This is a genomic window from Streptomyces sp. A5-4 (assembly GCF_051131715.1).
GTDB lineage: Bacteria > Actinomycetota > Actinomycetes > Streptomycetales > Streptomycetaceae > Streptomyces.
This window is the reverse complement of sequence record NZ_CP178591.1, coordinates 2,937,501-3,051,432: the sequence shown is the minus strand read 5'-3', so window position 1 is coordinate 3,051,432 and position 113,932 is coordinate 2,937,501. Positions and strand designations below refer to the sequence as shown.

At 70.6% G+C, this 113,932-nt stretch carries 98 protein-coding genes, 1 tRNA gene and 1 riboswitch (1 of these 100 running past the window's edge); of the genes, 60 read left to right on the top strand and 39 right to left on the bottom strand.

What is annotated here, in order from left to right; genetic code table 11:
* Positions 1-85: 85 nt before the first annotated feature.
* From ACLLJJ_RS14020 to ACLLJJ_RS13955, 14 genes are all read left to right on the top strand, one after another.
* Positions 86-1,054: a glycosyltransferase family 2 protein gene (locus ACLLJJ_RS14020; protein ID WP_434590621.1), complete on the top strand. Its 969-nt coding sequence runs from the start codon at positions 86-88 to the stop codon at positions 1,052-1,054.
* Between the two features lie 77 nt (positions 1,055-1,131).
* Complete coding sequence (locus ACLLJJ_RS14015; protein ID WP_434600410.1) at positions 1,132-1,557, top strand: GtrA family protein; 426 nt, start codon at positions 1,132-1,134, stop codon at positions 1,555-1,557.
* Between the two features lie 60 nt (positions 1,558-1,617).
* Positions 1,618-2,274, top strand: coding sequence for a SurA N-terminal domain-containing protein (locus ACLLJJ_RS14010; protein WP_434590619.1), 657 nt, complete (start codon positions 1,618-1,620; stop codon positions 2,272-2,274).
* A 61-nt stretch (positions 2,275-2,335) separates the two neighbouring features.
* Positions 2,336-3,310 (top strand): nucleoside triphosphate pyrophosphohydrolase, encoded by a 975-nt coding sequence (locus ACLLJJ_RS14005; protein ID WP_434590617.1) that lies wholly within the window; start codon positions 2,336-2,338, stop codon positions 3,308-3,310.
* Positions 3,311-3,431: 121 nt separating this feature from the next.
* Positions 3,432-4,703 carry a cytochrome P450 family protein gene (locus ACLLJJ_RS14000; RefSeq protein ID WP_434590615.1) on the top strand — a complete coding sequence of 424 codons (1,272 nt, stop codon included), beginning with the start codon at positions 3,432-3,434 and terminating at the stop codon, positions 4,701-4,703.
* Between the two features lie 112 nt (positions 4,704-4,815).
* Entirely contained in the window at positions 4,816-5,757 is a 942-nt protein-coding gene (locus ACLLJJ_RS13995) for a transglycosylase family protein (RefSeq protein ID WP_434590613.1), read from the top strand.
* Positions 5,758-6,012: 255 nt separating this feature from the next.
* A riboswitch (cyclic di-AMP (ydaO/yuaA leader) is annotated at positions 6,013-6,184 on the top strand.
* A gap of 3 nt (positions 6,185-6,187) precedes the next feature.
* Positions 6,188-6,889 (top strand): transglycosylase family protein, encoded by a 702-nt coding sequence (locus ACLLJJ_RS13990; RefSeq protein ID WP_434590611.1) that lies wholly within the window; start codon positions 6,188-6,190, stop codon positions 6,887-6,889.
* A gap of 240 nt (positions 6,890-7,129) precedes the next feature.
* Positions 7,130-8,416, top strand: a complete 1,287-nt coding sequence (gene eno / locus ACLLJJ_RS13985; RefSeq protein ID WP_434590610.1) for a phosphopyruvate hydratase — start codon at positions 7,130-7,132, stop codon at positions 8,414-8,416.
* A gap of 129 nt (positions 8,417-8,545) precedes the next feature.
* On the top strand, positions 8,546-9,028 hold the full coding sequence (locus ACLLJJ_RS13980) for an FtsB family cell division protein (RefSeq protein ID WP_434590609.1): 483 nt from the start codon (positions 8,546-8,548) through the stop codon (positions 9,026-9,028).
* A 53-nt stretch (positions 9,029-9,081) separates the two neighbouring features.
* The gene (locus ACLLJJ_RS13975) at positions 9,082-9,660 is read left to right on the top strand and encodes a DUF501 domain-containing protein (protein ID WP_434590606.1); all 579 of its coding nucleotides are present in this window, start codon (positions 9,082-9,084) and stop codon (positions 9,658-9,660) included.
* Entirely contained in the window at positions 9,657-10,613 is a 957-nt protein-coding gene (locus ACLLJJ_RS13970; protein ID WP_434590603.1) for a Ppx/GppA phosphatase family protein, read from the top strand. The genes ACLLJJ_RS13975 and ACLLJJ_RS13970 overlap by 4 nt, the downstream gene beginning before the upstream one ends.
* Positions 10,614-10,643: 30 nt before the next feature.
* Complete coding sequence (locus ACLLJJ_RS13965) at positions 10,644-10,877, top strand: hypothetical protein (RefSeq protein WP_434590601.1); 234 nt, start codon at positions 10,644-10,646, stop codon at positions 10,875-10,877.
* Positions 10,878-11,262: 385 nt separating this feature from the next.
* Positions 11,263-12,663, top strand: coding sequence for an NAD(P)/FAD-dependent oxidoreductase (locus ACLLJJ_RS13960; RefSeq protein ID WP_434590599.1), 1,401 nt, complete (start codon positions 11,263-11,265; stop codon positions 12,661-12,663).
* A gap of 221 nt (positions 12,664-12,884) precedes the next feature.
* The gene (locus ACLLJJ_RS13955; protein ID WP_434590596.1) at positions 12,885-14,186 is read left to right on the top strand and encodes a class I SAM-dependent methyltransferase; all 1,302 of its coding nucleotides are present in this window, start codon (positions 12,885-12,887) and stop codon (positions 14,184-14,186) included.
* Between the two features lie 83 nt (positions 14,187-14,269).
* On the opposite strand, the gene ACLLJJ_RS13950 is transcribed toward ACLLJJ_RS13955, so the two are convergent.
* Entirely contained in the window at positions 14,270-16,813 is a 2,544-nt protein-coding gene (locus ACLLJJ_RS13950; protein ID WP_434590594.1) for an ABC transporter permease, read from the bottom strand.
* 65 nt (positions 16,814-16,878) lie between these two features.
* Positions 16,879-17,646 (bottom strand): ABC transporter ATP-binding protein, encoded by a 768-nt coding sequence (locus ACLLJJ_RS13945; RefSeq protein WP_434590591.1) that lies wholly within the window; start codon positions 17,644-17,646, stop codon positions 16,879-16,881.
* 377 nt (positions 17,647-18,023) lie between these two features.
* On the opposite strand from ACLLJJ_RS13945, the gene ACLLJJ_RS13940 reads away from it, so the two are divergent.
* Positions 18,024-18,105, top strand: a tRNA-Leu gene (locus ACLLJJ_RS13940).
* 186 nt (positions 18,106-18,291) lie between these two features.
* Positions 18,292-19,161, top strand: a complete 870-nt coding sequence (locus tag ACLLJJ_RS13935) for a Bax inhibitor-1/YccA family protein (protein WP_434590588.1) — start codon at positions 18,292-18,294, stop codon at positions 19,159-19,161.
* A 114-nt stretch (positions 19,162-19,275) separates the two neighbouring features.
* Here the strand turns inward: ACLLJJ_RS13935 and ACLLJJ_RS13930 are convergent, their stop codons facing one another.
* Positions 19,276-19,506, bottom strand: a complete 231-nt coding sequence (locus ACLLJJ_RS13930) for a DUF4287 domain-containing protein (protein ID WP_283515299.1) — start codon at positions 19,504-19,506, stop codon at positions 19,276-19,278.
* A 99-nt stretch (positions 19,507-19,605) separates the two neighbouring features.
* Here ACLLJJ_RS13930 and ACLLJJ_RS13925 point away from each other — a divergent pair, with 99 nt between their 5' ends.
* Positions 19,606-19,923, top strand: coding sequence for a hypothetical protein (locus ACLLJJ_RS13925; protein ID WP_434590585.1), 318 nt, complete (start codon positions 19,606-19,608; stop codon positions 19,921-19,923).
* Between the two features lie 21 nt (positions 19,924-19,944).
* Here the strand turns inward: ACLLJJ_RS13925 and ACLLJJ_RS13920 are convergent, their stop codons facing one another.
* The 3 genes from ACLLJJ_RS13920 to ACLLJJ_RS13910 form a co-directional block, all read right to left on the bottom strand.
* Positions 19,945-20,808, bottom strand: a complete 864-nt coding sequence (locus tag ACLLJJ_RS13920; protein ID WP_434590583.1) for a hypothetical protein — start codon at positions 20,806-20,808, stop codon at positions 19,945-19,947.
* Positions 20,809-21,105: 297 nt separating this feature from the next.
* A complete protein-coding gene (locus ACLLJJ_RS13915; protein ID WP_434590580.1) occupies positions 21,106-22,326 on the bottom strand; it encodes an acetyl-CoA C-acetyltransferase in 1,221 nt (406 codons plus the stop codon).
* A gap of 457 nt (positions 22,327-22,783) precedes the next feature.
* Positions 22,784-23,782: an SGNH/GDSL hydrolase family protein gene (locus tag ACLLJJ_RS13910; RefSeq protein ID WP_434590579.1), complete on the bottom strand. Its 999-nt coding sequence runs from the start codon at positions 23,780-23,782 to the stop codon at positions 22,784-22,786.
* Positions 23,783-23,940: 158 nt separating this feature from the next.
* Between ACLLJJ_RS13910 and ACLLJJ_RS13905 the strand changes: the two genes are divergently transcribed.
* Positions 23,941-25,335, top strand: a complete 1,395-nt coding sequence (locus ACLLJJ_RS13905; RefSeq protein ID WP_434590576.1) for a cystathionine beta-synthase — start codon at positions 23,941-23,943, stop codon at positions 25,333-25,335.
* A gap of 326 nt (positions 25,336-25,661) precedes the next feature.
* Here the strand turns inward: ACLLJJ_RS13905 and ACLLJJ_RS13900 are convergent, their stop codons facing one another.
* From ACLLJJ_RS13900 to ACLLJJ_RS13875, 6 genes are all read right to left on the bottom strand, one after another.
* Complete coding sequence (locus tag ACLLJJ_RS13900; protein WP_434600409.1) at positions 25,662-26,081, bottom strand: hypothetical protein; 420 nt, start codon at positions 26,079-26,081, stop codon at positions 25,662-25,664.
* Positions 26,082-26,189: 108 nt separating this feature from the next.
* Positions 26,190-27,644: a purine-cytosine permease family protein gene (locus ACLLJJ_RS13895; RefSeq protein ID WP_434590575.1), complete on the bottom strand. Its 1,455-nt coding sequence runs from the start codon at positions 27,642-27,644 to the stop codon at positions 26,190-26,192.
* Positions 27,645-27,697: 53 nt separating this feature from the next.
* Positions 27,698-28,636, bottom strand: a complete 939-nt coding sequence (locus ACLLJJ_RS13890; protein WP_434590574.1) for an ABC transporter substrate-binding protein — start codon at positions 28,634-28,636, stop codon at positions 27,698-27,700.
* Between the two features lie 25 nt (positions 28,637-28,661).
* The gene (locus ACLLJJ_RS13885; protein WP_434590572.1) at positions 28,662-29,336 is read right to left on the bottom strand and encodes an ABC transporter permease; all 675 of its coding nucleotides are present in this window, start codon (positions 29,334-29,336) and stop codon (positions 28,662-28,664) included.
* 1 nt (position 29,337) lies between these two features.
* Positions 29,338-29,985, bottom strand: a complete 648-nt coding sequence (locus tag ACLLJJ_RS13880; protein WP_434590570.1) for an ABC transporter permease — start codon at positions 29,983-29,985, stop codon at positions 29,338-29,340.
* The gene (locus ACLLJJ_RS13875; protein ID WP_434590567.1) at positions 29,982-31,154 is read right to left on the bottom strand and encodes an ABC transporter ATP-binding protein; all 1,173 of its coding nucleotides are present in this window, start codon (positions 31,152-31,154) and stop codon (positions 29,982-29,984) included. The genes ACLLJJ_RS13880 and ACLLJJ_RS13875 overlap by 4 nt, the downstream gene beginning before the upstream one ends.
* Positions 31,155-31,290: 136 nt before the next feature.
* Between ACLLJJ_RS13875 and ACLLJJ_RS13870 the strand changes: the two genes are divergently transcribed.
* Genes ACLLJJ_RS13870 through ACLLJJ_RS13860 form a run of 3 tightly spaced genes read left to right on the top strand, consistent with a single transcriptional unit; the run spans position 31,291 to position 34,912 of the window.
* Entirely contained in the window at positions 31,291-32,790 is a 1,500-nt protein-coding gene (locus ACLLJJ_RS13870) for an aromatic amino acid ammonia-lyase (protein ID WP_434590564.1), read from the top strand.
* 56 nt (positions 32,791-32,846) lie between these two features.
* On the top strand, positions 32,847-33,683 hold the full coding sequence (locus tag ACLLJJ_RS13865) for a MurR/RpiR family transcriptional regulator (protein WP_434590561.1): 837 nt from the start codon (positions 32,847-32,849) through the stop codon (positions 33,681-33,683).
* A gap of 53 nt (positions 33,684-33,736) precedes the next feature.
* On the top strand, positions 33,737-34,912 hold the full coding sequence (locus ACLLJJ_RS13860) for a UDP-N-acetylglucosamine--N-acetylmuramyl-(pentapeptide) pyrophosphoryl-undecaprenol N-acetylglucosamine transferase (protein WP_434590558.1): 1,176 nt from the start codon (positions 33,737-33,739) through the stop codon (positions 34,910-34,912).
* Positions 34,913-34,923: 11 nt separating this feature from the next.
* On the opposite strand, the gene ACLLJJ_RS13855 is transcribed toward ACLLJJ_RS13860, so the two are convergent.
* The 4 genes from ACLLJJ_RS13855 to rfbB are packed head-to-tail and all read right to left on the bottom strand — an operon-like array spanning position 34,924 to position 38,489.
* On the bottom strand, positions 34,924-35,355 hold the full coding sequence (locus tag ACLLJJ_RS13855; protein ID WP_434590556.1) for a low molecular weight protein-tyrosine-phosphatase: 432 nt from the start codon (positions 35,353-35,355) through the stop codon (positions 34,924-34,926).
* Positions 35,352-36,491: a DegT/DnrJ/EryC1/StrS family aminotransferase gene (locus tag ACLLJJ_RS13850; RefSeq protein ID WP_434590554.1), complete on the bottom strand. Its 1,140-nt coding sequence runs from the start codon at positions 36,489-36,491 to the stop codon at positions 35,352-35,354. The genes ACLLJJ_RS13855 and ACLLJJ_RS13850 overlap by 4 nt, the downstream gene beginning before the upstream one ends.
* Complete coding sequence (locus tag ACLLJJ_RS13845; protein WP_434590551.1) at positions 36,488-37,474, bottom strand: ATP-grasp domain-containing protein; 987 nt, start codon at positions 37,472-37,474, stop codon at positions 36,488-36,490. Before ACLLJJ_RS13845 ends, ACLLJJ_RS13850 begins: the two co-directional genes overlap by 4 nt.
* Entirely contained in the window at positions 37,464-38,489 is a 1,026-nt protein-coding gene (rfbB, locus tag ACLLJJ_RS13840) for a dTDP-glucose 4,6-dehydratase (RefSeq protein WP_434590548.1), read from the bottom strand. The genes ACLLJJ_RS13845 and rfbB overlap by 11 nt, the downstream gene beginning before the upstream one ends.
* Before the next feature lie 216 nt (positions 38,490-38,705).
* On the opposite strand from rfbB, the gene ACLLJJ_RS13835 reads away from it, so the two are divergent.
* The gene (locus tag ACLLJJ_RS13835; RefSeq protein ID WP_434590546.1) at positions 38,706-40,001 is read left to right on the top strand and encodes a helix-turn-helix domain-containing protein; all 1,296 of its coding nucleotides are present in this window, start codon (positions 38,706-38,708) and stop codon (positions 39,999-40,001) included.
* 20 nt (positions 40,002-40,021) lie between these two features.
* Here the strand turns inward: ACLLJJ_RS13835 and ACLLJJ_RS13830 are convergent, their stop codons facing one another.
* From ACLLJJ_RS13830 to ACLLJJ_RS13815, 4 genes are all read right to left on the bottom strand, one after another.
* On the bottom strand, positions 40,022-40,441 hold the full coding sequence (locus ACLLJJ_RS13830; RefSeq protein WP_434590543.1) for a hypothetical protein: 420 nt from the start codon (positions 40,439-40,441) through the stop codon (positions 40,022-40,024).
* Positions 40,395-40,889 (bottom strand): hypothetical protein, encoded by a 495-nt coding sequence (locus ACLLJJ_RS13825; protein ID WP_434590541.1) that lies wholly within the window; start codon positions 40,887-40,889, stop codon positions 40,395-40,397. Before ACLLJJ_RS13825 ends, ACLLJJ_RS13830 begins: the two co-directional genes overlap by 47 nt.
* Before the next feature lie 255 nt (positions 40,890-41,144).
* The gene (locus ACLLJJ_RS13820) at positions 41,145-41,387 is read right to left on the bottom strand and encodes a DUF397 domain-containing protein (RefSeq protein WP_434590539.1); all 243 of its coding nucleotides are present in this window, start codon (positions 41,385-41,387) and stop codon (positions 41,145-41,147) included.
* Positions 41,384-42,253, bottom strand: a complete 870-nt coding sequence (locus ACLLJJ_RS13815) for a helix-turn-helix domain-containing protein (RefSeq protein WP_434600408.1) — start codon at positions 42,251-42,253, stop codon at positions 41,384-41,386. The genes ACLLJJ_RS13820 and ACLLJJ_RS13815 overlap by 4 nt, the downstream gene beginning before the upstream one ends.
* Positions 42,254-42,375: 122 nt before the next feature.
* On the opposite strand from ACLLJJ_RS13815, the gene ACLLJJ_RS13810 reads away from it, so the two are divergent.
* Positions 42,376-42,798: an ATP-binding protein gene (locus tag ACLLJJ_RS13810; protein ID WP_434590537.1), complete on the top strand. Its 423-nt coding sequence runs from the start codon at positions 42,376-42,378 to the stop codon at positions 42,796-42,798.
* A 72-nt stretch (positions 42,799-42,870) separates the two neighbouring features.
* Here ACLLJJ_RS13810 and ACLLJJ_RS13805 read toward each other — a convergent pair whose 3' ends face one another.
* Both ACLLJJ_RS13805 and ACLLJJ_RS13800 read right to left on the bottom strand, forming a co-directional pair.
* Positions 42,871-44,232 carry an APC family permease gene (locus tag ACLLJJ_RS13805; protein ID WP_434590535.1) on the bottom strand — a complete coding sequence of 454 codons (1,362 nt, stop codon included), beginning with the start codon at positions 44,230-44,232 and terminating at the stop codon, positions 42,871-42,873.
* Positions 44,233-44,306: 74 nt separating this feature from the next.
* Positions 44,307-45,719 (bottom strand): diaminopimelate decarboxylase, encoded by a 1,413-nt coding sequence (locus ACLLJJ_RS13800; RefSeq protein WP_434590533.1) that lies wholly within the window; start codon positions 45,717-45,719, stop codon positions 44,307-44,309.
* Between the two features lie 122 nt (positions 45,720-45,841).
* On the opposite strand from ACLLJJ_RS13800, the gene hutU reads away from it, so the two are divergent.
* From hutU to hutI, 4 genes are read left to right on the top strand one after another with little or no spacing between them, the layout of a single operon-like run.
* Positions 45,842-47,521, top strand: a complete 1,680-nt coding sequence (gene hutU / locus ACLLJJ_RS13795) for a urocanate hydratase (RefSeq protein WP_434590530.1) — start codon at positions 45,842-45,844, stop codon at positions 47,519-47,521.
* A 59-nt stretch (positions 47,522-47,580) separates the two neighbouring features.
* Positions 47,581-48,771 carry an allantoate amidohydrolase gene (locus tag ACLLJJ_RS13790; protein WP_434600407.1) on the top strand — a complete coding sequence of 397 codons (1,191 nt, stop codon included), beginning with the start codon at positions 47,581-47,583 and terminating at the stop codon, positions 48,769-48,771.
* The gene (locus ACLLJJ_RS13785; RefSeq protein ID WP_434590528.1) at positions 48,762-50,105 is read left to right on the top strand and encodes a formimidoylglutamate deiminase; all 1,344 of its coding nucleotides are present in this window, start codon (positions 48,762-48,764) and stop codon (positions 50,103-50,105) included. The genes ACLLJJ_RS13790 and ACLLJJ_RS13785 overlap by 10 nt, the downstream gene beginning before the upstream one ends.
* A 35-nt stretch (positions 50,106-50,140) precedes the next feature.
* Entirely contained in the window at positions 50,141-51,316 is a 1,176-nt protein-coding gene (gene hutI / locus ACLLJJ_RS13780) for an imidazolonepropionase (RefSeq protein WP_434590525.1), read from the top strand.
* 249 nt (positions 51,317-51,565) lie between these two features.
* Here hutI and ACLLJJ_RS13775 read toward each other — a convergent pair whose 3' ends face one another.
* Positions 51,566-52,462: an RNA polymerase sigma factor SigF gene (locus tag ACLLJJ_RS13775; protein WP_434590522.1), complete on the bottom strand. Its 897-nt coding sequence runs from the start codon at positions 52,460-52,462 to the stop codon at positions 51,566-51,568.
* Positions 52,463-52,714: 252 nt separating this feature from the next.
* Between ACLLJJ_RS13775 and ACLLJJ_RS13770 the strand changes: the two genes are divergently transcribed.
* The 6 genes from ACLLJJ_RS13770 (at position 52,715) to ACLLJJ_RS13745 (ending at position 58,720) form a co-directional block, all read left to right on the top strand.
* Positions 52,715-53,083, top strand: coding sequence for an STAS domain-containing protein (locus ACLLJJ_RS13770; RefSeq protein WP_434590519.1), 369 nt, complete (start codon positions 52,715-52,717; stop codon positions 53,081-53,083).
* Between the two features lie 204 nt (positions 53,084-53,287).
* Positions 53,288-53,779: an ATP-binding protein gene (locus ACLLJJ_RS13765; protein WP_434590517.1), complete on the top strand. Its 492-nt coding sequence runs from the start codon at positions 53,288-53,290 to the stop codon at positions 53,777-53,779.
* Between the two features lie 243 nt (positions 53,780-54,022).
* Positions 54,023-54,715: a peptidase gene (locus ACLLJJ_RS13760; RefSeq protein WP_434590514.1), complete on the top strand. Its 693-nt coding sequence runs from the start codon at positions 54,023-54,025 to the stop codon at positions 54,713-54,715.
* A gap of 101 nt (positions 54,716-54,816) precedes the next feature.
* Positions 54,817-55,866 carry a COG1470 family protein gene (locus ACLLJJ_RS13755; protein ID WP_434590512.1) on the top strand — a complete coding sequence of 350 codons (1,050 nt, stop codon included), beginning with the start codon at positions 54,817-54,819 and terminating at the stop codon, positions 55,864-55,866.
* Positions 55,867-56,228: 362 nt separating this feature from the next.
* Positions 56,229-57,290, top strand: a complete 1,062-nt coding sequence (locus ACLLJJ_RS13750; RefSeq protein WP_434600406.1) for a hypothetical protein — start codon at positions 56,229-56,231, stop codon at positions 57,288-57,290.
* 14 nt (positions 57,291-57,304) lie between these two features.
* Positions 57,305-58,720, top strand: a complete 1,416-nt coding sequence (locus tag ACLLJJ_RS13745) for a hypothetical protein (RefSeq protein WP_434590509.1) — start codon at positions 57,305-57,307, stop codon at positions 58,718-58,720.
* A gap of 90 nt (positions 58,721-58,810) precedes the next feature.
* Here ACLLJJ_RS13745 and ACLLJJ_RS13740 read toward each other — a convergent pair whose 3' ends face one another.
* Positions 58,811-60,301, bottom strand: coding sequence for an oligopeptide:H+ symporter (locus ACLLJJ_RS13740; RefSeq protein ID WP_434590506.1), 1,491 nt, complete (start codon positions 60,299-60,301; stop codon positions 58,811-58,813).
* A 437-nt stretch (positions 60,302-60,738) separates the two neighbouring features.
* Here ACLLJJ_RS13740 and ACLLJJ_RS13735 point away from each other — a divergent pair, with 437 nt between their 5' ends.
* On the top strand, positions 60,739-61,416 hold the full coding sequence (locus ACLLJJ_RS13735; RefSeq protein ID WP_434590503.1) for a response regulator transcription factor: 678 nt from the start codon (positions 60,739-60,741) through the stop codon (positions 61,414-61,416).
* 15 nt (positions 61,417-61,431) lie between these two features.
* Positions 61,432-62,721, top strand: coding sequence for an ATP-binding protein (locus ACLLJJ_RS13730; protein ID WP_434590502.1), 1,290 nt, complete (start codon positions 61,432-61,434; stop codon positions 62,719-62,721).
* Here ACLLJJ_RS13730 and ACLLJJ_RS13725 read toward each other — a convergent pair.
* Positions 62,714-63,223 carry a GtrA family protein gene (locus tag ACLLJJ_RS13725; protein ID WP_434590500.1) on the bottom strand — a complete coding sequence of 170 codons (510 nt, stop codon included), beginning with the start codon at positions 63,221-63,223 and terminating at the stop codon, positions 62,714-62,716. The two genes, ACLLJJ_RS13730 and ACLLJJ_RS13725, sit on opposite strands and share 8 nt — an antisense overlap.
* A 217-nt stretch (positions 63,224-63,440) precedes the next feature.
* Here ACLLJJ_RS13725 and ACLLJJ_RS13720 point away from each other — a divergent pair, with 217 nt between their 5' ends.
* The 4 genes from ACLLJJ_RS13720 to ACLLJJ_RS13705 all read left to right on the top strand — a co-directional run bounded on the left by ACLLJJ_RS13720 (position 63,441) and on the right by ACLLJJ_RS13705 (position 67,697).
* On the top strand, positions 63,441-64,559 hold the full coding sequence (locus tag ACLLJJ_RS13720) for a 5-(carboxyamino)imidazole ribonucleotide synthase (RefSeq protein WP_434600405.1): 1,119 nt from the start codon (positions 63,441-63,443) through the stop codon (positions 64,557-64,559).
* Positions 64,556-65,077 carry a 5-(carboxyamino)imidazole ribonucleotide mutase gene (gene purE, locus ACLLJJ_RS13715; protein WP_434590497.1) on the top strand — a complete coding sequence of 174 codons (522 nt, stop codon included), beginning with the start codon at positions 64,556-64,558 and terminating at the stop codon, positions 65,075-65,077. The genes ACLLJJ_RS13720 and purE overlap by 4 nt, the downstream gene beginning before the upstream one ends.
* Positions 65,074-66,291 (top strand): dipeptidase, encoded by a 1,218-nt coding sequence (locus ACLLJJ_RS13710; protein ID WP_434590494.1) that lies wholly within the window; start codon positions 65,074-65,076, stop codon positions 66,289-66,291. Before purE ends, ACLLJJ_RS13710 begins: the two co-directional genes overlap by 4 nt.
* 161 nt (positions 66,292-66,452) lie before the next feature.
* A complete protein-coding gene (locus tag ACLLJJ_RS13705; protein ID WP_434590491.1) occupies positions 66,453-67,697 on the top strand; it encodes a dipeptidase in 1,245 nt (414 codons plus the stop codon).
* 42 nt (positions 67,698-67,739) lie between these two features.
* Here ACLLJJ_RS13705 and ACLLJJ_RS13700 read toward each other — a convergent pair whose 3' ends face one another.
* The gene (locus ACLLJJ_RS13700) at positions 67,740-68,099 is read right to left on the bottom strand and encodes a VOC family protein (RefSeq protein WP_434590488.1); all 360 of its coding nucleotides are present in this window, start codon (positions 68,097-68,099) and stop codon (positions 67,740-67,742) included.
* 85 nt (positions 68,100-68,184) lie between these two features.
* Here ACLLJJ_RS13700 and ACLLJJ_RS13695 point away from each other — a divergent pair, with 85 nt between their 5' ends.
* Complete coding sequence (locus ACLLJJ_RS13695; protein ID WP_434590486.1) at positions 68,185-68,691, top strand: CGNR zinc finger domain-containing protein; 507 nt, start codon at positions 68,185-68,187, stop codon at positions 68,689-68,691.
* Positions 68,692-68,743: 52 nt separating this feature from the next.
* Here the strand turns inward: ACLLJJ_RS13695 and ACLLJJ_RS13690 are convergent, their stop codons facing one another.
* On the bottom strand, positions 68,744-70,087 hold the full coding sequence (locus ACLLJJ_RS13690) for a UDP-glucose dehydrogenase family protein (RefSeq protein WP_434590484.1): 1,344 nt from the start codon (positions 70,085-70,087) through the stop codon (positions 68,744-68,746).
* Between the two features lie 190 nt (positions 70,088-70,277).
* Between ACLLJJ_RS13690 and ACLLJJ_RS13685 the strand changes: the two genes are divergently transcribed.
* Together ACLLJJ_RS13685 and ACLLJJ_RS13680 are read left to right on the top strand one after the other, a co-directional pair.
* Entirely contained in the window at positions 70,278-71,450 is a 1,173-nt protein-coding gene (locus ACLLJJ_RS13685) for an acyl-CoA dehydrogenase (RefSeq protein ID WP_434590482.1), read from the top strand.
* Between the two features lie 176 nt (positions 71,451-71,626).
* Complete coding sequence (locus tag ACLLJJ_RS13680) at positions 71,627-73,183, top strand: MFS transporter (RefSeq protein ID WP_434590479.1); 1,557 nt, start codon at positions 71,627-71,629, stop codon at positions 73,181-73,183.
* Positions 73,184-73,273: 90 nt separating this feature from the next.
* Here ACLLJJ_RS13680 and ACLLJJ_RS13675 read toward each other — a convergent pair whose 3' ends face one another.
* Positions 73,274-74,545, bottom strand: coding sequence for an LCP family protein (locus ACLLJJ_RS13675; protein ID WP_434590476.1), 1,272 nt, complete (start codon positions 74,543-74,545; stop codon positions 73,274-73,276).
* Between the two features lie 108 nt (positions 74,546-74,653).
* On the opposite strand from ACLLJJ_RS13675, the gene ACLLJJ_RS13670 reads away from it, so the two are divergent.
* Positions 74,654-75,202, top strand: a complete 549-nt coding sequence (locus ACLLJJ_RS13670) for an acyl-CoA thioesterase (RefSeq protein ID WP_434590473.1) — start codon at positions 74,654-74,656, stop codon at positions 75,200-75,202.
* An 83-nt stretch (positions 75,203-75,285) separates the two neighbouring features.
* On the opposite strand, the gene ACLLJJ_RS13665 is transcribed toward ACLLJJ_RS13670, so the two are convergent.
* Positions 75,286-76,662 carry an LCP family protein gene (locus tag ACLLJJ_RS13665; protein ID WP_434590472.1) on the bottom strand — a complete coding sequence of 459 codons (1,377 nt, stop codon included), beginning with the start codon at positions 76,660-76,662 and terminating at the stop codon, positions 75,286-75,288.
* A gap of 200 nt (positions 76,663-76,862) precedes the next feature.
* Here ACLLJJ_RS13665 and ACLLJJ_RS13660 point away from each other — a divergent pair, with 200 nt between their 5' ends.
* Positions 76,863-77,885, top strand: a complete 1,023-nt coding sequence (locus ACLLJJ_RS13660) for a glycosyltransferase family 2 protein (protein ID WP_434590470.1) — start codon at positions 76,863-76,865, stop codon at positions 77,883-77,885.
* Positions 77,886-77,972: 87 nt separating this feature from the next.
* On the opposite strand, the gene ACLLJJ_RS13655 is transcribed toward ACLLJJ_RS13660, so the two are convergent.
* The 4 genes from ACLLJJ_RS13655 to ACLLJJ_RS13640 form a co-directional block, all read right to left on the bottom strand.
* Entirely contained in the window at positions 77,973-79,694 is a 1,722-nt protein-coding gene (locus ACLLJJ_RS13655; RefSeq protein WP_434590468.1) for an LCP family protein, read from the bottom strand.
* 48 nt (positions 79,695-79,742) lie between these two features.
* Entirely contained in the window at positions 79,743-81,509 is a 1,767-nt protein-coding gene (locus ACLLJJ_RS13650; RefSeq protein ID WP_434590465.1) for an LCP family protein, read from the bottom strand.
* Positions 81,510-81,733: 224 nt separating this feature from the next.
* Positions 81,734-83,188, bottom strand: a complete 1,455-nt coding sequence (locus ACLLJJ_RS13645) for an LCP family protein (RefSeq protein WP_434590463.1) — start codon at positions 83,186-83,188, stop codon at positions 81,734-81,736.
* A 152-nt stretch (positions 83,189-83,340) separates the two neighbouring features.
* Positions 83,341-84,123: a TIGR03089 family protein gene (locus ACLLJJ_RS13640; RefSeq protein WP_434590460.1), complete on the bottom strand. Its 783-nt coding sequence runs from the start codon at positions 84,121-84,123 to the stop codon at positions 83,341-83,343.
* 137 nt (positions 84,124-84,260) lie between these two features.
* On the opposite strand from ACLLJJ_RS13640, the gene ACLLJJ_RS13635 reads away from it, so the two are divergent.
* The 3 genes from ACLLJJ_RS13635 to ACLLJJ_RS13625 all read left to right on the top strand — a co-directional run bounded on the left by ACLLJJ_RS13635 (position 84,261) and on the right by ACLLJJ_RS13625 (position 87,768).
* Positions 84,261-85,574 (top strand): N-acetylmuramoyl-L-alanine amidase, encoded by a 1,314-nt coding sequence (locus ACLLJJ_RS13635; RefSeq protein WP_434590458.1) that lies wholly within the window; start codon positions 84,261-84,263, stop codon positions 85,572-85,574.
* 77 nt (positions 85,575-85,651) lie between these two features.
* Positions 85,652-86,734: a sugar phosphate nucleotidyltransferase gene (locus ACLLJJ_RS13630; protein WP_434590455.1), complete on the top strand. Its 1,083-nt coding sequence runs from the start codon at positions 85,652-85,654 to the stop codon at positions 86,732-86,734.
* Between the two features lie 65 nt (positions 86,735-86,799).
* Positions 86,800-87,768, top strand: a complete 969-nt coding sequence (locus ACLLJJ_RS13625; RefSeq protein WP_434590452.1) for a DNA-3-methyladenine glycosylase family protein — start codon at positions 86,800-86,802, stop codon at positions 87,766-87,768.
* Between the two features lie 104 nt (positions 87,769-87,872).
* On the opposite strand, the gene ACLLJJ_RS13620 is transcribed toward ACLLJJ_RS13625, so the two are convergent.
* From ACLLJJ_RS13620 to ACLLJJ_RS13610, 3 genes are all read right to left on the bottom strand, one after another.
* A complete protein-coding gene (locus ACLLJJ_RS13620) occupies positions 87,873-89,243 on the bottom strand; it encodes a coenzyme F420-0:L-glutamate ligase (RefSeq protein ID WP_434590449.1) in 1,371 nt (456 codons plus the stop codon).
* On the bottom strand, positions 89,240-90,196 hold the full coding sequence (cofD, locus tag ACLLJJ_RS13615) for a 2-phospho-L-lactate transferase (RefSeq protein WP_434590447.1): 957 nt from the start codon (positions 90,194-90,196) through the stop codon (positions 89,240-89,242). The genes ACLLJJ_RS13620 and cofD overlap by 4 nt, the downstream gene beginning before the upstream one ends.
* A 65-nt stretch (positions 90,197-90,261) precedes the next feature.
* Positions 90,262-90,789: a cysteine dioxygenase gene (locus ACLLJJ_RS13610; RefSeq protein WP_434590444.1), complete on the bottom strand. Its 528-nt coding sequence runs from the start codon at positions 90,787-90,789 to the stop codon at positions 90,262-90,264.
* A gap of 655 nt (positions 90,790-91,444) precedes the next feature.
* Between ACLLJJ_RS13610 and ACLLJJ_RS13605 the strand changes: the two genes are divergently transcribed.
* The 3 genes from ACLLJJ_RS13605 to ACLLJJ_RS13595 all read left to right on the top strand — a co-directional run bounded on the left by ACLLJJ_RS13605 (position 91,445) and on the right by ACLLJJ_RS13595 (position 97,265).
* Positions 91,445-91,708, top strand: coding sequence for a WhiB family transcriptional regulator (locus tag ACLLJJ_RS13605; RefSeq protein WP_030927001.1), 264 nt, complete (start codon positions 91,445-91,447; stop codon positions 91,706-91,708).
* 248 nt (positions 91,709-91,956) lie between these two features.
* Complete coding sequence (locus ACLLJJ_RS13600; protein WP_434590440.1) at positions 91,957-95,727, top strand: glycosyltransferase; 3,771 nt, start codon at positions 91,957-91,959, stop codon at positions 95,725-95,727.
* A complete protein-coding gene (locus ACLLJJ_RS13595) occupies positions 95,724-97,265 on the top strand; it encodes a DUF5719 family protein (RefSeq protein WP_434590437.1) in 1,542 nt (513 codons plus the stop codon). Before ACLLJJ_RS13600 ends, ACLLJJ_RS13595 begins: the two co-directional genes overlap by 4 nt.
* Positions 97,266-97,415: 150 nt before the next feature.
* Here ACLLJJ_RS13595 and ACLLJJ_RS13590 read toward each other — a convergent pair whose 3' ends face one another.
* Entirely contained in the window at positions 97,416-97,874 is a 459-nt protein-coding gene (locus ACLLJJ_RS13590) for a metallopeptidase family protein (protein WP_434590435.1), read from the bottom strand.
* A 221-nt stretch (positions 97,875-98,095) separates the two neighbouring features.
* Between ACLLJJ_RS13590 and ACLLJJ_RS13585 the strand changes: the two genes are divergently transcribed.
* From ACLLJJ_RS13585 to ACLLJJ_RS13550, 8 genes are all read left to right on the top strand, one after another.
* Entirely contained in the window at positions 98,096-98,569 is a 474-nt protein-coding gene (locus ACLLJJ_RS13585) for a DUF3499 domain-containing protein (RefSeq protein ID WP_434590432.1), read from the top strand.
* A gap of 457 nt (positions 98,570-99,026) precedes the next feature.
* Positions 99,027-100,643 carry an L-lactate permease gene (locus ACLLJJ_RS13580; RefSeq protein WP_434590430.1) on the top strand — a complete coding sequence of 539 codons (1,617 nt, stop codon included), beginning with the start codon at positions 99,027-99,029 and terminating at the stop codon, positions 100,641-100,643.
* Positions 100,644-100,722: 79 nt separating this feature from the next.
* Entirely contained in the window at positions 100,723-102,087 is a 1,365-nt protein-coding gene (locus ACLLJJ_RS13575; protein ID WP_434590427.1) for a phosphomannomutase/phosphoglucomutase, read from the top strand.
* Positions 102,088-102,561: 474 nt separating this feature from the next.
* Positions 102,562-102,744 carry a Trm112 family protein gene (locus tag ACLLJJ_RS13570; RefSeq protein WP_283515244.1) on the top strand — a complete coding sequence of 61 codons (183 nt, stop codon included), beginning with the start codon at positions 102,562-102,564 and terminating at the stop codon, positions 102,742-102,744.
* A 206-nt stretch (positions 102,745-102,950) separates the two neighbouring features.
* The gene (locus tag ACLLJJ_RS13565) at positions 102,951-104,084 is read left to right on the top strand and encodes an SIS domain-containing protein (protein WP_434590424.1); all 1,134 of its coding nucleotides are present in this window, start codon (positions 102,951-102,953) and stop codon (positions 104,082-104,084) included.
* A 196-nt stretch (positions 104,085-104,280) separates the two neighbouring features.
* A complete protein-coding gene (gene manA / locus ACLLJJ_RS13560) occupies positions 104,281-105,447 on the top strand; it encodes a mannose-6-phosphate isomerase, class I (protein ID WP_434590421.1) in 1,167 nt (388 codons plus the stop codon).
* A gap of 103 nt (positions 105,448-105,550) precedes the next feature.
* Positions 105,551-106,531 (top strand): cation diffusion facilitator family transporter, encoded by a 981-nt coding sequence (locus tag ACLLJJ_RS13555; RefSeq protein ID WP_434590419.1) that lies wholly within the window; start codon positions 105,551-105,553, stop codon positions 106,529-106,531.
* A gap of 259 nt (positions 106,532-106,790) precedes the next feature.
* Entirely contained in the window at positions 106,791-108,026 is a 1,236-nt protein-coding gene (locus tag ACLLJJ_RS13550) for an IS30 family transposase (protein WP_434600404.1), read from the top strand.
* A 96-nt stretch (positions 108,027-108,122) separates the two neighbouring features.
* Here the strand turns inward: ACLLJJ_RS13550 and ACLLJJ_RS13545 are convergent, their stop codons facing one another.
* On the bottom strand, positions 108,123-110,360 hold the full coding sequence (locus ACLLJJ_RS13545) for a fructose-specific PTS transporter subunit EIIC (protein ID WP_434590416.1): 2,238 nt from the start codon (positions 110,358-110,360) through the stop codon (positions 108,123-108,125).
* Positions 110,361-110,722: 362 nt separating this feature from the next.
* On the opposite strand from ACLLJJ_RS13545, the gene ahcY reads away from it, so the two are divergent.
* Together ahcY and ACLLJJ_RS13535 are read left to right on the top strand one after the other, a co-directional pair.
* Positions 110,723-112,180: an adenosylhomocysteinase gene (gene ahcY / locus ACLLJJ_RS13540; protein WP_434590413.1), complete on the top strand. Its 1,458-nt coding sequence runs from the start codon at positions 110,723-110,725 to the stop codon at positions 112,178-112,180.
* A 109-nt stretch (positions 112,181-112,289) separates the two neighbouring features.
* Entirely contained in the window at positions 112,290-112,916 is a 627-nt protein-coding gene (locus ACLLJJ_RS13535) for a hypothetical protein (protein WP_434590410.1), read from the top strand.
* Between the two features lie 294 nt (positions 112,917-113,210).
* On the opposite strand, the gene ACLLJJ_RS13530 is transcribed toward ACLLJJ_RS13535, so the two are convergent.
* Positions 113,211-113,932, bottom strand: partial view of an RDD family protein gene (locus tag ACLLJJ_RS13530; protein ID WP_434590408.1) — the 3' portion only. Its footprint extends 427 nt past the window's final position; only the last 722 of its 1,149 coding nucleotides appear in the window; the start codon falls outside the window, past its right edge — the gene reads right to left on this strand; it ends in the stop codon at positions 113,211-113,213.

Below are 113,932 nucleotides of genomic sequence, written 5' to 3'. Positions count from 1 at the left end.
GGTCGCCTGCATTTCATTCGAATACGTGAAACCCGCCACATGCGGGAGCTGTTCTTCCCTGACTGCTTCGATCCGGGGGAGAGCCGTGCTCATCTCAATTGTCGTGCCGTGTTTCAACGAAGAGGAGATCATCGGCCGCTTCCACGAGCATGTGACCAAGGAACTCGGCGATCTCGGCCACCCCGTCGAGCTGGTGTATGTGGACGACGGGAGCAAGGACCGTACGCTCGCGATCCTCCAGGAGATCGCCCGGTCCGACCCGAGCACCCGCTATGTCTCCTTCAGCCGCAACTTCGGCAAGGAGGCGGCCATGCTGGCCGGCCTGCGCAGCGCGACGGGCGACGTGGTCGTCATCATGGACGCCGATCTCCAGCACCCTCCCGAACTGGTCCGCCGCATGGTGGCACTGCATGAGCAGGGCTTCGACCAGGTGATAGCCCGCCGGACCAGAAGGGGCGACCGGGTCACGCGTACGCTGACCGCTCGTGCGTACTACCGGCTCATCAACCGCATGGTCGACGTCGAGCTGGTCGACGGCGTCGGGGACTTCCGCATGCTCTCGCGCCGCAGTGTCGACGCCGTGCTCGAACTCACCGAGTACAACCGTTTCTCCAAGGGCCTGTTCGCCTGGGTCGGATTCACCACCGTCACCTTCGAGTACGAGAATGCCGTGCGCGAGGAGGGCCGCTCCAAATGGACCTTCTCGAAATTGCTCAACTACGGACTCGACGGCCTGCTCTCCTTCAATGACAAGCCGCTGCGCGCCGCGCTCTATCTCGGCATCGTGCTCCTCGCCATCGCCATGGCGTACTCGACGTGGATTGTCGGTGTCACCCTCGTGAACGGCGTGGAAACCCCCGGCTATGTGACGCTCCTGGTCGCCCTCACCGCGCTCGCCGGAGTGCAGATGATGATGATCGGGGTCGTCGGCGAATATGTCGGGCGGATCTATTACGAGGTGAAACGCCGCCCGCACTTTCTCGTGCAGGAAACCAATGTCGACGCCGCCCCCGGCGCTTCGCTGCCGCAGAACCGGGAGCTCGTCCACCGATGACCCGCCCGCCGACCACTCCGCCGCAGGCGCCCCGTGACGCGAGCCGTACGTCGGCCCGCGCGACGACGCTTCGCCAGCTGATCAGGTTCGCACTGGTCGGGGTGGTCAACACCGGTACGTACTACGGCTGCTACCTGCTGCTCCTGCCGTGGCTGCCGTACGTCGTCGCGCACGTCCTCGCCTTCGGGATCAGCATGACCGGCTCGTTCTTCCTGAACTGCCGCTTCACCTACAACACCCGCCCCACCTGGCGGAAGTTCCTGCTGTTCCCGCTCACCAACGCGGCCAATTTCGTGATCACCACCGGCGGCGTCTACCTGCTGGTGGACGTTCTGCACCACGGCAGTACGTACGCCCCGCTGATCGCCGCGTCCGCCGCGATCCCGATCACCTTCGTTCTCTCCCGGACGATCATGCTCAGCGGCACATCCCGGAACCGCGCATCCACGAACACGAGCGAATCGTTGGGCGAATCGGTGGCCCGGACCACTCCGACTGCCTAACATCGATCATCGCAAGGTCGTTCGTTGCACTGCCGCACGATCACCGCCGGGAGGCCCCCTTTGCACCGCCGCCGTCGCACCGCGCTCTCCGTCTCCACCGCACTGCTGGTCGCGGCGCCGTTCCTCGCCGCCTGCGGCAATGCGGCGCACCCAGGAGCGGCAGCCGTCGTCGGCGGTGACCGCATCGAAGTCTCCGCGCTCCAGTCGCAGGTCAAGGACGTACGCAAGGCCCAGCAGACATCCCCGCAGTCCGCCCAGCTCATCGGCGCCACCGGCCAGCTCGGCCGCGCCAAGCTCTACGACCTGATCGTCGACCGGGTCGTGGAGCGCGCCGCGGACGACGCGGGCGCGGGCGCGACCCGCAAGGAGATCCAGGCCGCCCGCGCGAGCGCGGCGCAGCAGTCGGGCGGCGCGGAGCAGCTCGCCGCGACGTACCTCCAGCAGCGCGGCATCGCCCCGGACCAGATCGACGACGCGATCCGCAGGGACGTCCTGGTGGGCAAGCTCGCCGCGGCGATCGGCGCGGGCAACAACCCCGAGGGCCAGCAGAAGGTGAACGCCGCCTTCGTCTCCGCGTCCAAGGCGCTGCACATCGACGTCAACCCGCGCTACGGCGCCTGGGACGACAAGAAGATGCAGCTCGGCGACTACAAGGCCCCATGGATCACCCAGGTCACCAAGGAAGAGGCCGCGCCGCCCCCGCAGCCGGCCGCGTAGCCGCGACCGGGTGCGGAGGGCGCCCGGCAGGACTGTCGTACGCCCGGGGTAGTTTCGACGGGTGACCACCGAGACACCCGCCGCCCCGGGCCGCATCGTCCTTCTCACCGCCAGCCACCGCGTCGCGCCCGGCCTGCTGTCCTGGCCCGCCTGGCAGACGCTGCACGCCGCGGACCGGGTGCTGTGTGCCGACGCGGGCCACCCGCAGCTGCCGTATCTGCGCGAGGCGGGAGTCACCGTCGAGCACGTGGCGCCGACTGCGCAGGAGCTCGTCGACGCGTGCGCGGGCGGCCGGACCGTCGTGGTGCTGCCCTCCGGCGAGGGCGACCAGGCCCTGACCGACGGGATCTCCCGGCTGGCCGGGTCGGGTCGCGTCCAGATGCCCGACCTGGAGCTGCTCCCCGGCTCCTACGACCTCCCCGGCGCCCGCCTCCTCGACCTGGTCCAGGTCATGGACCGGATCCGCCTCGCCTGCCCGTGGTCCTCGCAGCAGACCCACAAGGGCCTCGCGAAGTACGGCATCGAGGAGGCGTACGAGCTGGTCGAGGCGATCGAGGACGGCGACCGCGAGGAGCTGCGCGAGGAACTCGGCGACGTACTGCTCCAGGTCGTCTTCCACGCCCGCATCGCGCAGGAGGGCGGCCCGGAGGAAGGGGACGAGCCCTTCTCGATCGACGACGTCGCGGCGACCATCATCGACAAGCTGATCCACCGCCACCCGCACGTCTTCGGCGACGAGACCGCCGAGACCCCGGAGGACGTGAAGGAGCACTGGCTGCGCACCAAGGCGCAGGAGAAGCAGCGCGACTCGATCACCGACGGTGTCCCCCTCGGCCAGCCGGGCCTGGCACTCGCCGCGAAGCTGTCCTCGCGGGTCCGCCAGGCGGGCCTGGGCGTCACGCTCCCGACGGGTGAGGACATCGGGTACGAGCTGCTGGCCCTGGCCGTACGGGCGGAGGCGGCCGGCACCGACCCGGAGGCCGCCCTGCGCGCGGCGGCCCGCACGTACTGGGACGCGATCCGCGCGGCGGAGTAGGGACCCGACCGGCCCCCGGCGCGACCCGACCGGCCCCCGTCGCGACGCGGGGCCGGGGCCGCACGGGCCCCGGACGGCGCCCGGGTCGGTCCGGCGCCGCGCGCCGGATACGGTCGACGGCGTGCCGCACCAGCAGAACCTCCCCGCGTCCGCGCCCGAACTCTTCACCTGGGAGTTCGCCACTGACCCGTACCCCGCCTACGCCTGGCTGCGCGAGAACGCCCCCGTGCACCGGACGACGCTGCCCAGCGGGGTCGAGGCCTGGCTGGTGACCCGGTACGCCGACGCGCGCCAGGCGCTCGCCGACTCGCGGCTCTCCAAGAACCCGGCCCACCACACCGGGTCCGCGCACTCGAAGAAGAAGACCGGCATCCCCGGTGAGCGCAAGGCCGACCTGATGACGCATCTGCTGAACATCGACCCGCCGGACCACACCCGGCTGCGGCGGCTGGTGGCGAAGGCGTTCACGCCGCGCACGGTGGCCGCGTTCGCGCCGCGCGTGCAGGAGCTCACGGACCAGCTGATCGACGCCTTCGTGGAGAAGGGGGAGGCCGACCTCATCCACGACTTCGCCTTCCCGCTCCCCATCTACGCGATCTGCGACCTGCTCGGTGTGCCGCGCGAGGACCAGGACGACTTCCGCGACTGGGCCGGGATGATGCTGCGACATGTGAAGCCGGGGCACGGCGGCGGACCGCGCGGCGGCGTCGCACGGTCGGTGAAGAAGATGCGCAACTACCTGGCCGAACTGATCCACCGTAAAAGGGAGGAACCGGGCGACGACCTGATCTCCGGCCTGATCCAGGCCAGCGACCACGGTGAGCATCTGACGGAGAACGAGGCCGCGGCGATGGCGTTCATCCTCCTCTTCGCGGGCTTCGAGACGACGGTCAACCTCATCGGCAACGGTATGTACGCACTGCTGCGCAATCCGGTTCAACGCGAGCGGCTCCAGCAGGCCTTGGCCGAGGGCGACACGGAGCTGCTCGCCACCGGCGTCGAGGAACTCCTGCGCTACGACGGCCCGGTGGAGCTGGCGACCTGGCGGTACGCCACCGAGGCGCTGACGCTGGGCGGCGAGGACATCGCGGCGGGCGACCCCGTTCTGGTGGTGCTCGCCGCCGCCGACCGGGACCCCGAAAGGTTCAACGACCCGGACACGCTGGACCTCTCACGGACCGACAATCAGCACCTCGGCTACGGGCACGGCATCCACTACTGCCTCGGCGCACCGCTCGCGCGGCTGGAGGGACAGACGGCGCTCGCGACGCTGCTCCGGCGCCTTCCGGACTTGCGGCTTGCGGTGGAGCATGACGATTTGCGCTGGCGCGGGGGACTCATCATGCGCGGACTGCGCACGCTTCCGGTCGAGTTCGGGATGAAACAGGAGTGACGGGACGTCAATGTTGAGACCTTCACGTGATCTCTGCTGCATCGACTTGTAACAAACGTTCGAGTACGGCTACCTTCACCGTCATCTCAGCCGTCACTCGAAAGGCAACCGCATGCTCTCCGCGAACGGCCGGCATCGCCGCCCGCGTCAGGCTCCGGCCCTCGTCGTAGCGGCGGGAGTCGCCGGCTCGGCCATCGCCATCCCACTGCTCGGTGCCACCAGCGCGGGCGCGGCCGAAGCAGCGACCTGGGACCGGGTCGCCGAATGCGAGAGCGGCGGCATGTGGAGCGCCGACCTCGGTAACGGGTACTACGGCGGGCTCCAGTTCTCGCAGGACACCTGGAAGAGCTTCGGCGGTACGGCGTACGCGCCGCGCGCCGACCTCGCCAGCCGCTCGCAGCAGATCCAGATCGCGGACAAGGTGCTCGCCGACCAGGGCCCGCAGGCCTGGCCGAGCTGCTCGGTGATCTCGGGCCTGGCGGCGGGCGACAACGCCGAGCCGGCCGACGGCGCCACCGCGCCGAAGCCGTCGGACACCCCGGACCCGGCCGAGGCCGACGGGGCCGAGGACGTGAAGGGAACGACGGGGGACCCGGCGAAGCCGAAGACGGGCGACTCCGCGAAGTCGACCGACTCCGCCGACCCGACCGCGCCCCCCGCGTCCGCGACGCCCTCCCAGGCCCCCCGGAAGCCCGCGGAGAAGTCCGCGGCGCCCACCACCGAAGAGGGCACGCCGCAGGGCAAGCACCGCGGCGGGAAGGCCGAGGAGCCCGGCGAGAGCGCCGAAGCCGCCACCGGACATGCGGATGAGTCGCGTGAATCGGGGCGTCATGCCTCACGAGGTGACGGATCGGCACGTGACGCGGACGACGCCGTCGCCACGGACGGCGAGTACGTCGTCGTCGCCGGTGACAGCCTCTGGACCATCGCCGACACGCACGACGTCTCGGGCGGCTGGTCGGCGATCTACGAGGCGAACGAGGGTGTCGTCGGCTCCGACGCGGACCTCATCCGCCCCGGCCAGAGCCTTGATCTGACCGCGAAGCAGGGGTAGTTCGCGGTCGAATGTCCGGTTTGGCGCCAGTGAGACAAGGGTCTCTTTGTCTCAACTGGCGTGTCCCGCCGACAAGCCCTCCTCGTGTCGCCTCTGACCTGCACGGATGCCCTCGCCGCGGAAGCAAGTAAGGGGGATATCTCCCTGATGTTCGCCTTTGGACATCAGGGAGTCGTGTGTTTACGGTCGGACCGCTCGCCACCGCGGGCCCCGTCGACCGTCACGCCGAATCCTGCCGTCGGTCGGGGGGAACCGACGCGTAAAGCGCCGTAGGCAGGAGCGGGGGACCCAGGTAAGCGCCGGGCCCGGCCGTCGAGAGACGAACCGGAACCGGCTAGGGGTAAAGCTGCGCATCCGTACGTGCAGCCGGGCAACTCACTTGGCCCGAACCCGACAGCTCACCTCGTAGGCGTCGGTGAGGAGATGTCACATGCTGTTTTCCAGCAAGGCCAAGCACCGTCGCCCGTCCAAGGCCACCCGTGTCGCCGCGCTCGCCGGCATCAGCGGCGCTGTCATCGCCGCCCCGCTGATGGGCGCGTCCTCCGCCTCGGCGGCCTCCGTCGAGACGTGGGACGCCGTCGCCCAGTGCGAGTCCGGCGGCAACTGGTCCATCGACACCGGCAACGGCTACTCGGGCGGCCTGCAGTTCTCGCCGTCCAGCTGGGCCGCAGCGGGCGGTACGCAGTACGCCCCGAGCGCCGCCCAGGCCTCCAAGAGCCAGCAGATCGCTGCTGCCGAGCGTCTCCTCGACCTCCAGGGCCCGGGTGCCTGGGCATGCGCCGGCGCCGGTGGCCTCACCAACGACGGTGTGGACCCGGGTGTCGACGCCTCGGGCTCCGACACGCAGAAGCAGGCCGAGCCGCAGCAGGAGCAGAAGCAGGCCGAGCCGCGCGCCGCCGAGCAGCCCGCCTCGCGCAGCGAGGTCCGCTCCGCCCCGCAGGCCGAGGCCAAGGCCGCCGCCCCCATCAAGAAGGGCGACGGCGAGTACAAGGTCAAGGCCGGCGACACCCTCGGCAAGATCGCCAAGGCCGAGAAGGTCAAGGGCGGCTGGGACAAGGTCTTCGAGCTGAACAAGGACATCGTCACCGACGCCGATGTCATCTACCCGGGCCAGCAGCTGCACCTCAAGTGAGCTCGAATCTGAGCAGCTGAGCGGCTGAGGGGCTCGCCCCACAGAACCACCCCGGCCCGGCGCGTTCTCCCCCGTACGCGCCGGGCCGGGGTTTCGTCATTATTTGCCCCGGCAAGTGCGTGTTCTTGTCCCAGGGAACGGGCGATCGGCCGGTTGATGCCCCCGAGCCGGTTAGGCTCTTGGCGCAAGGCCAAAGTGACCCTGCACCCCTAGCGTCACACCCCATAAGGAGATGCTCTCGTGCCGTCCATCGACGTCGTCGTAGCCCGGGAAATCCTGGACTCCCGAGGCAACCCCACGGTCGAGGTCGAGGTCGGCCTCGACGACGGCAGCACCGGTCGTGCTGCCGTTCCCTCCGGTGCTTCCACCGGCGCGTTCGAGGCCGTCGAACTTCGCGACGGTGACCCGAACCGCTACCTCGGCAAGGGCGTCGAGAAGGCAGTCCTCGCCGTCATCGAGCAGATCGGCCCGGAGCTCGTCGGCTACGACGCCACCGAGCAGCGCCTGATCGACCAGGCCATGTGCGACCTGGATGCCACTGAGAACAAGGGCTCGCTCGGCGCGAACGCCATCCTCGGCGTCTCGCTCGCCGTCGCGCACGCCGCTTCCGAGGCGTCCGACCTGCCGCTCTTCCGCTACCTCGGCGGACCCAACGCGCACCTGCTGCCCGTCCCGATGATGAACATCCTCAACGGTGGGTCGCACGCCGACTCCAACGTGGACATTCAGGAATTCATGATCGCGCCGATCGGCGCGGAGTCCTTCTCCGAGGCGCTGCGCTGGGGCACGGAGGTCTACCACACCCTCAAGTCCGTCCTGAAGACCAAGGGCCTGTCCACCGGCCTCGGCGACGAGGGCGGCTTCGCCCCGAACCTGGACTCCAACCGCGCCGCGCTCGACCTCATCCTTGAGGCCATCGCGCAGGCCGGTTACATCCCGGGCGAGCAGATCGCGCTCGCGCTCGACGTCGCCGCGTCCGAGTTCTACAAGGACGGCGCGTACGAGTTCGAGGGCAAGTCCCGCTCGGCCGCCGAGATGACCGAGTACTACGAGGAGCTCGTCGCCTCGTACCCGCTCGTCTCCATCGAGGACCCGCTGTACGAGGACGACTGGGCGGGCTGGAAGGTCCTCACCGACAAGCTGGGCAGCAAGGTCCAGATCGTCGGCGACGACCTCTTCGTCACCAACCCGGAGCGGCTGGCCCGCGGCATCGAGGAAGGCGCCGCCAACTCGCTGCTCGTCAAGGTCAACCAGATCGGTTCGCTGACCGAGACCCTGGACGCCGTCGAGCTCGCGCAGCGCAGCGGCTTCAAGTGCATGATGTCGCACCGCTCCGGCGAGACCGAGGACGTCACCATCGCCGACCTGGCCGTCGCCACCAACTGCGGCCAGATCAAGACCGGCGCCCCGGCCCGCTCCGAGCGCGTCGCCAAGTACAACCAGCTGCTGCGCATCGAGGAGATCCTCGACGACGCCGCGGTGTACGCCGGCCGCAGCGCGTTCCCGCGCTTCCGCACCGGTCAGTAGGAACACCAGCAGGTAGTAACCGGGGCCGACCGCCCTGTCGTACGTACGTCCCCGCACTCGGTCCCGTACCGTGTCCGGGGACGTCCGTGCGTGGGCGTGCGTACGCCTGCGTAAAGGGGAGACGAGGCCATGGCTGGGAAGAACCGGGACCGGTTCTCCACCGCGACCAGGCTCAAGCTGCTCGGTGAGCAGACCGCCGCCCGCGTCTACCGCTCGCAGAACCGCCGCCAGGCCCGCCGCTCCCGGCTCACCGGCCGGGCCGCGCTGCTGGTGCTTGTGCTCTGTTCGCTGATCGTGGCCCTCGCCTACCCGATGCGGCAGTACGTGTCGCAGCGCGGCGAGATCACCCAGGAGCAGCAGCGGATGCGTGAGGCCGGCGGCCGGGTCGAGGAGCTGCGGGACGAGAAGGCCCGCCTCCAGGACGACGTGTACGTCGAGCGTCTCGCCCGGGAGCACCTGCATCTGGTGAAGCCGGGGGAGACGGGCTACACCGTCTTCGACCCCGACGCGCGCGACAAGCGCCGCACCGACGACGGCGCGGCCGACCGCCCCTGGTACGACAACTTCTGGGACGGCGTGGACGAAGCCGACCGCCCGGACCAGCAGCCGTAGCCGGTAGCACCTCCGCCACCACGAACCACGAACACGAAGGCACGAAAGCTCGCATGGAAGCCGCACCCCCGACCACTCCGCGCACCGAGCCCACCGACGCGGACATCGCCGCGTTCAAGCTCCAGCTCGGCCGCCCGCCGCGCGGCCTGCGTGCCATCGCGCACCGCTGCCCGTGCGGCCTGCCCGACGTGGTCGAGACGGCCCCGCGGCTGGAGGACGGCACGCCGTTCCCGACGCTGTACTACCTGACCTGCCCGCGCGCCGCGTCCGCGATCGGCACGCTGGAGGCCGACGGCCTGATGAAGGAGATGACGGCCAGGCTCGCCGAGGACCCCGAGCTGGCCGCCGCCTACCGCGCGGCCCACGAGGACTACATCCGGCGCCGTGACCTCATCGAGGTCCTGGAGGGCTTCCCGAGCGCGGGCGGCATGCCGGACCGGGTGAAGTGCCTGCACGTCCTGGTCGGCCACTCGCTGGCCGCGGGACCCGGCGTGAACCCGCTCGGCGACGAGGCCATCGCGAAGCTGCCCGCCGACTGGTGGGCCAAGGGCCCGTGCGTGACGCCCTGCACCGACAAGTCGCGGGCGCCGGCCACCGACATTGCACAGGTCACCGACAGGGCCCAGGCATGACCCGCGTCGCCGCGATCGACTGCGGTACGAACTCCATCCGGCTGCTCGTCGCGGACGCCGATCCGGCCACCGGCGAGCTCGTCGACATCGACCGCCGGATGCGGATCGTGCGCCTGGGCCAGGACGTCGACCGCACCGGTCGCCTCGCCCCCGAGGCGCTGGAGCGCACCTTCGCCGCCTGCCGGGAGTACGCGCAGGTCATCAAGGCGCACGGCGCCGAGAAGGTCCGCTTCGTGGCGACCTCCGCCTCGCGCGACGCGGAGAACCGCGACGACTTCGTGCGCGGCGTCCTCGACATCCTGGGCGTCGAGCCCGAGGTGGTCACCGGCGACCAGGAGGCCGAGCTCTCCTTCACCGGGGCGACCAGGGAGCTCACGGGCCGCGCCGACCTGCCCAGGCCGTACCTCGTGGTGGACATCGGCGGTGGCTCGACGGAGTTCGTCGTCGGCGACGACCGGGTGCGGGCCGCCCACTCGGTCGACATCGGTTGCGTGCGGATGACCGAGCGCCACCTCGTCCACGACGGGGTCACCTCCGACCCGCCCACCCTCGGCGGGATCACCGCGATCCGCGCCGACATCCGGGCCGCCCTGGACCGCGCCGAGGAACGGGTGCCGCTCGGTGAGGCCCGCACCCTGGTCGGGCTCGCGGGGTCGGTGACGACGGTCGCGGCCGTCGCACTGGGCCTCGACACCTACGACCCGTCGGTGATCCACCACGCCCGGATCTCCTACGAGCGGGTCAAGGAGGTCACCGGGATGCTGCTCACCTCGACCCACGAGGAGCGGGCCGCGATCCCCGTCATGCATCCGGGGCGGGTGGACGTCATCGTGGCGGGCGCGCTCGTACTGCTCGCGATCATGGAGCGGGTGGGGGCTGCGGAAGTGGTCGTCAGCGAGCACGACATCCTCGACGGCATCGCTTTCAAGATGGCGGAACAGCCGAGGAAGTGACCAAGATCGACTCTGATCGTTGAGTCGGTCATGAACAACACGAAGCGCGTACTTGCCGGCCTGGCTCTCGCGGGTGCCCTGGTCGGCGCCGCAGCGCCGGCCCACGCCGACACCACTCCTGCCGGACCGGGCCGTTCCGGTGGCGCGGCCCCGCTGAACCTCAAGGACGGCGCGGCCGGTGGGCTGGTCGGGAAGGTCTGGAGGGCCGTCGTCCCCAAGCCCGGCGCCGAGGCGGGCGTTCACGGCGAAGGGGGCGTCCTGTAGGCGTATCGAGCGACGCACGTCCGGCCGTTGAGGCAGCTGCCTCACACCCCCCGACGAACTTCGTGAAGTTCTTCACAAGGAATGGAGGCCTCCCGGCCTCCATTTGGGCGAGTGGGGGTCGACGGGGCCGCTCGTGGGTGTCCACCGCCCATCCGCCGGACGCCCGGGGCGTGTGACGTCCACCTGAACCGGGCCGGTGGTACACCGCGAGAAATCCGCCGAGCTGCCAGCTCACAGGGGGTTTCCAACGTCCCGCCCGGCGCAGTGGTTCCCCTGCCGCACCATGACCTGCGTCACGCGAGCGGCGCAGTGTAGCAGAAGCGGTCGGAGTGCTTGTGAAGGGGCTCACGAGCCACCCCCCGGTAAGGGGTGGATACTCGATGGCATGAGCACCACGGAGCGTCCCAGGATCCTCGTAGTAGGCGGTGGGTACGTAGGCCTGTACGCAGCTCGACGCATTCTCAAGAAGATGCGTTACGCGGAAGCGACCGTCACGGTCGTCGACCCGCGCTCGTACATGACGTACCAGCCCTTCCTCCCCGAAGCCGCCGCCGGCAGCATCTCGCCGAGGCACGTCGTCGTACCGCTGCGACGCGTCCTGCCCAAGGCCGAGGTGCTCACCGGTCGGGTCACCACCATCGATCAGGACCGCAAGGTCGCCACGGTCGCGCCGCTCGTCGGCGAGGCCTACGAGCTGCCCTTCGACTACCTGGTCATCGCCCTCGGCGCGGTCTCGCGCACCTTCCCGATCCCCGGCCTCGCCGAGCAGGGCATCGGCATGAAGGGTGTGGAAGAGGCCATCGGCCTGCGCAACCACGTCCTTGAGCAGCTCGACAAGGCCGACTCGACCACCGATGAGGACGTCCGCCGCAAGGCGCTCACCTTCGTCTTCGTGGGCGGCGGCTTCGCGGGCGCCGAGACCATCGGCGAGGTGGAGGACATGGCCCGCGACGCGGCCAAGTACTACACCAACGTCAAGCGCGAGGACATGCGCTTCGTCCTCGTCGACGTGGCCGACAAGATCCTTCCCGAGGTCGGGCCCAAGCTCGGCGCGTACGGCAAGGAGCACCTGGAGTCCCGCGGCATCGAGGTCTACCTCAAGACCGGCATGGACTCCTGCGTCGACGGTCACGTGATGCTCAACAACGGCCTCGAAGTCGACTCCAACACCCTCGTGTGGACCGCCGGCGTGAAGCCCAACCCGGCGCTGGCCCGCTACGGCCTGCCGCTCGGCCCGCGCGGTCACGTGGACACGCAGACGACGCTCCAGGTGCAGGGCACGGACTACATCTGGGCCGCGGGCGATAACGCCCAGGTGCCCGACATGGCCGCCCGCAAGGCCGGCGCCGAGAACGCCTGGTGCCCGCCGAACGCCCAGCACGCGCTGCGCCAGGCCAAGGTCCTCGGCGACAACGTCATCTCCGGGATGCGCGGCTTCCCGCAGAAGGACTACAGCCACGCCAACAAGGGTGCCGTCGCCGGTCTCGGCCTGCACAAGGGCGTCGCGATGATCGTCATGGGCAAGGTGAAGATCAAGCTCAAGGGCCGTCTCGCCTGGTACATGCACCGCGGCTACCACGGCATGGCCGTGCCGACCTGGAACCGCAAGATCCGCGTCCTCGCGGACTGGACCCTCGCGATGTTCCTCAAGCGCGAGGTCGTCTCGCTCGGCGCCATGGAGACTCCCCGCGAGGAGTTCTACGAGGCCGCCAAGCCCGCCCCGGCCCCCGCCGCCAGGGCCAAGGCCACGGTGCCCGCCGAGGGTGAGAAGGCCAAGGCGTCCTGACGCCGGGCCAGTAGTACCCGTACGAACTCCAGGCCTCAGGGGCCGCCCGCCATCCGTGGTGCGGGCGGCCCCTGAGGCTTTTTCCGGCCACGGTAGTTGTCACTACCACTCACTTTGCCCACCCCTTACCCGGTACCGGGATGCTGTGGGGTACCCCGCGGTGTTATCTGGGATGTATCTCGCCGGCATTCCCTGGCTCCACCGTCACGGAGGTGTGCACCATGGCCGACGCCGCCCTGCGGCTGACCGCGCTTGCCGAGGAACTCCTCGGGTCACCACTACCCGTCCGCATCAAGGCCTGGGACGGCTCCGAAGCCGGACCGCCCGACGCCCCCACTCTCGTCATCCACAGCCGTCGCGCCCTGCGCAGGCTGCTCTGGAAACCGGGCGAACTGGGCCTCGCCCGCGCCTGGGTGGCCGGCGAGATCGAGATCAGGGGCGATCTGTACGAGGGCCTGGACCGCCTCTCCCATCTGCTGTGGGAGCGCGGCCAGGACGCCAAGTCCACCGTCCACCCGATCCGCGACCCCAAGCTGCGCGCCGCCGCCCGCGGCCTGGTCGGGCTGGTGGGCCTGCTGCCGCCGCCCGCCCCGCCCCGCGAGGAGGTGCGCCGCCGCAGCGGCCCGCTGCACACCAGGCGCCGCGACAAGGAGGCGATCAGCCACCACTACGACGTGGGCAACGATTTCTACGCACTGGTGCTCGGCCCCTCGATGGTCTACTCCTGCGCCTATTTCGACGAGGGGCTCACCCTCGAAGAGGCCCAGCGCGACAAGCTCGACCTGATCAGCCGCAAGCTGGCACTCAAGGAGGGCGACCGGCTGCTCGACGTGGGCTGCGGCTGGGGCTCGATGGCGATCCACGCGGCGCGCGAGTACGGCGCGCGGGTCACCGGCATCACCCTCTCCACCGAGCAGGCCGCGTACGCCCGCAAGCGCATCGCCGAGGAGGGCCTGACCGACCGCATCGAGATCCGGGTGCAGGACTACCGGGACGTCAGGGACGGCCCGTACGACGCGATCTCGTCGGTCGGGATGGCCGAGCACGTCGGCTCGGTCCAGTACCGGGAGTACGCGGACGACCTCTTCGCCCTGCTGAAGCCGGGCGGACGGCTGCTCAACCACCAGATCGCGCGCCGCCCCGAGCCGGACGAATCGGCGTACCACGTGGACGAGTTCATCGACGCGTACGTCTTCCCCGACGGGGAGCTGGCGCCGGTGGGACGGACCGCGGGGACGCTGGAGGAGGCGGGCTTCGAGGTCCGGGACGTCGAGTCCATCCGTGAGCACTACGCCCTGACGCTGCGCCACTGGGTGGCCAACCTGGAGGCGAACTGGGCCCAGGCGGTCCGGGCCACTTCGGTGGGCCGGGCCCGCGTCTGGAAGCTGTACATGGTGGCGTCCGCCCTGTCCTTCGAGCACAACAAGATCGGGGTCAATCAGGTCCTCGCGGTACGGCCGGTGGCGGGGGGAACCTCCGGAATGCCGCTGCGCGCCCGGGTCTGGGGCGCGGGCCCGAGCTGAGCCCGCACAGCCGAGCCCGCACAGCCGAGTGGGCCGGCCCCCGTCACGGGAGTCGGCCCACTTCTCTGCGTACCGCCCGCGGACTACTCGGCCTTGATCGCCGCCAGCGGGTTCAGCCTGGCCGCGCTGCGCGCCGGCCACATCGCGGCCAGCACGCCCACCAGCGCGGCGGTCACCAGGAAGATCGCGATCCGGCCGACCGGGATCTGCATGGTGTACGTCTTCATCGAGTCACTGATGCCGCTGCCCGCGGCCCAGCCCAGGAAGATCCCGAGGCCGACACCGAGCACCGCGCCGAACAGGGAGATGACGACCGACTCCAGCCGCACCATCTGCTTGACCTTCGAACGGTCCAGGCCGATGGCCCGGAGCATCCCGATCTCGTGCTTGCGCTCGAAGACCGACATCGCGAGGGTGTTGACGACACCGAGCACCGCGATCAGGACGGCCATGCCCAGCAGCCCGTACAGCATGTAGAGCATCAGGTTGATGGTGCCGCTGATCTCGTCGCTGATCGCCTGCTTGTCCTGGATCTTGATGGCGGGATTCTCGCCGAGGGCCTTGACGATGGTGTCCTCCGCCTTGGCGGAGGTGCCGTCCTTCATCTTCACCAGCACCTGCTGGTCGGCGACCTTCTCCAGATGCGGGTCGACCACCGCGGTCGGCGTGAACAGACCGTTGATCATTTCGTTCGGCTGGTAGACGCCGATGACCTTCAGCTTCACCGTCTTGCCGTCGTCGAACTTCACCGACGTGGTGTCGCCCGGATGCAGGCCCTTGTCCTCGGCGGTCTCCTTGTCCACGACCGTGGTGTCGCCGGTCAGACCGTCCAGCGAGCCGCTGACGAAGTCGAGACTGAGCAATTGGCCGATGCGCTTCTCGTCGACACCGTTGATGTTGGTGAAGCCGCCGTCGATCTCGCCGTACGCGGAGCGCATCGGGCTGCTCGCGGCCACCTCGGGGAGCGCGGCCAGCTTCTTCTCCACGGTGGGGGAGAGCGGCTGGTAGTTCGCCATGGAGATCGTGTAGTCGGACTTCAGGGAGTCCGTCGCCATCTTGTTGATGGCGCTCTGCATGGAGATCGCGATCACCGTCATGCCGGTGATGAGGGTGAGGCCGATCATCAGCGCGGCGGCGGTGGACGCGGTACGACGCGGGTTGCGCAGCGAGTTCTGCCTGGCCAGGTTGCCCGTGACGCCGAACGGCTTCAGGAGGGGCGTCATGGCGGCGATGAAGGGCCGCGACAGCAGCGGGGTGAGCACGATGGTGCCGATGAGCATCAGACCCGCGCCCAGGGCCATGTACGGCATGCCGTCCTGGCCGCCCACGGACACGCCCATGAAGAGGGCGCCGGCGCCGAGTGCGGCGATGACCGAGCCGATGGTGTTGCGTACGACCAGACCGCGCACGGTCGGCGACGCATGCACGCTGTTCATCGCGGCGACCGGCGGAATCCTCGCGGCCCGGCGGCCGGGCAGCCACGCGGCGAGCATGGTCACCACCACACCGATGATCAGGGCGACGACGGCCGTCATCGGGGCGACGACCAGCGGGCCGTCGGGCAGCGTGCCGCCGAGGCCGTTGACCACCGAGCGCAGGCCGAGCGCGATACCGATGCCCACGGCGAAGCCCGTGGCCGCGGCGATCAGACCGACGATGAACGCCTCGATCAGTACGGAACGGGTCACCTGGCGGCGTGAGGCGCCGATGGCGCGCATCAGCGCCAGTTCCTTGGTGCGCTGGGCCACCAGCATGGTGAAGGTGTTGGCGATGATGAAGATGCCGACGAAGAGCGAGATGCCGGCGAAGTACAGCATGGCCTGGCTCAGCGAGTTGGTCTGCTCGTTGATCAGCGCTTCCTGGTCGGCGGCCAGCGTGGCGCCGGTGACCGCTTCGGTGTCCTTCGGTAGGATCTTCTCGGCCGCGCTCTTCAGCGTCGCCTGGGAGGTGCCGGCGGCGGCCTTGATGTCGATCTCGTCGTACTCGGTCTTGCCGAGCACCTTGGGCGCGGTCGCGTTGTCGAACAGCACCAGGCTGCCGCCGGCCACCACATTGCCGTTGGAGGTGTCGAAGATGCCGCTGATCGTCTGCTTGGTCACCGGGCCGTCGGTGGACAGCCGGGCGGTGTCGCCGACCTTGTAGCCGGTGCGCTCGGCGGTGCGGCTGTCCACCGCGATCTCGCCGGCCCGCTTCGGTGCCTGCCCGGCGGTGAAGGCGTAGCGGGCGTCCTTGCCGTCCGCGCCGGGGTAGAAGTTGGCGCCGGTGGTGCCCCAGTCCTGGCCGACGAGCTTGCCGTTCTTGTCGGCGAGCGCGGTGAAGCCGGACATGTCACCGATCACGGACGCGGCGCCGGGAAGGCCTTGCGCCTTCTTCAGCAGGGCGTCGGTCAGCACCGGCTGCCTCTTGGCCTCCTGGGCCTCGTCGGAGGGGCCGGAGGAGACGCCGGGGCGGATGGCGACCGACACATGGTCGAAGCTCTTCGCCGATTTGTTCTTGAAGGCGTTGCCGATGGTGTCGGAGAAGATCAGGGTGCCGGAGACGAAGGACACGCCGAGCATTACGGCGAGCACGGTCATCAGCAGCCTGGCCTTGTGCGCGAGCACATTGCGCAGGGCGGTTCGGAACATGTGTCAGTCAGTCCTGGGGTGGGAGCGGCCGGAGGGAGGGGGCGTACGCGCTACGAGCCGTGGGATCAGCTGGTGCGGCCCTTGCTGTCGAACTCCTTCATCCGGTCGAGGACGCCGTCCGCGCTCGGGTGCAGCATCTCGTCGACGATCCGGCCGTCGGCGAGGAAGATCACGCGGTCCGCGTAGGCGGCGGCCACCGGGTCGTGGGTGACCATGACGACGGTCTGGCCCAGCTCGCGCACGGAGTTGCGCAGGAAACCCAGGACCTCGGCGCCGGAGCGCGAGTCCAGGTTTCCGGTCGGCTCGTCGCCGAACATGATCTCGGGGCGGCTGGCCAGGGCGCGGGCCACGGCGACGCGCTGCTGCTGGCCGCCGGAGAGCTCCGTGGGGCGGTGCTTGAGACGCCCGGACAGGCCGACCATCTCGATGACCGTGTTCAGCCACTCCTGGTCGGGCTTGCGGCCCGCGATGTCCATCGGCAGCGTGATGTTCTCCAGCGCGTTCAGCGTCGGCAGCAGGTTGAACGCCTGGAAGATGAAGCCGATCTTGTCCCGGCGCAACTGCGTGAGCTGCTTGTCCTTCAGGGTGCCCAGCTCGGTGTCGCCGATCCGGACGGAGCCGGCGGAGAAGCTGTCGAGGCCCGCGACGCAGTGCATCAGCGTGGACTTGCCGGAGCCGGACGGGCCCATGATCGCGGTGAACTCGCCCTGCCGGAAGTCGACGGTGACCTGATCCAGCGCGACCACCTGGGTCTCGCCCTGTCCGTAGACCTTGGACAGCTCGGTGGCGCGTGCGGCGACCGCGGTGGCGCGGTGAGCAGTGGTGGTGGTCACGAGGGGGCTCCTGTCGGGGACGCTTGGGGGACTTCTTCATCGTCCCGGCCGACCGGCCCTCGCGGATCAGCCCCCGTGCCCGTTCCCGTGGCCACCCTGAGTCGGACCCGCCGCCCCGGAGTCCTCCTTTGGTATGACGTCAACCCCGAGAGCCGGGCCACGCCCGGGGGGCCCGCGCGGGCAGTCGAGTTTCCGTCATTCCCGCGCGGCTGCTGCTGCGACCGCCCACCGCGTCCGGCATGTGCCGATGGCTCTTTACGTGGTCTGACACACCCTCAGGCGCCAATAAAATAAGACAACATCGGATCGCTGTTCCGCTGTTCGGGGGACGCCTCCGGATAGGCTCTGACCCGCCAATTGCGGAGCCGCGACACCCTGCCCGGATGGTGGAATGCAGACACGGCGAGCTTAAACCTCGCTGCCCCTCGGGGCGTGCCGGTTCAAGTCCGGCTCCGGGCACCTTCAACTCGTTCGGGTGCGGGCTCCCGCCTCCGTGTCCCCGGCCCGGGGGCGTCCGCAGGCCACCTGTGGCCCCGGGCCCGCGGCAAGGTCGCGGAAAGATCCTCCCCTGGCAGTAGGGTGTTCGCTTTGCTTTCCCATTACGCTTGACCCCAAGGCCACGCACGGTGGCCATGGAGGAGTGAGATGAGGAGCAGCAACCCGGTCTTCTCGCGACGGGGCTTCAGCCGCGACAACGGCACCGCGGGCTTCAGCGCGACGCCGCAGGCCGGGGGCCCCGCCGTAGGTACGGCGCAGGGCAACCCGTACGCCCAGGGCGCCACGAACCCGTACGCGACGAACCCTTACGCCCAGCAGGACACCCAGTACGGAGCTCCGCAGGCACCGCCGCGCGGCTCCGTGATGACGATGGACGACGTCGTCGTACGGACGGGCAGCACGCTCGGCGTCCTGATCGCCGGCGCGACCGTCGCCTGGGTCATGGACCTCGGCCTCGGTCTGGCCATCGGCGCCGCCCTCGTGGCGATGGTGCTCGGCCTCGTCCAGGCCTTCAAGCGCAAGCCCGTCCCGGCGCTGATCCTGACGTACGCGGCCTTCGAGGGCGTCTTCCTGGGTGCCATCAGCAATTACATCAACGAGTACGTGGCGCAGGGCGCGGCGATGCAGGCAGTACTGGGCACGATGGCGGTCTTCGTCACCATGCTCGTGCTGTACAAGACCCGCATCATCCGCGTCACCCAGCGCTTCACGCGCTACCTGATGATCGCCGCGATCAGCTTCCTGGTGCTCACCGCCGTGAACCTGCTCTTCATGGTCTTCGGCGGCGGCGACGGCCTCGGCTTCCGCAGCGGTCCCATGGGCATCCTCTTCGGTGTCGTCGGTGTGCTGCTCGGCGCGTTCTTCCTCGCCCTGGACTTCAAGCAGGTCGAGGACGGCATCGCCTACGGCGCACCGCGCGAGGAGTCCTGGCTGGCGGCCTTCGGCCTCACCATGACCCTGGCGTGGATCTACCTGGAGATGCTGCGACTCGTCGCGATCTTCAGCGGGAACGACTAGCGGTCGCTCCCGGCTGATCCAGCCCGGCTGATCCAGCCCGGCTGATCGAGCGCTGATCGAGCCATGAAGAAGGGCCCGCAGGCACCGCCTGCGGGCCCTTCTTGTTGCCGTGGATCAGAGAAGTTTGCGGGCGGCCCGCCTCAGGTCGTACTCGTGGATGATCGCTTTCGCGTGACCGTAGGCGAGATGGTGTTCACTCCGGAGCCAGCTGACCTTTTCCTCGAAGCGGAAGAGGGAGGGACCGTCGTCTACGGCACGGAGCCAGTCGGAGATTTCACGACCGGTGCAATGGGGGATTCGGGAGAGCAGGTTTCGGTGGGTCTCTTCGGAGAAAACTTGGGACATCGGCGCCTCCGGACGCTTCGCACGAGTGCTCCTTCACGCCACCGTGCCTGAGCGTTCGCCTGTTGGCAACAGTCCCGGGGAGGCGCGTAGGGTCGCGGAGTGCTCGATACAACGCCCTTGGTGGCCACCGTGGACCGACTGGCCGACCGGCTGCGCGCCGCCTCGCAGAGCCGCCTTCAGCGCGGTTCCGCGGCCGAAGGACTGGCGCTGGCCAGGGAATTGTCCGTACGCGCCCAGCTGCTGGAGTCGCCAGGACGCGAGCCGCGGATCATGCCGGACGCGGGGGTCTTCGCCGTCGCGGACCAACTCGCCGTCGCCGGGCATGATCTGGCGGCAGCGCTGCAAACAGCCTCGTCCGTGGAACTGGACGAGGCTGTGGGTCTCGTGGAAGCCGTGACGGGGGAAGTGCTGGGTTAGCGCGAGGCACCGGGGCGCCGGCTACATCGACGCTATGACCCGGTCGGCGAGGATGTAGACGTTCTCCTCGCCGCAGGAAAAGGTCAGCGCGTACGCGCCGGAGATGCCGGAGCCGCCCAGCAGGACCGGGGCGTTGCCGCCGCGCAGCGACTCGGCGAGGCGCTCGGCGGTCTCGCGGTGGCCCGGGGTCATGCACAGCGTCGTGCCGTCCGTGAAGACGTACACATCGAGTGTGCCGAGCGGTCCCGGACGCACGTCGGTGAGGGCCGTGCCGGAGAGAGCGAGCTCCTCCAGCCGCGACACGGTGCGGTCATGGTCGCCGGTGGCGGCCGTCGGCTGGACCGGGATGCTCTGCTCGGCCCGGTGGGAGGGGTGCGAGGGGTGGCGGCGGCGGGCGGCGGCCAGCTCCGGGGAGTCCTCGGGGTACGGGTCGGCCTCGACGTCGGCGCTGTCGAAGCCGTCCGCGGCGTCCGTGCTGTCGAGGGCTTCGAGCGCCTCGTAGACGTCGAACGGTTCGAGGCCCGCGAAGTCGGCCTGGCGCGGCACGAAGAACGGGGCGTCGTCGCCGAGCCCGGACAGGCCGCCGAGCAGCGACGGGGCGTCGGCCGCGTCGCGGGACTCCTGCGCGGCCCAGAAGGCACGCGCCTCGGCCAGCTCGCGCTCGCGTTCCTCGGCCAGCGCCTCGGCCACGGCGACCCGTATCCCGTCGGTGTCCGCAGCGCGGGTCTGCTGCGGGACGGTGGCCCCGGCGTCGCCGTGCCCGGCGGAGGCCGCCAGCTCGGTGCGCAGGGCGCTGACCTGCTTGCGCAGTCCGTGGACGGCGTGCAGGGCGGCGCCGCCCACGGCCGTGGCAGCGGCCGCGGTAAGCAGCAGGGCAAAAGGCATAGCACTCACTGACTTACTCCCGGTTTCAATCGATCCCCCGACTTCCTACATCAGCTTGTCGTGCGGCCGTGCCCGGTGTCAGTGCATTACGTCACGAATTGGACAGGTCTTTGGGCCCGGTGTTTGGTCCACAAACGGCTCTGACCTGCGAAGATGCCCTCTTCGGGGGAGATAGGTCACATCCTGGGGGAGATTAGGTCACGGACAGGGCGCGACGCTGACGGGGAAGGGGTCGGAAAGCGCCGCAAAAGCCGCTTCCCGACCCCCCTGCCCACCTCTTTCAGACCCCTCCGGGGGTCAGCTCAGGCGCTCGATGACCATGGCCATGCCCTGGCCGCCGCCCACGCACATCGTCTCCAGGCCGAACTGCTTGTCGTGGAACTGGAGGCCGTTGATGAGCGTGCCGGTGATACGGGCGCCGGTCATGCCGAAGGGGTGGCCGACGGCGATGGCGCCACCGTTGATGTTCAGCTTGTCCAGGTCGACGCCGAGGTCCCGGTAGGACGGGATGACCTGGGCGGCGAAGGCCTCGTTGATCTCGACGAGGTCGATGTCGCCGATGCCCAGGCCCGCGCGGCGCAGCGCCTGCTTGCTCGCCTCCACCGGTCCGTACCCCATGATCTCGGGGGAGAGGCCGGAGACGCCGGTGGAGACGATCCGGGCCAGCGGGGTCAGGCCCAGCTCGCGCGCCTTGGTGTCGGACATGATCACCAGGGCGGCGGCGCCGTCGTTGAGCGGACAGCAGTTGCCGGCCGTGACCAGGCCGTCGGGGCGGAAGACCGGCTTGAGGCCCTGGACGCCTTCGAGGGTGACGCCGGCGCGGGGGCCGTCGTCCTTGCTGACGACCGTGCCGTCGGGGGTGGTGACCGGGGTGATCTCCCGCTCCCAGAAGCCGTTCTTGATGGCTGCCTCGGCGAGGTTCTGCGACCGCACGCCGAACTCGTCCATGTCCTGGCGGGTCACACCCTTGGTGCGGGCCAGGTTCTCGGCGGTCTGGCCCATCGAGATGTACGCGTCGGGGATCAGCCCGTCCTCGCGCGGGTCCTGCCAGCCGGCGCCTTCCTGCTGGGCGCGCTCGGCGGTACGGGCCTCCGCGTCGGCGAAGAGGGGGTTGTGGGTGTCCGGCATGCCGTCCGACGAGCCCTTGACGCTGCGCGACACCATCTCGACACCGGCGGAGATGAAGACGTCGCCCTCGCCTGCCTTGATGGCGTGCAGCGCCATGCGGGAGGTCTGGAGGGAGGAGGAGCAGTACCGGGTCACGGTGCAGCCGGGGAGGTGGTCCATCCCCATCTGTACGGCGACGACGCGGCCCAGGTTGTGCCCCTGCTCGCCGCCGGGCAGGCCGCAGCCGAGCATCAGGTCGTCGATGTCGCGCGGGTCGAGCTCCGGCACCTTGGCCAGGGCGGCCTCGATGATGGTGGCGGTCAGGTCGTCGGGCCGCAGGTCCTTCAGCGAGCCCTTGAAGGCGCGGCCGATGGGTGAGCGGGTGGCGGAAACGATCACGGCTTCGGGCATCACGGCTCCATGAGGGCGAGAAGGCAGGGCTGTGTGGGAAGTTACCCGCACGTATGGCTCGGGGCACGTGTCGGGTGATGTGATGCGGGCCTCTTTTCTAAGCGCCCGCTCACCTTCTTCGTGCGACTCTCGCACGGATCGGCCCCGGGGGCCCGCACCGGCTTCGATCCGCTGCGGCGGACTCCGTCCACGGGGGTGGGGGGCGGGTGGGCGCGGCGGGGTCGCGCGGGGCATGCGGTGGGGCCGCGCCCAGGGCGCATGGGCGCCCGCTCGCGCCCCTGGGCAGGCGGGCCGCACTTCAGCCCGTCCGGGGCCCGGGGTCTGCCCCGGTTTCGGGAAGGGGCGGGTCAGGGGAACGGCGCCGCAGGCAACCCGCACCCGGCGCAGGTGCGCCCGCAACGCACCCGCACCCACACACGCACCCAGCGCGGCCGGCCCGTACCCGCTCCGCAGCCGCCTACGCCCGCCGCGCCTCCGACGGGGTCGGTTCCGTGTTCGGGTGGGTGGGGAGGCGCCTGCGGCGGCGGTGCTTCAGGAGGGCCCAGGGGCCTCGGGCACCGGTGACCTCCGTGCCCGCCGCCGATGCCGCTTCCGCGGCCGCCTTCGCCACCGGGAGCATGTCCTCGTCGCGCGAGGCGTCCAGCCGGTCCGATTCCGGCCAAAGGCCCAGCGCCGCGCAGAGGGTCGGGAGCAGCGCCATCGCCGCCGTCGCGTATCCCTCGGCCGACGGGTGGTAGTTGTCCGGGCCGAACAGCTCCCGGGGGTTCGCCAGGAACTCCGGGCCGAGCAGATCGCCCAGCGACACCGTGCGCCCGCCCTGCTCCACCGTGCCGATCGTCTGCGCCGCCGCGAGCTGGCGCGAGACCCGGCGGGCCACCCAACGCAGCGGCTGGTAGACCGGCTCGATCGTGCCCAGGTCGGGGCAGGTGGCGACCACCACCTCCGCCCCGACCGTGCGCAGCCTCCGTACCGCGGACACCAGATGCCGGACCGACTGGGTGGCCGGCATCCGGTGCGTGACGTCATTCGCGCCGATCATGACCACGCAGACGTCGGGCCGCCGCGCGGGATCCCGCAGCAGCGCCGTGACCTGGCGCTCCAAGTCGTCCGACATGGCCCCCCGCTGCGCCACATTGCGCAGTTCCACCGGCCGTTCCGCCACCGCCGCGAGCCCCGAGGCGAGCAGCGCCCCCGGTGTCTGGCCCGCCCGGCGTACGCCCTGGCCCGCCGCCGTGGAGTCGCCGAGCATGCCCAGCCGCAATGGCGGCAGCCCGGTGTGCCCGCTCAGGGGCATCCCGTACAGGCCGTCCCCCGGCGGCGGAACCGGGGCCGAACCACTGCCCACGGACCGCTTCGCCAGCTGGACCTCGGCGAGGAAGAGCCCCACCGCCGCCGCACCCACCAGACCGATGCCGCCGCCTCCGTACGCGGCGCCCGCAGCGATCCGTCGTGCCACCCTCGCCCTTGACACAGTCGCAGCCACCTCCTCGATGCCTCTCGCTCACATGCTTACTGCCCGGTAGCGGGTGCTGTTCAATCGCGCCTGAAGGTGAACGCGCGGTCCCCGCGACACTTACGCTGGGCCGCACCATCACGGAGACCCCGGAGAAGACCGTGCAATTTCACGACTCGATGATCACCCTCGTCGGCAACACCCCGCTTGTGCGGCTCAACACTGTGACGGCCGGAATCCAGGCAACAGTCCTGGCCAAGGTCGAATACTTCAACCCGGGCGGGTCCGTGAAGGACCGGATCGCCCTGCGCATGATCGAGGCGGCGGAAGAGAGCGGCGCGCTGCTGCCCGGCGGCACGATCGTGGAGCCGACCAGTGGAAACACCGGTGTCGGACTCGCCATCGTGGCGCAGCAAAAGGGCTACAAATGCATTTTCGTATGCCCGGACAAAGTTTCGACGGACAAGATCAATGTGCTGCGCGCGTACGGCGCCGAGGTCGTGGTCTGCCCGACCGCGGTGGACCCCGACCACCCGGACTCGTACTACAACGTCTCCGACCGTCTGGTGCGGGAGACCCCGGGGGCCTGGAAGCCCGACCAGTACAGCAACCCCAACAACCCGCGGTCGCACTACGAGACCACCGGACCCGAGCTGTGGACGCAGACGGAGGGGAAGATCACCCACTTCGTCACGGGCGTCGGCACCGGCGGCACGATCTCCGGCACCGGGCGCTACCTCAAGGAGGTCAGTGAGGGCCGGGTCCAGGTCATCGGCGCGGACCCCGAGGGCTCCGTGTACTCCGGCGGCTCCGGCCGCCCGTACCTCGTTGAGGGCGTCGGTGAGGACTTCTGGCCGACGGCGTACGACGCGACCGTCACGGACGAGATCGTCGCCGTGTCGGACAAGGACTCGTTCCAGATGACGCGGCGCCTCGCCAAGGAGGAGGGCCTGCTGGTCGGCGGCTCCTGCGGGATGGCCGTCGTGGGCGCGCTGCGCGTCGCCGAGCGGCTCGGCCCCGACGACGTCGTCGTCGTACTGCTGCCGGACAGCGGCCGCGGTTACCTCAGCAAGATCTTCAACGACGAGTGGATGGCGGACTACGGCTTCCTGGAGGAGTCCGGTCCCTCGGCGAGCGTGGGTGACGTCCTCAAGTACAAGGAGGGCCCCATCCCCAAGCTGGTGCACATGCACCCGGAGGAGACCGTCGGCGAGGCGATCGAGGTGCTGCGTGAGTACGGCGTCTCGCAGATGCCGATCGTGAAGCCGGGCGCCGGACACCCCGACGTGATGGCCGCCGAGGTCATCGGCTCGGTCGTCGAACGGGAGCTGCTCGACGCCCTGTTCGCGCAGCGCGCCTCGCTGGGCGACCCGCTGGACAAGCACATGAGCCCGCCGCTGGCGCAGGTCGGCTCGGGCGAGCCCGTGGAGGACCTGATGGCCGTGCTGGGCTCCAAGGGCGGCCACGACGCGGCGATCGTGCTGGTCGAGGGCAAGCCCACGGGCGTGGTGAGCAGGCAGGACCTGCTGGCCTTCCTGGCGCGGGAAAGCAAGTAACGGGCCGGGCCGGGGCCTTGGCGGCGTCCCGTGGCCACGGGACGCCGTAGCTTCGCGAAAGTGGTACGAGCACGACACGTTCGCGCAGCACCGGCTTAACACGCGTCCGGCACATTGGTTGTTGTCGGCGTCAAGGGCTACGGAGCGGCTCCCGGACCCCTTGGACGCCATGGACACGCATCCCGGCCCTGGCCCGGACCGTGTTCCTCGTGGGGACCGCCGTCGTCCCGACTCCCGGGCAACCGGGGGTGCGGCGGTCCCCGCGGCAGTCTTCCGGTGCTTGTGCGGGACCCGGACCTGTCCGGCCGGGGTCCCGCGCAGGCCCGTCAGTCCTCCCAGTCGGACTTCTCCCGGGGCCGTCGCCGCGTCCACGGCCATCCCCGTGCCGCGTGGACCGCGTTGACCCCGACGATGCCTATCCAGCTGATCACCAGGCCCTCGGTGTCCGCGTTCACCGCGCCGATCGCCGACAGCGGGATGGCGAGGACCAGGGAGATCGCTCCGAAGCCGAACCGCTCGCCGAAGCCGGCGCCCTCGTGGGACGACTTGGCGCCGCCCCGGGCGACCACCATCTGCTGCTCGGCCATCTGACGCCGGACGCGGCGGTCCACCGCGCTGTCGAGGCGCTGGTCGACCTTCTCCAGAAATGACTCGATGAGCGCGGACTCGTAGTCCGGGCCGAGCTCCCTGCGTGCGTGCAGGGTCGCGTCGAGTTCCTTTTTCAGCTCAGGGTCGCGGGCTTCCATGGTGTTCACGCTACGGATCGGGCCACCGCCGGGTCAGTGGGGGTAGCCCCCCTCTTTTTCCGGGGGCGGCCCGGCCTGTCCTCGGCCCGCCCCCTCTGCCCGCCCCTCTCAGCCAGACCGCACGGTCCGCGCCGCCGACGGCGCGCCCGGGTCCGGTGACTCCTCCGCCGAGGCCTCCGGCGGCATGAGGGTGCGGTCGGGGATGTGGGACGTGTCGCGCCGGGCCAGCAGCCAGTACAGCAGGGCCGGGACGGCCAGGCCGATGATCCAGGAGATGTCGGCGCCGCCGAGCGGGGCGACCAGCGGGCCCGTGTAGAAGTGCGTGACCAGGAAGGGGAGCTGGATCAGGATGCCGATCCCGTACACCGCGAGTGCGTCCCAACGCCACGCGCCGTAGCGGCCGTTGGGGTCGGACAGGGCCCCGATGTCGTAGCGCTCGCGCGAGATCAGGTAGTAGTCGACCAGGTTGATCGCCGACCACGGGGTGAAGAAGGTCAGCAGGAACAGCAGGAAGTCCTTGAAGGACGTCAGGAACGAGTCCTTGCCCAGCAGGGCCACCACCGTGCCCGCCACCATGATGACCGCGATGTAGGCGGCCCGGCCGCGCCGGGACAGGGTCCGCCGGCCGCGGAATCCGCTGACGCCGGTCACCATCGACATGAAGCCGCCATAGGTGTTGAGCACATTGATGGTCAGCTTGCCGAGCGCGATCACGAAGTAGAGGAACGACGCGATCAGGCCGGTGCCGCCCAGCGCGACGACGTAACCGACCTGGCTCGTCAGGAACGCGCCGCCCGCCGTCGCCGCGACCAGCACGCCGAAGGTCATCGACCACTGCGAGCCGAGCGCCGAGCCGCCGAGGGTCCACCAGAACGTGGCGCGGCCACTGGTGGTGCGCGGGAGGTAGCGGGAGTAGTCCGCCACGTACGGGCCGAACGCGAGCTGCCAGGACGCGGAGAGCGAGACCGCGAGCAGGAACATCGGGAGTCCGAATGCCCGGTCCGAGAGGACGTCCGCCAGGTCGATACGGTCGAGGAGACGGAAGCCGAGGTAGACGAAGGCCAGCGCGCAGACGACGCTCGCCACCCGGCCCAGCGCGTGGATCACGCGGTATCCGACGGTCGCCATGACGCCGGTGAGCGCGGCGAAGACGATGATGCCCGTCGTGTCGCCCAGGTGGGTCAGCTCGCCGACGGCCTGGCCCGCGAGGACACTGCCGCTGGCGAAGAAGCCGACGTACATGACGATCACCAGGAGCAGCGGGATCACCGCGCCCTTGACGCCGAACTGAGCCCGGGACTGGATCATTTGGGGCAGCCCCAGCTTCGGGCCCTGCGCCGAGTGCAGGGCCATGACCGCGCCGCCCAGCAGATTGCCGACGAGCAGGCCGATGATCGACCAGAAGGCGCCGCCGCCGAGGACGACCGCCAGCGCGCCCGTGACGACGGCGGTGATCTGGAGATTCGCGCCCAGCCACAGGGTGAACTGGGAGAAGGCGCTGCCGTGCCGTTCGCTGTCCGGTACGACGTCGATCGAGCGGCGCTCGACCAGGGAGTCGGCCATGAGGGCTCCTTGCTGAGGTGGTGCCGGCCCGCGTGTGCGCCGGCGCTGCTCTGCTACTTGCGCTTCGCGAGCTTGTGGGCCGCGGCCCAGTCGGCCGCCACGTCCTCCGGGTCCTTCTTGTCCTTGTCGACCAGCCGGTTGAGCTCGGTCAGGTCCTCGGTGGTGAGCGCGCTGCCCAGCCGGGCCAGTGCCTTGCGTACGGTCGAGTCCGCCTTGCGGTCGGCGATCAGCGGCACGATGTGCTGGCCCGGGATGAGGTTCTTGGGGTCGGTGAGGACGACCCAGTTCTCGGCGGCGATGTCGGTGTCGGTGGTGAAGAGGTTCGCGACGTCGACGTCGCCCTTCTTCAACGCCCCCTTGACGAGGGGTCCCGAGGAGTCGAGGGACTTGAACTCCTTGAATTCCACGCCGTATTCGTCCTTGAGGCCGACCGCGCCGACGGTCCGCTTCTTCACCTCGGGCGCCGCGCCGATGACAAGCTTGCCGTTGTGGGCGGCGAGGTCGGCGAGGGACTTCAGCCGGTACTTCTCGGCGGTCCCGCGGGTGACCGCGAAAGCGTCCGAGTCCTCGGCCCTGCCGTACGCGAGGACCTGAAGGCCCTTGGGGAGTGCGATGGCCAGGGCGTTCTGCATGTCGCCCTCCCCGCGCGCCCCGGCCTTCGCGTCGAGGTAGTGCAGGAGCGCGCCCTGGTACTCGGGGAGGAGGTCGATGTCACCGCCCTTGAGCGCGGGGATGAGGATCTCGCGGGTGCCGAGGTTGGGGCGGACCGTGGTCTTGACCCCGGCTTCCTCCAGGACGACGGCGTACAGGTGGCCGAGGATCTGGTTCTCGGTGAAGTTGGCGGTGCCGATGACGATGCCGTCGGCGCTGGAGCCGCCCCCGCCGCCGGAGCCGCCCCCGCCCTCCAGGGACGTGATGCCGCTGCTGCACGCGGCGAGCGCGGGGACGGTGGCGGCGGCGAACAGGCCGCCGAGCAGAGTTCTGCGGTTCATGGGGGGTCTCCTCGGGGGTCGGTGGTCAGTGGGCGGCGGCTGAGCGGCGGTGCCGGAAGAGGGTGCGCTGGATGCCGGCCAGCACCAGGTCCAGGGCCACGGCGACGACGGCGACGAGCACCGCTCCGCCGAGCACCTGCACGAGGTCGCGCTGGGCGAGGCCGTCGAAGACGTACCGGCCCAGGCCGCCGAAGCTGACGTACGCGGCGATGGTGGCGGTCGCGACGACCTGGATGAGGGCGAGGCGCAGCCCGGTCATGATCAGCGGGAGTGCGAGCGGCACCTCGATCCGCAGCAGCACCTGGTGGCCGCGCATGCCCTGGCCCTTGGCCGCGTCCTTCACGTCGGGGTCCACGGCGGTCATGCCCGCGTAGGTGTTGGTGACGATCGACGGGACCGCGAGGGCGACCAGGGCGACGTACACCGGGGTCATGGAAAGGCCGCTGGCCAGGAAGACCAGCACCACCAGGCCGACGGTGGGCAGCGCCCGGCCGAAGCTGGAGAGGTTGATCGCCAGGAACGCGCCGCGGCCCGTGTGGCCGATGAGCAGGCCGATGGGGAGCGCGATCACGGCGGCGATGAGAGTGGCCAGGAGCGAGTACTGGAGGTGCTCGGCGAGGCGGTGGCCGATGCCGTCGGGGCCCGACCACTGCGCGCCGCTGGTGAGCCAGGACGCGAGGTCCGTGAGGAGTTCGTACATGTCAGGCTGCCCTGCGCTTCCGGGTCCAGGGGGTCAGCACGTACTGGACGGCGACCAGGGCTGCGTCCGCGATCAGGGCCAGGAGCAGCGTGAGGACGACGCCGGCGATCACGGGGGTGGGGAAGTTGCGCTGGAATCCGTCGGTGAAGAGCTGGCCGAGGCCGCCGTCGCCGATGTACGTCGCGACGCTGACCAGGGAGATCGCCATGACCGTCGCGATGCGCACGCCCGCCATGATCACGGGGAGCGCGAGCGGCAGCTCGACGGTGAGCAGGGTCCGCAGCGGGCGGGTGCCCATGGCCTTGGAGGCCTCTCGGGCCTTGGCGGGGACGGAGTCGAGGCCCTCGACGGTGTTCCGCAGCAGCACGACCAGCGTGTAGACCGTCAGCCCGACGACCGTGGTCGTGCGGGTGAGCCCGGTGACCGGGAGCAGCAGCACGAAGATCGCGATGGACGGGATCGTGAAGAGGACGTTCGAGAGCCCCAGGAGAAGGCCGCGCAGCGGGCGGACCCTGTGCGCGACGACCGCGAGGGGCAGCGAGATCAGCAGGCCGAGCAGCACGGCGGTGAGGGCGGCCTGGAGGTGGGACAGGGAGAGGGTGGCGAGGTCGCTCGCGTGGTCGGATATCCACGCCCATTCGACGGTCATACGGTCGGCTCCACGACGGGGGCTTCGTCCGTGGCGGCAGCCGTGGGCGCAGCCGCGTCGGTCGCGTCGGCGGCGGTCGGCCGGGTGGCCGTGGCGTGCGTGGTGCCCGCCCGGGTGTGGATCTCGTCGCGGGACGTGACCCCGGTGAGGACGCCCGCCGCGTCGACCCGGGCGACCAGGCCGCTCGGCGAGGTCACGGACTCGTTCAGCGCGGACAGCAGCGAGTGGGTGTCGGTGAGCGGACGCACCGGCAGCAGCGGGGCGTCGCCCGCCGCGCCGGACTTCGGGGCCGTGGCCGCGTCCAGCCAGCCGAGCGGTTCGCCCTTGGCGGAGGTGACCAGGTGCCAGCCCCCGGCCGCCCCGGGGAGCGGCTCGTCGGCCCTGACGGCCGGCGCCCGGTGCTGTTCGACCTCCGCGAGTGTCGTCAGGGACAGCAGCTTCAGGCCGCGCTCGGCGCCCAGGAAGTCCGCGACGAAGTCGTCGGCCGGGCGGGCCAGCAGCTCGGTGGGGGGCGCGCACTGGACGAGGTGACCGCCGGTGCGGAAGACGGCTATCCGGTCGCCGAGCCGTACCGCCTCGTCGATGTCGTGCGTGACGAAGACGATGGTCTTGCTCAGCTCCTGCTGCAGGCGCAGCAGCTCGTCCTGGAGCTGGGTGCGCACCACCGGGTCGACCGCGCCGAACGGCTCGTCCATCAGCAGCACCGGCGGGTCCGCCGCCAGTGCCCGCGCCACTCCGACGCGCTGCTGCTGGCCGCCGGAGAGCTGATGCGGGTAGCGCTTGCCGGTGCTCGCGTCCAGGCCGACGGTCTCCAGGAGCTCGGCGGCGCGGGCACGCGACTTGCGGCGCCCCCAGCCGAGCAGCAGGGGGACGGTGGTGATGTTGTCGAGGACCGTGCGGTGCGGGAAGAGGCCCGACTGCTGGATCACATAGCCGATGCCGCGCCGCAGCTCGGCCTCGTCCGCTTCGAGGATGTCGCGGCCGGCCACCCGGATGGTGCCCGACGTGGGGTCGACCATCCGGTTGATCATCCGCAGGGTCGTGGTCTTGCCGCATCCGGAGGAGCCCACGAGCACGGTGATGCCGCCCTCGGGCATCTCCAGGGTCAGATCGTCGACGGCCGTGGTGCCGTTCGGGAAGCGTTTGTGCACTGCGTCAAATTTGATCATCGGTCATCCCTTGCCGGGGCTGTATATGGTCATGCAGAGTTCTGCGTGTCTGAATAGATGTCAATGCTCTGAGGGAAATCACTGGTCACGGTCGACCGGTGGACGAGATGAGCCGTCCGAAAGGAGGCGTTTGCGAATGAAGTCGTCCCACCTGGTGGACTCCGAGGAGCCCACCCAGCAGCCGGCGGACATCGTCGTCCTCGACGGGCAGAGCCTCCCGGTCGGCGATGTCGTCCGCCTCGCGCACGGCGCCGCCCGTCCCGTCCCCGCCGCCGTGGCCATGAAACGCGTCGAGGAGTCCTGGCACGCCGCCCGCGAGCTCGCCGCCTCCGGCCGGGTCTACGGCCGCTCCACCGGAGTCGGCGCCAACCGCTCCGAGACCGTCCCCACCGGGGCCGCCGCCGATCACGGCCTGCGCCTGCTGCGCAGCCACGCCGGAGCCATCGGTAACCAGCTGCCCGCCCGCGAGGTCCGCGCGATGCTCGTCGTCCGCGCCAACCAGCTCCTCGCCGGTGGCGCGGGCCTGCGCCCCACCGTCGTCACCGCCCTGTGCGAGGCCCTGGAGTCCGGCGCGTACCCCGTCGTCAACGAATACGGCTCGGTCGGTACGGGCGACATCGCCGCCCTCTCCCAGCTGGGCCTCGCCCTCGCCGGCGAACACCCCTGGCAGGGCGGTACGCCGCCGGGGGCGCAGGCACTCGACAACAATGACGCCCTCGCGATGATCAGCAGCAACGCACTCACCCTGGGCCAGTCCGCGCTCGCCCTGGACGAGCTGCGCCGCCTGGTGACCGCGACCCAGGTCGTCGGGGCGCTCTCACTGCTCGCCGTCGACGGCAGCTACGAGGCGTACGCCGAGCCGGTGCACGCGGCCCGGCCGCACCCAGGATCGTACGCGGTCGCCACCACCATGCGCCGCCTGCTCGGCGCCCCCGAGCGGCCCACACCGCCGCTGGGCCGCATCCAGGACCCGTACGGCTTCCGCTGTCTCCCGCAGATCCACGGGCCCGCACAGGACGCCGCCGACCTGCTGGAGCGCACCCTCGCCGTCGAGATCAACGCCGCCGCCGAGAACCCGCTCATCCGGGCCGACGACATGGCCGCCTACCACCACGGCGGCTTCTACATGGCCCAGCTCGCACTCGCCCTGGACCACTTCAGGCTCGCCATCGCCCAGACCGCCCGGCTGTCCACCTCCCGGCTCTCCGCGCTGAACGAGCCCGGCTTCACCCGCCTGCGCCCCTTCCTCGCCGACGGGGAGGCGGCCAGCTCGGGCGTGATGATCCTGGAGTACGCCGCCGGGGCCGCCCTCGGCGACCTGCGGGCCTTCTCCGCCCCCGCGTCGCTCGGCCACGCGGTGCTCTCCCGCGGCGTCGAGGAACAGGCCAGTTTCGCCTCCCTGGGGGCCCGTCAGACACTGCGGGCCTGCGACGCGTACCGTCACGTCGTCGGCTGTGAACTCGTCGCCGCCGTACGGGCTTTGCGCCAGCGCGACCTGCGGATCGACCCCGGTCTGCCGGTCGGCCTGGCCTTCGACCTGGCGGACGCGGCACTGGAGCCGGACGTCGCGGACCGCCCGCTCACCGATGATGTGAGGGTGGCGGCCGAGCTGCTCGACCGGTTCGCGGACCTTTAACGGACGACTTGCGGCGGATGACCGTCGATGAACGCATGGACCTTCGAGGGGATGGCATGAGCGACAGTCCTGCCGCACGGTTGCAGCAACTCTTCGAGGGGCACCGGCTCACCCCGACCCAGCGGCGCATCGCGCACTGCATGGTGCGCAAGGCCGCCGATGTGCCGTTCCTGTCGAGTGTGGAGCTCGCCGAGCTGGCCGGTGTCAGCCAGCCGTCCGTCACCCGGTTCGCCGTCGCGCTGGGCTTCGACGGCTATCCGGCGCTGCGCAAGCACCTGCGGGAGGTCGCGCCGACCGGCCCCTCGGGCGGCGAGGACACGTACAACGAGTACCAGCAGGCGGTCCAGGCCGAGATCGAGAACCTCCGCCACCTCGCGGAGCTGCTCGCCGACCCGCGCCCCGTCGAGCAGGCGGGCCGGCTGCTCGCCGCGTCCCGCCCGCTGCCCGTGCTCGGGCTGCGCGCCGCCTCCTCGCAGGCCCGTGGCTTCGCGTACTTCGCCGCGAAGGTCCACCCGGACGTACGCCTCCTCGACGAGGGCGGCACGATGCTCGCCGACCGCATCGACGCGGCCCGCCGCGCGGGCGCGAGCGCCCTGCTGTGCTTCGCGCTGCCCCGGCACCCCAAGGAGGTGCTCGAAGCCCTGGCGTACGCCAGGGAACAGGGCCTGGCCGTGGTCACGGTCGCCGACTCCGCGTTCGCCCCGGTCGCCGGGTACAGCGACCTGCTGATCCCGGCGGCGGTCGGCACCGGCCTCGCCTTCGACACCGCGTGCGCGCCGATGCTGCTGGGCCGCGTCCTGCTGGAGGCGATGTGCGACGACCTGCCGGACGCGCAGGCGCGCCTTGAGGAGTTCGACGCGAAGGCGGCGGCGCGGGGCCTGTTCGTGGAGTAGGGCGTACGGCGGAGTGCGCATCCGCGGCGAAGCCGACCAGTAGGGTGCGCCGAGTGACTAGAGCTTCCCGATCCCCGCGTAATTTCCGCCTGATCGTCACGGGGGGAGGCACCGGGGGCCATACCTATCCCGCCCTGACCGCGATTCGCACGTTGCAGGGACGGCTGGCAGCAGACGGCGGGACGCTCGATGTGCTGTGGATCGGAACGGCGGAGGGCCTGGAGGCGCGCGTCGCACCGGCCGAAGGCATCGCGTTCGCCACGGTCGCCACCGGCAAGGTCCGCCGCTCCAGCAACCCGCTCAAGATGGTGTCGCCCGCGAATGTGCGCGACATGGCGCGCGTCCCTCTCGGCGTCGCGCAAGCGCGGAAGATCGTTGCCGACTTCCGGCCCGACGTCGTGTTCGCCACCGGCGGGTACGTGGCCGTCCCCGCCGGTCTGGCCGCCCGCTTGTGCCGCCGCCCGCTCGTGCTGCATGAACAGACCGTGCGTCTGGGCTTGGCCAACCGGAAGCTCGCGAGTTCGGCGACGCGCATCGCGGTCTCTTCGGAGTCGTCATTGCCGCTGCTGCCGGAGTCGGTGCGCGCCGCAGCGGTCGTCACCGGCAATCCGGTCCGCCCCGAGGTGCTGAGTGGGCACCCAGACAAGGCAGTTGAGGCTTTGGGCCTGCACGGCTTCGACCGGCGGCTGCCGACTGTGTACGTCACTGGCGGGGCCCAGGGATCCCAGCAGATCAACACCGTCGTCCGGGACGCGCTGCCATGGCTGCTTCAGCGCGCGAACGTGATCCATCAGTGCGGGCCGACGCATGTTGACGGTCTGAGCCGGCACGCGGCAGCCCTGCCTGCGGAGCTGTCGGGCCGGTACTACCTCGCGGGGTTCGTCAGCTCCGAGCTGCCCGACGTGCTGGCACTGGCCGACGTCGTGGTCTCCCGCAGCGGCGCCGGGACGCTCGCTGAACTGACCGCCCTCGGGAAACCCGCTGTGTTCATCCCGCTCGCCACCTCGGCCGGCAACGAACAGGCGCACAACGCCCGTCATCTGGAAGATGCGGGCGCTGCCATCGCACTGCTTGGTGAGGTCACCGCACAGGGTCTGACCGCCGCGCTCGACCCGCTCCTCACGGACCCCGTACGGCGAATGGCGATGGCGGAACGGGCCCGAGGCCAAGGAAGGCCGGACGCGGCAGACAGGCTGGTTGACGTGATCCTGTCCGCCGCCTCCGGCTGACCGGCGCGGGGCTATGGGAGGTGCTGGGGGGCGCCGTCCTTAATGAGGGTGACGACGGCGGCGAACGCGTCGGCGTCCTTGCCCCACGGGTCCGGGACGTCCCGGTCGCCCAGGTAGAGGCCGAGTTTCCGCGCGGCGCGCTCGTCGGCCAACTCCTGGAGGACTGTGAGGTTGTCGTCATCCATGGCAAGCACGACATCCGCCCAGTCCAGCAGGCCGGGGCTGATGTGTGTTCCGAGATGGGTGCTCAGGTCGTAGCCGTGAGCTGCCGCAGCGGTGACCATGACGGCGTGGGCGGGCTTTCCGACCCACTTGTCCCGGGTGCCGGCGGACCGCACTTCGACCCCGGCCCCGCCCATCTGGGCGAGGACGACGGACGCGAGGGGTGAGCGGCAGTGATTGCCGAGGCACACAGTCAGGATGCGCCGGGCCCGGGTAGTCATTGGGCCGATCCCGTCGCGGTGAGGATTTGCCTTAGCTCAGCGACGGCGCGTTCGACGTCGGTCTGCGCCATGTGCTGGTGGAAGGGCAGGGTCATGATCTCCCGGCCGATCTGTTCGGTTACCGGCAATGGCCGGTGCCAGGGGGAGAAGGCTGGTTGCAGGTGGTTGGGCGGGTAGTGCGTGCCCACCCCGATGCCCCGTGCGCGTAGCTCTCGGAACACCCGGTCGCGCTCGGCATGTACCCGCACCGCGCAGAGGTGGGGCACGGTGCGTTCCACGTCGACGTCGACCACGGTGACGCCGTCCACCTCGTGCAGGGCGTCGGCATACGCTCGCCAGAGCGCGCGGCGCTTGGCCTCGGCCTCGGGGAAGCGGGCGAGTTGGACGCTGCCGATCGCCGCGTTGAGAGACGACATCTGGACCCGCAGGCCGAACCCGCCCACGGTGTAGGAAGTTGTCTCCGCGCGCCATGCCGCGGGCTGCACGATGCCCAGGCCGCGCAGTCGCCGACAGGTGTCGGCCTCCTCCGGGGTTCGCGGAACGATCATGCCGCCCTGTCCACACGTGAGGTTCTTGATCGGCCCGAAGGAGAAGCAGGTCAGTGCACCCGTGGCGCCGACGCGCCGCGTTCCGGCACAGGACCCGAACGCGTGGGCGGCGTCCTCAATGATGGTGATGCCGCGCTTGGTGAGCAACGGTTGGACGTCGGTGAGGTCGACCGCCCGGCCGCCGTACAGCACAGGCATGACCGCGCTGGTGTCCGGCGTGATGGCATTGAGCACCTGACTGGCGTTGACGCACAGAGTCCGGGGGCTTACCTCGACAAACCGGGGCCGGGCTCCCGTGGCCAGAATCGCCTGGACGGTCGCGCAGAAGGTGAGGGACGGCACGATCACCTCGTGGCCCGGGCCGACACCGGCGGCGAGTAGGGCGACATGCAGTGCAGACGTGCCTGAAGCGACCGCGACCGTGCTGGAGACGCCGAGGAACTCGGCCACCGCGGTTTCGAACTGGTCGGTGACCTCCGTGTGTCCGTAGTGCCCGCTGCGCAGCGCCTCGCAGAGCGCGGCCTCTTCGGGACCGTAGAGGAAGGGGCGCGCGTGGTGGATCGTGCCCGCCACTGTGGGTGTTGTCATCGCCGCGCCTCCTCGGTCCGCAGGGTCTCGGTGTACTTGGTCAGGCACACGTCCGCCCGGTACTGGAGCCGGTTGTGGTCGACGTGCTTCTGGAACAGGCCGGCCATGAGCTGGCCGACATAGTCAGCGCCAGCCGCCTCGGCGGCGAGGAAGCCGCCAGCGACCCGGGCGTTCACCTCGGTCATGACCACACGGTTCGGGCCGCCCTCGGTGATGAAGCCCTGAGCGCAGCACGCCCCGGCTGCGCCGACGGCCACCAGAGTTGCCCTGACGCGTTCCTCGGTTTCCTGGTCGTGGAACGTGCGGCTGACCATGGCGAGCCCGCCCTTGACCAGCAGCCTGTACCGCAGGATCACTGACGCCCGGCCGGCCCGGTCGACCAGACAGTCTGCGGTGAACTCTGCTCCGGCGACCCGCTCTTGAATGATCGGGTCGGGCACAAGCTCGCACAGCACCCGTGCCTGCTCCCGGGTCCGGCAGACGTACACGTTCTGTGCGCCCTGCCCGCGTCGCGGTTTGACGACCAGCCCGTGACCGTCGGTGAGCCGGTCGATCTCGTCCGGCCGGACGGTTCGCGGCGTGGGGAGGTCGTGCTTGGCGAGCGCCGTGTGGAACGCGGCCTTGTCAGTGCAAGCTTCGACCGCCGCGGCGTCAGGCAGCCACGCCGTCACGCCGAGATCGGCCAAGGGGTAGCTCAGCGTGACGAGTTGGGGAAGCTCCTGCTCAACGTTCGACAGGACCGCGTCCGGCCGAAGTTCGGCGCAGAGGCGCAGCAGACCGGCGCGGTACCCCGCCTGATTGGCCGGCGTTGTGATGCGCGGGGTGACTTCCGGCAGGAGGAGGCCCGGAGCGTGTTGGCTGGAGTCTGTGGCGATGACGTGGCAGCCAAGCCTGATCAGGCTCCGGGCGAGATCGAAGCCGGGGGCCCCTCCGACGCCAGTCACGAGGATGCGCGGCGCTTGCGTCGTGAATTCAGTGGACACGAGGGGCCTCCGGGGTCGGTGCGGCGATCTCTGCGTTAGGCACTGGCGCGTGCGAGTCGCGCATCAGCGGAGCCCATCGGTCGGGATTGCGCCGGTACCACTCCACGGTCTCGGCGAGCCCTTCCTCGAAGTCCCGGGTGGGCTGGTAGCCGAGGCTGTCGGCGATCTTCTCCCAGACCATGGAGTACCGAATGTCGTTCGACCGCCGGTCGGGTACATGCGTGACTGAGTCCCACCCGGCGCCGCACATGCGCAGAAGGACATCGGTCAGTTCCCTGCCGGTGAAGTCCGTACCGCCGCCGATGTTGTAGACCTCGCCGGAGGTGCCGCCGCGCAACACCAGCTCGATCCCCGCGCAGTTGTCCTCGACGTGCAGCCAGTTGCGTACATGTTGGCCCTGGCCGTGGAGCGTCACCGGCCGGCCTCGGAGGAGTCGGGTGGAGAACAGGGGGATGATCTTCTCGGGGTGCTGGTACGGCCCGTAGTTGTTCGAGCTGCGCGTGACGCACACCGGGACGCCGTAGGTGTGGAAGTAGCTCAGCGCTACGACATCACTGGCAGCTTTCGACGCGGCGTAAGGGACGGTGGGGCGGAGCGGGTTGTCTTCCGTGGCGGACCCCTCTGCGAGCGGGCCGTAAACCTCATCGGTTGAGACGTGCACGAAGCGCTGGATCTCGTGACGCATGGCGGCGTCCGCGAGGGTCTGTGTGCCGAGCACGTTCGTGGACAGGAAGGCGCCGACGGCGAAGAGCGACCGGTCCACGTGGGACTCTGCGGCGAAGTGGACGACTGCCGTGCTCTCCCGCATCAATTCGTCCACGAGGTCGGCGTCGAGGATGTTCCCGTGGACGAACCGCAGCTTCGGGTTGAGGAACGCCTCACCCAGGTTCTCCATGTGCCCCGCGTAGGTGAGGGCATCGAGCACGATCACCTCGGCCACGTCGTCCGCGCGCAGGATGCGCTTGACGAAGTGTGAGCCGATGAATCCGGCGCCGCCTGTAACGAGCAACTTCACGATTGCCTCCGATAGGAGTGCGAGCAGCGAAACGGCTGGTTACGCCGCCCGTCTGCAGGGACCACCGTGGCGGTGCTGCTGGCTTGGCGGCAGTGACTGCGGGCGGTTCCGCACACGGTGTGCCGAACCGGCACACGGTGTGCCTCCGCGCGCCCTATCGCCCCGTCAGGGAACGGCGCTAGCGTCATGCCTCCCGTCGGCGCGCAGGAGACACCTATGGGTCAGACCATGGAATCGGAAGACTTCGGCGCCGTCATCCGCGGAGCCCGCGGTTCGGCCAGGCTTACGCAGGCGCAGTTGGGCACGAGGTGCGGCTACTCGGCCTCGGCGATTTCCCGGATTGAGTCCAACAAGCTGCGGCCGGACTGCTCGGCCGTGGTGCGCATGGCCGAGGCATTGGGCATCCCACCCGAGCGCCTGCGCGGTTCCGCTGGGCCGAATCGGCCGGCGGTCGCTACGGTGGCGGTCGGGTGGCCGATGGACGAGGAGGATGCGGTGCGTCGTAGGGAACTGCTGACCGGGGCGCTTGCCGCTGGGGCGACGTCCATCGTAGGAGTGGGTACGGCGTCGGCTGCCGCGTCCGGACGCCCGGCTGCCGGCCTGGAAGACGTCCTGTTCCGGCTTCCGGCTGCCGAGCCGGTGCCGCTGTCGCTCCTCACTACCCGGACGGCCCTGGCGCGACGGGCCTTCCGCGCGGCCCGCTACACCGATCTCGGTCATACACTGCCGGGTCTGCTCGGTGCCGCAGAGGCGACCCGGGATGCTGCGACCGGTCGGGCGCGACAACACGCGTCCGCAGTACTGGCCCGGGCCTACGTATTGACGGCGGAACTGGCTGCCAAGCAGCATTCTGAGGCGGCGTGGGTCGCTGCTGACCGGGCGCTTTCCGCCGCGCGGGCCAGCGGGACACCGGTGCCGGTCGGGGAGGCTTCCCGAGTGTTGGCGATCACGATGCGTCGCTCCGGCAGGTGGGCATCCGCAGTCCACCTCCTCACCCGTGAGGCGGCTGACTTGGACTCTGGCGAAGAACGCACTGCAGCCGTACGGGCCACGCTGCTACTGACCGCCGCGTACTCGGCGGCTTCCGGCGGAAACCGTTCGGCGGCGCTGGCCCTGCTCGATGAGGTAGAGGGAGACGTCGAGCGTCTGCCCGAGGTCTCGGGGCTGTTCACCGTGGAGGCAACCAGGGCCCAGGTCGACGTCTACCGCATCGGCGTCCTCAACGTGCTCGGAACGCCGGATGAGGGGGTGAGGATCGCGGCCGGGCTGAACATCGGCTTCATGTCTTCGCCTGAGCGCAGGGCCCGGGCCTGGACGGACACCGCCCGCATGTGGCACGCCCTGGGCGATGGGCGTCGAACCTTCGCTGCGCTGCGGCATGTGGAACAGGAAGCGCCGCAAGAGGTACGGAGGCCCGCCCTGCGGGCGCTGACGTCGGATCTGCTGTACGGGCCCGCGCGCGTGGACGGACTGCGGGAGTTCGCTGTTCGTACCGGGGCGTTGGCTGCCTGAACGCGCGTGTCCGCCCGAAGCTACGCCGGAACGGCTCCCGCTTCAGGTGCGCGGGATGGGTGCTTCGTGTGGTGGGTCTCCCACGCCTGTTCCTGGCGGCACGGCCCGCAGTGCGTCTCGTCGACCAGCGGCCGGAAGACGTGCTCCGGGCCGGGGCCCTCGCAGGTGGAGAGGTGTCGGGGTGGGGGCGCGTCGGGCGGCCGGGGTACGGAGGCCGCGCGCTCCTGCGGTACCTCCGGCATCTTCTCGGTCAGCCGGTGCCGCAGGAACCCGACTGCGGTACGTACGCCGCTCGGCGGGAGTGCGCTGGTCAGGGCGTGGTGCAGGTCCGCCGGGCTGATGCCTCTGCGCAGCCAGTCGGCGGCCTTCTCGGAGAGCGTGCGCGCCTCGACCTCACCCAGGTGCAGTTCGCGGCGGGTGTGCCGAAGCGACAGCAACACGTGCTCTGCGGCGGTGCGTTCGGGGGTCCAGTGCCGGTTCCGGTGACTCTTCGGGCCCGTGCGCTTGGGTGGGCGGGTGGGGAGTGTTCTTCTCCCCGTTCTTGTCTGCGGGTGGATAACCACCGACCACCCGACACGTCGGTTCACCGACCGTCCGCATGTGCGTACTCGGTACGTCGCCGTCGCGGATGCCCGTCGCCGCCTCGGGGGTGAGATGGACGTTGGCGAGGAGCTGGTCGGTGACCCACCGGCCCCGCTCGTCCTGGTGACGCCACTCGTGCAAGAAGCCGCAGGCGGTGAGGAGTTGCTTGACCTTCTGATACGCCCGGCCCTTGATGCCGAGGCGTTCGGCGTGCGCGCTGAGGGGCCTGGTGGTCGAGCCCTCGGGGAGCCCCTGCACGTACACCAGGAGAATCTTGGCGTCGCTGTTGAGACGGGGGTGTTGCACCACGTCGTGGGAAGCCTTCGTGTAGCGCCGAAGGGGCGCGATAGCATGCCGGAGCATCCTCGGGGATCTCTCTTGTCCTCGATGGTGAAGGTCCTCGGATGGTGTTCGTAGCACCGCCGGGGACCGCCCCGCGTTCAGGTGAACACGAAGCGTGATGTCGCGGTCACCGTACATCACCCCCAGCAACTTCCGCATATAGACAGCGAAATGCCCCCACCGGTGTTCAACGGGTGAGGGCACTGCGCGCCGTGCGGGTCAGGCGCGGGCGTACGAGACGAACGTGGCCCAGGGCCCGGGGGCGACCGCGAGCTGTGGGCCTTCGGTGACCTTGGAGTCGCGGATGTGGATGGTGGTGGGGTGCGCGGCCACCTCGACGCACTCGCAGCCCTCGCCGCCGCTGCGGGTGGACTTGCGCCAGTGGTGGGCGACTTCGAGGCATTCGCCGCCTTCACCAGTGCTGTAGCTGGACTTGAACCAAGTGAGCTCTTCGGTGTTCATTGATCTCCCAGCATCTTCTCGATCAGTTCCAGCGAGTCGCGTGGCGTACGAGCCTGAGCCCGGATGATCCCATAGCGGTCGGCGAATGCGCGGACTTCTTCCCCGTCCGTGATCAACCGTGGATGCCCGTAGACCTCGGTGTACGACACCTGCTGGCGGCCTTTGGGGGTCAGCAAGGTGAACGACCCGTCCAGGCTTGAGTGTTCCTCAAGTGCCGTGGGCATTACCTGGATTTCTACCGTCCGGAGCCGACCCAGCCGTAGGAGCTGCCGCAACTGTCCCTGGTGGACGGCCCGCCCGCCGATCGGGCGGTGTAATACGGCCTCCTCCATAACGTAGCTGAGGGTCGGGGAAGGCCATTGCTCAAGAATCTGTTGGCGGGCCAGCCGGTCGGTCACCCGCTTGTCGACCGTTTCTTCGCTCAACAGCGGACGGCGCTGGGAGAAGATGGCCCTGGCGTAGTCCTCGGTCTGGAGCAGGCCGTGCACGACGTGATTTGTGTAGTGGTGCAGCTCAACCGCCTCCGCCTCCAGCTTCGCGTAATTCCGGTACCAGTCCGGGTGCCGCGTACGCGACCTCGCCTGCGCCTCCCGTACGTCCGGGATCGCCGCCCGCAGTACTCCGCCCGCCTTCAGCGCGTCGTCCGCGACTTCCAGGAACTCGGGCTGCGGTGTCCGTACGCCCCGTTCCATCGCGGAGACGAGGTCGAGGCCGCAGTGTGTGGCCGCCGCCAACTCCTTCTGGCTCATGGCGAGGTTGTCGCGGAGCACCTTGATCTGTTTGCCGATCGCGCGGAACAGGTGCGCGGTCCCGTCCGCCTCGGAGGGCAGCTCGGGGCGAGCTTCCTGGTTCTCGGGGTCCGTCATCCGTACCGCCCTCCCGGTCACGGCCGACGTGCCGTACAGCATGCCGTCCGTATCCGTACAGTTACCCAGCGTCCAACCGTTACTCCTGGTCAGGGTAAGGTCGGGCGGCCACGCTCTGTCACATGAATGCCGAAATCACCTCTGTCGCAGCCGAGTTCGTCCAGCGCTTCAGCTCCACCCGCCGGGGTGCGCGGCTGGCGCGGATGCTCGCCCTCCACCAGCTCGACGCGTGGGGTGTGCCGTTCGGTACCACTCCCTCTGACACCGCCGCCCAGATCGTCGCCGAGCTGGCCGCGAACGCGGTGACGCACGGGCATGTACCGGGACGGGACTTCGAGCTGCGGCTCGTACTGCTCCGGGGGGACCGGGTCCGTATCGAAGTCGCGGACGCCCGGGGCGAGCGCCGGCCGCGACCGCGCGTACCGCAGGACGGCGTCGAGGAGGGCGGACGCGGGCTGCTGCTGGTGGAGGCGCTGGCGGAGGCCTGGGGTGTGACGGGACGTGACGTCGGCAAGGTGGTGTGGGCGGACATCAGCGTGCGGTGAGCGACAGCGAAGGCCACCGTCCTCGTTCCGCCCTGGCGCAAGGCGAACCGGTCACAACAACAGCGCCCCGCCTCACTCCTCGCCGCGCGTCCTCATCACCGCCTTGTTGAGCGCCCACAGGCCGATGCCGATCACCAGCAGCACGCCCGCCCGGATGTAGACGTCCGCCGGCCGGTCCGCGAGGGGGCTGGCCAGGATCAGGGCGGTGATCGCGCCGAGCACGGGAAGGACCGTCGGCGTACGGAAGTGCTTGTGCTCCACCCGGTCCTTTCGCAGGACCAGCACGGCCACGTTCACCACGGCGAAGACACACAGCAGCAGGAACGACGTGGTGTCGCCGAGGCCCTCGATCTCGCCCGTCGACACCAGGCCGACCGCGAGCAGCGAGACGAAGACGATGCCGACGATGGGCGTACGGCGTCCGGACAGAACGCGGCCCATGGCGCGCGGCAGGATACGTTCGTTCGCCATGCCGTAGCAGAGCCGCGAGGCCATCATGATGTTGATCAGCGCGGAGTTGGTCACGGCGAACAGCGCGATCAGCGCGAAGAGCTTGGGCGGGAAGTCGATGCCGCCCGCCTTGACCACTTCCAGGAGCGGGCCGCTGGAGCCGGACAGCGTCTTGCTGTCGACCAGCAGCGAGGAGATCAGGGCGACCAGCACATAGATGGTGCCGGTGACCGCGACCCCGATGAAGATCGCGCGGGGGAAGGTGCGCTGCGGGTCCTTGGTCTCCTCGGCCATGTTGACCGAGTCCTCGAAGCCCACGAACGCGAAGAACCCGAGCGCGGTGGCGCCGAGCACGCTCGTCATCAGGGCGAAACCGGTGCCGCTCGCCTCGAACTCGCCGAGCCGCGACGCGTCCCCGTCGCCCGACATGACGGCGTACGCGCCGATCACCAGGATCACCAGCAGACCGCTCAGCTCGACGACCGTCAGGACCACATTGGTCTTCACGGACTCCGAGACGCCGCGCAGATTGAGCGCCGCGAGGGCGAGGATGAACAGGATCGCGACGAGGGTCGGCGGTACGGCGTCGGTGAACTCCGCCAGATAGTCGCCGCTGAAGGCGCGGGCCGCGGCGCTCGCCGACGACAGGCCCGAGCACATCACCATGAAGGCGATGATGAAGGTGAAGTACGGGACCTTGAACGCCTTCTGGGTATAGAGCGCGGCGCCGGCCGCCTTCGGGTACTTGCCGACCAGCTCGACATAGGACGCCGCCGTCAGGATCGCCACGACAAAACCGATCGCGAACGGCAGCCACAGGGCGCCGCCGACCTTCCCCGCCACCTTGCCGGTCGTGGCGTAGATGCCGGTGCCCAGGATGTCGCCGATCACGAAAAGCAGCAGCAGCCTGGGGCCCAGGACGCGCTTGAGCGGTGACCCGTCGGCGGGTGGGCCGGCGGTGGGCGTGGTGTCGGTTGCGGACATGGAACCTCCCCCGAGATCGATTGCGATGGTTCTGCCCGGTGGGGCGCGTGTGATGCGTGCCCGTGCGGGTGGTGTCAGATGTAACGCCGCAGGAGCGCGTCGGGCTGCGCCCCACCGGACTCGGCGACGATCTCGTCGAGGGTCTGCGGTGTCCTCACAACGCTGAAGCGCACCCCGCCGGGGGTGACGGTGAAGCCGTAAATGCCGGGCCGGGCAAGGCTGTTGTACGTGTAGTGCGCGGCCAGGTAGTACGCGCCGGTGTCCAGCGCCGCCACGTGATCGCCCTGTTCGAGGAGCGGGAGCGGGCGGTTCTCGGCGAGCAGGTCGCCCGCGAAGCAGGCCGGTCCCGCCACGTCCTGGGCGACGGCCGGGCCCGGCTTGGGGCGGCCCCTCGCGTCGTACGCGGCGATGCGCAGCGGCCAGGAGACGGGGTCGTAGACGGTGCGCGTCGCGATCTGGACGCCCGCGTGGGTCAGGGCGATGGGGCGGCCCCCGGAGGTCTTCGCGTACTCGACGCGGGTCAGTACGGTGCCCTGCTTGGCGAGCAGTGAGCGGCCGAACTCGGTGACCAGGCCGTAGCGCCCGTCGAGCAGACCGGGGACCTGCTCCTTCAGCAGCCGGGCGTAGTCGGCGAAGGTTGGGGTCTCGGCGTCGGACAGCAGATTCACCGGCAGGCCGCCGCCGATGTCGACGGTGTCGATCTGCTGCCGGCCCGCCGCCGTGTTGATCTCCTCGGCGAGCGCGTAGGCCGCCGCCACACCCCGGGCCATCAGCTCCAGCGGCAGGCCCTGCGAGCCGGAGTGGGTGTGCAGCCGGGTCATCCAGGGGCGGTCCAGATAGGCGCGGACGACCCATTCGCGGGCGCCGGGATCACGCAGCGCCACCCCGAACTTCGAGGTGGCGGTGGCGGTGGACAGCGCGCCGATGGAGCCGCCGCCGATCTGCGCGTTGACGCGCAGGCCGATGGGGGAGGTGGTGGGGGCGGATCGGGTCATGGCGTCGATGCGCGCGAGCTCCTGGGCGTTGTCCGCGTTGACCGCGATGCCCAGGGCCAGTGCCTCGCGCAGCTCGGCGGGGGTCTTGGCGGGGGAGTCCAGGACGGTGTGTTCCGGGCGGACGCCGGCGGCGCGGGCCAGGGCCAGCTCGCCGGGGCTCGCCACCTCGGCGCCGATGCCCCCGTGCTCGTACAGCAGCCGTAGGACGGGGACCAGCGGTGTCGCCTTCACGGCGAAGGCGTGCAGGACCGGGGTGCCGGGCGGGGTGACCTCGGCGAAGGCGGCGCGCAGCGCGGCGGCGGCGGTGCGGATGCCGGTGATGTCGAGCAGGCCCACGACGGGGTGGCCGGGGCCGGTGATGCCCTGCTCGACCGCGGCCCGTACGGCCTGCTCGCGCCGGTCGGCGGGGCTGAGGGCCGCGCCGGGGCCGGTGTCGACGGGGGATGGGATGACGATGGTGGGGCTCGTGTCCGGGCCGTTCTCCGAAGGCATGTGATCCAGCCAACCATCCGCCGCGCCGCGACGCGGAGGGGCGGGTGTATTGACTAGTTCTATTCACCTGGTCAGGATGTGAATAGACAATGCAATAGTCGTCACGCGAGGAGGCACACACCATGTCAGGACCCCGACCCGTACGGGCGCCGCGCGGTACGGAGCTGAGCGCCCTGGGATGGCAGCAGGAAGCCGCCCTGCGCATGCTCCAGAACAACCTCGACCCCGAGGTCGCCGAGCACCCCGACAAGCTCGTCGTCTACGGCGGCACGGGCAAGGCGGCCCGGGACTGGCGCTCTTTCGACGCGATGGTGCGCACCCTGACGACCCTGAAGCAGGACGAGACGATGCTCGTCCAGTCCGGGCGCCCGGTCGGCGTGATGCAGACCCACGAGTGGGCGCCGCGCGTGCTCATCGCCAACTCCAACCTGGTCGGCGACTGGGCCAACTGGGAGGAGTTCCGGCGCCTGGAGCAGCTCGGGCTCACCATGTACGGCCAGATGACCGCCGGATCGTGGATCTACATCGGCACCCAGGGCATCCTCCAGGGCACGTACGAGACCTTCGCCGCCGTCGCCGCCAAGAAGTTCAACGGCACCCTCGCGGGCACCATCACGCTGACCGCGGGCCTGGGCGGCATGGGCGGCGCCCAGCCGCTCGCCGTGACCATGAACGACGGCGTCGCCATCTGTATCGACGTCGACCCGCGCGCCATCGACCGCCGCATCGAGCACCGCTACCTGGACGTCAAGGCCGACAACCTGGAGCACGCGCTCCAGCTCGCCGTCGAGGCCCGCGACGCCCGCAAGCCGCTCTCCATCGGCCTCCTCGGCAACGCCGCCGAGCTGCTGCCGCGGATGCTCGCCGAAGGCGCCCCGATCGACATCGTGACCGACCAGACCTCCGCGCACGACCCGCTCGCCTACCTGCCGCTGGGCATGGACTTCGACGACATGGAGGCGTACGCCACCGAGAAGCCCGCCGACTTCACCCTGCGCGCCCGCGAGTCCATGGCCAGGCACGTCGAGGCCATGGTCGGCTTCATGGACGCCGGCGCCGAGGTCTTCGACTACGGGAACTCGATCCGCGGCGAGGCCCGACTGGCGGGCTACGACCGGGCGTTCGACTTTCCGGGCTTCGTCCCCGCGTACATCCGCCCGCTCTTCTGCGAGGGCAGGGGCCCGTTCCGCTGGGCGGCCCTCTCCGGCGAGGCGTCGGACATCCACAAGACGGACCAGGCGCTCCTCAAGCTCTTCCCCAAGGACGACTCCGCGCAGAACGCCTCGCTGCACCGCTGGATCAAGATGGCCGGCGAGCGCGTCCAGTTCCAGGGCCTGCCCGCCCGCATCTGCTGGCTCGGCCAGGGCGAGCGCGACAAGGCCGGGGCGCTCTTCAACGACATGGTCGCCGACGGCACCCTCGCCGCCCCGCTCGCCATCGGCCGCGACCACCTCGACTGCGGCTCGGTGGCGTCCCCGTACCGCGAGACCGAGGCCATGAAGGACGGCTCCGACGCGATCGCCGACTGGCCGCTCCTGAACGCCATGGTCAATGTGGCGTCCGGCGCGTCCTGGGTCTCCATCCACCACGGCGGCGGCGTCGGCATGGGCCGCTCCATCCACGCCGGCCAGGTCTCGGTCGCCGACGGCACCGAGCTCGCGGGCGAGAAGCTCCGCCGCGTCCTGACGAACGACCCGGGCATGGGCGTCATCCGGCACGTCGACGCGGGCTACGAGACCGCGGAGACGGTCGCCGCCGAGCGCGGCGTCCGCATCCCGATGCGCGAGGGCGACCAGGCGTGACCAAGAGCCAACCCCTCACCGATCCCACGGACACCGCCGCCGGGGCGTCCTTCCACGAGATGTGGCGGGACCTCCAGCCCATCGGCCGCCACCCCGGCAGCGGCGGCTACCGCCGCTACGCCTGGACCGCCGCCGACACCGACTGCCGGGCCTGGTTCAAGGCGCAGGCCGAGGCGCGCGGTCTCGCCTTCGAGCTCGACCGCAACGGCAACCAGTGGGCCTGGCTCGGCGACCCCCTCGCGGGAGACGCCGTCGTCACCGGCTCCCACCTGGACTCCGTCCCGGACGGCGGCGCCTTCGACGGGCCGCTCGGCGTCGTGTCCTCCTTCGCCGCCCTCGACGAACTCCGCCGCAGGGGAGCGGAGTTCACCCGGCCCCTGGCCATCACCAACTTCGGTGACGAGGAAGGCGCCCGCTTCGGACTCGCCTGCGTCGGGTCCCGGCTCGCCGCCGGACAGCTCACCGTCGACAAGGCGCACGAGCTGCGCGACGCCGACGGCGTGAGCCTCCCGGAGGCCATGGAACGCGCCGGGTACGACCCGGGCACCATCGGCCCCGACCCGGAGCGCCTCGCCCGGATCGGCGCGTTCGTCGAACTGCACGTCGAGCAGGGCAGGGCGCTGGACCTGTCCGGCGACCCGGTCGGCATCGCCTCCGCCATCTGGCCGCACGGCCGCTGGCGGTTCGACTTCCAGGGCGAGGCCAACCACGCGGGCACCACCCGTCTGGACGACCGCCGCGACCCGATGCTCACGTACGCCGCGACCGTCCTCGCGGCCCGGCAGCAGGCACGTCTCGCGGGCGCCCTGGCCACCTTCGGCAAGATCGCCGTGGAGCCGAACGGGGTCAACGCCATCCCCTCCCTCGTCCGTGGCTGGCTCGACTCCCGCGCCGCCGACCAGGGCACTCTCGACACCGTCATCGCCGGCATCGAGGCCGCGGCCCACGAGCACGCCGAGCGCGACGGCATCGACCTGCGCATCACCCGGGAGTCCTTCACCCCCGTGGTCGAGTTCGAGCACGCCCTGCGCGACGAGCTCGGCGCACTGCTCGGCGGCGCCATCCCCGTCCTCGGCACGGGCGCCGGACACGACGCGGGCATTTTGTCCGCTTCGGCCCCGACCGCCATGCTGTTCGTACGGAACCCCACGGGCATCTCGCACTCCCCGGCCGAGAACGCCGCCGAGGACGACTGCGTCGCGGGGGTCGTCGCGCTCGCCGACGTACTGGAGGGTCTCGCGTGCAGGTGACCTACTGGCTGGAGAACGCCTGGCTCGACACCTTCGTCGAGCCGGGCGTCGCCCTGGACGTGACCGACGGACGGATCACCGCCGTCCGCCGGGACGTGCACGCCCCACCGCCCGGCGCCACGGTCCTGCGCGGCCTGACCCTGCCGGGCCTGTCCAACGCCCACTCGCACGCCTTCCACCGCGCCCTGCGCTCCACGGTCCAGGTCGGCTCCGGCACCTTCTGGACCTGGCGCGAGGTCATGTACGGCGTCGCCTCCCGGCTCAACCCCGACACCTACTTCGCACTCGCCCGCGCCGTGTACGCCGAGATGGCGCTGGCCGGCATCACCTCCGTCGGCGAATTCCACTACCTCCATCACACGCCCGGCGGTACGCCCTACGACGACCCGAACGCGATGGGCGAGGCCCTGACCGCTGCCGCCGCCGAGGCGGGCATCCGCATCACCCTCCTCGACACCGCCTATCTGTCCGCCGGCTTCGGCGAGCGTCCCAACCAGCACCAGCAGCGCTTCTCCGACGGCACGGCCGCGGCCTGGGCCGAGCGCGCCTCCCTCCTCAAGGACAGTGACCACGTCCGCATCGGCGCGGCCATCCATTCCGTACGGGCCGTGCCCGCCGACCAGCTCGCGACGGTCGCGGAATGGGCGCGGGAGCGCGAGGCCCCGCTGCATGTGCACCTGTCCGAGCAGACCGCCGAGAATGACGCCTGCCAGGCCGCCCACGGCCGCACCCCGACCCAACTGCTCGCCGACCACGGGGTGCTCGGCCCGCGCACCACCGGCGTCCACAACACCCACCTCACCGACGAGGACATCGCCCTCATCGGCTCCACGTCCACCGGCACCTGCATGTGCCCCACGACGGAACGCGACCTGGCCGACGGCATCGGCCCCGCGGCCCGCCTCCAGCGCGCGGGCTCCCCGCTGTCCCTGGGCAGCGACAGCCACGCCGTGATCGACCTGCTCGAAGAGGCGCGCGCGATGGAGCTGAACGAACGCCTGCGTTCGCGCACCCGAGGCCACTGGACGGCGGCGGCCCTGCTGCGCGCCGCCTCGGCCGACGGCCACTCGGCGCTGGGCTGGCACGGCGCGGGCACCATCGAGACGGGCTCGCTCGCCGACCTCACGACGATCGCGCTGGACTCGGTCAGGACAGCGGGCCCGCTGCCCCGCCTGGGCGCCGAGACGGCCGTATTCGCGGCGTCGGCCGCGGACATCCGTCACACGGTCGTGGACGGCCGCCATGTGGTGCGCGACGGAGCGCACGCCCTGGTCCCCGACGTCCCGGCAGCTCTGACCGAGTCCATCGCCGCCGTACGCGCCGCACACGGCTGACCCGCCGCACACGGCTGAAAGTGAGCACTTCCACGATGACGACGACCACCGCCATCACCCACATCGCCAGTCTGGTCACCAACGACCCCTCCCTCGGTGACGGATCCCCCCTGGGCCTGATCCAGGACGCGGCCGTCGTCATCGACGGCGACCGCATCGGCTGGGTCGGTGAATCAAGCAAAGCACCCGCCACTGACAACACGGTCGACGCCGCCGGCCGGGCCGCGATCCCCGGCTTCGTCGACTCCCACTCCCACCTGGTCTTCGCGGGCGACCGCACCCAGGAGTTCAACGCCCGGATGTCGGGCCGCGCCTACTCCGCGGGCGGCATCCGCACCACGGTCGCCGCGACGCGCGCCGCCAGCGACGAGGAGCTGAGCGCCAACGTCGCGAAGTACCTCGCCGAGGCGCTCCGCCAGGGCACGACCACCCTCGAAACCAAGTCCGGCTACGGCCTGACCACGGCCGACGAGGCCCGCGCCCTGCGCATCGCAGCCACCCACACCGACGAGGTCACCTACCTCGGCGCGCACATCGTGGCGCCCGAGCTCGCCGACGACCCGGCGGCGTATGTCGCCCTGGTCACCGGCGAGATGCTCGACGCGTGCGCGCCGCACGCGCGGTGGATCGACGTCTTCTGCGAGAAGGGCGCCTTCGACGGCGACCAGGCGCGGGCGATCCTGACCGCGGGCCGGGCGAAGGGGCTGCACCCGCGCATCCACGCCAACCAGCTCTCGTACGGTCCCGGGGTGCAGCTCGCCGTCGAGCTGGACGCCGCGTCCGCCGACCACTGCACCCACCTCACCGACGCGGACGTCGACGCGCTCGCGAACAGCTCCACCGTCGCGACGCTGCTGCCGGGCGCGGAGTTCTCGACGCGGGCCGCGTGGCCCGACGCGCGGCGCGTCCTGGACGCCGGCGCCACCGTCGCGCTCTCCACCGACTGCAACCCCGGCTCGTCGTTCACCAGCTCGATGTCCTTCTGCATCGCCCTGGCGGTACGGGACATGGGGATGACTCCGGACGAGGCGCTCTGGGCGGCCACGGCGGGGGGCGCGGTCGCGCTGCGGCGAACGGATGTCGGGCGGATCAGCCCCGGGGCGCGGGCGGACCTGGTGCTGCTGGACGCGCCGTCCCACGTACACCTGGCCTACCGGCCGGGGGTTCCGCTGGTGTCCGCGGTGTGGCGGGGCGGCGAGCGGCGGGTCTGAGCGGGGGTGGGGGCGCCTGCGGCGGGCTTTCCCCGGGTAGGGGACAGCGCCGCAGGCAACCCGCACCGGCCACCCACCCACACCCACCACCCGCCCCGACCTTCGCCCCCACATCCCAGGACCTCCGTCCCTCATGAACCCCGTTTTCCGGGGTACGGGACAGAACATGCGCGAGGGCCTGCCCCGGATACCCCCCGGGACAGACCCTCGTTCAGCCGACGCGGCCACGTCGGCGCACCACGGCCGTGCTCATTCCTCGACGGTCAGGCCCTTCCGCAGCTTGCTCAGCGTCCGCGACAGCAGCCGCGAGACGTGCATCTGCGAGATGCCGAGCTCTTCGCCGATCTCCGACTGCGTCATGTTCGCGACGAAGCGCAGCGAGAGGATCTTGCGGTCGCGCGACGGCAGACCCGCGATCAGCGGCTTCAGGGACTCGACGTACTCGATGCCCTCCAGGCCGTTGTCCTCGTAGCCGATCCGGTCGGCCAGCGCGCCCTCGGAGTCGTCCTCCTCGGGCTGGGCGTCCAGCGAGCTCGCGGTGTACGCGTTGCTCGCGGCCATGCCCTCGACGACTTCTTCGTTCGTGATGCCGAGGCGCTCGGCGAGCTCGGCCACGGTCGGCGAGCGGTCGAGCTGCTGAGCGAGTTCGTCACCGGCCTTGGCGAGGTCCAGGCGCAGTTCCTGGAGGCGCCGCGGGACGCGCACCGACCAGGACGTGTCACGGAAGAAGCGCTTGATCTCGCCCACGATGGTCGGCATCGCGAAGGTCGGGAACTCGACGCCGCGGCTGAGCTCGAAGCGGTCGATCGCCTTGATCAGGCCGATGGTGCCGACCTGGATGATGTCTTCCATCGGTTCGCTGCGGGAGCGGAACCGGGAAGCCGCGAACTTGACCAGGGCCAGGTTCAGCTCGACCAGGGTGTTGCGGACGTATGAGTAGTCGTGCGTTCCCTCTTCGAGGGATTCGAGACGCTTGAACAGCGTCTTCGACAGGGCCCTGGCGTCCAGTGGCCCCACCTCGGCGTACGGCGGGATGTCCGGAAGCCCTTCGAGGCCCTCGATTCCGGTGTCGATCTGCTCGGACGGGGTAGTCGACGGCGCGGGGGGCGCGCTGGGCGTTCGCGGTTCGTCGAGCCGGGGTGACATGGTCTCCTCCATCGTTCTCGGCATGTGGCTGCCGATGCCAATACATCTGCTTGTGGGGTGTGCGGCGCCTCCAAGCCGATCGTGCTGGTTGTGTCCCTACTAGGCCTACCCGGTCTTGACCTGGAGTTGCAAGTCCGGTATGTCCTAATACGCCCACGTTGTATGGGTGTTCGGGTACCGGCCGACGTGGAGAAGGCGTAGGGTTCTGTGACGTTCAACATCAGCCACGACTGCGAAAAGAGACGAGCGGGCATGGATCGCGGGACGGTCGGCAGTGCGAACCGGGGTCGACTCCGGGTCGCCGTTCGGACCGAAGGACAGAGCGAGATCGTTACACCGGCGGGTGAGCTGGATCACCACACCGCCGAGCTGCTGCGTGAGCCCCTGGAGAATGCTCTGGAGGGCGGGCGTACGCGCCTGATCGTCGACTGTTCATCGCTCGACTTCTGTGACTCCACCGGGCTCAATGTGCTGCTCGGTGCTCGCCTCAAGGCCGAAGCGGCCGGAGGGGGAGTCCATCTGGCGGCGATGCAGCCGGTGGTGGCCAGAGTCTTCGAGATCACCGGGGCAGAGGCTGTCTTTACGGTGCACGAGTCCCTCGAAGCCGCGCTGGAGGACTGAGTCCGGGCCCTGCGCCCTTCCCTCGTTGCCCGCAGTACCCAGCGAGTTACCAGTGTCACGTGTTTCTCGCGGAGAAAAGTGGGTGTTCTCACGCCCCGGCAGGGCAGGAGATCTCTGACTGCCGAATCCCGGAGGCTGCGGAAGCCTCCGCCGTACCCCTGTTGAGTACCTGATGAATTGGCGAATCGGTGAGGTGAAGCGCTGATGAGCACCACCCGGCATCCACCGCCGGGCGACTTCGGCTCAGAGCCGGAAAGCCCCGGCTCCGCCTCTGCCGTGTCCGCCGCCGGGCGGCTACGCTCGCTGGCGTTGAGCAGTGCCAGCGGGATAGTTCCGCTCGCCCGTGATTTCACCCGCCAGGCGCTGTACGACTGGGGCTGGCTCCCCGCGGCGAACGCCGACCGCCGGGCCGCCGCCGAGGATGTCCTGCTGGTCGTCTCCGAGCTGGTCACCAATGCCTGTCTGCATGCCGAGGGCCCCGAGGCGCTGCGCGTCGCGTGCGACGGCAAAGTGCTGCGGCTCGAAGTGATCGACCGCAGCGGGGGCCAGCCGGCTCCCCGCACCCCGCACCGGGCCGGCCGGCCCGGTGGGCACGGCATGTTCATCGTTCAGCGGCTCTGCGTGGACTGGGGCGTCGTACGCCACTCCGAGAGCCCCGGCAAGACGGTCTGGGCGGAACTGGCCGCTCCCGCCTAAGGGCTTGCCGGGAAGCAACACGTTGATTCCCGGCAAGCCCTTAGCGAGGGCCCGCCCGGCCCGCCGGCCGGCCGCCCAGGGCCATCGGCCCAGCAACCGCACGGGGTTACCGGCGGTTAGCAATCAATTCAGCGCACGCCGATCCGGCGTGCGCTTTGTCTTCCCTCGGCAAGGCCCCAGGCGTACCTTGAGCGCCCGATCTGATGTGTCGTCAGGTAAATTCCGGCATAAGGGGAACTTGAGGTGTCGTACCAGAAGCGGACAACTCTCGCGCTGGCAGCGGCGGTTGCGGGCTCGGTGGTGCTGCTGGCCGCCCCCGCAGCCCATGCCGACGTCGTGGACGTCAACTACCAGTGCAAAACGCCGATCGGGAACAAGGGAGCCGTCTCCCCGATCGACATCAAGGGCGTCAAGAGCGGCAGTGGCTACAAGCTCACCATGTCCTTCCAGAAGGGCGTCTCCTCCAGCCCCGTCGAGCTGGGCAAAGGAGCGATGAGCCCGAGCGCGGTCATCAGGACGGGCGGTGCGGAGAGCGGCGCCGTAGCGGTGTCGGGTGCGCCGAACGCGGCGGCCATTCCGGCCAACTCCCCCATCAAAATCAGCGACTTGAGCGGAACGTACACGCCGAAGAAGAGCGGCAAGGTCACCTTCACGGCCTCCGTCCTGACCATCAAGGCGCTCGGTACGACCACCACCTGCACGCCGACCAACAGCCCCAAGCCGGCGCTGGAAATCGACGTCAAGGGCGCGGGCGGCGGCAGCGGCGATTCGACGGGCGGTACGTCGCAGGACACACCGCCCGCCTCCGGCGAGCTGCCCAGGACCGGGCCGTTCGACTCGGCGGCGGCCCTCGGCACGTTCGGCGGCACGGTGCTGCTCGGCGGAGCGGCCGGGGTGCTGTGGCTGACCAGGCGCGGCCAGCGGCGTACGGGCTGATTCCAGCCGTACGCGCCTGCCTGTCCGCCCTGTCCGCCGGTCCGCGTCCGTGCGTCCGAGCGGTCCGCCCGTACGTCGTTCCTGGGAGCTGGGAGCCGCCCATGCCGTCGCTCTGCCTTGCCCGCCGCCGTGCCCGTCCCGCAGGTCGCGTCGGCTCCGTCGCCGGGACGCTGCTGTGTGCCGTCCTGCTGTCCGCGCCCACCGCCCCCGCCGCACCCGCGGCGGACGGCGGGCCGGCCTGGACGGCGGCGCCGAGCGGCGGGCGCGGAGACGGGCGCGGCGAGGGCAGGCCGTACTTCTATCTGGAGGGCGCGGCCGGCACCGTCCTCCAGGACAAGGTGTCGCTGGCCAACCCCGGCAGTGAGCCCCGCACGGTGCGGCTGCGCGGCGCCGACGCGTACAACGCGCGGGGCGGCGCCTTCGCCGTACGGGAAAAGCTGAGGTCCACCGGAACCGGGGCGTGGATCGCGCTCGCCACGGACGAGGTGAGGATCCCGCCGCGCACCCGCGCGGAGGTCCCCTTCTCCGTCACGGTGCCGCAGGGCGCGACCCCCGGCGACCACCCCGGCGCCGTCGTCGTCACGGGCGGGGGCCGCGAGGTGGGCGTACGGATCCATCTGCGGGTCAGCGGGCCCACGCTGGCAGCCCTCACCGTCGAGGACGTGACGGTCGGTGCGCGGGGCGACGCCGCGATCGTCCGGTACGCGCTGGTCAACCGGGGCAACACCGCCCTCACCCCGCGCCTCGCGCTGCGCGCGCGGGGCCTCTTCGGGGAGCTGTTGCGGCGCGACGCCCGCACCCTGCCGGTGGAGTTGCTGCCGGGTCAGCGCGTCGAACTGACCGAGCCCTGGCCGGACGTCCCCACGCTCGACCGGGCCGAGGCGCGGCTGACGGTGACCGCGGCGGGCGGCGCACACGGCGAGGCCTCGGCCGTGACGAACTTCGTGCCGTGGAGCGCGGTGGCCGGAGCGGGCGCCCTACTCCTTGCGGCGGGTGGCGCGGCGGCCCGGCTGATACGACGTCGGCGACGGCAGGGGCGGGAGACCGCCGGGCCGGATGCCGACGGGGACGCCGACGGCGGTCCCGGGGCGGCGGGCCGCGAAGAGACCGGTACGGAAAGGCAATTGGCGAGGGCGGGAGCGCGATCGTGAGGAGCAGTACGGACAAGGTGACCGCCGCGCGGCACCTACCGCGGGGCCCGCGACGCCACACACCCGCCGTGCCATCGAAGCCCCGGACGCGCCGATCCGGGCCCGACCGGGCCGTTCGCCGCTGGGCGGCGGTGCTCGCGCTGGGCCTGTTGCCCGTACTCGTCCTGTTGCCCGTGGCACCTTCGTCGGCCGCGCCCGCTGCCGCGCCCGCTGCCGCGCCCGCTGCCGCGCCCGCTGCCGCGCCCGCTGCCGCGCCCGCTGCCGCGCCCGCTGCCGCGCCCGCTGCCGCGCCCGCTGCCGCGCCCGCTGCCGCGCCCGCTGCCGCGCCCGCTGCCGCGCCCGCTGCCGCGCCCGCGACAGCCGTGCTCCCGCGCACCGCGGGTTCGGTCGCGGCGGACGGGAAGCCCGCCGTCAAGCTCTCCAAGGAAGAGGCGGGCAAGGGGGGCGACATCTCCGTCAGCGGTTCGGGCTGGCGTCCCGACACTCTGCTGATGATGCTGATCTGCGGCCGGGCGACACCCGAGCGAGGCGTGATCGGCGGCACCAACTCCTGTGCGAACTCCGACGGCCGCGCGGTGACCACCGACTCCAAGGGCGCGTTCCGCAAGAAGATACCGGTGTCCGAGCCGCCCGAACCGTGCCCGTGCGTGGTGCACGTCGCCACGGTCACCGGCGAACGGGCCTTCGCCCACGCCGCGTTCAAGGTCGCGGGGCACCCCGTCGGGCCGCTGCCGGAGCCGGGCGCGGGCGGCAGGCTCGCCGTACTCGCGGCGGCCAGGCTCGACGGCTCGGGCTCCCTCCTCACCTGGTTCGGCGCCCCGGCCGCCCGCACCCTCGTGGTCACCGTCGGCAACCTCGGCACCGACCCGGTCAAGGACCCCGTCTTCCGGATCGGCTCCTCGCATGGTGTCTTCGCCCCGCAGTGGGAGCAACGCCAGTGGCGGGGCACCATCCAGCCGGGCCGCAAGGCCCAGGTGAAGCTGGACGTACAGCTGGCCGCGGGCGCGCACGGCGACTACCTCGTCTCGCTGAAGTACGGGCAGAAGGTGCTCGCCGAGCAGCCGTGGGGCGTCGGACGGCCTTGGGGCATCACGCTGTTCTGGCTTCTGCTGTGCGTGGTTGTGCCGGCCGCCGTCTTCCGGATCGGCATGGCGGCCGTCGACAAGGCACGGCCGCGCACGGCGGCGGGCCGCGCCGGCCGCCACCGCACGGTGCGCCTTCCCGGCCTGAAACCGCTCGGGGCGCGCACATCGGGCGCGTCCCGCAGACCGCCGCGCCGCGATCCCGCCGCGCCCCCACCCCCCGACTCCACGGCCGGCGCCGGCACGGTCCTGCCGTGGTTCACCCCGGACAGCACACCGGGGCCGCACGCCCAGATCTCCGCACCGGACCGGAACAGCCCGACGACGAAGGGAAATTTGTGAGCACGCAACGGAGGATGAGTGCGGCAGGCGTCGCGCTGATGCTCGGCGGTGCGGGAATCCTGCTGGTGGCGAGTCCCGCTCAAGCAGCCGAAGTCTCGTACAAGACCGAGTGCATACCCCCGCCCATATCCGGCCTGCCGCCCATCCAGGGCACGACCAGGGTGGAGATCGCCGCCCCCGCCGAGGCCAAGGTCGGCGACGAGGTGGAAGTGGTGTGGAAGACGGTCGAGGCCGCCTCCAAGAACCCGGACGTCCTCGATCTTGGAAAGGACACGGTCAAGCCGACCGGCACGATCAAGGTGGGCGGCGCGGCGAGCGGCGACCTCAAGATGGAGGGGCCGCGACAGAATCCGCCGATTCCCAAGAACAGTCCGATGATCCTCCCCGAGATGAAGGGCAAGCTGAAGCTGGAGAAGGCGGGCGAGGTCACGCTGACGCCCGACGCGTACAACACCAACGTCAGCAAGCCCATTTCGACGGACACCAAGTGCACGCCGAAGGAAACGGTCAAGGCCGGAGCGACCATCAAGGTCACCGAGGGCAGCGGCGGTACGACGGGCGGCACGACCTCCGGCGGTACGACGACGGGCGGCACAACGTCCGGTGGTACGACCTCCGGCGGTACGACCACGGGTGGTACGACCTCCGGCGGTACGACCACGGGCGGTACGACCACGGGCGGTACCACGTCCGGCGGCAGTGACTCGGGCGGCGGCACAACCTCCGGCGGTACGGCGGGCGGTGGCGACGGCGGGAGCGACTTCCCGGGCAAGGAAGTCGCGGTCGCCTTCGCGTGCAAGTCGCCGGGCCCGGCGGGCATCAACGGCAAGGTGACCATCAACGCCAAGAAGGACGGCGGCAGTTACGGCCTCACCGTCAAGACGGCCAAGGGCGTCATGGACAGCCCGGCCGCGCTCCCCGCGGGTGCGCTCAAGCCCTCCATGGCGATCACCGTCGGCGGCGCGGACAAGGGCAGCGTCTCCGTGACGGGCCCCGGGAACCCGGAACCGCTGGAACAGGGCAAGCCGGTCGACCTGCCCGACATGACAGGGACGTACAAGCCGGGCGCCAACGGCAAGTCGACGCTCAGTCCCGGCACCCTGACCATCGACGTCACCCTGGGCGGCCAGAAGATCAGCATCCCGTGCACGGTCAAGGGGGAGGCGAACGTCTCCCTCGAACTCGACACCTCCGCCCAGCCGGGCGGCGCCTCAGGAGGCACCGCGTCCGGCGGTGACACCGCGGGCGCGGGTGGCGCGGGCGGTACGGCCTCCGGTGGCGGCACCGACTCCGGCGGCGGCCTCGCCGACACCGGTGCTTCGGACAACGGCGGCCTGCGCGCGCTGGGCCTGATCGCCGGCACGGTGATTTTGCTGGGCGGCGCGGTGTTCACCTTCACCCCGTGGCGGCGGCTGCGGGGCGCCCGGTGAGCTGATGGCAGCGCGAAGGGCCGTCGTACCGGGTCCATGGACCCGGTACGACGGCCCTTCGGCCGTGCTGCGTTCAGGCGGCGACGTACGTCAGCGCACGTCGCCCATCAGGGCCTGGACCTTCTTGCGGTACAGGAAGATCGCGACACCGGCGCCGAGCGCCGCGACGGCCTCCATGGTGACCACAGCGGTGCTGTCGAGGCCGACGCCGTAGGTCGCCAGCAGGGTCATCACGCAGTCGCCCGCGGTGACCGCGAGGAACCAGACGCCCATCATCTGGCTGGCGTACTTCACCGGCGCCATCTTCGTGGTGACCGACAGGCCGACCGGGGACAGGCACAGCTCCGCGACGGTCTGCACGAAGTAGATCGCCACCAGCCACATCGCGGCGGCCTTCTGGCCGTCGGACGCGATGCCCAGCGGGAGCAGGAAGACGAAGAAGGACGCGCCCACCAGCATCAGCGAGGAAGCGAACTTCACGATGGTGGACGGTTCCTTGCCAGTGCGGTTCAGGGCCAGCCAGAGGGCGGCGAAGACCGGGGCCAGGGCCATGATCAGGACCGGGTTGACCGACTGGTACCAGGAGACCGGGAAGTCCCAGCCGAAGACGCTGTTCTCGGCCGAGGACTTGGCGAAGATCGACAGGGTCGAACCGCCCTGGTCGTAGATCATCCAGAAGATGGCAGCGGCGACGAAGAACCAGATGTAGCCGGACATCTTCGACTGCTCAAGGTCGCTGAGGTCCTTGTCGCGCTTGATGCGCGTGAGGACCGCCACCGGAATGATCAGGCCGAGGACGGCGATCGGGACCAGGATCCACTTGTCGGTGATGTCGGCGAAGAACGAGACAGCGAGGTAGAAGACGGCGATGACGCCCGCGGCCATCAGGCACTTGACCAGCGTGCTGTTGCGCTCCGCGACCGTCAGCGGCTTCGGGACGACGCTGCTGCGCTCGTTCAGGTGGCGGGTGCCCATCATGAACTGGACCAGGCCGAGGCCCATGCCGACAGCGGCGATCGCGAAGCCCAGGTGCCAGCTGACCGTCTCACCGATGGTGCCGATGACCAGCGGAGCGATGAAGGCACCCAGGTTGATGCCCATGTAGAAGACGGTGAAGCCGCCGTCGCGACGCGGGTCGTCCGGGCCGTCGTACAAGTGGCCCACCATCGTCGAGATGTTGGACTTCAGCATGCCCGAGCCGATGGCGACCAGGCCGAGACCGGCGAAGAAGCTGCCCTGCCAGGGCAGCGCCAGCGCCAGGTGGCCGGCCACGATCACGAAGCTCGCTATGGCCACCGTCTTGCGGGGACCCCAGACGCGGTCGCCGAACCAACCGCCGGGCATGGCGAGCAGGTAGACCAGCGCGAGGTAGATCGAGTAGATCGCCGTCGCTGTGCCTGCGTTCATGTTCAGGCCGTTGGGGGCGATCAGGTACAGCGGCAGCAGCGCACGCATGCCGTAGTAGCTGAAGCGCTCCCACATCTCCGTCATGAAGAGGGTGGCCAGGCCGCGGGGGTGGCCGAAGAAGCTCTTTTCCGTCCCCGGAGTCCTGGGGGTGTCCTTCGTCAGGCTGGACGCCATGGTCGATCCTTGCTCGCTCGGGACGCGTCCGCCTCGTGAGCGAGTACGCGCCCGGTGGGGGGCGGCCGGCACCGGTACGGAGCTGAGCCCGCACCGGGATCCACACCCACCGCGCCACAGCGCAAGGGGGCCCGGCCCACAGGTCATTGAGGTCGTGCACCGCCGTGGGGCTGGTCAGTGCCCATCCCACACAGAAAGGGAGACCTTTGGCGCGCCTACAGCCAAAAGGTCCCCTAGTACTGCTAAAGGCGTCACGACACCATACGACACGACAGTGGAGCATATGGAAGGACTTGAGAGATGAATCACAGGCGACACTGGAACCATTGGCGCTGATTCGAAGGGCAATACCAGCATCACATCCCGAAGCCACAGGGACGGACGTTCCACCGGCGATCGGCCCACAGCTGGTACCCCGCGACGACTACCATCAGCCCATGACCCGTGTACTGCTCGCCGAGGACGACGCATCCATCTCGGAGCCGCTGGCCCGCGCCCTGCGTCGGGAGGGCTACGAGGTCGAAGTGCGTGAGGACGGACCGTCCGCGCTCGACGCCGGCCTCCAAGGGGGAGTCGACCTCGTCGTGCTCGACCTGGGGCTGCCCGGAATGGACGGCCTGGAGGTCGCCCGCCGACTGCGCGCCGAAGGCCACACCATCCCCGTCCTGGTCCTGACCGCGCGCGCCGACGAGGTGGACACCGTGGTCGGCCTGGACGCCGGCGCCGACGACTACGTCACCAAGCCCTTCCGGCTGGCCGAGCTGCTCGCCCGGGTACGGGCCCTCCTGCGGCGCGGCGCCAGCGAGCCCGTCCCCCCGCCCGCCACCCATGGCGTACGGATCGACGTCGAGTCGCACCGGGCCTGGATGGGCGACGAGGAACTCCAGCTCACCGCCAAGGAATTCGACCTGCTGCGGGTCCTCGTGCGGGACGCCGGCCGGGTCGTCACCCGCGATCAGCTGATGCGCGAGGTCTGGGACACCACCTGGTGGTCGTCGACCAAGACCCTCGACATGCACATCTCCTGGCTCCGCAAGAAGCTGGGCGACGACGCCGCCAACCCGCGTTACATCGCCACCGTGCGGGGCGTCGGCTTCCGCTTCGAGAAGAGCTGACGTACACACACAGCCATGCGCCGTCGCCTGATCAATTCCACCCTCGCCGTGGTGCTCGTCGTCATCGCGGTCTTCGGCGTCTCCCTGGTCATCGTGGAGACCCGCACCATCAGCAACAGCGCCCAGGAGAGCGTCGACTCGGAGGCGCTGCGGCTGATCAGCGTCGTCGAGAGCAAGCTCCTCGGTGAGGAGCGGGTCAATCCCGCGGTGCTCGCCGAACAGATCGACGCCGATCGTTACGCCCGGATCGACCTGCCGGGCCGCGACTCCATCGAGATCGGCGAGCGCCCCGGCGGCGGTGTCATCCAGGGCAGGGCCAAGGGCGATCACGGTGAGACCGTCACCGTCCAGGAGTCCCGCTCCACCGTCAGCCGTGAGGTCGGCCGCACCCTGCTGATCATCGGCGCGGTGGCGCTGCTCGCGGTCGTCGCCGCGGTGCTCCTCGCCGTACGCCAGGCGAACCGGCTGGCCTCCCCGCTCACCGACCTCGCCGAGACCGCCGAACGCCTCGGATCCGGCGACCCGCGCCCCCGCCACAAGCGCTACGGCGTGCCCGAGCTGGACCGGGTCGCCGATGTGCTCGACTCCAGCGCCGAGCGGATCGGGCGGATGCTCACCGCCGAGCGCAGGCTCGCCGCCGACGCCTCCCACCAGCTCCGTACGCCACTGACCGCCCTGTCCATGCGCCTTGAGGAGATCACCCTCACCGACGACCTGGAGACGGTGAAGGAGGAGGCGACGATCGCCCTGACACAGGTCGAGCGGCTCACCGACGTCGTGCAGCGGCTCCTCACCAACGCCCGCGACCCGCGGACGGGCTCCGCCGTCGCCTTCGACCTCGACGAGGTCATCAAGCAGCAGATCGAGGAGTGGCGCCCGGCCTACCGCGGCGAGGGCCGCGCCATCGTGCACTCGGGCCGGCCGGGCATGCGGGCCGTCGGAACGCCCGGCGCGGTGGCCCAGGTGCTGGCCGCGCTGATCGAGAACTCCCTGATGCACGGCGGCGGTACGGTCGCCCTGCGCACCCGCATCACCGGCAACCAGTCGGTCATCGAGGTCACGGACGAGGGCCCCGGCGTGCCCGCCGATCTCGGGGCGCGGATCTTCGAGCGGTCCATCAGCGGCCGCAACTCCACCGGCATCGGCCTGGCCGTCGCGCGCGATCTGGCGGAGGCGGACGGGGGCCGCCTGGAGATGCTCCAGCAGCTGCCGCCGGTGTTCGCGCTCTTCCTCAGCCGGGTGACACGCACCACCAAGGACGAGAAGGCGGACGAGGAGGAAGAGCCGGAGCCGACGATCAGGTGACGCGGTCCACCTGGACGGTCCGACGGTCGCCCAGGAACGACTCGGCCGTCTCGACGGCGTCCCGCTCGGGTGTCTCGCGGAAGACCCAGGTGCGGTAGGACCAGAAGCGGAAGACCGTCGCGATGCCGAGGCCGATCACGTTCTTCGCGACGTTGTCGGCGAGCGTCGAGGTGAAGCCGAGGCCGTAGTGCGACAGCGCCAGCACGCCGTTCTCGATGACCAGGCCGACGCCGCTGAAGAGAAGGAAGAGCGTGAGCTCCCGGCTGCGCCCGCGCTTGTCGCTGCTGCGGTACGTCCAGTAGCGGTTGCCGAGGTAGTTCGTGCCGATGGCGACCGCGGTGGCGATGACCCCGGAGCGTACGACCGCGAGGTCGAAGTAGTGCACGCAGACGTTGAAGACGATCGCGTTGACCACAAAGCCGACGGCTCCGACCGCACCGAATTTGGCGAGCTCACGGACGAGTCGGTCGAGTCGCGTCCGCAGTGCTCCTCGCTCGCTCATGGTGATGGCCCATCCCTGTTCGGTCGGTGTCGCCCGGTCCTCCGGCCGTCCGTGGCCGTCTGTCCATGCTAACCAGCGCCCACCGCCGATGCCTGCGCGCACCATCGATCCGGTCGCGACGTGTCACAGCGGGCACCCGGGCCGTGACGCGGAGCAGCCGGGAGGGAGGCCGTGAGCCTGCGGATACCCTGGAGGTGTGACGTTCCCGGTAGTCGGCATGGTCGGTGGCGGTCAGCTCGCCCGAATGACCCACGAGGCGGGCATCCCCCTCGGCATCAGATTCAAGCTCCTCAGTGACACTCCCCAGGACTCGGCGGCCCAGGTCGTCGGCGATGTCGTCATCGGCGACCATCGCGATCTGGACACGCTGCGCGCCTTCGCGCGCGGCTGCGACGTGATCACCTTCGATCACGAGCATGTCCCCATCGAGCACCTGCGGGCCCTGGAGGCGGACGGCGTTCCCGTCCGCCCCGGTCCCGACGCGCTGACGCACGCCCAGGACAAGGGGGTGATGCGCGAGAAGCTGATGGAGATCGGGGCGCCCTGCCCGCGGCACCGGATCGTGAGCGATCCGGCGGACGCGGCGGCCTTCGCGGCGGAGGGCGACGGTTTCCCCGTGATCCTCAAGACCGTGCGGGGCGGCTACGACGGCAAGGGCGTCTGGTTCGTCCGCAGCGAGAAGGACGCCGAGGAGCCCTTCCGGGCCGGCGTCCCGGTCCTCGCCGAGGAGAAGGTCGACTTCGTACGGGAGCTCGCGGCGAACATCGTGCGCTCCCCGCACGGCCAGGCCGTGTCCTACCCCGTCGTCGAGTCCAGGCAGGTCGACGGGGTCTGCGACACCGTGATCGCCCCGGCGCCCGGCCTCCCGGACGGCCTCGGCGGCCAGGCGCAGGAGCTGGCGCTGCGCATCGCCAAGGAGCTGGGCGTCGTCGGTCATCTGGCGGTCGAGCTCTTCGAGACGACCGATGGCCGCATCCTCGTCAACGAGCTCGCGATGCGCCCGCACAACTCCGGCCACTGGACCCAGGACGGTGCGATCACCTCGCAGTTCGCGAACCACGTCCGGGCCGTCCTGGACCTGCCGCTCGGCGACCCCAGGGCCCGTGCGCCCTGGACGGTCATGTGTAACGTCCTGGGCGGCGACTACCCGGACATGTACTCCGCGTATCTGCACTGCATGGCCAGGGACCCGCAGCTCAAGATCCACATGTATGGCAAGGACGTGAAGCCGGGCCGCAAGGTCGGGCACGTCAATACCTACGGCGACGATCTCGACGACGCGCTGGAGCGCGCCCGTCATGCCGCCGACTACCTGCGAGGAACGATCACCGAATGACTCCTGTAGTGGGCATTGTGATGGGCTCGGACTCCGACTGGCCCGTCATGGAAGAGGCCGCCAAGGCGCTCGACGAATTCTCGATCCCCTACGAGGTCGACGTCGTGTCGGCGCACCGGATGCCGCGCGAGATGATCGCGTACGGCGAACTGGCCGACGGCCGCGGCCTGAAGGCGATCATCGCGGGCGCCGGCGGCGCAGCCCATCTGCCGGGCATGCTGGCCTCCGTCACCCCGCTGCCGGTCATCGGCGTACCGGTGCCGCTGAAGTACCTCGACGGCATGGACTCGCTGCTGTCCATCGTGCAGATGCCCGCGGGGGTGCCCGTCGCCACCGTGTCGGTGGGCGGTGCGCGCAACGCCGGGCTGCTGGCCGCCCGTATCCTCGCCACCCACGACAGCGAACTGCTCGTCCGCATGCGGGAGTTCCAGCAGGAGCTGAACGACCAGGCGACGGAGAAGGGCAAGCGGCTGCGCGCCAAGGCCATGGCCGGGGACAAGTTCGGCTTCGGCAAGTGACCGCCCCGGACAGGGGTCCGACGGCCGGGTCCGAGCACCTCGCCGCGGCCCGCGAGCTGCTCGCCGCGTACCCCGTCGTCGACGGTCACAACGACCTGCCGTGGGCGCTGCGCGAGCAGGTCCGCTACGACCTCGACCGGCGCGACATCGCCACCGACCAACAGGCGCACCTGCACACCGACATCCCCCGGCTGCGCGCCGGTGGCGTCGGCGCGCAGTTCTGGTCCGTGTACGTACGTTCCGACCTGGCCGGGGACGACGCCGTCAGCGCGACCCTGGAGCAGATCGACGTCGTCACGCAGCTCCTCGACCGCTATCCGGACGACCTGTCGCGCGCCCGCACCGCCGAGGACATGGAAGCGGCCCGCGCCGAGGGTAAAATCGCCTCCCTGATGGGCGCCGAGGGCGGCCACTCCATCAACAACTCCCTCGCCACCCTGCGGTCCCTGTACGCGCTGGGTGTGCGGTACATGACGCTGACCCACAACGACAACATCGCGTGGGCGGACTCGGCGACGGACGAGCCGGGGGTCGGCGGCCTGTCGGCGTTCGGCCGTGAGGTCGTACGGGAGATGAACCGCACCGGCATGCTGGTGGACCTGTCCCACGTGGCCGCCACGACGATGCGCGACGCGCTGGCCACCTCGGTCGCGCCGGTGATCTTCTCGCACTCCTCGTCGCGCGCGGTCTGCGACCACCCGCGCAACATCCCCGACGACGTACTCGCGCTGCTGCCGGCGAACGGCGGCATCGCGATGGCGACCTTCGTGCCGAAGTTCGTGCTGCCCGCGGCGGGGGAGTGGACCCGGCGCGCCGACGAGAACATGCGCGCCCACGGCCTCCACCACCTGGAGACGACACCGGAGGCCATGAAGATCCACCGCGCCTTCGAGGACACCCATCCGCGTCCGATGGCGACGCCCGCCACGATCGCGGACCACCTCGACCGGATGCGCGAGGTCGCCGGGGTCGATCACATCGGCATCGGCGGCGACTACGACGGCACGGCCTTCACTCCGGCCGGCCTCGAAGACGTGTCCGGCTATCCGAACCTGATCGCCGAGCTGCTGCGGCGCTCCTGGTCGTCGGCCGACCTGGCCAAGCTGACCTGGCAGAACGCGGTCCGCACGCTGCGGGACGCGGAGGACGTGGCCCGCGACCTCCGGACCCGCGTCGCCCCGTCGAACGCCACGATCGGGCAGCTCGACGGCTGACACGAACGGGTGAGACGCCGTGGGAGGCGTACGGGGTGGACACCCGGGGTGCGGGTGCGCCGGATCCCGCCCCGTACCCCCGAACGCTCCGTCCGCCGCGAACCCCTGCCGCTCCCGTGTCACGGTTGCCGAACTGCCGTCGCCGAATCCGGAGCCCAGTCATGGCAGATCTACAGGACGATCCGCACACCGACTCAGCCACTTCCTCCTCCTCGGTCGGACAGCTCGACCCGGAGGACAGGAGCGGCGCACCCGCGCACGCCGAGGCCTCGGCCGAGTGCACACCCGTGTACGCGGAACCATCGGACGAGTGCACAGCCGCGTACGCGGAGCCCCTGGCCGAGAGCGCGCCCGTGTACACCGAGCCCGCCGCCGACCCCGGGCCCGAGGTCCGGCCCGTCGAGCAGCATGCCCGCGCGCTGCTCGCCGAGCACCCCGTCGCCGACGGGTGCAACGGCCTGGCCTGGAAGCTCAGGGCCCTGACCTGGCACGACCTCGAACTGGGCGAGAGCACCCTGGACACGGACATTCCCCGGCTGCGGGCGGGTGGTGTCGGCGCGCAGTTCTGGTCCTTGCAGGTGCCGGCGGACTACACGGGCGACCAGGCCGTCAGCGTCACCCTCGAACAGATAGACCTGGTCAGGTCGCTGGTGGCCGCGTACCCCGAAAGCTTGCGGCTCGCGCAGGACGCGGGCAGCATGGCCGACGCCCGCAACTGCGGACGCATCGCCTCGCTGCTCGGCCCCGTCTCGGGCCACGCGCTCGGCGAATCGCTGGGCACGCTCCGGGCGTACCACACGCTGGGCGTGCGCAGCCTGGCGTTCGCTGGCACGCGCTGGACGCGGGAGGGGGAGGGACTGACCCGCTTCGGCCAGGAGGTCGTACGGGAGATGAACCGCCTCGGCATGCTCATCGACCTGGTGGGCGCGTCCGACCTGACGACCCACCGGGTCCTCACCGTCGCGAAGGCGCCGGTGCTCTTCTCCCGGTCCGGCGCCCGCGCGCTCGTCGACCACCCGGCGAACGTGCCCGACGACGTACTGCGCCTGCTCGGGCCCGACAAGGGCGTCTGCATGGTCAGCTTCGCCCCGGAGCAGGTCGGCTCGACCGTGGGTGAGCTGGCCGACCACCTCGATCACGTACGCGAGGTGGCGGGCCGCGAGTGCGTGGGTCTCGGTGCCATGTACGGGACCGAGGCGCCGCACATCGAGGGGCTGCCGGACGCGTCCTGCTACCCGAAGGTCGTGGCCGAGCTGCTGGACCGGGGCTGGGACGACGCCGACATCGCCCTGCTGACGTGGGGCAATGTGGCGCGCACCGTGCAGGACGCGGAATTCTCGGCCCGCGCCGCCCGTCGGCGCCGCGGGCCGTCGACGGCCACGGCGCAGGAGCTCGACGGCCTGTAGCCGCCGGGCTCCGGGCCCCCGGTCCGCCTCAGGAAGCGCCGGTCAGCCGGCGCAGAGGCAGAACGGGTGCCCGGCCGGGTCGGCGTACACGCGGAAGGACCGCTCCCGGTCCGTGGCGTCCAGCGGCTTCGCGCCGAGCGCGATGACCCGCTCCTCCGCCGCGTCCAGATCCTCCACCGTCAGGTCCAGGTGGAACTGCTGCGAGCCGTCGGGCGACGGCCACTTCGGCGGTACGAACTCGGGCGCCGCCTGGAACGCCAGTGGCGTCCCCTCCGGTCCGGCGAGGTCCACCCACCCGTCCTCGGTCTTGGGCTCCCCGCCCAGCAGCTCCGCGTAGAAACGCGCGAGCGCCTCCGGGTCCGGACAGTCCAGGACGACGGTCCCCAGCTTGGCCACGGGCATGGTTCCTCCTCAGGTGGTTACCGGTTACTCGCCTTTGACGGTAACCGTTACTCCATGGGACCGCAATGGAGGTAACCTCGCGAATATGAGTGACAGACCGCCCGCGCCCGGCGGACTCGCGCTGCTCGAAGCCCTGGTGAACACCCTCGACGTCGAGACGGGGTCCGACTCCCTCGACACGGCGGACGGCCGCGCCGCCTTCGGCCTCGCCGAACCCGAGGTGCCCGCGGCGCGCGCCCTGCGGGAGGCGCTGCGCGCGGCGCTCAAGGCCCACGCGGGCCACGGCGTACCCGCATCGGAGCTCGGCCGACTGCTGGCCGCCGCCCCCCTCCTGGTCACGATCGACCCGGCGGGCGCGGCCGAGCTGCGCCCGGCGGACCCCGCCGACCTGGCCTCCCGCGTCGCGGCGGCCGTCGCGACGGCGAGCGCGGACGGCAGCTGGCTGCGCCTGAAGGCGTGCGAGGCGGCGGACTGCCAATGGGCCTACTACGACCGGAGCCCGGCCGGCCGCAGCCGCTGGTGCACGATGGCGGTCTGCGGCAGCCGGGCGAAGATGCGCAAGTACCGGGCGCGCCGCACGGGCCAGGCCTGACCCGGGCGGGACCCGCTGCCGCCGTTGAGCGCCTCCCGTCGGGCGCCCGCGTCTACGCGCGCGGGCGGCCCATCGCGCGGTACGTCCAGCCGGCCTCGCGCCACACCGCGGGGTCGAGCGCGTTGCGCCCGTCCAGGATCAGCCGCACCGAAGCGGCCTCGCCCAGCTCCGCCGGGTCCAGTTCACGGAACTCGCGCCACTCCGTCAGGTGCAGCACCACATCCGCGCCGCGCACCGCGTCGATCGCGGTCGGGGCGTAGGCCAGGGTCGGGAAGATGCGCCGGGCGTTCTCCATGCCCTTGGGGTCGTAGACCGTGACCTGGCCGCCCTGGAGGTGGATCTGCCCGGCGACATTGAGCGCCGGTGAGTCGCGTACGTCGTCCGAGTCGGGCTTGAACGTCGCCCCGAGCACCGCCACCCGCTTGCCCAGGAAGCCGCCGCCGCCCAGCGCCTCGCGGGCCAGCTCGACCATGTGGCCGCGGCGCCGCATGTTGATCGAGTCGACCTCGCGCAGGAACGTCAGCGCCTGGTCCGCGCCCAGCTCACCGGCGCGCGCCATGAAGGCCCTGATGTCCTTGGGCAGGCAGCCGCCGCCGAAGCCGATGCCCGCCCGCAGGAACTTCTTGCCGATCCGCTCGTCGTACCCGATCGCCTCGGCCAACTTCACCACGTCGCCGTCGGCCGCCTCGCACACCTCGGCCATGGCGTTGATGAACGAGATCTTGGTCGCCAGGAAGGAGTTCGCGGAGGTCTTCACCAGCTCGGCGGTCGGGAAGTCCGTCACCACGAACGGCGAGCCTTCCCCGACCGGCGTCGCGTAGACGTCGCGCAGCGTCTTCTCGGCGCGCTCGCTCTCCACGCCCACCACGATCCGGTCCGGATGCAGCGTGTCCTGCACGGCGAAGCCCTCCCGCAGGAACTCCGGGTTCCAGGCGAGCTCCGCGTCGGCGCCCACCGGCGCCAGCTCCGCGAGCAGCGCCGCCAGCCGGGCGGCGCTGCCGACCGGGACGGTCGACTTGCCGACGACCAGGGCGGGCCGGGTCAGCTGCGGCGCGAGCGAGGCGAAGGCGGAGTCGACGTAACTCATGTCGCAGGCGTACTCGCCGTGCTTCTGCGGGGTGTTCACGCAGACGAAGTGGATGTCGCCGAACGCGCCGACCTCTTCCCAGGACGTGGTGAAGCGCAGCCGCCCGCTGGAGCCCTCGATGCCGGCGACGTGCTTGCGCAGCAGGTCTTCGAGCCCCGGCTCGTACATGGGGACCCTGCCGGCCGAGAGCATCTCGATCTTCTCGGGTACCACATCGAGGCCGAGCACCTCGAATCCCAGCTCAGCCATGGCCGCGGCGTGCGTGGCGCCGAGATATCCGGTGCCGATCACGGTGATTTTGAGGGCCATGTGGTGCTCCAGGGAGGTGCGGGTTGGCGGGCGCTGCCCGAGCATAGTCGGGCTCGCACGGTCGGCCGTTTCCGCCTCGATGCCCGCCGGCTCCCCGCTGTCGGCAAGCTCACGTATGCCTGGGACGGCCGGGACCACTAAAATCATGGTTACTTAACGGTAGTTAGCATCTTTGGGGAGTGAAGAGACCTTGGCAGGTACGCCTGATTTCGACCTGTACCGCGTGTCCGAAGAGCACGACATGCTCCGCGACTCCGTGCGCTCCCTCGCCGAGGCGAAGATCGCCCCGTTCGCCGCGGCGGTGGACGAGGAGGCCCGCTTCCCGCAGGAGGCGCTGGACGCCTTGGTCACGTCCGACCTGCACGCGGTGCACGTGCCCGAGGCGTACGGCGGCGCGGGCGCGGACGCCCTCGCGACGGTCATCGTCATCGAAGAGGTGGCGCGCGTCTGTGCCTCGTCCTCCCTGATCCCCGCCGTGAACAAGCTGGGCTCGCTCCCGGTCATCCTCTCCGGCTCCGAGGACCTCAAGAAGAAGTACCTGGGCCCGCTCGCCACGGGCGACGCGATGTTCTCGTACGCCCTCTCCGAGCCGGACGCCGGCTCGGACGCGGCCGGCATGAAGACCAGGGCCGTGCGCGACGGCGACTTCTGGGTCCTCAACGGTGTGAAGCGCTGGATCACCAACGCGGGCGTCAGCGACTATTACACGGTGATGGCCGTCACCGACCCGGAGAAGCGCTCCAAGGGCATCAGCGCCTTCGTCGTGGAGAAGTCCGACGAGGGCGTCACCTTCGGCGCCCCGGAGAAGAAGCTCGGCATCAAGGGCTCCCCGACCTGCGAGGTCTACCTCGACAACGTCCGGATCCCCGCGGACCGCATGATCGGCGACGAGGGCACCGGCTTCGCCACCGCGATGAAGACCCTGGACCACACCCGCATCACGATCGCCGCCCAGGCGCTCGGCATCGCGCAGGGCGCGCTGGACTACGCCAAGGGCTACGTCCAGGAGCGCAAGCAGTTCGGAAAGCCGATCGGCGACTTCCAGGGCGTGCAGTTCATGCTCGCGGACATGGCCATGAAGCTGGAGGCGGCCCGCCAGCTCACCTACGCGGCGGCCGCCAAGTCCGAGCGCGTCTCGGCCGGCGGCGCCAAGGAGGACCTGACGTTCTTCGGCGCGGCGGCGAAGTGCTTCGCGTCCGACGCGGCGATGGAGATCACGATCGACGCGATCCAGCTGCTGGGCGGCTACGGCTACACGCGTGACTATCCGGTGGAGCGCATGATGCGCGACGCGAAGATCACCCAGATTTATGAGGGTACGAATCAGGTTCAGCGGATCGTCATGGCGAGGAATTTGCCGTAGCGCGCCGCGCGCGGCCTCCGGGCCGAGCGTCTGGAACGGCCCCCGGCATCGCGCCGGGGGCCGTTCGCATGGGCCGGACGGAAAAGAAGTGGGACATTCTTCAGTTCGATGAGACACTGGTGTCTCAGATGGGTCCTGCCAGTCTCGGATCCTGCCAGTCTCGGAACGGAAGTCCCATGTCCCCCCTCGCCGCCACCCGACACGGCTCCGGGCAGGCCCAGCGCCTGGACCCCCGGCGCTGGATCGTCCTCGCGATCCTGTCGGGCAGCCTCCTGCTGATCGCGATGGACACCACGATCCTCAACGTCGCGTTCCCCTCGCTGGTCTCCGACCTGGGACCCGGCTCGGTCGAGCAGCTGTGGATCATCGACGTCTACGCCCTGGTCCTGTCCGGCCTGCTGGTCACGGCCGGTGCGCTGGGCGACCGGACCGGCCGCAAGCGGATGCTGCTGCTCGGCTTCGGGATCTTCGCGCTCGCCTCGCTCCTCGCGGTGTTCTCCACCGAGGCCTGGCACGTCATCGTGGCCCGCGCACTGCTCGGCGTCGGGGGCGCGGCGATCATGCCGTCGACCCTCTCGATCCTGCGCGACGTCTTCACCGACGCCCGCGAGCGGGCCTTCGCGTACGCCGTGTGGGCGGCCGTCCTCGGTGGCGGCATGGCGCTCGGGCCGGTCGTCGGCGGGCTGCTCGTGCAGGACTTCGGCTGGCACTCCGCGTTCCTGCTGAACCTGCCCGTCGCCGCCCTCGCGATCGCACTGGGCGCCCAGTTCCTGCCGGAGTCCCGCTCGCCGCGCGCAGGCCGGTGGGACTGGTGGGGCGTCGGGCAGTCGATCGTCGGCATGCTCGCCCTCGCGGGCGGTATCAAGCAGCTCGGCAAGAGCGGCTTCTCCGCGCCGCTGCCGTGGCTCCTGCTGGCCCTGGCCGCCGTCTCGCTGACGGTGTTCGTACGCCGCCAGCTCCGGCTGGACAACCCGCTGCTCCAGGTCCGGCTCTTCGCGAACCGCTCCTTCACCATCGCCGCCGCCGCCATCTTCCTCGGCATGGTCGGCATGGGCGCGGTGCTGTTCCTGGTCACGCAGTGGTTCCAGTACGGGCAGGGCTACACCCCGTTCGAAGCGGGCGTCCGGCTGCTGCCGGCGCCGCTCGGACTGATCGTCACCTCGATGGTCACCCCGTCCCTGATGCAACGCTTCCCCATCCGGCACATCCTCGGCACCGGCCTGGTCGTGATGGCCGCCGGGCTCGCCCTGCCGTGGGTGGTCCAGCGGTCCGCGGAGATCGGATACCCGGCGATCGCCGCCGCGCTGGCGGTTCTCGGGCTCGGCGTCGGCCTGGCCACCACGGTGGCATCCGTGACGCTGATGGCCGCGACCCCGGCCCATGACGTCGGCGGCGCCGCGGCGATCGAGGAGACCTGCTACGAGCTGGGAGCCGCCCTGGGCGTCGCCATCCTGGGCAGCCTGGCGACCGCCCTGTACCGGGCGAACCTGCCCGCGCTGAGCGTGGACGGGCCGGCGCTCGGCGCGGTGCGCGACTCGGTGGGCGAGGCCGCGCACGTGGCCCAGGGCATCGGCGGCGACGCGGGCCGGACCCTGCTGGACGCGGTCTCGGCGGCGTACACCACGGCCATCACACCGGCCTTCCTGGTCGGCGCGGTGCTGGCGCTGGGCGCGGCGGCGATGACCTGGGCGTGGATTCCGAAGGACCTGCGTCCCACGGAGAACGCGCACTGAGCCACCCGCGGCGGCCACCCCGAGCCGTATCCACGAACAGCGGGGGCCCGGACGGCAGACCGTCCGGGCCCCCGCGCACAGCACTCCCGGCTAGTTACCGGTGACCGTGACCTTCTCGTCCTTCTTCAGCTGGTCCACGAGCTGCGCGACCTTCGCCTTGTCCCAGACCAGGTTGCCGCCGTTGCTGCCCGAGATCGGGATGTTCATCGACTTGCCCTCGCCGCCGGTGACCCCCTTCATCGCGAAGAACATCTGGCCCAGGTCCCACAGGGACATGTCCTTGTCGACGATGAGGGTGTCCAGGCCCGCGCCCATGGTCGGATACAGCTTGAACGGGTTGAGGATCGTGCTCGGCGTCGCCGTCTGGCTCGCCAGCGCCGCCAGGAACTTCTGCTGGTTCTTCGTACGGTCCAGGTCACTGCCCGCGAAGGCGTACCGCGTCCGTACGAACGCCAGGGACTCCTCGCCGTTCAGTGTCTGCTTCCCCGCCTGGAAGTCGGCGCCCGACTTCTTGTCCTTGAACGCCTTCGGGATGTCGATCTCCACGCCGCCGATCGCGTCCACGATGCCGGCGAAGCCCGCGAAGCCGATCTCCACGTAGTGGTCGATGCGCAGGTGGGTGTTGTGCTCGACGGTCCGCACCAGCAGCTCGGGGCCGTCCTCGGCGTACGCGGCGTTCAGCTTCACCCGCCGGCCCTGGGCCGGGAACGTCTTGCCGGACTGCGAGCCGACGAAGGACGGGATCTCCACGTCGGAGTCGCGGGGCAGGGAGATCAGCGTCGGCCCGTTGGAACCGTCGTGCAGGATCATCATCGAGTCGGTCCGCTTGCCCTCAGCGGAGCCGGTGTGCAGCTTCTTCTTGTCGTCCGCGGTCATGCCCTCGCGGCTGTCGGAGCCCACGATCAGGTAATTGGTGCCGTCGCCGGCCCCCGGGCGCTCGATGACCTTCGAGAGGTCGACCTCACGCTTGAGCTTGCCGTCCGCCCAGAAGTACGTGCCGATGGAGACGGCGAGCAGCACGACGATCAAGGTCACTGATCCGAGCTTGATACGGCGCCTCCAGTCCGGCGCCGGTCCGCTGCGAGGCGCGCGCCCGCCGCGGGGCGGGGAGCCGCCGCTGCCGTTGCCGTCGCCGTAGACCTGGCCCGTGTTGTAGCCGTCGCCGCCGCCGCGGCCGTATTCGTCGTCGTAGCCCTGCGACTGCTGCTGCGGGACAGGACCGCGTGGCGGGGCGGCCGGCTGCGGGATCTGCCCGCGCTGCACATGCCGCATCACTTGCGCGCCCTCAGGCCGCGCGTCGCCGCCGCCGCGTCCGTTACGGTCGCCGCGGTCGTTGGTCCACCCGTTGGGCCAGTCGTTCATACCGACCAGTGTGCAGGCAAGATACGGGTGACTCACAGAGCAGGGGGGAAATCGGAGCAGTGCTGTTGCAGAGCTGATGCAATGGTGACCCCGCATAAGGTGGAGGGCATGACAGATCAGGCCCCGCGCCCGGAAGCCGACATTCCGGGCAAGCCCACCTCGGCGTCCCGCACCACGCTCAGCCACATCATGACCGGCAGCGACACCAATCTGCTCGGCACCGTGCACGGCGGCGTGATCATGAAGCTGGTGGACGACGCGGCCGGAGCCGTCGCCGGAAGGCACTCGGGCGGACCCGCCGTCACCGCCTCGATGGACGAGATGGTCTTCCTGGAGCCGGTCAGGGTGGGGGACCTCGTCCATGTGAAGGCACAGGTCAACTGGACCGGCCGGTCCTCGATGGAGGTCGGCGTACGGGTCCTGGCCGAGCGGTGGAACGAGTCGACCCCGGCGCAGCAGGTCGGCAGCGCCTACCTGGTCTTCGCGGCCGTCGACGCCGACGGCAAGCCCCGCACCGTACCGCCCGTACAGCCCGAGTCCGAGCGCGACAAGCGGCGCTACCAGGAGGCCCAGATCCGTCGCACGCACCGGCTCGCCCGGCGCCGCGCGATCAAAGAGCTGCGGGAGAAGCGCATCGCCGACGGCATCGACGACTGACCGCCGAGCGCACCCCTACGCCGTCGCGGGCGCCCCGGAGGGAACCCCCGCCGGCTCGTGGCAGGGCGCCCCGAGAGGCACCCTCACGGGCACACCACCTGGTCGCCGGTGACCGCCCCGAACCCGCCCTGATACGGATCCTCGGCCATCACCTTTTTGACCAGCTGGGGATTGGCCTTGAAGTCGGCGCCCGCGGACACCTTCAGCAGCCCGCCCTGCCCCCGCACGGCGCGCATCTCGCACCCGGGCAGCGCGGTCCGCAACGACTTCGCCGAGCGGTCCCAGCGCGGGTCGTACGTGACGAGGGTGCGCGCCAGGTTCCGCCGGGGTGCGACGGCCGGCATGCCGGTGGTCCGGAAACCGGTGCCCCGCAGCGCCTTGTCGAGGCTCTTGCCGACCCCCACGGTCGGCGTCCCGTTGTAGACCTGGACACGGATCTGCTGAGGCGCCACATCGACGATCGTCGCCTTCGGCTTCTTCGCCCGGCGCGGGGCGAGCGGCTTGTCCTCCCGCAGCGCCCTGAAGAGCTTCTCGGACTTCACCGGGTCCCACTTGATGGTCGACCCGATGCCCTCGACCGAGTAGCCCATCTTCCCGATCGGTACGGACGTGAACTCCGAGGACGCCGGCGAGAAGCCCTTCATCGCCCGGCCCAGAGCGAGCATCTCCTGGCTCCCGAAACCCTTGTCCGCGCGCACGGAGCCGAGCAGTGTGCCGGTGACCTGCTGGAACTTCACCGGGTTCAGCAGGATGCCGCTGCTGCTCGCCTTGGCGATGAAGGCGGCGAGGAAACGCTGCTGGCGCTGCATGCGGCCCAGGTCGGCGGCCCCGTCGATGTGCCGGGAGCGTACGTACTGCAGGGCCGCGCCGCCGTTCAGCCGGTGGGTGCCGATGGGCAGATCGAGGCCGGTGTACGAGTCCTTCAGCGGGCGGACCGTGCAGATCTCCACCCCGCCGACCACGTCCACGGTCTTCATGAACGTGGTGAAGTCGACCTCCAGATAGTGGTCGATCTTCACCTTGGTCATGTGCTCCACGGTCCGCACGGTGAGCTGGGGGCCACCCTCCGCGTATGCCGCGTTGATCTTCACCGGGTGCATCCTGTGGTGCTCACCACTGGACTCGTCCTTGTGCTCGGGCGCCTCCGCGTAGCTGTCCCGCGGCAGGCTCACGATGCTCGCGCGCCCGTTGTCCTCGGAAAGGTGCACGATCATGATCGTGTCGGTGCAGTGGCAGGGGGCGCCGCCCAGCCGGTACTTTTTCTTCTCGGCCTTCGTGATCCTGTCGCGGCCGTCGGTGCCGACGAGCAGGATGTTCGTGCCGTGACTGCCCTCGGGACGGTTCTTCATGTCCCGGAACGGGTCGACCCGTTCGATGCCGCTCTCCACGCCGGTCAGCACCGCGTGACCGATGCCACCCGCGCCGAGCACCACGACCGAGAGAGTCGTGGCCATGCGCATGGCCCACCGTGGGCGTTCGTCCTGCCTTCTGCTGCGGCTTCTGCGGCTCTGCTGAGGGCGGGGCGACGTGGGCAACTGAGACACCTCCGCGAAGGCAAGGGGGGGATCTTGAGCACCGTAAGCCCATACGATCCGCGACCTGGCGCAGCGACCCGGCCACGGCGCGTCCGTGTCCCCCATTCGCGGTAACGTGACCCCCGATGAACGCCACCCCCGCAGTCTCCGTGATCATGCCGGTCCTCAATGAGGAGCGGCATCTGCGCAACTCGGTCCGTCACATCCTGGAACAGGATTACGACGGCGAGATGGAGGTGGTGATCGCGATCGGCCCGTCCTCGGACCGCACCGACGAGATCGCCGCCGAGTTGGTGCGCGAGGACCCTCGCGTGCACACCGTCCCGAACCCGACGGGCCGCACGCCCGCCGCGCTGAACGCCGCCATCGAGGCCTCCCGGCACCCCATCGTGGTGCGGGTCGACGGCCACGGCATGCTCTCGCCGAACTACATCGCGACGGCCGTTCGCCTCCTGGAGGAGACGGGCGCGCAGAACGTCGGCGGCATCATGCACGCCGAGGGTGAGAACGCCTGGGAGGAAGCCGTCGCCGCGGCCATGACCTCCAGGATCGGCGTCGGCAACGCGGCCTTCCACACCGGCGGCGAGGCCGCCCCGGCCGAGACCGTCTATCTGGGTGTCTTCCGGCGCGAGGCCCTCGAACAGCAGGGCGGCTACAACGTGGAGTTCGTCCGCGCCCAGGACTGGGAGCTGAACTTCCGGATCCGCGAGGCCGGCGGGCTGATCTGGTTCTCGCCCGAGCTGAAGGTCCAGTACCGGCCGCGGCCCTCGGTGAAGGCCCTCGCCAAGCAGTACAAGGACTACGGCCGCTGGCGGCACGTCGTCGCCCGTTTCCACTCGGGCTCGATCAACCTGCGCTACCTCGCCCCGCCGACCGCCGTCTGCGCGATCGCCGCGGGCATCGTGGTGGGCGTCGCCCTCACCCCGTGGGGCTTCGTCGTCCCGGCCGGCTACCTGGCCGCGATCGTGGGCGGCTCGCTCCCGGCGGGCCAGGGCCTGTCGCCGAAGGCACGGGCGCTGATCCCCGTCGCCCTGGCGACCATGCACATGTCGTGGGGGTACGGCTTCCTGACCAGCCCGCGCGCGCTGGCGAAGAAGGTCATCGCGAGCCGCCGCCCGGCGGTGCGCGAGGCAGAGCCCCAGCCGTAGCCCGGTACGTACGAAGCGATACGTACGAGAAGGGCCCCGGTCACGTCGTGAGCGACGTGACCGGGGCCCTTCTTCGCGTGGCGCCGGCTACCAGCTGAAGTTCTTGTCGACCTGCATGCAGGCGTTCTTGTCCTCGCCGTTGAGCGCCCGCGCCGACTCCGGCGTCTTGTCGTCGGCCTTCGCCGCCGCCTTTGGGAACACACTGCCCGTGCGCCAGTCCGCCCCGACCACCAGCGTGACACCGGAGACGTCGGTGGACTTGCGCACTGACGTCAGCGGTACCCCGATGGCCTTGGCGGCGGCCTGGGCGTCGCCTTCCAGGTCGACGCTGGGGAAGAGGACGGTCGTCCGCTCCTGCGGGCTGAGCCTGGTGTCCGCCTTGGCCAGCGTGAAGCCCTTGGCCGCGAGGGTCTGCGTGACGGCGGCGGCGCGCCCCCGGACCGGGGCCTCGGTCGCGCTGCCGGTGCCGTTCTGCACCATGACGGCGATCTCCGCGGCGGGCGCGGCCTCGTCCTTGGACGAAACGGCCTTCGCCTTCGGCTTCTGCTTCTTGGAGGCCTTGCCGTCCAGCGGGGTGTCCTCACGGACCATCCGGAACAGCTGCTCGGCCTCGTCCTTCTTCGGCTCGACCTTGCCGGCCTTCACCGTGGACTGCTGCCACGGCATCGTGGTCATGGTGATGCGCGAGGTCGGGACCTGCTTGAGGTCCTCGCCCAGGTCGTACAGCTTCTTGACCGTGCCCAGGCCGTCGTCGACGGTGAGGGCGCGGGCGGCGGACTCGGCGAGCTTGCGCAGCTTGATCGGATCGCTGAGCTTGGTGTTCGTCTTCAGCTCGCGCACCATCGAGTTCATGTACATGTGCTGGGCGTGGGTACGGGCGAGGTCGCTGCCGTCCTCGAAGCCGTAGCGGGTACGCAGCCACTGGAGGGCCTGTTCGCCCTTCACCTTGGTGGTGCCCTTCTTCAACTCCAGCCCCGAGCCGTGGCCCAGGCTGTCGCGGGAGCGGACGTTGTCGGAGACACAGACCGGGACGCCGCCGATGGCGTCCGCCATGGACACCACACCACCGAAGTCGATCATCATGAAGTGGTCGATGGTGATGCCGGTCAGGTTGTACCAGGCGGCGACGGTACAGCCGGGGCCGCCGCGGCCGAGGCTCTCATTGGTCATCATCAGCCCGGTGCTCGCCGGGTAGACCTTGGCGGTGTCCGGGTCGGTGCACTTGGGCATCTTGAGCATGGTGTCGCGCGGCATGCTGACGACCGAGATGTTGCTGCGGTCCGCGGAGACGTGCACCAGCATCTGTACGTCCGCGAGCGGCGGGCTGTCGAAGGTGTCCCGGGCGCCGCCGAGCCGCTTGTTCTCGTCGGAGTTACGGGCGTCCGAGCCGATGAGCAGGATGTTCATCGGGGTCTGCCCGGCGGCGTTGGCCTTGTGGTCGGCCATGGCCTTGTCGCCGAGGCTGAGTTCGTCCTTCTTCAGGATGCTGTTGAGGTGGTTGTAGTAGAGGTAGCCGGCACCGGCCAGGGCAAGTATGAGTACCGAGAGGACCATCGCGGTCAGGCGCAGTATTCGGCCCTTCCCGCGCTCCTTCCCCCCGCGCCTTCCGCCGCCCCTGCGCGCGGGCGGGCCGTTTCTCCGGCCCTCCCCGCCCCGGTCGTCGCCGGAGTCGCCACCGCCGTCGCCACTGCCTCCCGCCGCGACCCCCGGGCCGCTCCCACCCTCGTACAGGCTGTCGTCCCAGCCCAGTTCGCGAGCGCGTCGATCGCGTTGTCGCGGTCTGTCACCCCGCACGCTGCTCTGCCCCACCGGATCCCCCGCTTGTTCAGATGTTTCGTACTGCCGGGTGACCCGAGGTCACTTGGCGCACACCGACTTGTCGGCCCCGACCTTCTGGATTCCCGCCGGCGCCTTTGCCGGCGGAGCGATCCGGGTGCCCGCTTCCTTGAAGTCGGCGCCGAGGACCAGGGTCATCGGCTCCAGTCCCTTGGCGTCCTTCGTGCCGGGCTTCATCGCCGCGCCGGGCAGCCCCATCATGTCCGCGAGCCTGCGGGCCTGATCGGCCTGGTTCGGGGCGTACTTCAGGGTCGTCTTCGGCTGGGTGGGGGCGTTGCTCTCGTTGCTGGACTTCGTCACGAGCATCTCGTTCTGCAGCCAGAGCAGCGTCGATGAGGCGGAGCCCGGGGGGCCGCCGCCGTTGTAGACACTGACGCGTACGTCTTCGGCTGCCGACCTGGGGCCCTTGAGCAGCGCCTGTTGCTTGCTCTTGGCCGCCTTCTCCTTCGCCTTCACCTCGGTCAGTGAGGTGTCGGACGCCATCATCGCGAAGAGCGGGTCCGCCTTGGCCTCGTCGACGACGACCGTCGCCTTGACCGTTTCCGCCGGATTGTCGATCACCGGAAGAGTGGTGAAGGTGATGTTCTTCGGGTTGACCTTGCCGAGCTCCATGCCGAGGGCGCGGAGCTTGTCGATGTCACCGATTCCGCTGTCGACCGTCAGCGCCTTGGTGGCGGCCTCCGCCAGGTCGAACACCTTGCTGGGGCTGGTGAGCGTCTCGCTGGACTTCATCTTGCGGATCATCGAGCCCAGGAACTGCTGCTGCGTCTGGATCCGGTCGAGGTCGCTCTCGTTGCCGAAGCTGTGCCGGGTGCGGACGAACGCGAGTGCCTGCTCGCCCTCGATCGTGTGCTTGCCGGCCGCCAGCTTGAGGTGCGAGTCCGGGTCGTCGACATCCTTGGCGACACAGACCTCGACACCGCCGACGGCGCTGGTGAGCGTCTTGACCGCGTTGAAGTCGACCATCATGAAGTGGTCGACGGTCATGCCCGTGAGCTCCTTGACGGTGCGCATGGTGCAGCCCGGGTCGCGGTCGGCCTGCCCGAGGCTGGTGTTGAAGCGGACGTCGCGCTCGCCGGGAACGACTTTCTCGGTGCCGTCGATTTTCGTGGGGCAGTCCGGGATGTCGGTCTTCAGGTCGCGCGGGATCGACAGCGCGGTCGCGTTCGTACGGTCCTTGGAGACATGGAAGAGGATCGTGGTGTCGGCGTGGCCGAGGCTCTCCTTGTCTCCGTAACCCTCGTTGCCCGCGCCCGTGCGCTTGTCCGTTCCGATCACCAGGACGTTGACGGCCTCGTCCTTCTTGAAGCCACCACTGCCCGCACCGGGGACGTCTATCGTGTTGAGGTTCCCGTTGAAGTGCTGGTAGACGAGGTACGCGCCGAGCGAGCTGCCGATGAGAACGAACGCCGTGACGCCGCCGGTCCACAGCAGCGCCTTCTTCTTGCGCGTCTGCTGCGGCTTGCGCTTGCGGCGCCCGGCCTGCGGGCCGGCCTTGTCGTCGCGCGAACCGCCCGCCTTGCCGCCGGCCCGGCGGGTGCGCTGGCCGGGAACCTCGCGTCGCGAGGCGGGAGTTCCGTTCCGGGAAGTCTTTCCGGACGCGGTCCCACCGGAGCCGTCACGGGCAGCTCGTCTGCCCGTGACACTGGCGGAACCACTGTCGGAGGACCTGGGCGATTGCCCAGCGGATTGGTTCAGTCGCAATTCGTAATGACCTGTGGTCGGGTTGAGTACCCACTGGTCTGCGGGGTCGATTTCTTCGGCCCGCCCACGGTTTTGCGCATCCACGGTTGCTTGAGTCCTCCGTCGGAGCCACGCGAGGCGCCTCCCCTCAGGCGCTCGGTCTTTCGATCCAGCAGTGCGACCACGACCTGCGGGCATGAAGCACTGGATCGCGTCACACTATCTGCCCAGTTCAGCGCCGGGCGACGTCCGTGACAAATTCCACTCCTCTTACAACTGGGCAATACGTCCGATAGGCATCGCTTGCCGGGTCTGCCTTGGGCATGGCTTTACTCGCACTTCTCGGTGGCCGCATTGGTCCCGGTGAAAGTCGGTGTGGGGGTGGGGCTCTGCGCACCGGCGTCGTCAGGCTTCTCGTCGGACGAGGAATCGGACTCCTCTTCGCTTTCGGAGGAGGTATCCGAGGTATCCGTTCCCGATTCTTCGGTACCCGCGGGCACGACCGAGACGGGCGCGTCCTCGCGCAACTGCTTGAACAGGCGCCCGGCGTCCGGCTCCACGAGCTCGTCGCGGTTCTGGTTGTTGCTGTACGGCTGCCGGGGCACTGTCATGAACTGCACCTTTTCGGTCGGGATGTTCCGCATCCCGCGCACCAGGTTGTACAGGTCCTTGAGCGAGTCGAGGCCCGGGTCGGTGGTCAGGGACTTCGTCGCCGCGTCCAGCACCGGGTAGAGCCTGGTCGGGTTGAGCAGTACGCCGTTGCTCTGCACCTTGTTGACCAGCGCGCCCAGGAACTGCTGCTGGCGGTCCATGCGTTCGGTGTCACTGCCGTTGCCGATGGACTTGCGCGCCCGTACGTACCCCAGCGCCTCCTCGCCGTTGAGCGCCTGGAGGCCCTTGCCGAGCTTGAGATGGGCGTCCTTGTCGTTGATCGGCTTACTGAGGCAGATCTCGACGCCGTCCACCGCGTCGACCATCCCCTTGAAGCCGTCGAAGTCGACCACCATGTGATGGTTGAGCCGGACGCCGGTGAGCCGCTCGACCGTACGGATCGTGCAGGCCGTCCCGCCGAACTCGAAAGCCCAGTTGAACTGGGCGAATTGCTCCTCCGAGCGGGAGCCGTCGGGCCGCCGGCAGCTGGGGATCTCCACCATCAGGTCGCGGGGGAGCGAGACGGCCGTGGCGCTCTGCCGGTCCGCCGCGAGATGCAGCAGGATCGTGGTGTCGGAGCGCTGGCTGCCCTCGTCCTGGCCGTACTTGCTGTTGCCCTTGCCGGAGCGGGTGTCGGAGCCGATGAGGAGGATGTTCTGGGCGTTCAGCGCGATGGGCGTGGGGCGCTCCCTCTCGTACATCTCCAGCTCCGCGGCGGCGGTCGTGTCGGTGGTGATGTTGCCGTCGAGTTTCTTGTAGAGCCACCAGCCCGCGCCGGCCGCGACGAGCAGGACGAAGGAGGCGCCGACGGCGGTCCAACGCAGCCAGTGGCGCCGGTGGTTGGCGGCCGGGTCCGCGTCGGTTCCCGCCGCCTTGCCGGCGGCGGCGGGCTTGTCGGTGGCCGTGTCGTCGGCGGCTTCGCCGGCCGCGGTGGTGTCCGCGGCGGCCCCGGTGTCAGGGGCTTCGGTGGTGTCAGGAGCCTTAGTGGTGTCCGCACCCGCGTCCGTGCTTGTGCCCGTGCTCGTGCCGGTCTCTTCGTTCCTGCCCTCGGAGGCTTCGCTCTTCGCCTCGTCCTCGGCCGGGGTGTCCGGTCCGGAGGGCGTGCCAGCACTGTCGGTCACGTCTGCGTCCATCCTTCGCGGAGTCGGCGGCGCGCTCGGCCGCCGGTCGCAGGGGTAGACGGCCGAACCTCGCGCTTGGTTGTGCGATGCGTACCGTGGATCATGTACCGGAGTTGATGCGGAGGCCCGGGGGCTCGGCAGTGGGTGGGCCGGACGGGTGGCCCTCAGGGGGCTTGTCGTACTGCGGTGTTGGTGACCCGCTCGCTGTCGACGCGCTTGGCGATGTCCTCGTCGGAGAGCCGGTCGAGGTTCCGGCACAGCACCACGGAGCCCCCGGCGGCGAGTGGCGCGTACAGGCCGCTGGACAGTCCCTGCCAGGAGTCGTACGCCAGCCCCGACAGCAGCCGCGACCCCGCCGCGGCGTCGAGCCCCATCGCCCCGGCGTCCGCGCGGGCTCGCTCGACCAGCTGCGCACCCGTCAGTTCCGTACGCCCGTCCGCGTCCACGACGACGAGGGCGGGGCCGTCCGGGTCGACCCGTTCGAACGGGGCGAAGCGGTCGCCCTGTCCCGGCACTTCCACGGCGTAGTCCGCGAACCCGGCGGGGGGCTGCGGGAAGCGGCCACCCAGGGGGCGCAGGGCGAGCGCGACGCGCTCCCCGCCACAGGCGCGCGCCTCCTCGACCGTGTCGGGTCCCGTGACGACCAGGTCGGCGTCGGCCGGGTCGCCGCCGACCTCCACGACCACGCCCACCGAGGAGCAGGCGAGCAGCCAGGCCGCGGTCTGCCAGTGCGCGGGCAGCAGCAGCGCGAGCCGGTCGCCGGGCGCCGCGCCGAGGTCGCCCTGGAGCAGATTGGCGGTCTTGGCCACCCAATTGGCGAAGGTGGCGACGGACAATTCCACCCGCTCACCGGTGGCGTCGTCGTAGAAGGTGACAAGAGGGCGGGCCGGGTCCGCGGCGAGCGCGGATCGCAGCAGGTCGGCGGGGGTGCGATCGATGGCGTTCACCCGCGCAAGGGTACGTGGCGCCCGGGCGCGGGCGCCGTTGTCCCCGGGCGTCCGCGCGCTCGGGTTAGCCAATTCGGCCGACGCACCATCAGATCCCCAATGGACAGACTTGTACGACTATGTCCAAGATCTGTTGTATGCGTGCCTACCTTGCTTCCGCGATCGGCGTCGCGTGCACCGCCGCTCTGGTCCTCCCGTCCCTCGCCGTGGCCTCTCCCGCACCACCCGCCACGGCAGTCTCAGCGCCCGCACCTGCCAACGAGGTGCTGGCGGGCTCCACCCAGTCCCTGCCACTCGCGCCACTCGTCCCCCGCGGCGAGCGGTCCGCGAGCCCCGCCGCCACCCCACAGGGCGTGGCTGAACGCGACGTACAACCGTTCTCCCTGGTCGGTGTCGTCTGGGACGACGCCGGCACCGAGCTGGACGGCACGGTCCAGGTCCGTACCCGGGCCGCCGGTAAGGGCACCTGGTCCGCCTGGCAGCAGGTCGAGACACACAACAGCGAACACGCCGCCGACCCCGGTACGGCGGAGCGCGACTCGGGGAAGGTCCGCGGCTCGACCGCACCCCTGTGGGTCGGCGCCTCCGACGGCGTCGAAGTACGCGTGCAGCCCGCGAGCACGGAACCGTCCGAGAGCCCGGCGCAGCACAGGAGCGCCGGACAGTCCGAGCGCGTCGCCCGCGCCCCCCTGCCGGCCGGCCTGCGGCTGGAACTCGTCGACCCCGGCGCACCGCCGCCCGCGGGCTCCGCCGCCGACGCCGAGCTGTCCTCGATGGCCACCGAACTCCCGGCCCTGACCAGGGCCGAGACGGAGGCCGACGCGGGACTCGTGGCCGCCAGGCCGTACATCGGCCCGCGCCCGCGCATCATCACGCGCAAGGGATGGGGCGCCGACGAGAAGATGCGGGAGCGCAAGCTCGGCTACACCAAGACGGTGAAGGCCGCCTTCGTGCACCACAGCGCGACCGGCAACAACTACACCTGCAAGCAGGCGAGCTCAGTCCTTCGCAGTATTTACCGCTACCACGTCAAGAGCAGTGGGTGGCGCGACTTCGGCTACAACTTCGCCGTCGACAAGTGCGGAAACATCTACGAAGGCCGGGCAGGCGGTGTGGCCAAGCCCGTTCTCGCGGCGCACACTCTCGGTTTCAACACCAACAGCACGGGCATCGCCGTCCTCGGGTCCTACGCCTCGTCGAACCCGCCCGCCGCCGCGGTGAGCGCGGTCGCCCGCCTCACCGCCTGGAAGCTCGGCCTGCACGGAGCCAACCCCCGCGCCAAGACGACCCTGAAGTCCGGCGGCGGCAATCTGTACAAGAAGGGCAGGAAGGTCAGTCTCCACGTCATCTCAGGACACCGGGACGGATTCGCCACCGAGTGCCCGGGGATCCGCCTCTACAACAAGCTCGGCTCGGCCCGGAGCACCTCGGCCCGCCTCCAGGGCCGCTGACCGGGGGCGTTCTCCCAGTCTGCATACACTGGCCTGCCCGTACCCGGCCGGCCCCAGCAGGAAGCAGAGACGACAAGGTGACTGAAGCGATCCTCCTGGTCGGGGGCAAGGGCACCCGGCTGCGTCCGCTGACGGTGCACACCCCCAAGCCGATGGTCCCGGCGGCAGGCGTCCCCTTCCTCACTCACCAGCTGGCCCGCGCACGGGCGGCCGGAGTCGAACACATCGTGCTGGCGACGTCGTACCTCGCGGAGGTCTTCGAGCCGTACTTCGGAGACGGATCCGAGCTGGGTCTGCACCTGGAGTACGTCACGGAGAACGAGCCGCTCGGCACCGGCGGGGCCATCCGCAATGTCACCTCCAGGCTCCGGTCGGGGCCCGACGAACCGGTCCTCATCTTCAACGGGGACATCCTCACCGGCCTCGACATCGAGGCCCTCGTCTCCACCCACCAGTCCTCGGGCGCGGACGTCTCGCTGCACCTCACCCGGGTCGAGGACCCGCGGGCGTTCGGCCTCGTCCCGACGGACTCCACGGGCCGCGTGACGGCCTTCCTCGAAAAGCCGCAGACCCCCGAGGAAATCGTCACCGACCAGATCAACGCGGGCGCCTACGTCTTCCGCCGCTCGGTCATCGACACCATCCCGGCCGGCCGGCCCGTCTCGGTCGAACGGGAGACCTTCCCCGGCCTGCTCTCCTCCGGAGCCCACCTCCAGGGCATGGTCGACTCCACCTACTGGCTGGACCTCGGCACACCGCAGGCCTTCGTCCGGGGCTCGGCCGACCTCGTCATGGGCAGGGCCCCGTCCCCGGCGGTCCCCGGCCGCTGCGGCGACCGGCTGGTCCTGCCCACCGCCTCCGTCGCCACCGACGCCAAACTGACCGGCGGCACGGTGGTGGGCGACGGGGTGATCGTCGGCGAAGGGGCGCGCATCGACGGCAGCGCGGTGCTGACCGGCGCGGTCATCGGGGCGGGTGCGGTGATTTCCGACTCACTGATCGGCGCGGGCGCACGCGTCGGCGACCGCACGGTGCTGTCCGGCGCTGTCGTCGGCGACGGCGCGACGGTGGGCGCCGACAACGAACTCCGGGACGGCGTACGGGTGTGGTGCGGCGCGTCGATCCCGGACGCGGCGATCCGCTTCTCCTCGGACCAGTAGGAGACCCGGGGGAGACCCCGGAGGAGTCCTGCGGGACCACCGGGACGGCGGTTACGCTCGGGACCGTGGCCGGCCGATTCCCCCCTCGACGCACCGCTGTGCCGCCGCCCCGTACGGAAACCGCGACACGGGTCGGCGGCTCCGGCGCGCCCCTGCCCGACGTCGACCTCGCCCTCGTGCTGGGCCCGCTGCGCCGGGGCCCCTGGGACCCGACGTTCCGCCGGACGCCGGACGGCGCCCACTGGCGGGCCAGCCGCACCCCGGCGGGCCCCGGCACCCTGCGGGTGGCGGCCCCCGGCGGCGTGATCGACGCGACGGCGTGGGGCCCGGGAGCGGACTGGCTCCTGGCCCAACTGCCGCCGCTCCTCGGCTCCTTGGACGACCCGTCACTCTTCACCGCGCACCACCGGCTGGTCGCGGAGAGCCTGCGGCGCCGGCCCGGTCTGCGGCTGGGGCGCACCGGCCTGGTCCTCGAATCCCTGATCCCGTCGATCCTGGAACAGAAGGTCACCACCGACGAGGCGTACCGCGCCTGGCGCCGGCTCGTGCAGACCCACGGCGAACCGGCACCCGGCCCGGCCCCCGTCCCGCTCCACGTCATGCCCGACCCCCGCACCTGGGCGCTGATCCCCTCCTGGGACTGGCATCGCGCGGGCGTGGACAACAAGCGCTCGTCGACGATCCTGCGGGCGGTACGGGTGGCCGCGCGGCTGGAGGAGGCCGCGGCGATGCCTCTCGCGTCGGCGTCCGCCCGCCTCCAACTGATCCCGGGCATCGGCCCCTGGACGGCGGCGGAGACGCTGCAACGCAGCAATGGCGACCCCGACGCGGTCACGGTCGGCGACCTCCACCTGCCCGGCATCGTCGGCCACGCGCTGGCGGGCGACCGGACCACGGACGACGAGGCGATGCTGAAACTCCTGGCCCCGTACGAGGGCCAGCGCCACCGGGCCGCCCGCCTGATCATGCTGTCGGGCCACACCCCACCCCGCCGCGCACCCCGGATGTACCGGAACGACATCGCCCGGCTGTGACGCGGGCGCAGCCGTCGCCCGGCCGTCGGCGAGTGGGCGGGCGCCTGCGCCGGTTCCGGGAAGGGGCGGGGCGGGGCGGGGGGATCAACCCCCGCGCCGCATCCTCACCGCACCTCGATGAACGCTCCCGCGTCCCGCGCGGCCCGAGCGACCGGCGGAGCCCCCGCGTGGCCCACCGCGACCGCCCCCATGGGATCCCAGCCGGCCGGCAGCCCCAGCACGTCGCGCACCACGTCTCGGCAGAACATCGTCGAGGAAACCCATGCGGAGCCCAGCCGCTCACCCGCCAGCGCGACCAGGAAGTTCTGCACCCCGGCGCCCGCCGCGACCACGAACATCTCGCGCTCCGCCGTGTCCCGGCGCACGTCGCCGTACACATGCGAGCCGTCCATCACCAGGCACGGAACCACCAGGTACGGCGCCCGGCGCAGGAAGTCGCCGCGCCGCACCCGCTTCGCGATGGACTCCGCCGACTTCTCGTCGTCCCGCAGGTCCGCGATCCACGCGTCCCGCATCGCGTCGAGCAGCCCGACCCGCGAGGCCTGCGACTCCAGGAGCACGAAGCGCCACGGCGTCGTGTGGTGCGGCGCGGGCGCCGTGACGGCCGCGGCCACCGCGCGCCGTACCGCCGCCGGATCCACCGGCTCGTCCGTGAATTCGCGCACCGTACGCCGCAGCGTCACGGCCTCGCGTACCGCCTCCGACGTACCGAGCCGGAACATGTCGTCGGCGGCGCCGCGCACCATCGCCCGCGCGCCCTCCCAGCCGGAACCGGCAGCGGGGCCGGAAGCACCGCTACCACCGGGCCCGGCCACTACCTGGGACATGCCCCGGACCACCGCGATCGGCAGCCCCTCCGCCTTGCCCTTCACCAGGTCGCCCGCCGCGGCCAGCTCGTCCGCGGTGGCGACGACCGTCGCGCTGAGCGGATTGCCGTGCGCGTCGGTGCCGCCCCGCAGATCGTCGAGGACACGCACCCCCGCCGCCCCGATCGCGACGTCCGTCAGACCGTTGCGCCAGGGCCGCCCGAAGGTGTCCGTGACCAGGACCCCGACGTTGACACCCAGCGCGTCCCGCAGCCCGTCCCGGATCAGCCGTGCCGATGCGTCCGGATCGACGGGCAGCAGCAGTACGGTCCCGGCGGGCGTGTTGGAGGCGTCGACGCCGGCCGCCGCCATGACGAGGCCCTGCCGGTTCTCGACGATACGAAGCGTCCCGCGCCGCGCGACCACGCGTACCGTCTCCGCGTCGATCGCCGCCTCGCGGTCGGCCGCCTCCACGACACGCCCCTCGGCCTTGCTCACGATCTTCGAGGTGACCAGCACGACGTCACCGTCGACGAGTCCGGGCCCGGCGGCCACGATCAACTTGGCGAGGTCGTCACCCGCCCGCACTTCCGGCAGTCCGGGCACCGCCCAGACCCGGAGGGACGGCGGTGAGGGCGACGGCGCCGGCGGTGCGGACGGGTCACTCACGCCCGTACCTCCTCGGCCAGCGCCAGCGCCTCGCGGGCCATCTGCGCGGTGGTCTCGATGTCGGTCATCATCAGCGGCACGGCCCGGCACTTGATGCCCGCGCTCTCGACCTCGTCCACCACACCCGCGTCCACCGTGTCGACGAGCCAGCCGTCGAGCAGCCCCGACCCGTAGTGCTGGGCGACCGCCGCGGCCGTCGACTCGACGCCCACCGCGGCCAGCACCTTGTCCGCCATGCCGCGCACCGGGGCGTCGCCGACGATGGGGGAGAGGCCGACGACCGGCACCCCCGCCTCGGCGATGGCCTCACGAATGCCCGGCACGGCCAGGATCGTGCCGATGCTGACCACCGGGTTGGACGGCGGGAAGACGATGACGTCGGCCTCGGCGATGGCATCCAGCACCCCCGGGGCCGGCTTCGACTGCTCCGCGCCGACCGGCACGACCGCCTGGGCGTCCACGGACGCCCGCAGCTTCACCCAGTACTCCTGGAAGTGGATGGCCTTGCGCTCGCCGTCCACATCGACGGCGACATGCGTCTCGATGCGGTCGTCGGACATCGGCAGCAACCGCACACCCGGCTTCCAGCGGGCGCACAGTGCCTCGGTGACGGCGCTCAGCGGATAGCCCGCGCCGAGCATCTGCGTACGCACGATGTGCGTCGCGAAGTCGCGGTCGCCGAGTCCGAACCACTCCGGTCCGACGCCGTACGCCGCGAGCTCCGACTTCACCCGGAAGCTCTCGTCCGTACGCCCCCAGCCCTGCTCCTCGTTGATGCCACCGCCGAGGGTGTACATCACGGTGTCGAGGTCGGGGCAGACCTTCAGGCCGAACAGATGGATGTCGTCACCGGTGTTGCCGATGACCGTGATGTCCGCGTCGGGCGCGGCCGATTTGAGGCCGCGGAGGAAGCGAGCGCCACCGATACCGCCTGCCAGAACCACAATGCGCATGCGGACAGTCTGTCAGCCGCGGCCCGACGCGTTGCGGGGTGGTGGCCGGGCGGCGGGAGGGCCCGTCAGACCGCTACGACATCCTCGGCGGCCGGCGAGCACTGGGCGGCGTGCATCGGCATTTCGGTGAGGCCCGGGAAGTACACGTGCAGGCTGACCGCGGGCTCCAGCGAGTCGTTGACGACCTCGTGGGCGTACCCGGGGGCGAACACGCGCTGCGCGCCCGCACCGAGCGTGCGCTGCGCCCGCTCGGTGCGCTCGGTCAACTGTCCGTCGAGGACGGTCAGTACGCCGGAGGACAGGCCGTGGTCGTGCAGACCGCTGCCCTGTCCCGGCACCCAACTGAGCAGCCAGACCTCGTAACCGGGGCCGGTGCGGAGCCGGTGGTACCAGCGGGTGGTCGCGTCGTACTCGACGAGGTCCTGCCACTGCGCGCGGTCGGCGGCGATGGAGCGTGCCAGGCCGACGAATTCGGCCACGGTGGCCGGGTGCTCGCGGGCGGGCTGGAGGAGGTGCTGGACGGCGAGGATGTCGCCGGCGATCTGGAGGTCGCTCTCGACGGGGGCGCCGGTGGTGGTGCTGGTGCTGTTCATGATGCGGGGGTTCCTCGGCATGAGTGCTGGGGTGTCGCAAGAAGAAGTGTCAGAGGTGACACTGTGTCACGAATGCGATGTCACGGAGAGTGAGCTGGAGCGCGAAGGCTTCAACAGCTGGAACAGCAACAGCGGGCCTGGACAGCGCAACGGAACCCACGTGTGTGGGTCCGGGGGCGCGCTGCGGTCTCTGGCATGAAATCAAGAAGACATGTTTGCTCACTCCCTGTCAACCCCGTGACCGTTTTGGCGGTAATGTTTCACCTCATCCGGTTACAGGATGCGGAGAAAGGTTTGTGCAGGTGGCGGCGCGGAGATGTGGCGCATCAACCGCACAAACAAACGCCGTTGCGGCCTCGTGATCGGACTGTGATCCGGGTCGCTTCTGCGGACGAATCGCAACAAGATCCAACGCCAGCGCATCCTTCCCCGGTGAGAGGGAAGGCGTGAATGAGCCTTTGGCATGTGTCACAGTTTTTGGTGATTTGAACACTTTCCGCATAACCTTGGTTCCGCAGAGTGAATATCGGGCCCAATAGCAGATCTCGGCTTGACTGGCCCGGATCGGCGCACTTGTAATTTCACTCGTGTCGTTTCGGCCGAAAATCGGTTACGGCCAGATCACGGGGAAGCAAAAGACAGACGAGGGGCGCACATGACCGAGCTGTTCCAGCAACTGCTGGTCGAGGACGCGGACGAGGAACTCGGCTGGCAGGAGCGCGCGTTGTGCGCCCAGACCGATCCCGAGTCCTTCTTTCCCGAAAAGGGTGGTTCCACCCGTGAGGCCAAGAAGGTCTGCCTCGCCTGTGAGGTCCGCTCCGAATGCCTTGAGTACGCGCTGTCCAACGACGAGCGGTTCGGAATCTGGGGCGGCCTGTCCGAGCGTGAACGCCGGCGGCTGAAGAAAGCCGCTGTCTGACCGGGACGCGGCTCTCCGAGCGCCGCGTCCCGGTACCGACCGGTGCCGAACCGCACAAGCCCGTACGTAATGAACGGTCCGTCGTCCGCATCCGATCTGCGGGCGGCGGACCGCTGTGTTGCTCAGCCGTTAGTGTGGGCCGCTGTCCGAGACGCACCAAAGCCCCCACGGGGCGCGGGCGTCCACACAGCAGACAGCAGCCTTCCGGGGGGCGACCCCCGGACCCCGGCCGGAGGGCCCGTACCCCGATGTCCGTGCACAGCCAAACGTCGGCGCCGTACGCGGCGGCCGCGCCCGAGTTCCCCCGGCATGTCGTCACCGCCGTGCTCGTCTCCCACGACGGTGCCCGCTGGCTGCCCGACGCCCTCGCCGGACTGCTGGGGCAGGAGCGCCCCGTCCAGAACGCCGTCGCCGCCGACACAGGCAGCGCCGACGACTCCGCCCAACTCCTCGCGGATGCCTTCGGCGCCGAGCGCGTGCTGCACCTCGCACGCCGCTCCGGCTTCGGAACGGCCGTCGACGAGGCGGTCCGCACGGCAGTTGTCCTCACCCCCGAAGAGCTGCCCTACCTGAAGCGGCCGAGCGGCTGGGACCCCGTGAGCAGGACGTGGCACGACGACGCGTACGACATGCCCGACCTCCCGCACGGCGAGCCGGTCCAGTGGCTCTGGCTGCTGCACGACGACTGCGCGCCCGACCCCGGCGCCCTCGCGGAACTGCTGCGCGTCGCGGACTCCGACCGGCACGCCGCGATCATCGGCCCCAAACTGCGCGGCTGGTACGACCGCAAACAGCTCCTCGAAGTCGGCGTCTCCATCGCCAACAGCGGTCGCCGCTGGACCGGCCTGGACCGGCGCGAGCAGGACCAGGGCCAGCACGACCAGGTCCGCTCGGTCCTCTCGGTGTCCACGGCGGGCATGCTCGTCCGGCGTGACGTGTGGGAGGAGCTCGGCGGCTTCGACCGCAGGCTGCCGCTCATGCGCGACGACGTCGACCTGTGCTGGCGCGCGCACGCCGCCGGCCACCGGGTGCTCGTCGCCCCCGACGCGGTGCTGCGGCACGCGGAGGCGTCGGCGCGCGAGCGCCGGCCCATCGACTGCGCCGGACGGTCGGTCGCGGGCCCGCACCGCGTCGACAAGGCCGGCGCCGTCTACACGATGCTCGTCAACGCACGCGGCGCCCTGCTGCCGTACGTCATGCTGCGCCTCGTCCTCGGAACGCTGCTGCGCACACTCGCCTACCTGGTGGGCAAGGTGCCCGGCCAGGCGGTCGACGAGGTCACCGGACTCTTCGGCACCCTGCTCCGCCCGGGGAAGATCCTCGCGGCCAGAAAGCGGCGCGGAAAGGGCACGGTCGAGGCGAGCGAACTGCGCCCGCTGTTCCCGCCGACCGGCGCGACCATCAGGGCCACCTTCGAACAGGTGGCGGGCAGCTTCGGCAGCAGCACGGAGGCCGACGCCGGCTCACGGCACGGCGTCGCCGAGTCGGGACCCGGCGGGGACGAGGCGGACTTCATGGAGGTCGAGCAGTTCGTCCGGGTGAAGCGCGTCGTGCGCAAGCCGGGCCCGGTGCTCTTCGCCCTGCTGCTGCTCGTCTCGCTCATCGCCTGCCGTGGACTCCTCGGCGGCGGCGCACTGGCGGGCGGCGCCCTGCTGCCCGCGCCGTCCGACGTCGGCGACCTATGGTCCCGCTACGCCGACGTCTGGCACCCCATCGGGACGGGCGGCACCCAGACGGCGCCCCCGTACCTCGGGATGCTCGCGGCCCTGTCGGCCCTCTTCCTCGGCTCCACCGGCTTCGCGCTCACCGTGCTCCTGGTCTGCTCGGTGCCGCTGGCCGGACTCGCCGCCTACTTCGTCTCGCGCCCGCTAGTCGAGTCCCGCCTGCTGCGGGCCTGGGCGAGCGTCGCGTACGCCTTCCTGCCCGCTGCCACCGGCGCCCTCGCGAGCGGCCGGCTCGGGACCGCCGTGCTGGCGATCCTGCTGCCGCTGATCGCACGGTGCGCCGTCGCCGCGAGCGGTCTGCGCACCGGGGGCGCACGCTCCAGCTGGCGCGCCGTCTGGGCGTACGCGCTCCTGCTGACCCTCGCGATGGCCTTCACCCCCGTCGTGTGGCCGATCGCCCTGGTGCTCGGCCTCGGCGTGCTGGTGCTGCGCCGCGACGACCTCCCGGCGTACGGACTGCGCTTCCTGGCCGCACTCGGCACCCCGGTGCTGATGCTGGCTCCCTGGTCGCTCTCCCTGCTGACCGGACCGGCCGGCTTCTTCCGCGAGGCGGGCCTGGAATTCGGTACCGGCGCGGCCACCGCGCTCGACCTGCTGGGCGCGAGCCCCGGCGGGCCGAAGGCCGTGGGCGGCCTGCTGCTCATCGGCATCGTCCTCGCGGCGCTGGCCGCCCTGCTGCGCGGCGAGCGGCAGTTCGCCGTCCGCGCGGCCTGGGCCGTCGCTCTCGTCGGCCTCGTGTTCGCCGTCCTGTCGAACAACGAAGGCTGGGCCGGACCCGCGACCCTCGTCTACGGCATCGCGCTGATCGGTGCGACCGTGCTGGGCGCCGACGGTGCGCGCGATCGCGTCGCCACCCAGAGCTTCGGCTGGCGCCAGCCCGTCGCGGTACTGATCGCCTTCGCCGCCGCGGCGGGACCGCTGCTCGCGGCCGCCGGCTGGATGCTGAGCGGCGCCGCCGGGCCGCTCGAACGGCGCGACCCGGTACAGGTGCCGGCGTTCGTCGCGGAGGAGAGCGGCACCCGAGACCAGGCGCGCACCCTCGTCCTCGGCGGCACCTCGGCCGCGAAGGTCTCGTACACGCTCGTCCGTGGTTCCGGCGCCGCCCTCGGCGACGGGGAGCTCGCCGAGGCGGCGGGCGGCAACCCGGAACTCAACAAGATCGTTTCCAATCTGGTGGCGGGTTCCGGCGCCGACCAGGCGGGCCAGCTCGGCGGGTACGCGGTGCGGTACGTCCTCGTGCGGGACGGGGCGCCGCGCGCGATGAGCCGGGTGCTCGACTCCACGCCGGGCCTGAGCCGGCTGAGCCAGCTCGACGGCAGCGCGCTGTGGCGCGTCGACCGGCAGGTCGCGCGGGCCACCATCGTCTCGGGCAAGGAGGGCGGCGAGCCGCTGTCCGTCGCATCGAGCCGGGTCGAGGCACATACGAAGATCCCGGCGGGCGAAGCGGGCCGCACCCTGCGGATCGCGGACGCCGCAGACGAGGGCTGGCAGGCCACGCTCGACGGGCGCGCCCTGACGAAGAAGACCGTGGACGGCTGGGCGCAGGGCTTCGAACTGCCCACCGAGGGCGGTCGGCTCGACCTGACCTACGAATCGTCCGTCGCCCACACGGCGTGGACCTGGACCCAGGCGGGGCTCGCCCTGCTCCTGCTGGTCCTCGCGCTGCCGGGCCGCCGCCGCGAGGTCGACGACGACCTGCCCGATGAGGAGCCCGAGGTGGTCGCCGCCGAGCCGGTGGCGGGCGAGGGGCGCAGGGCGCGCAGGCTGCGCGCGGCAGCGCAGGCGGAGAGTGCGCACGCCCCCCTGGACGGCGACGCGGAGCAGGCCCCCGTGCCGCCCGCCGAGGACCCGTACGGCCAGGTACCCGGCCAGGTCCCGCAGGACGACACCTTCGCCCCGCAGCAGGCCGGCGAGGTCCCGTACGGGGCGGTGCCGCAGCAGCAGTACGGGGAGTGGGACGCGCAGACCTACCCGGACGCCGAGTACGCACAGCAGCAACAGCAGCAGTACGCCCAGGAGCCGGTGCGGCAGTACGGCGACGAGCGGTACCAGGGCGCTCAGCAGCAGGGCGTCCCGTACCCGGAGGGGCAGTACCCGCAGGGCCAGTACGGCGACGGCCAGAACTACGCCGGTGAGCAGTACCAGGCGGAGCCGTATCGGACGGAGCCGTACCAGGAGGGCCAGTACGACCCGTACGGCTACGGGCAACAGCAGCAGCCCTACGAGCCCTACGCCGTGGACCCCGACACCGAGAACGAGAACGAGCAGCGCCCCGACGGGAGCACCAACCGATGAACCGCAGCACCCTCTCCCTGCTCGCCGTCACCACCGCCCTCGCCGCTGTCACCGGCTTCGCCGTGGTTTCCGCGCCGGACGGTGGCACGGAAAAGGCCGCGACGGCGACACCGGCGCGGCGGCCCGTCGAGCGCTCCAGCCTGCTCTGCCCCGCGCCGAGCACGTCCGACCTCGCCGAGACGACGTACACCTCGTTCACCCCGCCCGGCAAAAGCGGCGCGGCGAAGACGGGCTCCGCGGAGCTCGCCCCCACCGACGCCACCTTGGTGGACCCGGACGAGGGCAAGGGCAAGAAGGACGACAAGAAGAAGGCCGGGGCGGGTGCCGGGAAGGTGCGCGAGAGCAAGCCCGTCCTCTCGCTGAAGGAGCCCGGCAAGCCTGCCACCGCCGAGGCCTCCGGCGCCGAATCCCCGGCCCTGGTGGGCGCCGCCGACGGGCCGCTCGCTCCCGGCTGGACCGCCCAGCAGACCACCAAGATCACCGCGGGCAGCGCGCGCGGCCTGCTCGGCGTCAGCTGCACCGCGCCCGACACCGACTTCTGGTTCCCCGGAGCGAGCACCGGGGCATCGCGGCAGGACTACGTCCACCTCACCAACCCCGACGACACCGCCGCGGTCGCCGACATCGAGTTGTACGGCAAGGACGGCGCTCTCAAGTCCGAGGCGGGGGAAGGGATCACGGTCCCCGCCAGGTCCACCGTCCCCGTGCTGCTCTCCACGCTGACCGCGGACCGCGCCGAGAACGCGACGGTCCACGTCACCACCCGCTCCGGCCGCGTCGGCGCCGTCGTCCAGGCGATGGACGGCAAGCTCGGCAGCGACTGGCTGGCTTCCTCCGCCGGTCCGGGAAGCACCGCGGTACTCCCCGGCATCCCGGCGGACGCCACATCGGTGCGCCTGGTGGTCTTCGCGCCCGGTGACGACGACGCGGACCTCAAGGTGCGCCTGGCCGGCCCGAGCGGCTCGCTCGCCCCGGCGGGCAGCGAGACCCTGCACGTGAAGTCGGGAATGACCTCCTCGGTCGACCTGCAGGACGTCACCAAGGGCGAGCCGGGATCCCTGGTGCTGACCCCGGCGCAGGGCACGGCGCCGGTGGTCGCGGCGCTGCGCGTCGTACGAGGCAAGGGCGCCGCTCAGGAAGTGGCGTACATCCCGGCGACCGCCCCGGTGGGCGAGCGCGCGACGGCGGCCGACAACAGGGCCAAGGGGTCGATCCTGTCGCTGACCGCGCCGGGCGCCGCAGCCAAGGTCAAGGTCACCGCGTCGGCGGGCAGCGAGGGCGGCGAGCCGGTCGTCGAGACGTACACCGTCAAGGCGGGCACCACGCTCGCGGTGGAGAAGCCGCCGGTCCCGGCCGGGCTCAAGGGGTCGTACGCCCTGACGGTCGAGCCGCAGTCGGGCGGCCCCGTCCACGCCTCCCGCGCGCTCGCACTGCCTGAGGACGGCATCCCGATGTTCACCGTGCAGACGCTGCCGGACGACCGGGGCACGGTCTCGGTACCGGAGGCGGAGCAGGACCTGTCGGTCCTGGACGACTGAGACGCCGGGCGGGGGTGTTTCCGGGCCGCCACGCACGCGTGGCGGCCCGGAAACCCGAAACCGCTCCGGGGGCGTATCCAGTGCCGCCGCGCCGAGGCCCGCCCCGGTCGCCCAGTCGTCGCGTCGTGCCGTCTTCCGTCGTGCGGGGGACTATTCCTGCTGTCCGTAGCGCGGGTCGACCGACTCCGGTGACAAGCCGAGCAGTTCCGCGACCTGCTCCACGACGATCTCGTGGACGAGCAGGGCACGCTCGTCGCGGCTCTTCGAGCGGATCTCGACCGGACGCCGGTAGACGACGATCCGCGCGGGCTTGCTGCTCGTGGCGGCCATCATTCCGCCGAGCGGCACCGCCTCGGTGGCCCACGCCTCGGGATCGTCCCCGCCGCCGGTGCGCGGGACGTCGAGCACCACGAAATCGACCTCGGACAGCTGGGGCCAGCGCCGCTCCAGGCGCTCCACGGAGTCCTGTACGAGGTCGCCGAAGGCCGCCGCGCGGCTGGCCGAGAGGGGCACCTGGGGTGGGGCCACGGGCCCACGCATTCCGCGGCCGTGGCGGTCGCGTCGGCGCGGTCCCGGCCCGGTAGGGAGGGGAGGTACGGCACTGTCCATCACTGACGCAGAGTAGCCCTCATCGGGGCGCTTCGACTGCGGCAACAGGACGCCGTGCGCCATGTCGCTTATTGAGCATTCCGGCCAAGTTCGGTCTCGATTTCACGCCCGGACACGACCATGCGTCTCGCGCCGGTTGACGCTATTTGCCCCAAGTGGCGGCTGCCGCCGTGCGGTCACTTTCTGTGCCATGCACTCCCCATACAGGTCAGGGCAGTTACTTGGGAGACGGCTGGGACGGGGTACGGGCCGCGACACGGTGGAGTGACGTCCCGGAGAGTCGTCGCAGCCCGCTCAAGAGTGCGGTAGCGTCCAGCATCGTGAGCCCTGTACGTCGCTGTTCGCGCACCGCGTGCGGCCGCCCTGCTGTCGCGACACTGACGTACGTCTACGCGGACTCGACCGCAGTCCTCGGCCCCCTCGCCACCTATGCCGAGCCCCATTGCTACGACCTGTGCGCCGAGCACGCGGATCGACTGACCGCCCCGCGCGGCTGGGAGGTCCTGCGGCTGGCCGGCAGCTCCGCGCCGTCCCGCCCCAGCGGCGACGACCTCGAAGCGCTCGCCAACGCCGTCCGTGAGGCCGCCAGGCCCCGCGACCGCGCCGCCGAGACGGCCGTCGGAGCGCGCACGGCGGACCCGATGGAGGTCGCGCGCCGCAGCCACCTCCGGGTGCTGCGCTCCCCGGAGTCCTGACAGCCGCGCTCCCGTCCCTGGCAGGCAAATCCGTGAGGTTCCCTCCGCGATACGGCCGCTCGGCCGCCCGGCTCTGATCACAGGCGCAGGACAGCGTGAGGCAACGCAGCCGGACACCGGCGCCGCAGTGCGGGAGAGCTCGGCCCCGATCCACGCGTCGCGGCAACCGGACAGCTCGGCCCCGATCCACACGTCGCGGCAACCGGACAGCTCGGCCCCGTCCCGCCCCTCACGCCGCAGCGCCCTGGAGCCCCCGGACACTCGCGTCCGCACTCGGGGGCCGAGGTACACCGGGTAAGTCCGACAGCGCCCTGAGCACGCCGAGCAAGCCGCACGCGCGCGTGCGGCTTCACCGGATCTCCTCCTGACGCACCATTGACCCGCCTTCGTCGCGGACATGACCATGCCTCCACCCGCGAGAGATCCATTTCCGTATCGCGGAATCCGGGAGGCCCGTGTGTTCGTGCAACAGTTGGAACCCGTCGCCGGCTCACTCGCCCTGTCGGCGCTCGTGGCCGCCCTTCCGCTCGTCACCGTGCTCGTACTGCTGGGCCTGGTGCGGATGAAGGCCCACCTTGCGGGGCTCATCGGGCTCGCAGTGGCCCTGGCAGCCGCCCGGCTCGCGTACGGCATGCCACTCGGCCAGGGCCTCTCCAGCGCCGCACAGGGCGTCCTCTTCGGGCTCTTCCCCATCCTGTGGATCGTCGTCAACGCCCTCTGGGTGTACCGGATGACCGTCCGCACCCAGCACTTCGACATCCTCAGGCGCTCCTTCGGCCGCCTCTCCGACGACCCGCGCATCCAGGCACTCGTCGTCGCCTTCTGCTTCGGCGCGCTCCTTGAGGCACTCGCGGGCTTCGGGGCACCGGTCGCCATCAGCGCGGTGATGCTGGTGGCGCTCGGCTTCGACCCCGTACGGGCCGCGGTCGTCGCCCTGGTCGCGAACACCGCGCCCGTCGCCTTCGGCGCGATGGGCACCCCGGTCGTCACGCTCGCCCAGGTCACCGGACTGCCCCTGGACACCGTCGCGTCCGTCGTCGGCCGTCAGACGCCGCTGCTGGCCCTCGTCGTACCGCTCGTACTGGTCTGGCTCGTCGACGGCAGGCGCGGACTGCGAGAGACCTGGGTACCGGCTCTCGCCTGCGGATTCGCCTTCGCCGCCGCCCAGTTCCTCGCCTCCAACTACGTCTCCGCCCAACTCGCCGACATCGGCGCGGCGCTGGCCGGCGCGGGGGCGCTCATGGCCGTGCCGAGCGCCCGCAAGCCCGCCGACGAGCCGGTGCGGGCGACCGTGCTGACCGGCGTGCGGAGCGAGGACCTCGACCGGGAGGACCCGAGGCGCGAGGTGCTGCGCGCCTACGCGCCGTACGTACTGATCGTGGTGATCTTCTCCCTCGCGCAGATCCCGCCCGTCAAGGACCTGTTGGCCGGGGCGACCCGCACCTTCGACTGGCCGTTCCTCAATGTCGCTGACCCGCAGGGGGCGCCGGTCAGCGGCAACGTCTTCGCACTGCCGCTGGTGTCGACGGGCGGCACGCTGGTGCTCCTCGCGGGCCTGGCCACCGCGGTCGTCCTGCGGGTACGCGCGCGTGAAGCACTGCGCGAGTGGGCGGCGACCGTGCACGAGCTGCGGTTCGCGATCCTGACCGTGACATCCGTGCTGGCCCTGGCGTACGTCATGAACCTGTCCGGACAAGCTGCGACGATCGGCCACTTCGTCGCGGCGGCGGGCGCCGGGCTCGCCTTCCTCTCACCCGTGCTGGGGTGGTTCGGGGTCGCCGTCACCGGCTCCGACACCTCCGCCAACGCACTCTTCGGCGCGCTCCAGGTGACGGCCGCCAACCAGTCCGGGCTCTCCCCCGAGCTGCTCGCGGCGGCCAACAGCTCCGGCGGCGTACTCGGAAAGATGATCTCCCCGCAGAATCTTACGATCGCGTGCGCGGCGGTCGGACTGGCCGGGCGTGAGGGGGACCTGCTCCGGAAGGTGCTGCCGTGGAGTCTGGGCCTGTTGCTGGTGATGTGCCTGATTGTCATGGGCCAAAGCACGCCAGTACTCGGCTGGATGCTGCCGTAGGACCGCTCCGTAACGTCGTACGGGTAGCTTTGGGGTGACCGAACAGGACAACCGCGCAGGACCTCAGGAGGATGTGGCCGTGGCTGCAGATCTGTCGCAGATCGTCAAGGCGTACGACGTGCGCGGAGTAGTCCCCGACCAGTGGGACGAGCCGCTGGCCGAACTGTTCGGAGCTGCCTTCGTGCAGGTGACGAACGCCGACGCGATCGTCACTGGACACGACATGAGGCCTTCGTCGCCAGGACTCTCGCGGGCATTCGCGCGCGGGGCGGCGGCGAGTGGGGCCGACGTGACGGAGATCGGTCTCTGTTCGACCGACCAGCTGTACTTCGCGTCCGGCCAATTCGGCCTGCCGGGCGCGATGTTCACCGCGTCGCACAATCCCGCGCGGTACAACGGCATCAAGATGTGCCGGTCGGGCGCGGCCCCGGTGGGCCAGGACACCGGCCTCGGCGAGATCCGCGCGCTGGTCGAGCAGTGGTCCGACGCGGGTGCGCCGCCGCCGGCCGCGACCACCGGAACCATCACGCAGCGTGACACGTTGACGGATTACGCGGCGTATCTTCTCTCCCTCGTCGACCTGACCTCGATGCGCCCCCTCAAGGTCGTGGTGGACGCGGGGAACGGCATGGGCGGCCACACGGTGCCCACGGTCTTCGCCGGCCTGCGCGTCGAGCTGATCCCGATGTACTTCGAGCTGGACGGCACCTTCCCGAACCACGAGGCCAACCCGCTCGACCCGAAGAACATCGTCGACCTCCAGGCGAAGGTCCGCGAGACCGGCGCCGACCTCGGCCTGGCCTTCGACGGCGACGCGGACCGCTGCTTCGTCGTCGACGAGCGCGGCCAAGGCATCTCCCCGTCCGCGATCACCGCGCTCGTCGCCGCCCGCGAGCTCACTCGCAACGGCGGCAAGGGCACAGTCATCCACAACCTGATCACGTCCTGGTCCGTCCCGGAGGTCGTCAAGGAGAACGGCGGCACCCCGGTCCGCACACGCGTCGGCCACTCCTTCATCAAGGCCGAGATGGCCGAAACGGGCGCGATCTTCGGCGGTGAGCACTCCGCGCACTACTACTTCCGCGACTTCTGGAACGCCGACACGGGCATGCTCGCCGCCCTGCACGTGCTGGCCGCGCTGGGCGGCCAGGAGGGCACGCTGTCGGAGCTCGTCGCGCAGTACGACCGCTACGCGGGCTCGGGCGAGATCAACTCCACGGTGGACGACCAGGCGGGCCGGCTGGCCGCGGTGAAGACGGCGTACGAGGGCCGCGACGGCATCTCCATCGACGAGCTCGACGGCCTGACGGTCGCCGCCGCGGACTGGTGGTTCAACCTGCGCCCGTCCAACACGGAGCCGCTGCTGCGCCTGAACGTAGAGGCCCGCGACGAGCCCACCATGTCCCGTGTCCGTGACGAGGCCCTGGCCCTGATCCGCGCCTGACACCATTTGGCGCCGCGTATCCCACACTGCCGGGCGCCGAGCGCGCCCGGCAGGCGCCGCCCCCCCTGCACCGGCTTCCGTCCGGGGGCTCGGCTCGGGGAGAGGCTCGCCGGTTCCTCGCCCCCGCTGCTTCGTACCTCGCTGAGACGGCCGCCCCCGGGGTCCCGGCCCTCCGCCCTGGGGGCTCTGGAACCTCCGCTCCCGGCCCCTGCGCCCCCGGCACCCCACCGAGACGCCCCCGGGGCCCAGGCGCACGCCCCCCGCACCTCACCGGGACGGTCCGCCCGCCCCCTCCGCACCCGTTCGACGTCCGGCCACTCCCGCCGCCGCGGCCACCCCCACGCCGCCGAAAACCGAGCTCCGCCCGCCCCCGCCCGGGCCCCCGCCGATTCCCGCCGCTCGTCAGACCGCGCCACGCCTCACTCGGCGGTAGGCTGACGTGGCCCAATCCGCATGCTCGAAGGGACCCACCCCATGCCGCTCGAAGCCGGCCTTCTGGAGATCCTCGCCTGCCCCGCCTGTCACGCGCCCCTCAGCGACGCGTCCAGCGCGGACGCCCCCGAGCTGATCTGCACCGGCAAGGACTGCGGTCTCGCCTACCCGGTACGGGACGGCATCCCCGTCCTCCTCGTCGACGAGGCCCGCCGCCCCGCCTGATCAGGAGCTCCGGTCCGGACGCCCTGAGCTGCAGGTTCTGAGCAGCGCAGAAGCGGCCGAGCCGGCGGGCTCCGAGCCCAGCACGGCCCGGAGCCGGACCCCGGCGCGACACGGCTGAGCGCACCACCAGGTCGCTCAGCCCGCCCGGCCCGAATGACGTCCCCCTGCGCGCAGCCCATCGCGCCCGGTGATCGGAGGCCCGCCACATGCTCGACGAGTCGTTGCTGGACGACCCGGAGGCCCTGGCCCGGGTGGACCGCCGTGGCCTGCTGCGCGGCGCGGCCGAAGCGGGTGCGCGGGTGCGTACCGCCGCCCGGCACGCCACTGAGGCCGGCCTCGCCGAGATCAAGGCGGAGGGCCGACCCCGCGCCGTACTGATCGCAGGCCCCGGCACCGCCGCCGCAGGCGTGTCGGACCTGCTCACCGCACTCGCGGGCGCCGCCTGCCCGGTGACCCGGCTGCACTCCTCCGGCGTCGCCCCCGCACCGGGCGCCCTGCGTTGGACCCTCCCCGGCTGGGCGGGCTCCGTGGATCTGCTGCTCCTGGTCACGACGGACGGCTCCGAGCCCGGCCTCGCGCTCCTGGCCGAGCAGGCGTACCGCCGAGGCTGCACCGTCGTCGCCGTCGCCCCGCAGAACTCCCCGCTGAGCGAATCCATCGGCGGCGTGCACGGACTGGCCGTACCGATGGCGACCGCCCCGTACGAGGAGTACGACGAGAGCGCCACCGCAGGACCCGGCGCACTCTGGGCCCTCCTCACGCCGCTGCTCGTCCTCCTCGACCGCGTCGGTCTGCTCACGGCGTCCCCCGACACCCTGCGGCTCGTCGCCGACCGCCTGGACCGGACCGCAGAGCGCTGCGGCCCGGCCATTGCGACGTACAGCAACCCGGCGAAGACGCTCGCCTCCGAGCTGGCCGACTCGCTCCCCCTCGTCTGGACGGAAGGGCAGTACGCGGGCCCGGCGGGGCGTCGCTTCGCCGCCGTGCTCGCCGAGCTGGCCGGCCGCCCCGCGCTCTGCGCCGAGCTCCCCGAGGCCCTGCCCGCGCACGGTGTGCTGCTCGCCGGGGCCTTCGCGGCGGGCGCCGACCCCGGTGACTTCTTCCGCGACCGGGTCGACGAGCCGCAGCCCATGCACGCGCGCGTGGTGCTCCTGCGCGACCGCCCCACCGGCGGTCTCTCCGCGGCCCCCTCCGCCCGCGAACTCGCCCTCAGCCACGACACGGCCATCAGCGAGCTCGAACCCGAGGAGGGCAGCGAGCTGGAGAATCTCGCCGAGCTCCTCGCCATCACGGATTTCGCCGCCGTTTACCTGACGCTCGCCTCCGCCGGGCGATCATGACCACCAGCACCAGCACCAGCACCAGCACCAGCACCAGCACCAGCACCAGCACCAGCACCAGCACTCACGCCGACCCCCGGCCGAACCGGCCTGCCCGGAGCCGGATACGAGCACGGCCTCGGCCCCGGACGCCCGCCGGGACCACCGGGACCGCCAGGACCACCTAGCCACTCATCCCACCCAGAGGGAAAGCACCATGGACCGCCTGTCGAACACCGTGCGCCCCTACGCCTGGGGCTCCACGACCGCCATCCCGGAACTGCTCGCCGTAGCCCCGACCGGCGAGCCCCAGGCCGAGATGTGGATGGGTGCCCACCCCGGAGCCCCCTCGCGGATCGACCGCGGCGCCGGTGGCGAGGAAGCACTCTCCGACGTCATCGCCGCGCACCCCGAGCAGGAACTGGGCGCCGAGGCCGCCGCGAAGTTCGGCCCGCGCCTCCCCTTCCTGCTCAAGCTGCTCGCGGCCGGCGCCCCCCTCTCCTTGCAGGTCCACCCGAACCGGGCCCAGGCGAAAGAGGGCTACGAGGACGAGGAGCGCCGGGGTGTCCCCATCGACGCCCCGAGCCGCAACTACAAGGACGCCAACCACAAGCCCGAGCTGATCTGCGCGCTCACCCCCTTCGACGGCCTGTGCGGTTTCCGCCCGCCCGCCGAGTCCGCCGACGTCCTGGCCGCCCTCGACGTCGACTCGCTCAAGCCGTACGTCGACCTGCTGCGCGCGCATCCCGAAGAGGCAGCGCTGCGTGAGGTGCTCACCGCCGTACTGACCGCCGACCGCGCCGAGATGGCCGAGACCGTCACCGAGGCAGCCGCCGCCGCCGAGCGCCTGGGCGGCGCGTACGCCCCCTACGCCTCGATCGCCCACCACTACCCCGGCGACCCGGGCGTCATCGCCGCCATGCTGCTCAACTACGTACAACTGCAGCCCGGAGAGGCCCTCTTCCTCGGAGCCGGCGTCCCGCACGCGTACCTCAACGGCCTGGGCGTCGAGATCATGGCCAACTCTGACAACGTGCTGCGCTGCGGCCTGACCCCCAAGCACGTCGACGTGCCCGAACTGCTACGCGTCGTCCGCTTCGAGGCCACCGACACCGGCGTCCTGCGCCCGGAGGCGTCCCCCGACGGCGAAGAACTCTACGACACCCCGATCGACGAATTCCGGCTCTCGCGCCACGTCCTGGCCGAGGGCGCCGCGCCCCGCACCCTGCCGTCCGCCACCCCGCAGATCCTGCTCTGCACGGCGGGCAGGGTCCGCGTCGGCGAACTCGTCCTCGCACCGGGGGAGTCGGCCTTCGTACCCGCGCGCGAATCAGTGGAATTGTCCGGTACGGGCACCCTCTTCCGCGCCACAGTGGTGGCCTGACGCCTCATCCGCACGGCTTCCCACGGCAAGCTGCAACAATGTGCCGCCGTAGCCGTACGGCGGCACCAGGGCCGCGGCATCAAGGAAGGGACACTCTGCACCCATGAGTGCGTCAGGCGGAAACAAGGCGATCGTGGCGGCACTCGTCGCCAACCTCGCGATCGCGGTAGCCAAGTTTGTGGCGTTCCTCTTCAGTGGAGCGTCCTCGATGCTCGCGGAGAGCGTGCACTCGCTCGCCGACTCCGGCAACCAGGGGCTGCTGCTGCTCGGCGGCAAGAAGGCCAAGCGCGAGGCGACCCCCCAGCACCCCTTCGGCTACGGGCGCGAGCGCTACATCTACGCCTTCCTCGTCTCCATCGTGCTCTTCTCCGTGGGTGGCATGTTCGCCATCTACGAGGGCTACGAGAAGATCAAGCACCCCCACGAGATCGAGATGTGGTACTGGCCGGTCGGCGTCCTCATCTTCGCGATCATCGCGGAGTCCTTCTCGTTCCGGACGGCCATCAAGGAGTCCAACCAGACGCGAGGCAACCTCTCCTGGAAGGAGTTCGTCCGCCGCGCGAAGGCCCCCGAGCTCCCCGTTGTCCTGCTGGAGGACCTCGGCGCGCTGGTCGGTCTTGTCCTGGCGCTCGTCGGTGTGAGCATCGCACTGGCGACAGGCAACGGCGTCTGGGACGGCATCGGCACCCTGTGCATCGGCATCCTGCTGATCATCATCGCGATCATCCTGGCCGCCGAGACGAAGTCCCTCCTGCTCGGCGAGGCCGCCGGCACGGACGAGGTCGACAAGATCAAGGCGTCGATCGTCGACGGCGACACCGTCACCCGCGTCATTCACATGCGTACGCTCCACCTCGGCCCCGAGGAACTGCTGGTCGCCGCCAAGATCGCGGTACAGGCCGGTGACACGGCGGCGGACGTGGCCCACGCGATCAACGCGGCGGAGGAGCGCATCCGCGAGGCGGTCCCGATCGCGCGGGTGATCTACCTGGAGCCGGACATCTACAGCGAGTCGGCGGCGGCGGCGGGCGAGAACCCGGGCAAGTCCCCGGGCGGCGAGACCGCCCCGCCGACCGCGCACTGACGCGCGGCACCCCCGGAGCACCCGGAACACGCAGTGGGCCCCCGGGCATCTTGGGTTCTAACGGTCCTCGCAACACCCATGATCTGTGGGAGTTGCGGGGACCGTGGGCGTTGAGCGTGGTGATCTTGCAGGGTTGAAGGCACGTTTCCTTGCGCGGCTGGATGTCGTGGGGAGCGTGACCGTGGTGGCGCGTGAGCTGGGCGTGAACCGCAACACGGCCTTCGGCTGGGCCCGGAAGGCCGGACGCGGGTCGGTGCGCCTGTCGCAGCGGCATCCTCGGCGCGACGAGTACGAGCGGCTTCGGGCCGCCGGAGTCGCACGCCGGGCAGCGGCCCGGCAGGTCGACGTGAACGAGCGCACGGCCAAGGACTGGGACTGGGGCGTCAAGAAGAGCGGCACCACACGCACCTACGCCGACGGTCGCCGTGTCGACTACACCACCGGGACCCTCACGATGGGTGGCGTGACCACAACGCCGGTGGGCCTGAAGGCCCTGGAGAAGCAGATTCACCCACGGTTCCTGACGCTCGCCGAGCGCGAGAAGATCCGCGATCTCCGCGCGGCGGGGCAGTCGCTGCGGGCGATCGGACGGGCCCTGGGGCGGCCGGCGAGCACGGTCAAGCGGGAGACCGACGCGAACTCGGGCCTTGAGGGCTATCAGCCCTACGCTGCCCACCGGGCGGCCGCCACGCGCAGACCCCGCCCCAAGGACCGCAAGCTGCTGCGCGAGGGCCGGCTGCGACGCTTCGTCCAGGACGGACTGCGCGGGCGCTGGTCGCCGGAGCAGATCTGTCACGCTCTGGGCAAGGAGTATCCCGACGACCGGAGCATGCGGGTGAGTGTGGAGACGATCTACCAGGCGCTGTATTTCCAGGCCCGCGGCGGCCTGAAACGGGAAGTCCAGGCCGCCGTCCGCTCCGGCCGGACCCGCCGCAAACCACGCCGGGACCCTCAGCGGCGCACCCCACGGTTCATCGACCCGATGGTGATGATCAGCGACCGCCCTGCCGCCGTCGAGGACCGGGCCGTGCCCGGCCACTGGGAAGGCGACCTGATCATCGGCGCCAACAGCCGCTCCGCGATTGCCACGCTGGTCGAGCGAAGCACCCGCTACACGATGCTGGTCCACCTGCCGGGCGGAGCCCACGACGCCGAAACCGTGCGCGACGGCCTCGTCGCCACGATCCAGACCCTGCCCGCACACCTGCGCGGCTCCCTCACCTGGGACCAGGGCAGCGAGATGGCACGCCACAAGCAGTTCACCATGGCCACCGGCATGCCCGTCTACTTCTGCGACCCCGCCTCACCCTGGCAACGCGGCTCGAACGAGAACACCAACGGACTCCTGCGCCAGTACTTCCCCAAAGGCACCGACCTCAGCGTCCACAGCCCCGAAGACCTCGAACACGTCGCCCAGGAACTCAACGGCCGCCCACGCAAGACGCTCGGCTGGAGTACTCCAGCCGAGCGTCTACGTGATCTACTCACCACCTGAAAACCAGGCGGTGTTGCAACGACCACTGGAACCCAAGCATCATCGGCGGGGGCCCACCGCGTGCTCTGCGCGTGTTTCCTTACGTCTCCACGTCTCCTACTTGATCTCGCCCAGTATGCCGAGGATCGCCGCCGTGTCCGGCGCGGCCGACAGCCGGGCGCGGAAGTCGGTGTCCATCAGCTTGCGCGAGAGGAGCGCGAGGATCCGCAGGTGTTCGTCGCCCGCTGCCGCCTCCGGCACCGAGATCATGAAGACCAGTTTGGCCTTCGTCCCGTCCATCGACCCCCACTCGATGCCCTCCGCGGACCGCGCGAAGCCCACCGTCGGGGCGGACACCGCATCGGTCTTGGCGTGCGGAATGGCGATCTCCTCGCCGAGGCCGGTCGTGCCCTGCGTCTCGCGCGCGAGCGCGACCCGCACCAGCTCGTCCACGTCTTGGACGTTCCCGGTGGAGGCCAGCATCGCGGCCATCTCCCGGATCGCCGCCTCCTTGTCCTGCGAGGCCAGCCGCACCTTCACGGTCTGCTCGGTGAGGTACCCGGAAAGCACCTCGCCCTCAGCGGGCGACACGGGGACAGCCGGGGGAGCGGGGACGCGGCGAGCAGCCCGGGACACCGGAGCCGGTACCGCCTTCTTGGTACGTACCCCCGTACCGCCACTCGGACCCGCACCACCACTCGGACCCGCACCACCACCGTCCACCGCCGCACCGGCACCCGTACCGCCCCCGGCACCCGCCGCACTGGCACCGCCACCGGCACCCACGCCACCCGTACCGGCGCCCACAGCACCTACCCCAGCCCCGACAAGCGCGGCCTCAGGCCTCGTGGCAGCGCCTCCGGCACCGGCACCGGCACCCAAGCCTGCGCCGTGCTTACCCCGCTCCTTGATGCCGATCAGCGCGTTGGTGGTGATCGCGGTGACGACGGTTCCCGCGGCCACGGCCACGAAGAACATCGGCACGCCACCCACCGCGCCCAGCACGGCGACGATCGGCCCGCCGTGCGGCACCGCGTCCTCCACACCGGCCAGACCGGCGAGCGCACCGGCGACCGCGCCACCGAGCATGTTCGCCGGAATGACCTGCGCCGGACGGGCCGCCGCGAATGGAATCGCGCCTTCGGAGATGCCGAACAGGCCCATGAAGAGCGCGGCCATACCGGTCTCGCGCTCCTGCTCCGAGTAGAGCCGACGCCGGATCACCGTGGCCAGCCCCTGACCCAGCGGCATCACCGGAATCGCGGCGGCGCACATGCCCATGACGGTCTGATTGCCGGTGGCGATGAGCCCCGCGCCGAACAGGAACGCCGTCTTGTTGACCGGCCCGCCCATGTCGAACGCGATCATCAGCCCGAGAATCGCGCCCAGCAGAATCGCGCTGGTCCCGGTCATCCCGCTGAGCCAGTCGGTGAGATGTGCGAAGACCCACGAGATCGGCTTCCCGATGACGTAGATGAAGAAGAGCCCCAGGGCCGTCGTCGCGACAATCGGGATCACGATGATCGGCATGATCGGCCGGGCGAACTTCGGGACCGGCATCTTCTTGATCCACAGCACCAGATAACCGGCCAGGAAGCCGGTGACGATCGCCCCGATGAAGCCCGCGCCCGCCTCCGAGTCGTAGAGCGACCCGGTATTCGCGATCCAGCCGCCGATCATGCCCGGTACGAGCGCCGGCCGGTCCCCGATCGCGTAGGCGATGTAGCCGGACAGGATCGGCACCATCAGCGTGAAGCCGATGACACCGATGTTGTTGACGTCCATCCAGAAGGAATTCTTCGGGATGACAAGACCTTCCGGCGTCGCATGCCCGCCGATCGCGAGCGAGATCGCGATCAGCAGCCCGCCGACGACGACGAACGGGATCATGTACGAGACACCGTTCATCAGCGCCTTGTACGCGACGCTGCGCTCCTTGCCGCCGCCACCGCTGTTGCTCAGCGGTTCGGCAGATCCACCTTCGCCACCCGCGCCGTGCACGGGTGCGGTCCTCACCTGCTCGATCAGCTGCTCGGGATGGCGGATGCCCTCCGCCACACCGACGGCCAGCACCCGCTTTCCGACGAACCTGCTGCGGTCGACGTCCTTGTCGGCCGCGATGATGATCCCGTCAGCCTCTCTGACATCGTTGTCAGTCAAAACGTTTTCAGCCCCGATGGAACCTTGGGTCTCCACCTTCATGTCGATGCCGAGCTGCTCGGCGGCCTGCGCCAGCTTCTCCGCGGCCATGTATGTATGGGCGATACCGGTGGGGCAGGCAGTGACCGCGAGCAGCTTCGGCTTCTTCTGCCCGCTCAGGTCTCCGCCCCTGGTGGGGCCGGCCGGACTCGTCACGTGGATCTCCTAACGACTGACGACTTCGTTCCACAACGTCGCGCGTATGTTCCCGGTGTACAGGCATCGTGCAACACGTGGGCACAAGAACAAAAGTCCAAAAGGCCTCGCTTGCCCCTCTATGGCCCCACTGGTTTCAGCCATGGCCCTGAACAGGCGGGCTGGGGACCACTGCTCCGATCGGTGTAGATTCGTGACCTAGCCAGACGTCGCTGCTGATGGCGGTCGGGCGGTCCACGGACCGGCCGAGGGAGAGAGGGCCTCCGACGGACTGCGCTGCTAGCGCTCGGGCATTCGTGTGCCCGCCCGCCGCAGAGTCAGCCGTAATCACACCTCGACCCAACCCACGAGGAGCAGCTCGCATGACGACTGTCGCCACCGGCCAGGACTTCAAGGTCGCGGACCTCTCCCTTGCCGCCTTCGGGCGCAAGGAGATCACTCTTGCCGAGCACGAGATGCCCGGCCTGATGTCGATCCGCAAGGAGTTCGCCGCGACCCAGCCGCTCGCCGGCGCCCGCGTCACCGGTTCGCTGCACATGACCGTGCAGACGGCCGTGCTCATCGAGACCCTGGTCGCCCTGGGCGCCCAGGTCCGCTGGGCCTCCTGCAACATCTTCTCCACCCAGGACCACGCCGCCGCCGCCATCGCGGTCGGCCCCGAGGGCACCCCGGACAGCCCCGCCGGCATCCCGGTCTTCGCCTGGAAGGGCGAAAGCCTCGAAGAGTACTGGTGGTGCACGGAGCAGGCCCTGACCTGGCCGAACACCCCCACCGGCGGTCCGAACATGATCTTGGACGACGGTGGCGACGCCACCCTCCTCGTCCACAAGGGCGTCGAGTTCGAGAAGGTCGGCGCAGCTCCGGACCCGGCCACCGCGGACAGCGAGGAGTACAGCTACATCCTCCGTCTGCTGAACCGCACTCTCGGCGAGAACCCGCAGAAGTGGACCCAGCTCGCCTCCGAGATCCGCGGCGTGACCGAGGAGACCACCACCGGCGTCCACCGCCTGTACGAGATGCACCGTGACGGCGCGCTGCTGTTCCCGGCGATCAATGTGAACGACGCGGTGACGAAGTCGAAGTTCGACAACAAGTACGGCTGCCGGCACTCGTTGATCGACGGCATCAACCGGGCCACCGATGTTCTGATCGGTGGCAAGGTCGCGGTCGTCTGTGGTTACGGCGATGTGGGCAAGGGGTGCGCGGAGTCGCTGCGCGGCCAGGGCGCCCGCGTGATCATCACCGAGATCGACCCGATCTGCGCACTCCAGGCCGCGATGGACGGCTACCAGGTCGCGACGCTTGACGATGTCGTCGGCATCGCCGACATCTTCGTCACCACGACCGGCAACAAGGACATCATCATGGCCGCCGACATGGTCAAGATGAAGCACCAGGCGATTGTCGGGAACATCGGTCACTTCGACAACGAGATCGACATGGCCGGTCTCGCGGCCGTCCCCGGCGTCGTCAAGGACGAGGTCAAGCCCCAGGTCCACACCTGGAAGTTCCCCGACGGCAAGGTCCTCATCGTTCTCTCCGAGGGCCGTCTGCTGAACCTGGGCAACGCGACCGGCCACCCGTCGTTCGTGATGTCCAACTCCTTCGCGGACCAGACCCTGGCCCAGATCGAGCTGTTCACCAAGCCCGAGGAGTACCCGACCGACGTCTACGTGCTGCCCAAGCACCTCGACGAGAAGGTCGCCCGCCTCCACCTCGACGCCCTCGGCGTCAGGCTCACGACCCTGCGTCCGGAGCAGGCGTCGTACATCGGCGTCCCGGTCGAGGGCCCGTTCAAGCCCGACCACTACCGCTACTGATCCACCCCTTGGCGGCAGACCCACAGCAGTAGATTTTCAGGCAGGCCCCCGCACCCCCGTGCCGGGGGCCTGCCCTGTGTCGGACCTCCGCAGGACCCTGAAGGACCCCATGCCCCGCGGCCGTTATTCGCTCCACGACTCCCACGACCACACCCCCCTCGGCGAAGAGCACTTCCACTGCGCCCCCGGCCCGTCCGGCTGGCGGTACGTCTCCCAGATCACCACCCCCTCCGGCGATCACGGTGGCTCCGTCGACCTCACCCTCGACGAACTCGGCCGCCCCATCCGCGTCGAACTGAACGCCGCGAGCTGGCAGGTCCGCGGTGCCGCCCTCGAAGGCGTCACCTGGGTCCGAACCGACCCGACCGGCACTCACGCCACCGAAGGCAACGTCCCCGCGCACGCCTTCACCGGCACATCCCCCGCTTTCCTCATCGCCACGACCCGTCTGCTGCGCCTCACCCCCGGTTCCCCCGCCACTCGCGTCCGCCTGGTCGCCTTCACCGACCCGGTCCTCGCCCCCCGCACCCTCGACCAGTCCTGGGCCCTGATGAAGAGTGAAGCGCACGCCACTGACAACGGCCCCCTGACCGTGGACGAATACCAGGTCAGCGCCCTGGACACGGGCGAACAGCACACGATCCACATCGCCGGCGACGTGGTCCTCTCAGCACCGGGCATCGAACTGGAGCACCTGGAGACACCGCCATCGGTCTTCCCCGAACCGGGCATGTGAGCCTCGGCAAGCGAGGAGCGGGCAGCTGCCCGCAGGGCCTACGCCCCATGCAGCCGCCGACCCCGCCCAGAGAGCCGATCGCCAACAGAAACCGCTCCAGAACACCGGCCCGCACACAGCAGACGCTCACGCCGCGCCCCCCGCGCCGTAAGCCGCGAACACGGCCTCACGTTCCGGACCTTCCCGGGCCCTCACGTTCCGCGGGCCCTCACGTGCGGCGGGCCCTTACGTTCCGCGGCCCCCACGCACCGCAGGCCACACGCACCGCAGGCCCCCACGCACCCGAGATCCGGCCTACGCAGGCGGCGCGAACCCCGTGCCAGAAGGCGCCTGCCCCCCGGCCTGCGCCACCCCATCCTGAGGCGCCCCGGCCCCCGGGGCCCCGCCCACCCGCCGGGACGGGACTCCCGAGCCCGCTCCCGAGTCCGTTCCCACTCCCGCGTCCGCCCCCTTCTCCGCCCGCGTCCCCGTCCCGACGGACGCTCCCACCGCCCCACTCGCCCCGGATTCCGCATACTCCACCGCAGGTCCCGAAACAGCCGCTGCGCCCGGAGGCGCGAAAGCGGCCGAACGTACTGGCCGCCCCGGGACCGCGGGTATCTCCGAACGATCGGGAGCCGCGACCACCCCGCTCATCCCGGCTCCACCACCTGTCGTACCGGGGTGGCCACCGAGGCCCACATCGGCCACCCTCGCCGCCACGAACGCCTTCCGCGCGTCCCGCGACTGCCGCTCGTTCACCACGGCCGCCAGATAGGCGGCAGGCGGCACACCCTCCGGCACGGGAGCGCCTGTGCGCGCCGCCAGATCACCCGCCAGCCGCGCCGCCATCGACCAGCTCACCTGCGGATCGAGCTGCCTCATCCGCGTCAAGTACTGGCGCACCGCCAGCCACAGCGAATCAGGCACCCCCGAAAGATCCAGTCCCGCGAACCGCCCCACGAGCCACGGCGGCGGAGGCGGCACAGCGGCCATCCGCCCGGTCGTGACGCGTTCGCGCACCACAAGGGTCCCGG

What these genes read in the sequence shown, in the direction of transcription:
- ACLLJJ_RS13955 (WP_434590596.1), top strand. Translation starts at nt 12,885, where the DNA reads ATGGCCGACGCCGCCCTGCGGCTGACCGCGCTTGCCGAGGAACTCCTC.
- ACLLJJ_RS13880 (WP_434590570.1), bottom strand. Translation starts at nt 29,985, where the DNA reads ATGACCGTCGAATGGGCGTGGATATCCGACCACGCGAGCGACCTCGCC.
- cofD (WP_434590447.1), bottom strand. Translation starts at nt 90,196, where the DNA reads ATGCGCATTGTGGTTCTGGCAGGCGGTATCGGTGGCGCTCGCTTCCTC.
- ACLLJJ_RS13680 (WP_434590479.1), top strand. Translation starts at nt 71,627, where the DNA reads ATGTCCCCCCTCGCCGCCACCCGACACGGCTCCGGGCAGGCCCAGCGC.
- ACLLJJ_RS13770 (WP_434590519.1), top strand. Translation starts at nt 52,715, where the DNA reads ATGGATCGCGGGACGGTCGGCAGTGCGAACCGGGGTCGACTCCGGGTC.
- ACLLJJ_RS13675 (WP_434590476.1), bottom strand. Translation starts at nt 74,545, where the DNA reads ATGAACGACTGGCCCAACGGGTGGACCAACGACCGCGGCGACCGTAAC.
- ACLLJJ_RS13970 (WP_434590603.1), top strand. Translation starts at nt 9,657, where the DNA reads ATGACCCGCGTCGCCGCGATCGACTGCGGTACGAACTCCATCCGGCTG.
- ACLLJJ_RS13810 (WP_434590537.1), top strand. Translation starts at nt 42,376, where the DNA reads ATGAATGCCGAAATCACCTCTGTCGCAGCCGAGTTCGTCCAGCGCTTC.
- ACLLJJ_RS13915 (WP_434590580.1), bottom strand. Translation starts at nt 22,326, where the DNA reads ATGCCCGAAGCCGTGATCGTTTCCGCCACCCGCTCACCCATCGGCCGC.
- purE (WP_434590497.1), top strand. Translation starts at nt 64,556, where the DNA reads ATGACTCCTGTAGTGGGCATTGTGATGGGCTCGGACTCCGACTGGCCC.
- ACLLJJ_RS13570 (WP_283515244.1), top strand. Translation starts at nt 102,562, where the DNA reads ATGCCGCTCGAAGCCGGCCTTCTGGAGATCCTCGCCTGCCCCGCCTGT.
- ACLLJJ_RS13960 (WP_434590599.1), top strand. Translation starts at nt 11,263, where the DNA reads ATGAGCACCACGGAGCGTCCCAGGATCCTCGTAGTAGGCGGTGGGTAC.
- ACLLJJ_RS13855 (WP_434590556.1), bottom strand. Translation starts at nt 35,355, where the DNA reads ATGACTACCCGGGCCCGGCGCATCCTGACTGTGTGCCTCGGCAATCAC.
- ACLLJJ_RS13660 (WP_434590470.1), top strand. Translation starts at nt 76,863, where the DNA reads ATGAACGCCACCCCCGCAGTCTCCGTGATCATGCCGGTCCTCAATGAG.
- ACLLJJ_RS13935 (WP_434590588.1), top strand. Translation starts at nt 18,292, where the DNA reads ATGAGGAGCAGCAACCCGGTCTTCTCGCGACGGGGCTTCAGCCGCGAC.
- ACLLJJ_RS13800 (WP_434590533.1), bottom strand. Translation starts at nt 45,719, where the DNA reads ATGCCTTCGGAGAACGGCCCGGACACGAGCCCCACCATCGTCATCCCA.
- ACLLJJ_RS13745 (WP_434590509.1), top strand. Translation starts at nt 57,305, where the DNA reads ATGAGTGCGGCAGGCGTCGCGCTGATGCTCGGCGGTGCGGGAATCCTG.
- ACLLJJ_RS13610 (WP_434590444.1), bottom strand. Translation starts at nt 90,789, where the DNA reads ATGAACAGCACCAGCACCACCACCGGCGCCCCCGTCGAGAGCGACCTC.
- ACLLJJ_RS13730 (WP_434590502.1), top strand. Translation starts at nt 61,432, where the DNA reads ATGCGCCGTCGCCTGATCAATTCCACCCTCGCCGTGGTGCTCGTCGTC.
- manA (WP_434590421.1), top strand. Translation starts at nt 104,281, where the DNA reads ATGGACCGCCTGTCGAACACCGTGCGCCCCTACGCCTGGGGCTCCACG.
- ACLLJJ_RS13870 (WP_434590564.1), top strand. Translation starts at nt 31,291, where the DNA reads ATGAAGTCGTCCCACCTGGTGGACTCCGAGGAGCCCACCCAGCAGCCG.
- ACLLJJ_RS13965 (WP_434590601.1), top strand. Translation starts at nt 10,644, where the DNA reads ATGAACAACACGAAGCGCGTACTTGCCGGCCTGGCTCTCGCGGGTGCC.
- ACLLJJ_RS13535 (WP_434590410.1), top strand. Translation starts at nt 112,290, where the DNA reads ATGCCCCGCGGCCGTTATTCGCTCCACGACTCCCACGACCACACCCCC.
- ACLLJJ_RS13705 (WP_434590491.1), top strand. Translation starts at nt 66,453, where the DNA reads ATGGCAGATCTACAGGACGATCCGCACACCGACTCAGCCACTTCCTCC.
- ACLLJJ_RS13565 (WP_434590424.1), top strand. Translation starts at nt 102,951, where the DNA reads ATGCTCGACGAGTCGTTGCTGGACGACCCGGAGGCCCTGGCCCGGGTG.
- ACLLJJ_RS13645 (WP_434590463.1), bottom strand. Translation starts at nt 83,188, where the DNA reads ATGGACGCAGACGTGACCGACAGTGCTGGCACGCCCTCCGGACCGGAC.
- ACLLJJ_RS13990 (WP_434590611.1), top strand. Translation starts at nt 6,188, where the DNA reads ATGCTGTTTTCCAGCAAGGCCAAGCACCGTCGCCCGTCCAAGGCCACC.
- ACLLJJ_RS13590 (WP_434590435.1), bottom strand. Translation starts at nt 97,874, where the DNA reads ATGGACAGTGCCGTACCTCCCCTCCCTACCGGGCCGGGACCGCGCCGA.
- ACLLJJ_RS13850 (WP_434590554.1), bottom strand. Translation starts at nt 36,491, where the DNA reads ATGACAACACCCACAGTGGCGGGCACGATCCACCACGCGCGCCCCTTC.
- ACLLJJ_RS13690 (WP_434590484.1), bottom strand. Translation starts at nt 70,087, where the DNA reads ATGGCCCTCAAAATCACCGTGATCGGCACCGGATATCTCGGCGCCACG.
- hutU (WP_434590530.1), top strand. Translation starts at nt 45,842, where the DNA reads ATGTCAGGACCCCGACCCGTACGGGCGCCGCGCGGTACGGAGCTGAGC.
- ACLLJJ_RS13950 (WP_434590594.1), bottom strand. Translation starts at nt 16,813, where the DNA reads ATGTTCCGAACCGCCCTGCGCAATGTGCTCGCGCACAAGGCCAGGCTG.
- ACLLJJ_RS13670 (WP_434590473.1), top strand. Translation starts at nt 74,654, where the DNA reads ATGACAGATCAGGCCCCGCGCCCGGAAGCCGACATTCCGGGCAAGCCC.
- ACLLJJ_RS13595 (WP_434590437.1), top strand. Translation starts at nt 95,724, where the DNA reads ATGAACCGCAGCACCCTCTCCCTGCTCGCCGTCACCACCGCCCTCGCC.
- ACLLJJ_RS13920 (WP_434590583.1), bottom strand. Translation starts at nt 20,808, where the DNA reads ATGCCTTTTGCCCTGCTGCTTACCGCGGCCGCTGCCACGGCCGTGGGC.
- ACLLJJ_RS13665 (WP_434590472.1), bottom strand. Translation starts at nt 76,662, where the DNA reads ATGCGCATGGCCACGACTCTCTCGGTCGTGGTGCTCGGCGCGGGTGGC.
- ACLLJJ_RS13600 (WP_434590440.1), top strand. Translation starts at nt 91,957, where the DNA reads ATGTCCGTGCACAGCCAAACGTCGGCGCCGTACGCGGCGGCCGCGCCC.
- ACLLJJ_RS13740 (WP_434590506.1), bottom strand. Translation starts at nt 60,301, where the DNA reads ATGGCGTCCAGCCTGACGAAGGACACCCCCAGGACTCCGGGGACGGAA.
- ACLLJJ_RS13895 (WP_434590575.1), bottom strand. Translation starts at nt 27,644, where the DNA reads ATGGCCGACTCCCTGGTCGAGCGCCGCTCGATCGACGTCGTACCGGAC.
- ACLLJJ_RS13980 (WP_434590609.1), top strand. Translation starts at nt 8,546, where the DNA reads ATGGCTGGGAAGAACCGGGACCGGTTCTCCACCGCGACCAGGCTCAAG.
- ACLLJJ_RS13775 (WP_434590522.1), bottom strand. Translation starts at nt 52,462, where the DNA reads ATGTCACCCCGGCTCGACGAACCGCGAACGCCCAGCGCGCCCCCCGCG.
- ACLLJJ_RS13755 (WP_434590512.1), top strand. Translation starts at nt 54,817, where the DNA reads ATGCCGTCGCTCTGCCTTGCCCGCCGCCGTGCCCGTCCCGCAGGTCGC.
- ACLLJJ_RS13890 (WP_434590574.1), bottom strand. Translation starts at nt 28,636, where the DNA reads ATGAACCGCAGAACTCTGCTCGGCGGCCTGTTCGCCGCCGCCACCGTC.
- ACLLJJ_RS13700 (WP_434590488.1), bottom strand. Translation starts at nt 68,099, where the DNA reads ATGCCCGTGGCCAAGCTGGGGACCGTCGTCCTGGACTGTCCGGACCCG.
- hutI (WP_434590525.1), top strand. Translation starts at nt 50,141, where the DNA reads ATGACGACGACCACCGCCATCACCCACATCGCCAGTCTGGTCACCAAC.
- ACLLJJ_RS13930 (WP_283515299.1), bottom strand. Translation starts at nt 19,506, where the DNA reads ATGTCCCAAGTTTTCTCCGAAGAGACCCACCGAAACCTGCTCTCCCGA.
- ACLLJJ_RS13815 (WP_434600408.1), bottom strand. Translation starts at nt 42,253, where the DNA reads ATGACGGACCCCGAGAACCAGGAAGCTCGCCCCGAGCTGCCCTCCGAG.
- ACLLJJ_RS13720 (WP_434600405.1), top strand. Translation starts at nt 63,441, where the DNA reads ATGGTCGGTGGCGGTCAGCTCGCCCGAATGACCCACGAGGCGGGCATC.
- ACLLJJ_RS13790 (WP_434600407.1), top strand. Translation starts at nt 47,581, where the DNA reads ATGTGGCGGGACCTCCAGCCCATCGGCCGCCACCCCGGCAGCGGCGGC.
- ACLLJJ_RS13605 (WP_030927001.1), top strand. Translation starts at nt 91,445, where the DNA reads ATGACCGAGCTGTTCCAGCAACTGCTGGTCGAGGACGCGGACGAGGAA.
- ACLLJJ_RS13725 (WP_434590500.1), bottom strand. Translation starts at nt 63,223, where the DNA reads ATGAGCGAGCGAGGAGCACTGCGGACGCGACTCGACCGACTCGTCCGT.
- ACLLJJ_RS13865 (WP_434590561.1), top strand. Translation starts at nt 32,847, where the DNA reads ATGAGCGACAGTCCTGCCGCACGGTTGCAGCAACTCTTCGAGGGGCAC.
- ACLLJJ_RS13975 (WP_434590606.1), top strand. Translation starts at nt 9,082, where the DNA reads ATGGAAGCCGCACCCCCGACCACTCCGCGCACCGAGCCCACCGACGCG.
- ACLLJJ_RS13835 (WP_434590546.1), top strand. Translation starts at nt 38,706, where the DNA reads ATGGGTCAGACCATGGAATCGGAAGACTTCGGCGCCGTCATCCGCGGA.
- ACLLJJ_RS13695 (WP_434590486.1), top strand. Translation starts at nt 68,185, where the DNA reads ATGAGTGACAGACCGCCCGCGCCCGGCGGACTCGCGCTGCTCGAAGCC.
- ACLLJJ_RS13875 (WP_434590567.1), bottom strand. Translation starts at nt 31,154, where the DNA reads ATGATCAAATTTGACGCAGTGCACAAACGCTTCCCGAACGGCACCACG.
- ACLLJJ_RS13635 (WP_434590458.1), top strand. Translation starts at nt 84,261, where the DNA reads ATGCGTGCCTACCTTGCTTCCGCGATCGGCGTCGCGTGCACCGCCGCT.
- ACLLJJ_RS13995 (WP_434590613.1), top strand. Translation starts at nt 4,816, where the DNA reads ATGCTCTCCGCGAACGGCCGGCATCGCCGCCCGCGTCAGGCTCCGGCC.
- ACLLJJ_RS13765 (WP_434590517.1), top strand. Translation starts at nt 53,288, where the DNA reads ATGAGCACCACCCGGCATCCACCGCCGGGCGACTTCGGCTCAGAGCCG.
- ACLLJJ_RS13805 (WP_434590535.1), bottom strand. Translation starts at nt 44,232, where the DNA reads ATGTCCGCAACCGACACCACGCCCACCGCCGGCCCACCCGCCGACGGG.
- ACLLJJ_RS13735 (WP_434590503.1), top strand. Translation starts at nt 60,739, where the DNA reads ATGACCCGTGTACTGCTCGCCGAGGACGACGCATCCATCTCGGAGCCG.
- ACLLJJ_RS13900 (WP_434600409.1), bottom strand. Translation starts at nt 26,081, where the DNA reads ATGGAAGCCCGCGACCCTGAGCTGAAAAAGGAACTCGACGCGACCCTG.
- ACLLJJ_RS13885 (WP_434590572.1), bottom strand. Translation starts at nt 29,336, where the DNA reads ATGTACGAACTCCTCACGGACCTCGCGTCCTGGCTCACCAGCGGCGCG.
- ACLLJJ_RS13820 (WP_434590539.1), bottom strand. Translation starts at nt 41,387, where the DNA reads ATGAACACCGAAGAGCTCACTTGGTTCAAGTCCAGCTACAGCACTGGT.
- ahcY (WP_434590413.1), top strand. Translation starts at nt 110,723, where the DNA reads ATGACGACTGTCGCCACCGGCCAGGACTTCAAGGTCGCGGACCTCTCC.
- ACLLJJ_RS13555 (WP_434590419.1), top strand. Translation starts at nt 105,551, where the DNA reads ATGAGTGCGTCAGGCGGAAACAAGGCGATCGTGGCGGCACTCGTCGCC.